118 protein-coding genes and 1 tRNA gene (1 of these 119 cut by a window edge) are annotated in these 114342 nt (G+C 62.5%); 38 read left to right on the forward strand and 81 right to left on the reverse strand.

Features of this window, described 5'->3' with window-relative positions; all coding sequences use genetic code 11:
- The 3 genes in view from QF015_RS06555 to glmS are tightly spaced (at most 17 nt apart) and all read right to left on the reverse strand, a layout consistent with a single transcriptional unit that may run on beyond the window.
- Window positions 1-1493: the 5' portion of an NAD(P)H-hydrate epimerase gene (locus tag QF015_RS06555; protein WP_429387884.1), read on the reverse strand. It extends 85 nt beyond the left edge of the window; the window shows 1493 of its 1578 coding nt (coding positions 1-1493); it begins with the start codon at window positions 1491-1493; its stop codon lies beyond the left edge, outside the window.
- A gap of 17 nt (window positions 1494-1510) precedes the next feature.
- Complete coding sequence (locus QF015_RS06560; RefSeq protein ID WP_018760400.1) at window positions 1511-1858, reverse strand: holo-ACP synthase; 348 nt, start codon at window positions 1856-1858, stop codon at window positions 1511-1513.
- A 4-nt stretch (window positions 1859-1862) separates the two neighbouring features.
- A complete protein-coding gene (gene glmS / locus QF015_RS06565) occupies window positions 1863-3746 on the reverse strand; it encodes a glutamine--fructose-6-phosphate transaminase (isomerizing) (RefSeq protein ID WP_310205930.1) in 1884 nt (627 codons plus the stop codon).
- A 139-nt stretch (window positions 3747-3885) separates the two neighbouring features.
- On the opposite strand from glmS, the gene coaA reads away from it, so the two are divergent.
- Together coaA and QF015_RS06575 are read left to right on the forward strand one after the other, a co-directional pair.
- Window positions 3886-4857, forward strand: a complete 972-nt coding sequence (gene coaA, locus QF015_RS06570; protein WP_310205932.1) for a type I pantothenate kinase — start codon at window positions 3886-3888, stop codon at window positions 4855-4857.
- A gap of 67 nt (window positions 4858-4924) precedes the next feature.
- Window positions 4925-5746, forward strand: coding sequence for a M15 family metallopeptidase (locus QF015_RS06575; RefSeq protein ID WP_429388468.1), 822 nt, complete (start codon window positions 4925-4927; stop codon window positions 5744-5746).
- Window positions 5747-5814: 68 nt separating this feature from the next.
- Here the strand turns inward: QF015_RS06575 and glmM are convergent, their stop codons facing one another.
- The 3 genes from glmM to rplM all read right to left on the reverse strand — a co-directional run bounded on the left by glmM (window position 5815) and on the right by rplM (window position 8327).
- Window positions 5815-7179 (reverse strand): phosphoglucosamine mutase, encoded by a 1365-nt coding sequence (gene glmM, locus QF015_RS06580; protein WP_310205935.1) that lies wholly within the window; start codon window positions 7177-7179, stop codon window positions 5815-5817.
- Between the two features lie 158 nt (window positions 7180-7337).
- The gene (gene rpsI, locus QF015_RS06585; protein WP_035760464.1) at window positions 7338-7844 is read right to left on the reverse strand and encodes a 30S ribosomal protein S9; all 507 of its coding nucleotides are present in this window, start codon (window positions 7842-7844) and stop codon (window positions 7338-7340) included.
- A gap of 39 nt (window positions 7845-7883) precedes the next feature.
- Window positions 7884-8327 (reverse strand): 50S ribosomal protein L13, encoded by a 444-nt coding sequence (gene rplM / locus QF015_RS06590; protein WP_011775554.1) that lies wholly within the window; start codon window positions 8325-8327, stop codon window positions 7884-7886.
- Window positions 8328-8614: 287 nt separating this feature from the next.
- Here rplM and QF015_RS06595 point away from each other — a divergent pair, with 287 nt between their 5' ends.
- From QF015_RS06595 to QF015_RS06635, 9 genes are all read left to right on the forward strand, one after another.
- Window positions 8615-9259, forward strand: coding sequence for a prepilin peptidase (locus QF015_RS06595; RefSeq protein WP_429387888.1), 645 nt, complete (start codon window positions 8615-8617; stop codon window positions 9257-9259).
- A 325-nt stretch (window positions 9260-9584) separates the two neighbouring features.
- Window positions 9585-9779, forward strand: coding sequence for a Flp family type IVb pilin (locus tag QF015_RS06600; protein WP_310205943.1), 195 nt, complete (start codon window positions 9585-9587; stop codon window positions 9777-9779).
- Between the two features lie 140 nt (window positions 9780-9919).
- Window positions 9920-10291 (forward strand): TadE/TadG family type IV pilus assembly protein, encoded by a 372-nt coding sequence (locus QF015_RS06605; RefSeq protein ID WP_310207050.1) that lies wholly within the window; start codon window positions 9920-9922, stop codon window positions 10289-10291.
- Complete coding sequence (locus QF015_RS06610; protein WP_429387890.1) at window positions 10279-11316, forward strand: pilus assembly protein TadG-related protein; 1038 nt, start codon at window positions 10279-10281, stop codon at window positions 11314-11316. Before QF015_RS06605 ends, QF015_RS06610 begins: the two co-directional genes overlap by 13 nt.
- 53 nt (window positions 11317-11369) lie before the next feature.
- Window positions 11370-12137 carry a Flp pilus assembly protein CpaB gene (cpaB, locus tag QF015_RS06615; RefSeq protein WP_354511945.1) on the forward strand — a complete coding sequence of 256 codons (768 nt, stop codon included), beginning with the start codon at window positions 11370-11372 and terminating at the stop codon, window positions 12135-12137.
- Complete coding sequence (locus tag QF015_RS06620) at window positions 12134-13333, forward strand: AAA family ATPase (protein ID WP_310205953.1); 1200 nt, start codon at window positions 12134-12136, stop codon at window positions 13331-13333. The genes cpaB and QF015_RS06620 overlap by 4 nt, the downstream gene beginning before the upstream one ends.
- 131 nt (window positions 13334-13464) lie before the next feature.
- Window positions 13465-14784: a CpaF family protein gene (locus QF015_RS06625; protein WP_354512341.1), complete on the forward strand. Its 1320-nt coding sequence runs from the start codon at window positions 13465-13467 to the stop codon at window positions 14782-14784.
- 2 nt (window positions 14785-14786) lie between these two features.
- Window positions 14787-15728 (forward strand): type II secretion system F family protein, encoded by a 942-nt coding sequence (locus QF015_RS06630; protein ID WP_310205957.1) that lies wholly within the window; start codon window positions 14787-14789, stop codon window positions 15726-15728.
- 10 nt (window positions 15729-15738) lie between these two features.
- A complete protein-coding gene (locus tag QF015_RS06635) occupies window positions 15739-16617 on the forward strand; it encodes a type II secretion system F family protein (RefSeq protein ID WP_429387894.1) in 879 nt (292 codons plus the stop codon).
- A gap of 135 nt (window positions 16618-16752) precedes the next feature.
- Here the strand turns inward: QF015_RS06635 and QF015_RS06640 are convergent, their stop codons facing one another.
- From QF015_RS06640 to QF015_RS06675, 8 genes are all read right to left on the reverse strand, one after another.
- Complete coding sequence (locus QF015_RS06640) at window positions 16753-17643, reverse strand: tRNA pseudouridine synthase A (protein WP_429387897.1); 891 nt, start codon at window positions 17641-17643, stop codon at window positions 16753-16755.
- Window positions 17644-17675: 32 nt separating this feature from the next.
- Window positions 17676-18236: a 50S ribosomal protein L17 gene (gene rplQ, locus QF015_RS06645; RefSeq protein ID WP_429387899.1), complete on the reverse strand. Its 561-nt coding sequence runs from the start codon at window positions 18234-18236 to the stop codon at window positions 17676-17678.
- A gap of 66 nt (window positions 18237-18302) precedes the next feature.
- Window positions 18303-19313: a DNA-directed RNA polymerase subunit alpha gene (locus QF015_RS06650; RefSeq protein WP_011775567.1), complete on the reverse strand. Its 1011-nt coding sequence runs from the start codon at window positions 19311-19313 to the stop codon at window positions 18303-18305.
- 149 nt (window positions 19314-19462) lie between these two features.
- Window positions 19463-19864 carry a 30S ribosomal protein S11 gene (gene rpsK / locus QF015_RS06655; protein WP_014922380.1) on the reverse strand — a complete coding sequence of 134 codons (402 nt, stop codon included), beginning with the start codon at window positions 19862-19864 and terminating at the stop codon, window positions 19463-19465.
- A 51-nt stretch (window positions 19865-19915) separates the two neighbouring features.
- Entirely contained in the window at window positions 19916-20293 is a 378-nt protein-coding gene (gene rpsM, locus QF015_RS06660) for a 30S ribosomal protein S13 (RefSeq protein ID WP_011775569.1), read from the reverse strand.
- 196 nt (window positions 20294-20489) lie between these two features.
- Entirely contained in the window at window positions 20490-20603 is a 114-nt protein-coding gene (gene rpmJ / locus QF015_RS06665) for a 50S ribosomal protein L36 (protein ID WP_011775570.1), read from the reverse strand.
- Window positions 20604-20675: 72 nt separating this feature from the next.
- A complete protein-coding gene (gene infA / locus QF015_RS06670; RefSeq protein WP_011775571.1) occupies window positions 20676-20897 on the reverse strand; it encodes a translation initiation factor IF-1 in 222 nt (73 codons plus the stop codon).
- 194 nt (window positions 20898-21091) lie between these two features.
- Window positions 21092-22042 carry a P1 family peptidase gene (locus QF015_RS06675; protein ID WP_429387901.1) on the reverse strand — a complete coding sequence of 317 codons (951 nt, stop codon included), beginning with the start codon at window positions 22040-22042 and terminating at the stop codon, window positions 21092-21094.
- Window positions 22043-22292: 250 nt separating this feature from the next.
- Between QF015_RS06675 and QF015_RS06680 the strand changes: the two genes are divergently transcribed.
- The 3 genes from QF015_RS06680 to QF015_RS06690 all read left to right on the forward strand — a co-directional run bounded on the left by QF015_RS06680 (window position 22293) and on the right by QF015_RS06690 (window position 25614).
- On the forward strand, window positions 22293-23279 hold the full coding sequence (locus tag QF015_RS06680; protein ID WP_429387903.1) for a carbohydrate ABC transporter permease: 987 nt from the start codon (window positions 22293-22295) through the stop codon (window positions 23277-23279).
- Window positions 23276-24205: a carbohydrate ABC transporter permease gene (locus QF015_RS06685; RefSeq protein WP_429387905.1), complete on the forward strand. Its 930-nt coding sequence runs from the start codon at window positions 23276-23278 to the stop codon at window positions 24203-24205. Before QF015_RS06680 ends, QF015_RS06685 begins: the two co-directional genes overlap by 4 nt.
- A gap of 62 nt (window positions 24206-24267) precedes the next feature.
- Window positions 24268-25614: an ABC transporter substrate-binding protein gene (locus tag QF015_RS06690; RefSeq protein WP_429387907.1), complete on the forward strand. Its 1347-nt coding sequence runs from the start codon at window positions 24268-24270 to the stop codon at window positions 25612-25614.
- A gap of 61 nt (window positions 25615-25675) precedes the next feature.
- On the opposite strand, the gene map is transcribed toward QF015_RS06690, so the two are convergent.
- The 28 genes from map to rpsJ form a co-directional block, all read right to left on the reverse strand.
- On the reverse strand, window positions 25676-26503 hold the full coding sequence (gene map, locus QF015_RS06695) for a type I methionyl aminopeptidase (RefSeq protein ID WP_429387909.1): 828 nt from the start codon (window positions 26501-26503) through the stop codon (window positions 25676-25678).
- A gap of 33 nt (window positions 26504-26536) precedes the next feature.
- Complete coding sequence (locus QF015_RS06700) at window positions 26537-27448, reverse strand: NAD-dependent epimerase/dehydratase family protein (protein ID WP_429387911.1); 912 nt, start codon at window positions 27446-27448, stop codon at window positions 26537-26539.
- Entirely contained in the window at window positions 27445-29205 is a 1761-nt protein-coding gene (locus QF015_RS06705; protein WP_429387913.1) for a class I adenylate-forming enzyme family protein, read from the reverse strand. Before QF015_RS06705 ends, QF015_RS06700 begins: the two co-directional genes overlap by 4 nt.
- Window positions 29198-30382: a cytochrome P450 gene (locus QF015_RS06710; protein ID WP_310205991.1), complete on the reverse strand. Its 1185-nt coding sequence runs from the start codon at window positions 30380-30382 to the stop codon at window positions 29198-29200. Before QF015_RS06710 ends, QF015_RS06705 begins: the two co-directional genes overlap by 8 nt.
- On the reverse strand, window positions 30379-31191 hold the full coding sequence (locus QF015_RS06715; RefSeq protein ID WP_429387915.1) for a glycosyltransferase: 813 nt from the start codon (window positions 31189-31191) through the stop codon (window positions 30379-30381). The genes QF015_RS06710 and QF015_RS06715 overlap by 4 nt, the downstream gene beginning before the upstream one ends.
- Window positions 31188-32231 carry a 3-oxoacyl-ACP synthase III family protein gene (locus QF015_RS06720; protein WP_429387918.1) on the reverse strand — a complete coding sequence of 348 codons (1044 nt, stop codon included), beginning with the start codon at window positions 32229-32231 and terminating at the stop codon, window positions 31188-31190. Before QF015_RS06720 ends, QF015_RS06715 begins: the two co-directional genes overlap by 4 nt.
- A 108-nt stretch (window positions 32232-32339) precedes the next feature.
- Complete coding sequence (locus QF015_RS06725) at window positions 32340-32909, reverse strand: adenylate kinase (protein ID WP_310207052.1); 570 nt, start codon at window positions 32907-32909, stop codon at window positions 32340-32342.
- A gap of 5 nt (window positions 32910-32914) precedes the next feature.
- Window positions 32915-34225, reverse strand: a complete 1311-nt coding sequence (gene secY, locus QF015_RS06730; RefSeq protein ID WP_310206001.1) for a preprotein translocase subunit SecY — start codon at window positions 34223-34225, stop codon at window positions 32915-32917.
- Between the two features lie 187 nt (window positions 34226-34412).
- Window positions 34413-34895, reverse strand: a complete 483-nt coding sequence (rplO, locus tag QF015_RS06735) for a 50S ribosomal protein L15 (protein ID WP_310206004.1) — start codon at window positions 34893-34895, stop codon at window positions 34413-34415.
- Window positions 34895-35101, reverse strand: a complete 207-nt coding sequence (gene rpmD / locus QF015_RS06740; protein WP_018776677.1) for a 50S ribosomal protein L30 — start codon at window positions 35099-35101, stop codon at window positions 34895-34897. Before rpmD ends, rplO begins: the two co-directional genes overlap by 1 nt.
- A 2-nt stretch (window positions 35102-35103) precedes the next feature.
- Window positions 35104-35775, reverse strand: a complete 672-nt coding sequence (gene rpsE, locus QF015_RS06745) for a 30S ribosomal protein S5 (protein ID WP_026539813.1) — start codon at window positions 35773-35775, stop codon at window positions 35104-35106.
- Window positions 35776-35804: 29 nt separating this feature from the next.
- Window positions 35805-36188: a 50S ribosomal protein L18 gene (gene rplR / locus QF015_RS06750; protein WP_011775582.1), complete on the reverse strand. Its 384-nt coding sequence runs from the start codon at window positions 36186-36188 to the stop codon at window positions 35805-35807.
- A gap of 3 nt (window positions 36189-36191) precedes the next feature.
- Entirely contained in the window at window positions 36192-36728 is a 537-nt protein-coding gene (gene rplF, locus QF015_RS06755) for a 50S ribosomal protein L6 (protein ID WP_310206008.1), read from the reverse strand.
- Between the two features lie 18 nt (window positions 36729-36746).
- Window positions 36747-37145 (reverse strand): 30S ribosomal protein S8, encoded by a 399-nt coding sequence (gene rpsH / locus QF015_RS06760; protein WP_024817585.1) that lies wholly within the window; start codon window positions 37143-37145, stop codon window positions 36747-36749.
- A 78-nt stretch (window positions 37146-37223) separates the two neighbouring features.
- On the reverse strand, window positions 37224-37811 hold the full coding sequence (gene rplE / locus QF015_RS06765) for a 50S ribosomal protein L5 (protein ID WP_310206013.1): 588 nt from the start codon (window positions 37809-37811) through the stop codon (window positions 37224-37226).
- Window positions 37811-38170, reverse strand: coding sequence for a 50S ribosomal protein L24 (gene rplX, locus QF015_RS06770; RefSeq protein WP_062073171.1), 360 nt, complete (start codon window positions 38168-38170; stop codon window positions 37811-37813). Before rplX ends, rplE begins: the two co-directional genes overlap by 1 nt.
- A 3-nt stretch (window positions 38171-38173) precedes the next feature.
- On the reverse strand, window positions 38174-38542 hold the full coding sequence (gene rplN, locus QF015_RS06775; RefSeq protein ID WP_003803789.1) for a 50S ribosomal protein L14: 369 nt from the start codon (window positions 38540-38542) through the stop codon (window positions 38174-38176).
- A gap of 353 nt (window positions 38543-38895) precedes the next feature.
- Window positions 38896-39192, reverse strand: a complete 297-nt coding sequence (gene rpsQ, locus QF015_RS06780) for a 30S ribosomal protein S17 (RefSeq protein WP_011775587.1) — start codon at window positions 39190-39192, stop codon at window positions 38896-38898.
- Window positions 39189-39509, reverse strand: coding sequence for a 50S ribosomal protein L29 (gene rpmC, locus QF015_RS06785; RefSeq protein ID WP_014922387.1), 321 nt, complete (start codon window positions 39507-39509; stop codon window positions 39189-39191). Before rpmC ends, rpsQ begins: the two co-directional genes overlap by 4 nt.
- A gap of 2 nt (window positions 39510-39511) precedes the next feature.
- Window positions 39512-39928 (reverse strand): 50S ribosomal protein L16, encoded by a 417-nt coding sequence (rplP, locus tag QF015_RS06790; RefSeq protein ID WP_003803795.1) that lies wholly within the window; start codon window positions 39926-39928, stop codon window positions 39512-39514.
- Window positions 39929-40750, reverse strand: coding sequence for a 30S ribosomal protein S3 (gene rpsC / locus QF015_RS06795; protein ID WP_011775589.1), 822 nt, complete (start codon window positions 40748-40750; stop codon window positions 39929-39931).
- The gene (gene rplV, locus QF015_RS06800; protein ID WP_090817766.1) at window positions 40751-41116 is read right to left on the reverse strand and encodes a 50S ribosomal protein L22; all 366 of its coding nucleotides are present in this window, start codon (window positions 41114-41116) and stop codon (window positions 40751-40753) included.
- A gap of 38 nt (window positions 41117-41154) precedes the next feature.
- The gene (gene rpsS / locus QF015_RS06805; RefSeq protein WP_011775591.1) at window positions 41155-41436 is read right to left on the reverse strand and encodes a 30S ribosomal protein S19; all 282 of its coding nucleotides are present in this window, start codon (window positions 41434-41436) and stop codon (window positions 41155-41157) included.
- A gap of 12 nt (window positions 41437-41448) precedes the next feature.
- Window positions 41449-42288, reverse strand: a complete 840-nt coding sequence (rplB, locus tag QF015_RS06810) for a 50S ribosomal protein L2 (RefSeq protein ID WP_011775592.1) — start codon at window positions 42286-42288, stop codon at window positions 41449-41451.
- Window positions 42289-42317: 29 nt separating this feature from the next.
- The gene (gene rplW, locus QF015_RS06815) at window positions 42318-42623 is read right to left on the reverse strand and encodes a 50S ribosomal protein L23 (RefSeq protein ID WP_011775593.1); all 306 of its coding nucleotides are present in this window, start codon (window positions 42621-42623) and stop codon (window positions 42318-42320) included.
- Window positions 42620-43237 carry a 50S ribosomal protein L4 gene (gene rplD, locus QF015_RS06820; RefSeq protein WP_018776684.1) on the reverse strand — a complete coding sequence of 206 codons (618 nt, stop codon included), beginning with the start codon at window positions 43235-43237 and terminating at the stop codon, window positions 42620-42622. Before rplD ends, rplW begins: the two co-directional genes overlap by 4 nt.
- 4 nt (window positions 43238-43241) lie before the next feature.
- Window positions 43242-43892, reverse strand: coding sequence for a 50S ribosomal protein L3 (gene rplC / locus QF015_RS06825; protein WP_026539807.1), 651 nt, complete (start codon window positions 43890-43892; stop codon window positions 43242-43244).
- Between the two features lie 17 nt (window positions 43893-43909).
- Window positions 43910-44218, reverse strand: a complete 309-nt coding sequence (rpsJ, locus tag QF015_RS06830; RefSeq protein WP_003803825.1) for a 30S ribosomal protein S10 — start codon at window positions 44216-44218, stop codon at window positions 43910-43912.
- A 394-nt stretch (window positions 44219-44612) separates the two neighbouring features.
- Here rpsJ and QF015_RS06835 point away from each other — a divergent pair, with 394 nt between their 5' ends.
- Window positions 44613-46046: a GH1 family beta-glucosidase gene (locus QF015_RS06835; protein ID WP_310206016.1), complete on the forward strand. Its 1434-nt coding sequence runs from the start codon at window positions 44613-44615 to the stop codon at window positions 46044-46046.
- A 23-nt stretch (window positions 46047-46069) separates the two neighbouring features.
- Here QF015_RS06835 and QF015_RS06840 read toward each other — a convergent pair whose 3' ends face one another.
- From QF015_RS06840 to rpoB, 8 genes are all read right to left on the reverse strand, one after another.
- Window positions 46070-46195: a hypothetical protein gene (locus QF015_RS06840; protein ID WP_310206019.1), complete on the reverse strand. Its 126-nt coding sequence runs from the start codon at window positions 46193-46195 to the stop codon at window positions 46070-46072.
- 28 nt (window positions 46196-46223) lie between these two features.
- Window positions 46224-50486 (reverse strand): hypothetical protein, encoded by a 4263-nt coding sequence (locus QF015_RS06845; RefSeq protein ID WP_429387925.1) that lies wholly within the window; start codon window positions 50484-50486, stop codon window positions 46224-46226.
- Between the two features lie 154 nt (window positions 50487-50640).
- On the reverse strand, window positions 50641-51831 hold the full coding sequence (tuf, locus tag QF015_RS06850; RefSeq protein WP_011775598.1) for an elongation factor Tu: 1191 nt from the start codon (window positions 51829-51831) through the stop codon (window positions 50641-50643).
- A 231-nt stretch (window positions 51832-52062) separates the two neighbouring features.
- Window positions 52063-54177 carry an elongation factor G gene (gene fusA, locus QF015_RS06855; protein ID WP_026539805.1) on the reverse strand — a complete coding sequence of 705 codons (2115 nt, stop codon included), beginning with the start codon at window positions 54175-54177 and terminating at the stop codon, window positions 52063-52065.
- Window positions 54178-54246: 69 nt separating this feature from the next.
- The gene (rpsG, locus tag QF015_RS06860) at window positions 54247-54717 is read right to left on the reverse strand and encodes a 30S ribosomal protein S7 (protein ID WP_003803829.1); all 471 of its coding nucleotides are present in this window, start codon (window positions 54715-54717) and stop codon (window positions 54247-54249) included.
- A 1-nt stretch (window position 54718) separates the two neighbouring features.
- A complete protein-coding gene (rpsL, locus tag QF015_RS06865) occupies window positions 54719-55093 on the reverse strand; it encodes a 30S ribosomal protein S12 (protein ID WP_009358312.1) in 375 nt (124 codons plus the stop codon).
- 410 nt (window positions 55094-55503) lie between these two features.
- Entirely contained in the window at window positions 55504-59403 is a 3900-nt protein-coding gene (locus QF015_RS06870) for a DNA-directed RNA polymerase subunit beta' (protein ID WP_261609402.1), read from the reverse strand.
- A 104-nt stretch (window positions 59404-59507) separates the two neighbouring features.
- A complete protein-coding gene (gene rpoB, locus QF015_RS06875; protein WP_043471397.1) occupies window positions 59508-63014 on the reverse strand; it encodes a DNA-directed RNA polymerase subunit beta in 3507 nt (1168 codons plus the stop codon).
- 453 nt (window positions 63015-63467) lie between these two features.
- Here rpoB and QF015_RS06880 point away from each other — a divergent pair, with 453 nt between their 5' ends.
- Both QF015_RS06880 and QF015_RS06885 read left to right on the forward strand, forming a co-directional pair.
- The gene (locus tag QF015_RS06880) at window positions 63468-64667 is read left to right on the forward strand and encodes an acetyl-CoA C-acetyltransferase (protein WP_310206027.1); all 1200 of its coding nucleotides are present in this window, start codon (window positions 63468-63470) and stop codon (window positions 64665-64667) included.
- A 15-nt stretch (window positions 64668-64682) separates the two neighbouring features.
- Window positions 64683-65180, forward strand: coding sequence for an aminoacyl-tRNA deacylase (locus tag QF015_RS06885; RefSeq protein ID WP_429387928.1), 498 nt, complete (start codon window positions 64683-64685; stop codon window positions 65178-65180).
- Between the two features lie 131 nt (window positions 65181-65311).
- Here QF015_RS06885 and rplL read toward each other — a convergent pair whose 3' ends face one another.
- The 9 genes from rplL to QF015_RS06930 all read right to left on the reverse strand — a co-directional run bounded on the left by rplL (window position 65312) and on the right by QF015_RS06930 (window position 71843).
- Entirely contained in the window at window positions 65312-65689 is a 378-nt protein-coding gene (rplL, locus tag QF015_RS06890; RefSeq protein WP_090817745.1) for a 50S ribosomal protein L7/L12, read from the reverse strand.
- A 75-nt stretch (window positions 65690-65764) separates the two neighbouring features.
- Window positions 65765-66355, reverse strand: coding sequence for a 50S ribosomal protein L10 (gene rplJ / locus QF015_RS06895; protein WP_429387930.1), 591 nt, complete (start codon window positions 66353-66355; stop codon window positions 65765-65767).
- Between the two features lie 300 nt (window positions 66356-66655).
- On the reverse strand, window positions 66656-67825 hold the full coding sequence (locus QF015_RS06900; RefSeq protein WP_429387932.1) for a GNAT family N-acetyltransferase: 1170 nt from the start codon (window positions 67823-67825) through the stop codon (window positions 66656-66658).
- Window positions 67804-68907, reverse strand: a complete 1104-nt coding sequence (locus QF015_RS06905; protein WP_429387933.1) for a GNAT family N-acetyltransferase — start codon at window positions 68905-68907, stop codon at window positions 67804-67806. Before QF015_RS06905 ends, QF015_RS06900 begins: the two co-directional genes overlap by 22 nt.
- A gap of 118 nt (window positions 68908-69025) precedes the next feature.
- Complete coding sequence (rplA, locus tag QF015_RS06910) at window positions 69026-69733, reverse strand: 50S ribosomal protein L1 (protein WP_026539797.1); 708 nt, start codon at window positions 69731-69733, stop codon at window positions 69026-69028.
- 132 nt (window positions 69734-69865) lie between these two features.
- Window positions 69866-70297, reverse strand: a complete 432-nt coding sequence (rplK, locus tag QF015_RS06915; RefSeq protein WP_011775609.1) for a 50S ribosomal protein L11 — start codon at window positions 70295-70297, stop codon at window positions 69866-69868.
- A gap of 130 nt (window positions 70298-70427) precedes the next feature.
- Window positions 70428-71294, reverse strand: a complete 867-nt coding sequence (nusG, locus tag QF015_RS06920; protein WP_429387936.1) for a transcription termination/antitermination protein NusG — start codon at window positions 71292-71294, stop codon at window positions 70428-70430.
- A 114-nt stretch (window positions 71295-71408) separates the two neighbouring features.
- The gene (gene secE / locus QF015_RS06925; RefSeq protein ID WP_024817604.1) at window positions 71409-71690 is read right to left on the reverse strand and encodes a preprotein translocase subunit SecE; all 282 of its coding nucleotides are present in this window, start codon (window positions 71688-71690) and stop codon (window positions 71409-71411) included.
- Window positions 71691-71770: 80 nt separating this feature from the next.
- Window positions 71771-71843, reverse strand: a tRNA-Trp gene (locus QF015_RS06930).
- Between the two features lie 252 nt (window positions 71844-72095).
- Between QF015_RS06930 and QF015_RS06935 the strand changes: the two genes are divergently transcribed.
- Window positions 72096-73325: a pyridoxal phosphate-dependent aminotransferase gene (locus QF015_RS06935; RefSeq protein ID WP_310206045.1), complete on the forward strand. Its 1230-nt coding sequence runs from the start codon at window positions 72096-72098 to the stop codon at window positions 73323-73325.
- Between the two features lie 113 nt (window positions 73326-73438).
- Here the strand turns inward: QF015_RS06935 and QF015_RS06940 are convergent, their stop codons facing one another.
- Both QF015_RS06940 and QF015_RS06945 read right to left on the reverse strand, forming a co-directional pair.
- On the reverse strand, window positions 73439-74113 hold the full coding sequence (locus QF015_RS06940) for a LuxR C-terminal-related transcriptional regulator (protein ID WP_429387939.1): 675 nt from the start codon (window positions 74111-74113) through the stop codon (window positions 73439-73441).
- Complete coding sequence (locus QF015_RS06945; RefSeq protein WP_429387941.1) at window positions 74110-75651, reverse strand: ATP-binding protein; 1542 nt, start codon at window positions 75649-75651, stop codon at window positions 74110-74112. The genes QF015_RS06940 and QF015_RS06945 overlap by 4 nt, the downstream gene beginning before the upstream one ends.
- Before the next feature lie 125 nt (window positions 75652-75776).
- Between QF015_RS06945 and QF015_RS06950 the strand changes: the two genes are divergently transcribed.
- The 5 genes from QF015_RS06950 to QF015_RS06970 all read left to right on the forward strand — a co-directional run bounded on the left by QF015_RS06950 (window position 75777) and on the right by QF015_RS06970 (window position 80048).
- Entirely contained in the window at window positions 75777-77381 is a 1605-nt protein-coding gene (locus QF015_RS06950) for a PspC domain-containing protein (RefSeq protein ID WP_429387944.1), read from the forward strand.
- Between the two features lies 1 nt (window position 77382).
- Window positions 77383-77784 carry a hypothetical protein gene (locus QF015_RS06955; protein WP_310206057.1) on the forward strand — a complete coding sequence of 134 codons (402 nt, stop codon included), beginning with the start codon at window positions 77383-77385 and terminating at the stop codon, window positions 77782-77784.
- Window positions 77785-77815: 31 nt separating this feature from the next.
- Window positions 77816-78064 carry a PspC domain-containing protein gene (locus QF015_RS06960; protein ID WP_310206059.1) on the forward strand — a complete coding sequence of 83 codons (249 nt, stop codon included), beginning with the start codon at window positions 77816-77818 and terminating at the stop codon, window positions 78062-78064.
- A gap of 191 nt (window positions 78065-78255) precedes the next feature.
- Entirely contained in the window at window positions 78256-79281 is a 1026-nt protein-coding gene (locus QF015_RS06965; protein ID WP_018776708.1) for a 6-phosphofructokinase, read from the forward strand.
- Between the two features lie 17 nt (window positions 79282-79298).
- Entirely contained in the window at window positions 79299-80048 is a 750-nt protein-coding gene (locus QF015_RS06970; protein WP_310206062.1) for a GNAT family N-acetyltransferase, read from the forward strand.
- Window positions 80049-80119: 71 nt separating this feature from the next.
- Here the strand turns inward: QF015_RS06970 and QF015_RS06975 are convergent, their stop codons facing one another.
- The 7 genes from QF015_RS06975 to QF015_RS07005 form a co-directional block, all read right to left on the reverse strand.
- A complete protein-coding gene (locus QF015_RS06975; RefSeq protein WP_310206065.1) occupies window positions 80120-81652 on the reverse strand; it encodes a DHA2 family efflux MFS transporter permease subunit in 1533 nt (510 codons plus the stop codon).
- Window positions 81636-82265 carry a PadR family transcriptional regulator gene (locus tag QF015_RS06980; RefSeq protein ID WP_310206068.1) on the reverse strand — a complete coding sequence of 210 codons (630 nt, stop codon included), beginning with the start codon at window positions 82263-82265 and terminating at the stop codon, window positions 81636-81638. Before QF015_RS06980 ends, QF015_RS06975 begins: the two co-directional genes overlap by 17 nt.
- Window positions 82266-82377: 112 nt before the next feature.
- The gene (locus QF015_RS06985) at window positions 82378-82797 is read right to left on the reverse strand and encodes an ankyrin repeat domain-containing protein (protein WP_310206071.1); all 420 of its coding nucleotides are present in this window, start codon (window positions 82795-82797) and stop codon (window positions 82378-82380) included.
- Entirely contained in the window at window positions 82794-83879 is a 1086-nt protein-coding gene (locus tag QF015_RS06990) for a YgfZ/GcvT domain-containing protein (RefSeq protein ID WP_429387948.1), read from the reverse strand. Before QF015_RS06990 ends, QF015_RS06985 begins: the two co-directional genes overlap by 4 nt.
- 55 nt (window positions 83880-83934) lie before the next feature.
- Entirely contained in the window at window positions 83935-84657 is a 723-nt protein-coding gene (locus QF015_RS06995) for a flavodoxin family protein (protein ID WP_310206077.1), read from the reverse strand.
- Window positions 84658-84708: 51 nt separating this feature from the next.
- A complete protein-coding gene (locus tag QF015_RS07000) occupies window positions 84709-85308 on the reverse strand; it encodes an FABP family protein (protein WP_026539784.1) in 600 nt (199 codons plus the stop codon).
- A gap of 166 nt (window positions 85309-85474) precedes the next feature.
- Window positions 85475-86209, reverse strand: coding sequence for a permease (locus QF015_RS07005; RefSeq protein ID WP_310206080.1), 735 nt, complete (start codon window positions 86207-86209; stop codon window positions 85475-85477).
- Between the two features lie 260 nt (window positions 86210-86469).
- Here QF015_RS07005 and QF015_RS07010 point away from each other — a divergent pair, with 260 nt between their 5' ends.
- The 10 genes from QF015_RS07010 to asd all read left to right on the forward strand — a co-directional run bounded on the left by QF015_RS07010 (window position 86470) and on the right by asd (window position 96759).
- Window positions 86470-87168, forward strand: coding sequence for a winged helix-turn-helix transcriptional regulator (locus QF015_RS07010; protein ID WP_018776718.1), 699 nt, complete (start codon window positions 86470-86472; stop codon window positions 87166-87168).
- A 258-nt stretch (window positions 87169-87426) separates the two neighbouring features.
- Window positions 87427-88398, forward strand: a complete 972-nt coding sequence (gene mshD, locus QF015_RS07015; protein ID WP_429387951.1) for a mycothiol synthase — start codon at window positions 87427-87429, stop codon at window positions 88396-88398.
- 104 nt (window positions 88399-88502) lie between these two features.
- The gene (locus QF015_RS07020) at window positions 88503-90752 is read left to right on the forward strand and encodes an RNA degradosome polyphosphate kinase (protein WP_310206086.1); all 2250 of its coding nucleotides are present in this window, start codon (window positions 88503-88505) and stop codon (window positions 90750-90752) included.
- 8 nt (window positions 90753-90760) lie between these two features.
- Window positions 90761-91729, forward strand: a complete 969-nt coding sequence (locus QF015_RS07025; RefSeq protein ID WP_429387953.1) for an NUDIX hydrolase — start codon at window positions 90761-90763, stop codon at window positions 91727-91729.
- Window positions 91730-91798: 69 nt separating this feature from the next.
- Window positions 91799-93475, forward strand: a complete 1677-nt coding sequence (locus QF015_RS07030; RefSeq protein ID WP_429387956.1) for a hypothetical protein — start codon at window positions 91799-91801, stop codon at window positions 93473-93475.
- A complete protein-coding gene (locus tag QF015_RS07035; RefSeq protein WP_310206096.1) occupies window positions 93472-93864 on the forward strand; it encodes a GntR family transcriptional regulator in 393 nt (130 codons plus the stop codon). The genes QF015_RS07030 and QF015_RS07035 overlap by 4 nt, the downstream gene beginning before the upstream one ends.
- Window positions 93861-94664: a thymidylate synthase gene (locus tag QF015_RS07040; protein WP_310206099.1), complete on the forward strand. Its 804-nt coding sequence runs from the start codon at window positions 93861-93863 to the stop codon at window positions 94662-94664. The genes QF015_RS07035 and QF015_RS07040 overlap by 4 nt, the downstream gene beginning before the upstream one ends.
- Window positions 94661-95260, forward strand: a complete 600-nt coding sequence (locus QF015_RS07045; RefSeq protein WP_310206102.1) for a dihydrofolate reductase — start codon at window positions 94661-94663, stop codon at window positions 95258-95260. The genes QF015_RS07040 and QF015_RS07045 overlap by 4 nt, the downstream gene beginning before the upstream one ends.
- A gap of 10 nt (window positions 95261-95270) precedes the next feature.
- Window positions 95271-95492 carry an NF038396 family protein gene (locus QF015_RS07050; protein WP_310206105.1) on the forward strand — a complete coding sequence of 74 codons (222 nt, stop codon included), beginning with the start codon at window positions 95271-95273 and terminating at the stop codon, window positions 95490-95492.
- 124 nt (window positions 95493-95616) lie between these two features.
- Window positions 95617-96759, forward strand: a complete 1143-nt coding sequence (gene asd, locus QF015_RS07055; RefSeq protein ID WP_207594265.1) for an aspartate-semialdehyde dehydrogenase — start codon at window positions 95617-95619, stop codon at window positions 96757-96759.
- Window positions 96760-96879: 120 nt separating this feature from the next.
- Here asd and QF015_RS07060 read toward each other — a convergent pair whose 3' ends face one another.
- Window positions 96880-98013, reverse strand: a complete 1134-nt coding sequence (locus QF015_RS07060; RefSeq protein ID WP_429387963.1) for a winged helix DNA-binding domain-containing protein — start codon at window positions 98011-98013, stop codon at window positions 96880-96882.
- Window positions 98014-98098: 85 nt separating this feature from the next.
- Here QF015_RS07060 and QF015_RS07065 point away from each other — a divergent pair, with 85 nt between their 5' ends.
- Window positions 98099-98578: a hypothetical protein gene (locus tag QF015_RS07065; protein WP_429387966.1), complete on the forward strand. Its 480-nt coding sequence runs from the start codon at window positions 98099-98101 to the stop codon at window positions 98576-98578.
- Window positions 98579-98617: 39 nt separating this feature from the next.
- Here the strand turns inward: QF015_RS07065 and QF015_RS07070 are convergent, their stop codons facing one another.
- The 7 genes from QF015_RS07070 to QF015_RS07100 are packed head-to-tail and all read right to left on the reverse strand — an operon-like array spanning window position 98618 to window position 104039.
- Window positions 98618-99685, reverse strand: coding sequence for a UDP-N-acetylmuramate dehydrogenase (locus QF015_RS07070; RefSeq protein WP_429387969.1), 1068 nt, complete (start codon window positions 99683-99685; stop codon window positions 98618-98620).
- A 9-nt stretch (window positions 99686-99694) separates the two neighbouring features.
- Window positions 99695-101047 carry an MFS transporter gene (locus tag QF015_RS07075; protein WP_429387972.1) on the reverse strand — a complete coding sequence of 451 codons (1353 nt, stop codon included), beginning with the start codon at window positions 101045-101047 and terminating at the stop codon, window positions 99695-99697.
- The gene (locus QF015_RS07080; RefSeq protein ID WP_310206126.1) at window positions 101044-101481 is read right to left on the reverse strand and encodes a MaoC family dehydratase; all 438 of its coding nucleotides are present in this window, start codon (window positions 101479-101481) and stop codon (window positions 101044-101046) included. Before QF015_RS07080 ends, QF015_RS07075 begins: the two co-directional genes overlap by 4 nt.
- 2 nt (window positions 101482-101483) lie before the next feature.
- Window positions 101484-101933, reverse strand: a complete 450-nt coding sequence (locus QF015_RS07085; RefSeq protein ID WP_429387975.1) for an FAS1-like dehydratase domain-containing protein — start codon at window positions 101931-101933, stop codon at window positions 101484-101486.
- 41 nt (window positions 101934-101974) lie between these two features.
- On the reverse strand, window positions 101975-102199 hold the full coding sequence (locus tag QF015_RS07090; protein WP_280623279.1) for a DUF3188 domain-containing protein: 225 nt from the start codon (window positions 102197-102199) through the stop codon (window positions 101975-101977).
- Between the two features lie 53 nt (window positions 102200-102252).
- Window positions 102253-103173 carry a DUF2797 domain-containing protein gene (locus QF015_RS07095; RefSeq protein WP_429387977.1) on the reverse strand — a complete coding sequence of 307 codons (921 nt, stop codon included), beginning with the start codon at window positions 103171-103173 and terminating at the stop codon, window positions 102253-102255.
- A 2-nt stretch (window positions 103174-103175) separates the two neighbouring features.
- Window positions 103176-104039 carry an HpcH/HpaI aldolase/citrate lyase family protein gene (locus QF015_RS07100; RefSeq protein ID WP_310206140.1) on the reverse strand — a complete coding sequence of 288 codons (864 nt, stop codon included), beginning with the start codon at window positions 104037-104039 and terminating at the stop codon, window positions 103176-103178.
- Window positions 104040-104417: 378 nt separating this feature from the next.
- Between QF015_RS07100 and QF015_RS07105 the strand changes: the two genes are divergently transcribed.
- Genes QF015_RS07105 through QF015_RS07120 form a run of 4 tightly spaced genes read left to right on the forward strand, consistent with a single transcriptional unit; the run spans window position 104418 to window position 108240 of the window.
- Entirely contained in the window at window positions 104418-105446 is a 1029-nt protein-coding gene (locus QF015_RS07105; RefSeq protein WP_310206144.1) for an ABC transporter substrate-binding protein, read from the forward strand.
- Window positions 105447-105448: 2 nt separating this feature from the next.
- Window positions 105449-106339, forward strand: a complete 891-nt coding sequence (locus QF015_RS07110) for an ABC transporter ATP-binding protein (protein WP_310206147.1) — start codon at window positions 105449-105451, stop codon at window positions 106337-106339.
- Entirely contained in the window at window positions 106339-107259 is a 921-nt protein-coding gene (locus tag QF015_RS07115) for an ABC transporter permease (RefSeq protein WP_429387980.1), read from the forward strand. Before QF015_RS07110 ends, QF015_RS07115 begins: the two co-directional genes overlap by 1 nt.
- A gap of 51 nt (window positions 107260-107310) precedes the next feature.
- On the forward strand, window positions 107311-108240 hold the full coding sequence (locus QF015_RS07120) for a TauD/TfdA dioxygenase family protein (RefSeq protein WP_429387982.1): 930 nt from the start codon (window positions 107311-107313) through the stop codon (window positions 108238-108240).
- Between the two features lie 103 nt (window positions 108241-108343).
- Here the strand turns inward: QF015_RS07120 and QF015_RS07125 are convergent, their stop codons facing one another.
- From QF015_RS07125 to QF015_RS07145, 5 genes are all read right to left on the reverse strand, one after another.
- Window positions 108344-109303 (reverse strand): aldo/keto reductase, encoded by a 960-nt coding sequence (locus tag QF015_RS07125; RefSeq protein ID WP_310206157.1) that lies wholly within the window; start codon window positions 109301-109303, stop codon window positions 108344-108346.
- 21 nt (window positions 109304-109324) lie between these two features.
- Window positions 109325-111079, reverse strand: coding sequence for a glycoside hydrolase family 13 protein (locus tag QF015_RS07130; protein WP_429387984.1), 1755 nt, complete (start codon window positions 111077-111079; stop codon window positions 109325-109327).
- 77 nt (window positions 111080-111156) lie between these two features.
- Window positions 111157-112068, reverse strand: a complete 912-nt coding sequence (locus QF015_RS07135; protein ID WP_310206163.1) for a carbohydrate ABC transporter permease — start codon at window positions 112066-112068, stop codon at window positions 111157-111159.
- Window positions 112068-113012 carry a carbohydrate ABC transporter permease gene (locus tag QF015_RS07140; protein WP_310206166.1) on the reverse strand — a complete coding sequence of 315 codons (945 nt, stop codon included), beginning with the start codon at window positions 113010-113012 and terminating at the stop codon, window positions 112068-112070. The genes QF015_RS07135 and QF015_RS07140 overlap by 1 nt, the downstream gene beginning before the upstream one ends.
- 23 nt (window positions 113013-113035) lie before the next feature.
- A complete protein-coding gene (locus QF015_RS07145; RefSeq protein ID WP_310207054.1) occupies window positions 113036-114268 on the reverse strand; it encodes an ABC transporter substrate-binding protein in 1233 nt (410 codons plus the stop codon).
- Window positions 114269-114342 lie beyond the last annotated feature (74 nt).

Genomic DNA, 114342 nt, shown 5'->3' on the forward strand with positions numbered 1-114342 from the left:
CCGCCACCGAATGCAGCGGACGCAGCTGCTCCTGCCCGCCCGTGAATAGCCGCTGCAGCCGCAGCCAAGGCAGCCCAGCGGTCGGCGCGAGCCAGGCCCAGGCCGGCATATGCGCCGTCGTCGTCCGTGATCGACTCTGCGGACTGCGCCAGCAGGGCGCCCAGCACACCACCCAGGACGTCACCGCTGCCCGCCGTCGCCATCCACGCGGTGCCCTCGGACTGGCTGAAAACAACACCCGACGGCGACGCCACCAAGGTGGTGGCTCCCTTCAGGAGCACGGTGGCCCCGGTTTGCTCCGCGGCCTGCCGGACGTAGTGCAGCGGCCGGGATTCCACGTCCTCGCGGGTCACAGCGACCTCTCCCGTGGACGGCAGGGATGAGAGCAACGTTGCCAACTCCCCCGCATGGGGTGTCAGGATCCACTGTGGTGGGCAGTGTTCCGGCAGGAGACTCAGCGCACCGGCATCGACTACCACGGGCAGATCGTTGGCAAGGGCAGATTCGGCAGCTTTCCTGGCCCGCTCCAGTTGCTCCTCCCCGTCAACGCCGGAGCCAAGCAACCACGCCTGGACTCGGCCGGGTTCATCGGATTCCCACAAAGCCTCAGGGGTCCTGGCAAGCACCAATTGTGCCACTGTGTGGGGGCCGAGGTACCGCACCATCCCCGGTCCGGTGAGGGCCGCTGCATGGACGCTGAGAACAGCGGCACCTGAAAACCGAAGCGATCCGGTGACGATGCCAAGGACACCCCGGGAGTATTTGTGCGCGCGACGGCCCGGACTGGGCAGCAGGGCCCCCACGTCCTGGGAAGTCAGTCGGCGAAGCTCAGGTTCCAGGGAGTCCAACGACTCTTCGATCCCGATCTGGACCACGTGGACACGCCCGGAACATCCTTCGCCGGGATCGGTCATCAGCCCCGCCTTGACGCCCCCGAAGGTCACGGTGACATCCGCGTCGAGCACGGGCCAATGGACCTCCCCGGTGGAGGCATCCAGCCCGCTGGGGAGGTCGCAGGCCACCACCAAGCGGGGGCGCAGTTCCTGGAGTGATGCAACGAGTTCCGCAGAAGCGCCCCGGAGGCCGCCACGGGCACCTGTGCCGAGCAGGGCATCGACAGTCACATCGTCGCCTGCGCTGAGGACCGCGAGTTCCTCAGCGTTCCCCGCGTCCAGCTGCACGGTCCTTCCACCTGCTGCCGTAAAAGCAGCCAGCGCCTCGGTATGCACTTCTGCTGCGGCGAGTACCGCCGTCGCGCGCATCCCACGGCGGGCCAGCAGGGCCGCGGCATAGAGGCCATCGCCGCCGTTGTTGCCCCTGCCGGTCAGGACAGTGACACTGGCCCCGGCCAACCTGCGACGGCGCTTGACCTCGCGTGCCACGGCCTGGGCCAGTCCATAAGCTGCCCGTTGCATAAGAACAGCGCCCCCACCGGAGTCCAGGAGCGGTTGTTCCGCATCCCTGATCTGTTGTCCGGTGAAGGCGCTGATCATTGCTGTAGAGAGTCCGTCTAGCCCTCGGCGAGGACAGTCGCCGTAGCGATGCCGCCGTCGTGGCTTATGGACAGGTGCCAGCGCTTGACGCCTTTTGCCTCAGCTACCGCCAGCACGGTTCCTTTGACCTGGACCGTAGGACCATTCTGGTCGAGGCCGATCCAGCAGTCCTGCCAGTTCATACCCGCAGGGGCACCCAGGACCTTGGCCACGGCTTCCTTGGCCGCAAAACGGGCAGCCAGGGAACGGGTGTTGAGTTCCCGTTCGGCAGGAACAAACAAACGGTCCCGGAGCCCGGGCGTCCGTTCCAGCTGCCGGCCGAACCGTTCGATGTCTACGACGTCTACGCCAATGCCAACGATCATGGCGTTATTCTACGGTCACGCTCTTGGCGAGGTTACGCGGCTGGTCCACGTCGTAGCCCTTGGCGCCGGCCAGTTCAGCAGCAAAGATCTGCAGCGGAACAGTGGTCAACAGCGGCATCAGCAGGGTGGGCGTCTCCGGCACGTAGAACACGTACTCCGCGTAGTCCTTGACCGATTCGTCGCCTTCCTCAGCGATCACCAGGGTACGCGCACCACGTGCACGGACTTCCTGGATGTTGCTGACTACCTTGGAGTGCAGGGAGTCGCGGCCGCGCGGGGAGGGCACCACAACGAAGACCGGCTGGCCGTCGTCGATCAGGGCGATCGGACCGTGCTTGAGCTCGCCTGCGGCGAAGCCCTCGGCGTGGATGTACGCGATTTCCTTGAGCTTCAAGGCGCCTTCGAGGGCAACCGGGTAGCCAACGTGGCGGCCCAGGAACAACACGGACTTTTCGTCCTTCATGCTGCGGGCGAGCTCACGCAAGGGTCCTGCGGTGTCCAGGATGTGCTGGATCTTGGCAGGAATCTTGTTGAGGTCAGCAAGGACGTCCTTGATCTGGCCGGAGAAGATGTTGCCGCGCAGCTGGGCCAGGTAGAGGCCAAGCAGGTAGGCAGCCGTGATCTGCGCCAGGAATGCCTTGGTGGATGCCACTGCGATTTCAGGGCCGGCGTGCGTGTAGAGCACGGCGTCGGATTCGCGCGGAATGGTGGAGCCATTGGTGTTGCAGATGGAGATCGTCTTGGCGCCCTGCTCGCGGGCGTAACGGACGGCCATCAGCGTGTCCATGGTTTCACCCGACTGGCTGATGGAAACCACCAGCGTGTTGGAGTCAACGATCGGGTCACGGTAACGGAACTCGTGGGCGAGTTCTACTTCCGTGGGGATGCGGCACCAGTTCTCGATGGCATACTTCGCTACCAGGCCGGCGTAGGCCGCGGTACCGCAAGCCAGGACGATAATCTTGTCCACCTGCTTGAGGAGCTCGGGGTCGATCCGGAGTTCGTCCAGGGTCAACTTGCCGTCAAGGTCCGAGCGGCCCAGGAGGGTCTGCGCTACGGCGTCCGGCTGGTCGTGGATTTCCTTCTCCATGAAGGAGTTGAAGCCACCCTTTTCGGCTGATGCCGGGTCCCAGTCGACGTGGTATTCCTTGCCCTCGGCGGGAGCACCGAAGAAGTCGGTGATTTCCACGGAGTCGGCGGTGATGGTGACGATCTGGTCCTGGCCCAGTTCCACGGCACGGCGGGTGTAGTCAATGAAGCCGGAGACGTCGGAGCCGAGGAAGTTCTCGCCATCGCCCAAGCCGACAACCAACGGGGAGTTGCGGCGGGCAGCAACAACGACGTCCGGCTGGTCTGCGTGGACTGCAAGCAGGGTGAAAGCGCCTTCGAGCCGCTGGCATGCCAGGCGCATGGCCTCGGTGAGGTTGCCGCCGTCGCCGTTGAGCTGGGTGCGGAAGATGTCACCGACCAGCGCAGCGGCAACTTCGGTGTCGGTCTCCGACTCGAAGGTGACGCCCTTGGCCAGCAGTTCCTGCTTGAGCTCAGCGAAGTTCTCGATGATGCCGTTGTGAATCAGGGCAAGGCGGCCGCCGTCGGAGAGGTGCGGGTGCGCGTTACGGTCGGTCGGGCCGCCGTGGGTTGCCCAACGGGTATGGCCGATGCCGGTCAGGGATTCAGGTACTGGATTTGCTTCCAGTTCACCGATCAGGTTGCTCAGCTTGCCGGACTTTTTACGGGACGAGATAGTCCCGTCAGCCACCACTGCGACGCCTGCGGAGTCATAGCCGCGGTACTCAAGACGGCGCAGCCCTTCCACGACGACGTCCAGGGCGCTGTGACCAGCTGCCTTGCGAGACGAATTGCCAACATAGCCTACGATTCCACACATGGGTACAAGCCTAACGGCTAGCGCAAACAACTGATGTGGGACATCCCAGCTCCTCGCCTTGCCGGTAAGATGTCCACCCCTCACAATTCACCCTCCCGTCGTCGCGCATTTCCTGATCCGCCGCGCGGAGGGCAGAATCATGAGCGTGACTTTGCAACGCACCGAAGCTAACGGCGACGGCGCTTCCCCGTTTGTAGAGCTGGACCGTCAAACGTGGTCCAGGCTCGCAGCGCAGATGGAGCAGCCCCTCAACGAAGAGGACATTTTCCGTCTCCGCGGCCTCGGCGATCCCCTCGACATGAAGGAAGTGCGGGAGGTTTACCTCCCCCTTTCCCGGCTGCTGCACCTGTATGTTCAGGCTTCGCACCAGCTCCACGCAGCAACAACCACCTTCCTGGGCGAGCAAACCCAGCGGACTCCGTTCGTGATCGGCGTCGCCGGTTCAGTGGCTGTGGGCAAATCCACCATTGCCCGCGTACTCCGGGAAATGCTGCGGCGCTGGCCCGGCACCCCCAATGTGGAACTCATCACCACCGACGGTTTCCTCTACCCGTTGGCCGAACTCAAGCGCCGGCACCTCCTTGAACGCAAGGGCTTCCCCGAGTCCTACGACCGGCGCGCCCTCCTTCGCTTCGTCTCTGAAGTCAAAGGTGGCGCGGAAGAAGTCCGTGCACCGTGGTATTCCCACGTAACCTACGACATCGTGCCGGGCAAGGAAGTGGTCGTGCGCCGTCCCGACGTCCTGATCGTGGAAGGACTGAACGTCCTTGCCCCGGCCCGCCCCCGCATGGACGGCAAGCAAGGACTCGCCGTCAGCGACTTCTTCGACTTCTCCATCTATGTGGACGCGAAGACCTCCTACATCGAGGAATGGTACGTAGACCGTTTCCGGAAACTGCGCACCACAGCCTTCGCGCAGCCGGAATCCTACTTCCACCGCTACGCCACCTTGTCCGATGACGACGCCGAATCCACCGCTCGCGGCATTTGGAAGCGCATCAACGAGCCGAACCTTGAGGAAAACGTGCTGCCCACCCGCGGCCGTGCCCAACTGGTTCTCACCAAGGATGCAGACCACTCCATCCGCCGCATGCTGCTGAGGAAGGTCTAGCGTGGCCAAGCCGAAGCCGCTTCCCTCCCGGCGGGCTTTTGCCGGCCTGCTCACCGCCGGGGCGGGCATGGCAGCCCTGGCCGCGTGCACACCGGAGAGGACGGTACCCTCCCCCGTCGCCGCCAACGCCGCGAGCGGGGAAGCCTCGGCCTCCACTGCGCCCCCAACGTCCGTGGCAACTGATCCGGCGCCCGCCGGCGGCGGAGAACAGGAAACTCCTTCAGCCAGCGCCGCACCGCCGAGTACGGCACCTTCCAGCTCGGCACCGTCCAGTGCTGTTGTTCCGCAGCACTCGCTCACCGATCCCACCAGCCCCTGGGTCATCGTCAACAAGCACCGCCCGCTCAGCCCCCAGGACTTCGTCCCGGCCGACTTGGTTCAGCCGAACATCCGACTCGCCGTCAGCGGCGAGGCAGCCTTGGTTAACAGCACGACGGCGGCTGCCGCAGAAAAGCTGTTCTCGGCAGCTGCGACGGAGGGCGTCATCATGACGCTGGCTTCGGGCTACCGTTCGTACTCCACGCAAGTAGCTACCTACGGCGGGTACGTCGCCAGCACGGGCCAGGCAGCCGCAGACCGTGCCTCAGCACGCCCCGGCCACTCCGAGCACCAGACTGGCTGGTCCTTTGACATCGCAGACGGCGGCGGGGCCTGCAGCTTCCAACCGTGCTTTGCGGAGCAACCAGCCGCGGTGTGGGCGAAAGCCAATGCCCACAAGTTCGGCTTCGTGGTCCGCTATCCGTGGATGTTCCACGACACCACCGGCTACTTCTACGAGTCCTGGCACCTGCGCTACATCGGAGTGGAAGCGGCGACTGACATGGCGTCACGCGGCATAGCGACCCTGGAAGAGTACTTCGGGCTCGAAGCAGCCCCCGACTACCTCTAGCCCTTTAAATGGCTTCGGCCCGCACCTCTGCCTGACGCAGGGTGCGGGCCGAACTCTTTTCAGACGTCCTAGACAGCCATCTCGCTGGTCGCGCCCAAGCGCTCCTTGACCACTGCGGCAAGACTGTTGCAGATGCGCTCGGCAGTTTCCATATCCGCGGCTTCCACCATGACCCGGACCAGAGCCTCGGTTCCGGAGGGGCGGAGGAGCACACGGCCGGTCTCACCCAATTCACGTTCGGCGGCGGCGACAGCGGCCGCCACGCCTTCATCGGTACCAGCACGGGCTTTGTCCACGCCCTTGACGTTGATCATGAGCTGCGGGAGCTTGGTCATCGCCGTGGCCAGTTCCTTGAGGCTGCGACCGGTCAGGGCCACCTGGGCCGCAAGCTGCAGGCCGGTCAGGACGCCGTCTCCCGTGGTCGCGTAATCGGAGAAGATCACGTGCCCGGACTGTTCGCCACCAAGGTTGTAGCCGCCGTCGCGCATTTCCTCCAGAACGTAACGGTCGCCGACTCCGGTTTCGCGGATGGTGATGCCAGCATCCTTGAGCGCGATCTTGAGGCCGAGGTTGCTCATGACGGTGGCCACGAGGATGCTGTCCTTGAGCTTTCCGGCCTTGTTGAGTGCCAAGGCCAGGATGGCCATGATCTGGTCGCCATCAACTTCGTTGCCTTCGTGGTCCACGGCCAGGCAACGGTCTGCGTCGCCGTCATGGGCAACGCCGAGGTCGGCGCCGTGCTGGAGAACGGCTTCCTTCAAGGGACCCAGGTGGGTGGAACCCACGCCCTCGTTGATGTTGAGGCCGTCCGGTTCCGCGCCGATGACGACGACGTCCGCGCCGGCGTCCTTGAAGACCTGGGGTGAACACCCGCTCGCTGCGCCATGGGCACAGTCGAGGACGACCTTCAAGCCGTCCAGGCGCTTGGGAAGTGTGCCCAGCAGGTGCACGATGTAGCGGTCTTCTGCGTCGGAGAAGCGCTGGATGCGTCCGACGTCGGCTCCGACCGGTCGCTGCGGCTCCTTGCCGAGCTGCGCCTCGATGGCATCCTCCACGTGGTCCGGGAGCTTCTGGCCGCCCCGGGCGAAGAACTTAATACCGTTGTCCGGCGCTGGGTTGTGCGAGGCCGACAGCATGACGCCGAAATCGGCGTCGAGGTCTGCTACCAAGTAGGCGGCCGCGGGGGTGGGAAGGACACCGGCGTCATAGACGTCGATACCGGAGCTGGAAAGCCCCGCTTCCACAGCGGCGGCGAGGAACTCGCCACTCGCTCTCGGGTCCCTTGCGACGACGGCGCGTGGCCGCTTGCCGTTGGTTGCGCGGTCATGGCCGAGTACGACGGCGGCGGCCTGGGCGAGCTGCATAGCCAGCTCGGCGGTGAGCAATCCGTTCGCGAGACCGCGCACGCCATCTGTTCCAAATAATCTAGACATCGGCTCAAGTTTAGACGACGACGGGACACCCTCAGTTCAGGCGCGTGTCGGTGCGTCACATGCACAGCCTTCAAGGCAGGTGTTTAACGGCGAAAGCCCGCCCCGCCGAGTTGGCGGAACGGGCTTTCGAAACCCCAGCGATGTGGGGTAAAAGCGGTTTAGCGCTTGGAGTACTGCTGGGCCTTGCGTGCCTTCTTGAGACCAGCCTTCTTACGCTCGATGACGCGGGCGTCACGGCGCAGGTAACCGGCCTTCTTGAGGGTGGCGCGGTTGTTGTCGACGTCGATCTCGTTCAGCGAGCGGGCGACACCGAGACGCAGCGCACCGGCCTGGCCGGAAATGCCACCGCCGTGGATACGGGCGATGACGTCGTATGCGCCTTCGAGATCAAGGATCTTGAAGGGCTCGTTGACGTCCTGCTGGTGCAGCTTGTTCGGGAAGTAGTTGTCCAGCGTGCGGCCGTTGATGGTCCACTTGCCGGAACCCGGAACAACGCGAACGCGTGCAACGGCTTCCTTGCGACGGCCAACAGCTGCACCGGCAACGGTCAGTGCCGGGCGCTCCTTCTTGGGCGCATCTTCAGCAGATGTGCTTTCAGAGGTGTAGCTGGTGAGGGTTTCCTCAGCCTCGACGGCTTCGGCGGTCAGTTCTTCGTTCTGAGCCACGGTTCTCCTTGTAATAAAAAGTTTAGTTGGTGGCCAGGACTACTGGGCGACCTGGGTGATTTCGAAAGTCTTCGGCTGCTGAGCTGCGTGGGGGTGCTCGGGGCCTGCGTAGACCTTGAGCTTGCCCAGCTGCTGAGCGGCGAGGGAGTTCTTGGGGAGCATGCCCTTGATGGCCTTCTCAACAGCGCGAACCGGGTTGGATTCCAACAGCTCGGCGTAGTTGACGGAGGTCAGGCCGCCCGGGTAACCGGAGTGGCGGTATGCGCGCTTCTGCTCCAGCTTGGCGCCGGTGAGGGCAACCTTTTCAGCGTTGATGATGATGACGAAGTCGCCCATGTCCATGTGGGACGCAAAGGTCGGCTTGTGCTTTCCGCGCAGCAGTGTTGCGGTCTGGCTGGCAAGACGACCAAGGACAACGTCGGTGGCGTCAATGACGTGCCACTGGCGGTTGATATCGCCGGGCTTCGGGGTGTACGTACGCACGGTTTTGCCTCGTTCTTGTTCTGGCGTTCATGTTTTAGGCGACACGCAATAAGGCGTGTACCTACTATGTATGCGCTACCGGAGCAGAGGTGAGGGCTCTATGTACCAGTCATCCCAAGATCTCGAAATGCCTCAGGAGTTAGCGATCCTGCAACTGGATCCCCCATAAGGCATGTGTCATCGAGATAGGACACGCACAACGACTCTAAACAATACCTTCAACGGGGTGCCCGGGTCAAAATGGGGTGAACGCCCCAAGGCGCCGCGTACCGACTGAGGGAGAGCACATGACCGACGGGCCCGCTTTTCCTCTCATTATCGCCCTTGCCGGCCTGCTGTTGAGCTGGGCCACCGAGTGGCTCATTTCCTCGCGGCTGCCTCGCCTCGGAGGACTCCCCATACTTAAAGTGCGGATTACGACGGCGGCCGTCACCGCGCTGCTGTTCGGGCTGCTTGCGTGGCGATTCGGCCCGTCATGGGAATTGCCGGCCTTTCTTTTGCTGGGGATCCTAGGAGTTCACCTTTCCCGCATTGATTTCACTCATCACCTGCTGCCCAATCCCCTGGTTTTGCTCCTACTGGGGGCCGGTTTCGCACTCCTCGCCAGCTCCGCCGCGCTGCTGCCCGCCTGGCCGGAGCTGCTCCGCGCCCTCGCCGGCGGCCTCATCCTGTTCCTTGGCTACCTCATTTTGGGACTTATTTCCCCCGGAGGCCTCGGAATGGGCGATGTGAAGCTTGCTGCACCTCTCGGAATGTACTTGGGGTACTTGGGTTGGGGACAAGTACTCTACGGCGGACTCTTGGGTTTCGTGGTGGGTGGGGTGCTGACGGTGCTGATGTTGCGTCTGCGATCGGCGGAAAAGCCGGTAGAGACGGCTCATGGGCCAGCCATGTTCGCCGCGGCCCTGGGCGTCATCCTGGTACTCCAGTAGCCATCTTCGATCGGGACTTTACGGCTCCCCTTGAGTGCGATGTTCATAAGGCTGCTGCCAAAACCAAGTAGTCCTTGGCCTCCCCCGGCCCCAAAACTGAGTACTCCCCTCCCCCGTCACGGGTGTCGCCTATGCGGCCTTTGAGCAATTCGAGTACAACTACGCATTGTTCAGCTGGCCCCCGAGGGTGAATTCTTATCTCATCGAATTCCGAACCGCTAAAGGAAACATGGGGGTAGTTCGGGAAACGTATAAATGCAAATTCCTATAATTTGCTGGACCTATACCCAATTCCGTAAATCATTTTTCTGGGAAGGATTTTCCAATGTCTGCTTTCATTTACACCATCACCTCGTACATCGCCGGCGTCAAGGACCGCTTCACCCAAGAGGAGAAGGGAGCGACGATGGTTGAATACGGCCTGATGGTCTCGTTGATCGCAATCGTCGCCATCGCCGGCCTGTTGATCCTGGGTCCGGCAGTCCGCGACCTCTTCATCAGCATCGCCGGCGAGCTCTAAGAGACCCTGCGGTTGGCTGCGATGGCGACAATAATCGCTGACGCAGCCAACCCTCTTCTTTAAGTCCCATTTTGCTTCCGCGATTCTGGATCTGGGAGACGCTCGTGAAATCGAATACGAAGGAACGCGGCGCGGTGGCCGTGGAAATGGCGCTCATCTTGCCGCTCCTATTGCTGATCCTGGTTGGGGTCATGGAATTTGGACGAGCCCTTAACGTCCAAGTTTCACTCACACAAGCCGCCCGCGAGGGTGCACGATACGCAGCAGTCCACTATCAAGAAGGTGCTCTGGACGTGACCGGAACGGCACTTTCCTCAGCGCCATCGCTTGATGGTTTAGGGGTTTCCGTGAGTGACAACGCGACGAGTTGCGCCCCTGGCGGCACGGTGACAGTGACCACCAGCGTCTCACTCCCATCGATGTCGGGATTTCTTGACTCTGGCCTGTTCGGCGCCCCAGGGCTGTTTCCTCTCAACATGACCGGAGTAGGAGTAATGAGATGCGGGGGCTAGGTGCACCTCGTCCTGAGTTCCGGGCTGATCTGGATTCCGGCGATTCCGAAAGGGGCGCCGTTACCGTCCTCGTTGCCGTGCTCATGGTCGCTCTCTTGGGGTTTGCCGCACTCGCTGTCGACGTCGGGGCGCTCTATGCGGAGAAGGCCCAGCTTCAAAACGGTGCGGATGCAGCCGCTCTGGCTATCGCCACCGACTGTGCCGGTGGTAGCTGCGGGAGCAGTGCGTCGACGGGTAATCAGTTTGCCAATAACAATGCCAACGACAACACCAGCGGCGCTGTCGTCACGTTTCCGGCTGCGACCACCGTGCGGGTAGTAACCAATGCCAGGGACACCTCGGACCAGAACAGCTTCTCACTGTTCTTCGCACGGGCCATTGGCATCGACACAGCCACAGTCGACGCCTCAGCGGAAGCGTCGTGGGGAGCTCCGTCTTCGGCCACAACCCTGCCATGGACCGCGAGCGAATGCGTTTTCAAGAAGTACCTATCGCCGGCGCAACTGGCATCACTGAATTCCACCGGAAATTTCTCGGGTGACCCCATCCCAACCCACGTGACCTTGCGGTATGACACGAATGCACCCGCAATTGGCGGGTGCGTTGCACAAAATGGCTACCAACCCGGGGGTTTCGGCTGGCTGGCAACCAACTCTGGATGTACAACCGACATCTCCATCGGCGCGGTTGTCCAGGGGCAACCAGGCAATCATTTTCCGAACGGCGGAACCTGCGCTTCGGCCCTCGCCCACATCATGGACGAACCTGCCCTGATCCCGCTGTTCAAGACGGCGGCACAAAACGGCAATAAGACAAAGTACACACTGGCGGGTTTCGCAGCCTTCCAGGTGACTGGGTACAAGTTCGATGGCGGCCAGATACTGGATCCCGCTGCACCAAGCTGCACCAACAATTGCAGGGCTATCCAAGGCTTCTTTTCCCGTTTCGTGTCTCTCGAAGAAAGTTCGCAAGTTTCGGGCGGCATCCCCAACTACGGAGCGTCAGTAGTAACGCTCACCGACTAGGCAGCCGGTAAGCATCTGCCCCTAACTCACGATGACTCGAAGGGAGTTACAAAATGAAAACACGCCTACTGGGAGGCATTGCAGCACTGCTTTTAGCAGTGATTGGCACCGTCTTGCTGGTCACCTACGTTCAGGGGGCCGACAAGCGGGCGCAGCAAGGGCTCGATCCCGTCAGCGTACTAGTGGTGAAGGAACGTATTCCGGCCGGCACCAAAGTCGAAGAAATTCAATCGAAGATCAAGGCGGAGACGCTACCGCAATCCGCCGTTGCACCAGGCACCATCAGCGCTCTAACGGATCAGAAGGGCAAAGTCACGTCAGCGGAACTCCAGCCCGGGGAGCAGCTGTTGGGAGTCAAACTGGTCAGTCCCAAGGAACTGGTCCCGGGAACTGTTCCTGTACCCGATGGTTTGCAAGAAGCGACGTTTGTTCTCGCTCCGGAGCGAATGCTCGGAGGTCGGGTCGAGGCCGGAGATACCGTCACAGTCTTCGCATCGTTCAAGCTGGACGATGCTGTGGCCGCCAGCGCCAACCTGCCGGCAGGAATTGCAGGATGGAAGGACTTCACCGAACTTCTCTACCATGACGTTTTGGTCACTGCCGTCCAGCAGGCCGCCCCCGATGCTGAGAAGTCGGCGGGAACTGAAAAGGCCGTAGCGCTTCCCAATGGCTCAGCGTATGTCACTGTTGCCCTCAGCGACGCCAACGCAGCCAAGATGGTCTTCGGCGCAGAGTTTGGCACCCTGTGGTTGTCCAAGCAGACCGACAAAACAGCCAAGAGTGATCCTCCTACCACTACTTTCGGAGGGCTGGTCCAATGAGCCGCTTTGTAGCCATCACTGCCGTCCGTGATTTCGAAGCCCGCGTACGCCAGGCCATCGCAGGAGCCTTGCATGGAGACCTGCAGACTCTGTCGCCGGATGTCCTGCGCAGCGGGACAGAGGACATGTTCAAACAACTGACGGGTGCTCCGCCCGAGGTCATTATTCTCGGTCCGGGCGTCAACCCTGAAGAAGCGTTCAAGCTGGCTACGGTGATCGATCTTCAATATCCGGAGATCAGTCTTTTGATGGTGGCAGAGCCCACCGCGGATGTTGTGCTCAAGGCCATGCATGCAGGCGTAAGAGACGTGGTCGCCCCGGAGGCTGAGGTCAACGAGCTAAGGATTCTCCTTGAGCGCGCATGCTTGGCCGCGGCGAGCCGGCGACGCGGCATGCAGCCAGCCGCCGAGTCGGGCCAGGAAAGAGGCCGCGTCATAGCCGTCATGTCGCCTAAGGGTGGCGTAGGAAAAACAACGGTTGCCACCAATCTGGCAATTGGGTTGGGCGCTCTTGCACCGATGAGTGTGGTCATCGTGGACTTGGACCTGCAGTTCGGAGATGTCGCTTCCGGCCTGTTGTTGGAACCTGAACACTCCATCACCGAGGCAGTCCACGGGGCTGCCGCCCAGGATTCCATGGTTCTCAAAGCCTTCTTGACGGTCCATCCGGCTGGCATCTACGCGCTCTGCGCACCACAGAAGCCCTCGGAGTCGGACTACATCACGGCTGATCACGTAACACGACTCCTTAACCAGCTTGCAACGGAGTTCAAGTATGTCGTGGTGGACACGGCGCCGGGACTGGGCGAGCACTGCCTGGCCACCCTTGAGCTGGCAACCGACGGAGTCTGGGTCTGCGGCATGGATGTACCCAGCATCAGAGGTCTCCGAAAATCCTTCAGCGTTCTAAAGGAGCTGCAGCTTTTGCCTCATGGCCGGCATACGGTCTTGAACTTTGCGGACCGGAAAAGCGGTCTCTCGGTCCAGGATGTTGAAGCTACCATCGGGGTGCCCGTCGATACAGTCATTCCCCGGTCCCGAACTCTCCCCTACTCAACGAACCGGGGCATCCCTGTGCTTCAGGGAACTGCACGGGATTCGGCCATCAAGGGACTGAGGAAGCTTGTTCAACGGTTCGACCCGCGTCTGGAATCCTCGCCTCAGAACAAACTGCACCGGCGGGTGGTGGTGTCATGAAACTGTCAGAAAGGCTTTCAAAGAACAGTCCCTTTGCCAGCAACGGGATAGTCGAGACATCGTCAGAACCAGCGGCACCAGGTGATTCTGCTACTTCGTTCGGAACCGCTTTGTCAGCGCCAACCGCTCCTATGTTGGGCGGAGCACCCTCTGCCCCGGTCGCGGACGCTCTTTCAGGGCTCAAGCAACGGGCTGCTTCGGCCCTCTTTGATCGGATGGGCACGAGGATCGGGGATACATCATCCTCCGAAGAGGACCTTCGATCCTTCGCAGTGGACGAATTATCAGCAGTTATTGATGAGGAGCAGGTCCCGTTATCCCCGGACGAACGTCGGAGGCTTATCCGCGAGATTTCCGACGAAGTGATGGGCTTCGGTCCCCTGCAGCGCTTGCTGGAGGACCCTTCCATCACGGAAGTCATGGTGAATCGCTTTGATCAGATTTACGTGGAGCGACACGGCCAGCTGGTCATGACAGAGCTGCAGTTCAGCTCGGATGACCACCTTCGGAAGGTCATTGAGCGGATCGTTTCCAAGGTTGGCCGCCGCATTGACGAATCTTCTCCCCTGGTTGACGCCCGCTTGGAAGACGGTTCCCGTGTCAACGCGATCATCCCTCCGTTGGCTGTCAACGGCCCATCGCTCACTATCAGGAAGTTCAGCCACATACCGCTCACGGTTCGAAACCTTATTGAATGGGGATCTGTGACTCAGGAGATGGCGGAGCTCCTGAGCGCGTGTGTCCGGGCACGGCTGAATGTGATCGTCTCCGGCGGCACTGGTACAGGAAAAACGACGCTGCTCAATGTACTGTCGTCCTTCATTCCTGAGTCCGACCGCATCGTCACCATCGAGGACGCGGTGGAACTGCAGCTGCAGCAGCGCCACGTGGTCCGGTTGGAGAGCAGGCCACCCAATATCGAAGGCAAGGGTGCCATCACCATCCGGGACCTCGTGCGGAACTCACTTCGTATGCGTCCCGACCGCATCATTGTGGGCGAGGTCCGTGGAGGTGAGTCTTTGGACATGCTCCAGGCGATGAACACTGGACACGACGGCTCACTATCAACTGTCCACGCCAATTCTCCCCGGGACGCAATCGCCCGTCTGGAGACGCTGGTCCTCATGGCCGGAATGGATCTTCCGCTCCGGGCCATCCGCGAGCAGGTGTCGTCAGCAGTCGACCTCATTGTGCAGGTCACCCGCCTCCGCGATGGGAGCCGGCGGGTAACCCACATCACCGAGGTGCAAGGGATGGAGGGTGACATCGTGACACTGCAGGATGCTTTTCTCTTTGATTATTCTGCTGGAATCGATGCTCAGGGCCGTTTTCTGGGGCGTGCCCTTCCGACAGGCATCCGCCCCCGGTTCCTGGACCGCTTCACCGAACTCGGTATCACCGTTGCGCCCTCAGTTTTCGGCGTAGCTCCTGTTGTTGTGGGAAGGCGATAGTTATGGAATCTCCAATATTCTTCGTGACGGCCATCGGCCTTTGCCTGGCCGCCCTCGTCATCGTGGTCGTATTTGTCCTGAAACCGCGAAATGGCCGGCTTCCCGTTGATCGCCGTCGACTCGGCGCTCCAATAGGTGACTCAGCGGTGGGGAGAGTCTCCCAGTCCGCCGTCCACATGGTCGATACTGCGATTGGCCGGTCCGGAGGACCATTTAACCGGGAGATCCTTTACAACGCGGGCGTGAAACAAGCACCGGCTGATTTCACTGTCATGGTCGCGATCGTGACTGTCGCCGTGGGTGTCCTCGGATCGCTGCTTCTTTCCATGGTGATCGGAATCCTGATGGCTCTAATAACTCCATGCGTAGCCAAGCTGGTTCTGGTTGTTAAGACGGAAAAGCGCCGTGCCAAGTTTGATGCACAACTGACGGACACCATCCAGATGCTGATCGGCGGCCTCAAAGTGGGACACAGCATCATGCGATCCTTTGAGGCAGCCGCACAAGAAGTGCAGGCACCCACCGCCGAGGAACTCTCCCGCATTGTCAACGAGGTAAGAATCGGCAGGGATCCCCGCCAAGCCATTGAAGAATGTGCCGGCCGGATGGACAGCGAAGACTTCCGCTGGATAGGGCAGGCGATCCAGATTAATCGGGAGGTTGGTGGCGATCTGGCCGAGGTCCTGGAGCAAGTTGCGGGAACTATTCGCGAACGCGGAGAAATCAAGGCCCACGTCAAAGCCCTTAGCGCCGAGGGAAAGATGTCGGCCTACATCCTCATGGCTCTACCAATAGGCGTAGGCCTTCTCCTGACACTGATGAATCCTAAATACATGTCAGTCTTCGTCACCCACCCTGTCGGGATCGCCCTGCTGATCGCCAGCGCCATCCTCTTCGCCGTTGGTGGCTTCTGGATGAGCCGCACTGTAAAGATCACGTTCTAGGAGGACTGTCATGACGCTCACCTTATGGTTGATCATTGCAGCCATTATCCTTCCGCTCGCCTACTTCACCTGGTCGTTGGCAACAATCGACCGAAAGGGCATCGTCGCGATCCACAGCAACCTGGGTTCCGGTTTTGCACAAGGGGCAGGTGGTAACGTCCAACATCCACCCATGCTTCTGGGAGTGGCCCGAAAGCTAACTCCTGGAACTTATGAAGCCAAACTCGATCACTGGCTCGCCTTGGCAGGACGTCCGAAATCCATGCCGCTGACGAGGCTCATCGCATTGAAGCCGGTCCTTGCGGTTTCAGGAGCCGTTGGGGGTCTGCTGGTGGTTCTGGCAAATCCGGGCCCGCTGAGTATCGGTTTATGTATCTTCCTCATCATCTTCCTCTACTTCATTTGCGACCTCCTTGTGTACAACACAGGACTCAAACGTCAGGAAGCCATACAAGTGGAGTTTCCGAATACCTTGGACCAGATGTTGATCTCGGTGGAGGCAGGGCTTGGGTTCGAATCCGCCATGGAGCGTGCTTCAGCGTACGGGGACGGTCCACTGGCACATGAGCTCATGCGAACTCTTCAGGACATTCAAGTCGGGCGTCCACGTCAGGAGGCGTACGAAGCACTTGCAGAACGTTCCACAGTCCCCGACGTTCGCAGCTTCGTCCTCGCTGTCATCCAAGCCGACAAGTACGGCATTGGGATCGCCAATGTACTTCGGGCCCAGGCCAAACAGGCTCGAGTCAAGCGGCGTCAAAATGCTGAGGAAAAGGCGATGAAATTGCCGGTCAAGGTACTTTTCCCGCTGCTGTTTTCAATCTTCCCAGTGCTCTTCATAGTCCTTCTGGGTCCCGCCGTGATCAAAATTGCCGAAACCTTCAGCTGACTGATCATCTCGTGCGGGGAATAGACCGGCACTCCGCGGACCCAGACCACGGAGTGCCCCAACGGCCCCCTTCCGGTACCCAGAGCCGGGAGGGGGTCCTCCCACGTCCGCGGAAAGTCCCGACACGGAAGAGGCTTACTCCCGCCGGGCCCGTGTTAGCTCAGCCCGGGCCTGCATCTCGGCATCCGACGGATAAGCAACTTCCTCCAGCACCAAGGGGTGCGGTGCTGCGAGCACAGATTTCGCGTCCCGTCGACGTTCCAAGAGGCGCGCATGCAGCCAGGCCGGAGTCTCCAACTCCTCCCCCACACGCAGCGCGGATCCCACCAAGGAGCGCACCATGTTGTGGCAGAAGGCATCCGCCTGCACGGTGGCAACGATGACTCCGTCGCTCCCACGTGCAAACGAGAATTCCTGCAACTCACGGACGGTTGTGGCACCCTCACGTGGCTTGCAGTAAGAACGGAAATCCTGGAGGCCCAGCAATGCCGAGGCACCCTCGTTCATGAGCGCTACATCCAGGGGCGCCTTATGCCACAACGTGATCCCCCGTAAGACCGGATCCCACCGTTCCGGGCCGTCGGCAATCCGGTAACTGTACCTCCGCCACAACGCCGAAAAGCGGGCGTCGAAGCCTTCCGGCGCCAGACCGGCGTCGTGCACTTCCACCGCACCCGTAAGGTCGCCCAGAATCCGGCTCAAGGCACCACGGAGGCGACGCAAAAGCGCGACGGCGGGATCGAGTTCGTGCCCACGCGGCAGTGACAGCCACTCGGCTTCGGTAACGTCCAGGTGTACCACTTGACCGCGGGCGTGGACGCCTGCGTCCGTTCGCCCCGCAACGGTCACTCGGACCGGTCGCTGCAGGAGAAGGGCCAATGCTTCTTCAAGGGAACCTTGCACCGTCCGAAGGCCCGGTTGCAGCGCCCATCCGCTGAAGGGGCCGCCGTCGTACGAAAGATCAAGCCGGACACGCAAAAACCCGCCGCCCCCCAAAACGGGGGCAGCGGGTTTTCGTTCGTTCATAGACTTAAGTCTACTGGGAAGAATTCAGTGAATTACTTCTTGTCCTCAGCGGCCGGAGCCTCTTCGGTTTCAGCAGCTTCAGCTTCAGTAGCCTCGGCCTCAGCGGCCGGAGCCTCTTCGGTCTCAGCAGCTTCGGTCTCAACGACCTCTTCCTCAGCAACCGGAGCTTCGGCAGCCGGAGCAGCCTTGGCAGCGGCAGCAGTTGCTTCAGCAACTACGGCCTGCTTCGGGGAGACCGGCTCGAGAACGAGCTCGATGACAGCCATGGGAGCGTTGTCGCCCTTGCGGTTGCCGATCTTGGTGATGCGGGTGTAGCCACCATCGCGGTTGGCAACGGCGCCGGCGATGTCGGTGAACAGCTCGTGGACAACGCCCTTGTCGCTGATCAGGCCGAGAACGCGGCGGCGGGAAGCGAGGTCGCCACGCTTGGCGAAGGTGACCAGACGCTCTGCGTACGGCTTCAGGCGCTTGGCCTTGGTAACCGTGGTGGTGATGCGCTTGTGCTCAAACAGAGCAGCTGCCAGGTTCGCGAGCATCAGGCGCTCGTGAGCCGGGCCGCCTCCGAGGCGCGGACCCTTAGTGGGGGTAGGCATAGTTATTTCTCCTGTTGTGTAAGCCGGTCAGGTCCATCGCTGGACCCGGCGGCCAAGATCTGCTGTTTAGAGCTCGTCGTCGCTGAACGCGGCGTCGTCCTCTTCGATGGCTGCGGCGCGGGCTGCGAGATCGAAACCGGGAGGGGAGTCCTTGAGGGACAGACCCAGTTCGACGAGCTTTGCCTTGACCTCGTCAATGGACTTCGCACCGAAGTTACGGATGTCCATCAGGTCAGCCTCGGAGCGGGCAACGAGTTCACCCACGGTGTGGATGCCCTCACGCTTGAGGCAGTTGTAGGAACGGACGGTAAGGTCCAGATCCTCGATCGGCAGAGCCATGTCAGCTGCAAGTGCAGCGTCCGTCGGCGACGGGCCAATCTCGATACCTTCAGCTGCGGTGTTCAGCTCACGAGCCAGACCGAACAGTTCCACCAGGGTGGTGCCTGCGGAAGCAACAGCATCGCGCGGAGCGATTGCCTGCTTGGTCTCGACGTCGACAATGAGCTTGTCGAAGTCGGTGCGCTGCTCAACACGGGTAGCTTCCACGCGGAAAGTTACCTTCATGACCGGCGAGTAGATCGAGTCAACCGGAATACGGCCAATCTCGGAGTCGCCGGACTTGTTCTGAGCTGCCGAAACGTAGCCACGGCCGCGCTCGATGGTCAGTTCGAGTTCGAACTTGCCCTTCGAGTTCAGAGTGGCAATGTGCAGATCCGGGTTGTGGAATTCGACGCCGGCCGGCGGAGCGATGTCCGCGGCGGTGACGACTCCGGGGCCCTGCTTGCGCAGGTACGCAACAACCGGCTCATCGTGCTCGGAGGAAACCGAAAGGTTCTTGATGTTCAGGATGATCTCGGTGACATCTTCCTTGACACCCGGAACCGTGGTGAACTCGTGCAGCACGCCATCGATCCGGATGCTGGTTACAGCAGCACCGGGGATGGAGGAGAGCAGGGTACGGCGGAGGGAGTTTCCGAGGGTGTAGCCGAAGCCCGGCTCCAGCGGTTCAATGATGAAACGGGAGCGGTTCTCGGATACAACTTCTTCAGACAGGGTGGGGCGCTGTGCAATGAGCACTTAGGTTTCCTTTCGGCGAGCATCCGCTATATGACGCAACACAGGTGGTGGAAATCGGCTTCGGTTTCCAGCCTGACCAGCCGGGCCATGCTTATGGAGTGTCGAAACTCTCCACAGCAGGCCCGGCCGGTCAGGCAGGGAAGACCTAATTAGACGCGGCGGCGCTTCGGCGGGCGGCAACCGTTGTGGGCGCTGGGGGTGACGTCCTGAATGGAGCCAACCTCGAGGCCAGCGGCCTGAAGCGAACGGATTGCGGTTTCGCGTCCGGATCCCGGGCCCTTGACGAATACGTCAACCTTGCGCAGACCGTGCTCCTGAGCGCGCTTTGCAGCGGCTTCAGCAGCCATCTGGGCAGCGAAGGGAGTGGACTTACGGGAGCCCTTGAAGCCAACCTCACCGGCGGAAGCCCATGAGATGACAGCACCGTTCGGGTCCGTGATGGACACGATGGTGTTGTTAAAGGTGCTCTTGATGTGCGCCTGGCCAAGCGCAATATTCTTCTTATCCTTGCGACGCGGCTTACGAACCGCTCCACGAGTCTTCGGGGGCATTGTTTCTCCTACAGAAAGTTATCGGGGGAAAACCAGGTCAATCCCGAGGGATTAACGTCCGGCCTTCTTCTTGCCGGCGACGGTGCGCTTCGGGCCCTTGCGGGTACGAGCGTTGGTCTTCGTACGCTGTCCGCGTACGGGCAGGCCCTTGCGGTGGCGCAGGCCTTCGTAGCTGCCGATCTCAACCTTGCGGCGGATGTCAGCGGCTACCTCGCGGCGAAGGTCACCCTCAACCTTGTAGTTGCCTTCAATGTAGTCACGCAGCTGAACCAGTTCGGCGTCAGTCAGGTCCTTGACGCGAACGTCGGCGCTGATGCCGGTGGCAGCCAGGGTTTCGTGTGCACGGGTCTTGCCCACGCCGTAGATGTAAGTAAGCGCAATTTCCAACCGCTTTTCGCGGGGAATGTCTACGCCAGCGAGACGAGCCATAGTGGCGGTACTCCTTGAATAAACCGGAGGTCGTAGGCAGTACACCCACACGTTCAGTGTGGCCCCAGCCTCCGACCGGGGGTTCGCTGACCAGGCTCTGTAATGCAGTCCTGGCACAGCTTGTGCTGCCTTTATTTACTTGCGTGGGCTAGCAACCCAGGTTTGCCCTTGCGGGCGCTGATTCCCGGAAGGGGAATTAGCCCTGGCGCTGCTTGTGGCGCGGGTTCTCGCAGATCACCATGACCCGGCCGTTACGGCGGATCACTTTGCACTTGTCGCAGATCTGCTTGACGCTCGGCTTGACCTTCATGGCGTTCCTTTGCGTGTTTTGCAGTTGATCTGCTGGAGCGGCTTAGGCACTACTGCCTGGCCGCCCAGCAATTTACTTGTAGCGGTAGACGATACGACCACGTGTGAGGTCGTATGGGCTCAGCTCAACCACTACCCGGTCCTCGGGGAGGATTCGAATGTAGTGCTGTCGCATCTTCCCAGAGATGTGTGCGAGAACGACGTGCTTGTTGGTGAGCTCAACGCGAAACATCGCATTGGGCAGCGCCTCAGTCACAACGCCCTCGATCTCAATGACCCCGTCCTTCTTGGCCATATCCTCCGCTAACTGTTGTTTGCCGCCGTCCTTCAGTTAGGCACCGAAGATCCAGCGGACGTTTTTTGTTTGCTTGGCCCTCTTGAACCACGACACTAAAAAGGGCGTGGCTGCACAGACAACCAACAAATAACTCTACGCCAATCAGGCCGGAAAGTTAAATCCGTCCATGGTAGCGCAAGCATCCGCCGCCGTCACTCCCCCGCAGTCCCGAACGCCGGGAAATCACCTGCCGCCGTCGAGACGCCTTCCGCCGCAAGGACGCCATCCAGAATGGCCAAACGAACCGCTTCCGCCGCGGCGCTTTGGAGCGTTATCAAGGAGACTTGCCTCGCTTGTTCAGTACTGCGGTCAAGCCCGACGGCGCCGGTCGCCAAAGCGAACACGGTATCGCCGTCCGCCAGGGTATGGGACGGATCCAGGGCCCGGGCCAACCCCGCATGCCCGGCAGATGCCGTCCGCTTGCACTCGGCCACATCCAACACCGCATTGGTCGCAATCACCACCAAGGTCGTATTGAGACCCTGGGGCGGGACCATCGAGCCCGCTGAGGGCTTCAGGTCCGCAGGACCAAACACCGGCGAACCCAGCGCATTCACCACGGCAAGGGCTCCAACAACCACCCCGCCGTCAAGAGCCATGGACGACGTACCAATGCCGCCCTTGTACTGGCTGCGCGCAATGACGGCACCGGTCCCGGCCCCGACGTTTCCACGCTCGACGGCGGCATGGTCACCTGAGGCGAACGCTGCGGCGGCTGCCTGGTAGCCCATGTCCGCATCGGGCCGTGCTTTGACGTCTCCACCCCGTCCAAGGTCGAAGATGGCAGCTGCCGGCACGATCGGCACCACGGTCCCGGGAACAGCGAAGCCCCTCCCCTGCTCCTCGCACCACAGCTGAGCCCCGCCGGCCGAGGCCAAGCCAAAGGCGCTGCCCCCTGTCAGCACCACGGCATCGACGGTGGAAACCAGGGTGGTCGGATCCAGCGCATCGGTCTCATGCGTCCCCGGACCTCCACCACGAACATCCACGGACCCCACGGTTCCCACCGGAGGAAGAACGACAGTCACCCCGGACAACCACCCCTCCCCAACCTTCTGCACATGCCCAACCCGTATCCCGGCAACATCGGTGATCGAATTCATGGCTCCATTCTCCACCTGCACGCCCGCGCTTTGAGGGCCAGCCGGGGGCGATGCGGTTGCAAGTGGGAGTCGAGCCTCAAGTACGAACACCCGAGTAACGCCGAGTAAACGGGTTGGGAAGTGTAAGACAACTATCGCTACGGCCCCCGGATTTGGCGCAATCGGCCACTGTCGGTGTGGTGAGCTAGGCCTGTCTTCGCCGCCCTGAACGGAGCCGGCGCCCCACATTCGTCCGAAACGTTAGTGACCCATGACTACCCGACAGATTCACAGCAGCATCGCGCCTGCAGGCAGGCCGGACACCACACGGCCGGGACCACCGGTGCAAGCGGGCCGGCCTGCTCCGGGAAGAAGGCGCTGGTCCGCCCGCAGCCGCAAGGACTTCCTGGTTTTCCTGGCCATGGCCCTGCCTAACCTGGTGCTGATTGGCACCTTCACCTATTGGCCCCTGATCAACAACATCTACTACTCGACGCTGGATTGGACCCTGGGTTCTGCGTCAGCCACGGTGGTGGGGCTGCAGAACTACGTCACGTTCTTCACCGGCGAGGACGCGTCCAAGGTCTTGGGGACCACGGCGGTCTTTACGTTGGTGACGGTGGGCGGCTCGATGGTTCTCGGCTTGCTGGTCGCCCTCGCCTTGAACTCGAACGTCCGTGGGACCACGTTTGCGCGCTCTGCGGTGTTCGCCCCCTATGTCCTTTCCGGTGTGGGTGTTGGCCTGGTCTGGCTTTTCATTTTCGATCCCGGATACGGCGTGCTGGCGTGGATCCTGCGTGGCCTTGGGCAGCAAAGTCCTCAATGGATCAACGATCCCCAGTTGTCGTTGGTAATGGTGATCATCGTCTACGTCTGGAAGAACCTGGGGTATTGCGCCGTGGTGTATCTTGCCGGGCTGCAGTCCCTCCCCCGCGATGTGATGGAAGCTGCCGCGTTGGATGGGGCCAACAGCGTGCGGAGATTTTTCAACATCTCCTTGCCGCTGCTCTCTCCCACCACGTTCTTCCTGCTGATCACCACCATGCTCAGTTCCTTGCAGGCGTTCGACCTGATCCGCATCATGACTCCCCTGGGCAACGGCACCAGCACCCTGATTTACGAGGCATATCTGCAGGCCTTCGGAGCCTACAACCGGGCAGGCTACTCAGCCGCGATCTCGGTGATCCTTTTCGCCATCCTGCTCATCATTACGGTCCTCCAACTGCGGTTCGTCGAGCGAAAGGTCCACTACTCATGAGCGCACCGTCACCAGCCGCCGTCGTGGTTTCCCCGCAGGACCGGCCAGAGGCCCCGAAGGAGTCGACGCAGCATGGGAGGCCGAGGCCCTTCTCCAGCGCGAACCTGCTCCAGACCGTGGCAACCGGCTACGTTCCCCTGATCATCGCCACGCTGGTCGTGTTCCTTCCGCTGCTCTGGATGGTGTTGAGTTCCTTCAAGCAACCGGGCGAGATCGTCACCATGGATCTGAAGATCCTGCCGGAGTCCCTGAACCTGGAGAACTACGCCACGGCGATGACGACCGTCCCCTTCGCACAGTTCTTCGCCAACAGCCTGATCGTCACTGTGGTTGGTGCTTCCATCAAGGTCATTCTGGCCATCCTGACCGCTTATGCCCTGGTCTTCGTGCGCTTCCCCTTCAAAAACGTGATCTTCGTGCTGATCCTCGTGGCGCTCATGGTCCCGGCCCAGGTTTCCATCCTGCCCAACTACATCCTGATCGCCGGCATGGGCGGCAAGAACACTTTGTGGGGCATCATCCTCCCCGGTCTAGGCACGGCGTTTGGAACCTTCCTCCTGCGACAGCACTTCCTGACCCTGCCGCCGTCGATCCTGGAAGCCGCGGAAATTGACGGCGCGGGCCATTGGCGGCGGCTCTGGCAGATCATCGTGCCGGTGTCCGTGCCGTCGATAGCTACGGTCGCTTTGGTGACCGTGGTCAGCGAATGGAACGACTACATCTGGCCGCTCATCATCACCGACCGTCCTGAAACCATGACGCTGCCTGTGGGCTTGACGTTGCTGCAGAACTCCGAGAGCAACGGGGCCGGGTGGGGAATCCTCATGGCCGGGGCAGTGCTGGTCATCGTCCCCATCCTGCTGGTCTTTGCCGCGCTCCAGCGCTACATCGTGGCCGGCCTGACGCAAGGCAGCGTCACGGGCTGATTTTCTCCCATCGCACCATTCGCATCGAAATACCCCTAGTGAAGTTATTGAGAGGAAGCACCATGCGTACCAACCTTGACCGCCGACATTTCCTGGGCCTGGCCGGACTTGGAGCCGGAGCCGCGGCCCTCGCCGCGTGCGGCGGGCCTTCGACGGCGGGCACGGCAGACGCCGTCGACACTGCAGCGCTTGACTTCAGCGGCGTGAAGCCGGCCGCCTCCATCGATTTCTGGACCAACCACCCGGGCAAGTCGCAGGATGTGGAGAAGGCCATCATCGAGAAGTTCCATGCCAAGTTCCCGGACATCAAGGTCAACCTGGTCACGGCCGGCGCCAACTACGAAGAGATCGCGCAGAAGTTCCAGACGTCGCAGGCCGCCAAGACGGGTCTGCCCGCGCTGGTGGTCCTCTCCGACGTGTGGTGGTTCCGCTACTTCTCCAACGGCAGCATTATCCCCCTTGATGGCTTGGTGAAACAGCTGGACATCAGGATCGATTACTTCCAGAAGTCGCTGGTGGATGACTACAAGTACGACGACAAGCAGTGGGCGCTCCCTTACGGCCGTTCCACCCCGCTGTTCTACTACAACAAGGACCACTTCAAAGCCGCCGGGCTGCCCGACCGCGCACCGGCCACTTGGCAGGAATTCGCCGACTGGGCACCCAAGCTCAAGGCCACCTCGGGCGCGCAGTACGCCTACATCTACCCCGCGCTTGCGGGCTACGCAGGGTGGACTTTGCAGAACAACCTGTGGGGCTGGGGCGGCAGCTGGTCCAAGGACTGGGACATCACGTGCGATTCGGCCGAGTCGGTTGCCGCACTGCAGTGGGCCCAGGATTCCATCTACAAGGACGCGTGGGCTGGTGTTTCCTCGAAGGAAGCCGCGGACGACTTCGCCGCCGGGATCACGTCCTCCACCATCTCCTCGACCGGTTCCCTGTTGGGCGTCCTGAAGGCAGCCAAGTTCAACGTGGGCGTCGGGTTCCTTCCGGGCGGCCCGGAGGTACCCAGCGGAGTCTGCCCCACCGGCGGAGCCGGCCTGGGCATCCCGAGCGGCATCTCCAAGGAGGAACAGCTGGCGGCCGCGACGTTCTTGAAGTTCATGACCGAGCCCGAGAACACGGCGGCCTTCTCTGCCGCAACCGGATACATGCCGACGCGTCTCTCGGCTGACATGTCGGCTGTCCTCGCCGCCACACCGCAGATCAAGACAGCCATGGACCAGCTCGCTGTCACCAGGGTCCAGGACAACGCACGCGTGTTCCTGCCGGGCGCCGACCAGGAGATGGCCAAGGCCGCGGCCAAGATCCTGACGCAACAGGGCGATGTAAAGGCAACCATGACCGAGCTCAAGAAAACGCTTGAGGGCATCTACACCAAGGATGTGCAGCCGAAGTTGAAGGCCTGATACCCCCGCGGCAAAACGGGAGCCGGGCTGCTTCAGCAGCCCGGCTCCCGTGTTTCACTGCTTACGGAATGGGGACAGGCACGACGCCGAGCGGCGCCAACTGCTCTGCGCCACCATCGGGGGCGGACAGGACCCAAATGCCCTTTTCGTGGACGGCTACCGAATGCTCCCACTGGCACGAACGTTTGCCGTCCGTGGTGACAACGGTCCAGTCGTCGTCGAGGGTGGCAGTTTCAATGCCGCCTCGAACCAACATCGGTTCAATGGCAAGGCACAGGCCCGGGCGGATCTTCGGGCCACGGTGGCTGGTCCGGTAGTTCAAAACGTCCGGGGCCATGTGCATCTCGGAACCAATACCGTGGCCGACGTAGTCTTCCAGGATGCCCAGCGGTTTGCCGTGGACAGAGGACACGTAATCATCGATCGCATTGCCGATGTCTCCGACGAACTTGCCCTTGGCCAAGGCTGCGATACCCCTCCACATGGCAGCTTCAGTGACGTCGGAAAGACGCTGGTCTTCGGGGTCGGCCGTGCCGACGATGACCGTCCGCGCAGAGTCCGAGTGCCAGCCGTCAACGATGCAGCCGCCGTCAATGGAAATGATGTCGCCGTCGTTGAGGACTTTGCCCCCCGGGATCCCGTGGACCACTTCCTCGTTGACCGACGTGCAGATGGTGGCAGGGAACCCGTGATAGCCGAGGAAGTTCGACTTGGCTCCTGCATCATTGAGGACTGCGGCGAAGACCTCGTCCAGGTCCTTGGTAGTGACGCCCGGTTTGGCCGCCGCAACTGCAGCATCAAGTGCGCGGCTCAAGACAAGACCGGCCTCCTGCATCTTGCGCATCTGCTCGTTGGTCTTGTATTCAATGCGGGGCTGACCGAACGCCATGTTCTCCTCTGGAAGGTTTACTGTCGGAGCCGATCAGGCCCCGTGCTTGAACCATTTTCCCGCATCAGCGACCGTGGTCGAAATTGGCTCGATTCCCAACTCCCGGCGGAGCCGTTCCAGACAATAGGTTCGTTCCCGGCCAAGTTGGCTGACCGCGTAGCGCGTGAGCCGTGGAGTTCGGCCGGTGGCCCGCGACAGCGTCTCCGACGCGCGGGCCAGAGCCATGGCCGCTTGCTCCGGAAGGTACCTGATGGCCACCCCGTCGAGTCCTGTGGCATCGAGTACTTGTCGAAGGACGTCGCCGAGTTCCACAGGCCCGGCGTCACCAACATTGACGGCTCCCCGAACCTCTGACTGGCAAGAGGCCAGGACAGCCCGCGCCAGGTTGTCCACGTGTGTCAATTGGTGCTTCACCTGGGGGTTTCCGACACTCAGCAGGTGGCCATTCCGGACGTTGCTGATCAGGCGGGGCAGGAGCGTCCGGTCACCCGGGCCGTAGACACCGTGAGGGCGCAGGGCCACGGCATTGCCATGGCGACGGGCCTCGACGTCGGCGAGCGTCTTGCTGTGTCCGTATGCGTTGAGGTGGCGGGTGGCCACCTCGTCCTCCGCACGGTTAACGCACGGCTCCCACCAGGGGTAGACGCTTGAACTTGATATGTGAACCAAGCGGGTTCCGGCGAAGGCCTCAGCGATGGCGCGGGTGCCCAGGACGTTTGCCCGATGGAAGAGGGACGCATCGCCCCAGTCGGCAACGTGTGCCGCCGCATGCACCACGGCGTCGACCCGGGGAACACGGGCCGGCGGCAGACCTGTCATGTCCCAGTAGGTGAGGCCGGGTCCACGCCGTCTGGCGAAGCGGACCACCTCCCAGCCCTGCGCTTCCGCGGCGCTTGCCACGGCTCCCCCGACGAATCCGGTAGCTCCGGTGACCGCGATCCTCATTGTGCCGCCCCTGTGCCGGTGCGGGACGCGAACTCCTGCCGCAGCACGTCACGGTTCGGTTTCCGATGCCTGCCGCTCAAGGGAATGGCAGCCAGGAATTCGATGTGGTCCGGGAGCGCGGATTCGTCGATGAGCCTGGGGAGTTCACGGTCCAGACGCGACTTTACTGTGGCAACCGGTTCTCCTGCCATGGGGACGACCGCCAGCCACACCGCTTCGTCGCCGATGTCATCCGGCACGCCGACCATCACCGCATGCTGTACTCCGGTGATCCCTGCAATGACGGGTTCGTACAGCGCCGGGTAGATATTGGTTTTACCTCGGATGATCATGTCCTTCTTACGCCCGATCATCACCAGCCTCGGTGCACCACCGCCACCGTTGTCCAACCGCACCAGGTCCCCCGTAGCGTGTTCCACCATCGGATCTTCGCCCAGGTAGCCATGGCACACGTTGGGACCGCGGACAGACAGTTCGTGGTCTGCTGCCACCCGGATTCCGACGGCGGGCAGCGGCTCGCCCAGGAAGTCACCTTCGCCGCTGCCATCCGGAGTGGTGACCTCGGCCTCTGCTCCCGATGCGAAGGCCAGTTTCTCCAGTCCGTCGGCTACCGCGATCGGGAGAGCTTCCGTCATGCCGTAGATCAGCTTGAAGTCGATGCCCGGGAGCAGACGCATCGCCCGTTTCAGGAAGGGTGCCAGGATCGGCGCAGCGCCAAGCATGACTGTCCTCAGCGAGGACGGCAGTGTGACTGTTCCGTCGTCGATCGAATCGAGGATGGGCGCCAACTGTGACGGCACCAGGAAAAGGTGGGTGGCGCCGTCGTACGCTGTGCGTTTGCCGGCCACCGGCCCCAATTCACCGGCCAGACGGAGCGGGTCTATGTGGGAGGAGAACCCGTAGGCAGGCATGGTCCAGTGAGCGCCTGCAATGAGGGCCGGCAGGCCCATCATGAGCTGCTCCGAGTGGACCCTGTCGCCCTCCCTGAAGGTGCAGCGCGTACTCAGTTGTTCAAAACCCGCCGCGAGCGAGCCGCGGGTGTGGACGACGCCTTTGGGAGCACCGGTGGTCCCCGAGGTGAAGATGATGACAGCTTCCTGCGAGGAAGCGTTCACTTCTGCGCCGGCATGGGTCGCGGCCGTATTGGCGGCGATGGCCGCCGTCGCCGGTGTTGCCTTCGCAGCAAGGGCTCTGACCGGCGTCGCACCCGATGGCACACCGGGGAGCCACGGCCCCGAATAGTAGTGGCGGACATCCATGGCGCCATAGTCCGGGAGGAGCAATCCCCTGCGCCGGGCAAGGGGCCGCAAAGGGCTTTTGGTGCTCAGCGCATACAGGAGCGACTCCGAGGCTGCCCACCGCGGAGCGGCAAGCCCAGCACGGTCGCGAAACAGGGACGGCCCGATTCCCGGATCAATAAAGACCACCGAACCGCCCGCCCGGACGGCACCCAAGGCCAGGATGAACGCCGCCGGACTGGGCCGCACGGAGAACAACATGCGCTCCCCGGCGCCGAAGCCATCCTCTTGGAGGCTCAGCGCCGTGGCTTCGATCCCCTCCACCAGTTCACGGTAGGTGATGGTCTTCCCGGGCTTCACGGAAGGAGTGCCGTTCCGGCCTTGGATGCGGCGCGCCCTGCCGGGTGCCGTGATGGCAGGATGCTCCGGAAACCGCTCCGCGGCGGCATACACGGCCGCGATCAGGTCAGCACTGACCGTCTCAGCGACCATCGATTCCTGCGCCGATTCCTCAGGCATTGGACAGCTCCAAACTCTTATACCCGGGGATCAGGACACCCCGGCTGACGCGGCGGGACGAGATGGTCCAGGGTTGGTGCGAATACCGGTCCAGCAGGAGTTCCAGCGTGGCGTTGATCTCGGCCATGGCCAGCGGCATGCCAATACAGAAATGTGCTCCGGCGCCGAACCACAACTGGCGTGCTTGCGGGGGCATGGCCTGTCCTGGATTGAAACCGCGCAGGCTCTTGGCGGCGTGGATGGTGGAAAGCAGGATCCGGTCCCCCGCCCGGACCTCTGCCCCTCCGATCTTCCCTGGCTGCACTGCGTCCCGCAGCATCATGGGTGACGGCACCGTGAACCGCAGAGCCTCGTTGACAGCGGAAGGAACGGTGGAGCGATCGTTGGCCAGTCCTTTAATCCTTCCGCTGTCGGTCAGCAGGGCCACCAGGCGGGGCAGGAAAGAGACCAGCGTTTCCGTGCCCACCATCACGAAAGCACTGATGATGCCCATCGCCTCATCCTCGGACATCCCGAGTTCGCGCAACCTTCCGGGAAAGGTCCCGGGGTCGCTCTCGCGGTAGGCCAACCTGGCCGGTCCCGCCAGGATTTCGACGGCGGAGCGGCCCTTGGCGACTTGCCGGGGCGTCAGGGTGGGGCGCCCCAGGCGGACAAGCGAGGAAATGGACGAGCCCAAAGTAAAAAGTTCACTGTTGGGCAGCCTCCCTGGCGCGTCATCGGGCACGCCCAGCAGCCTGGAGATGACTCCTCCGGCCATGTCCTTGACGCAGTCCACCAAGTCCAGTGAAGCTCCCGAATCCAGTTCCCTGGTCATCCGCGTGCCGAGGGCGGACGCCGCAGGTTCCACGATCCCCGCCACGGATCGCGGAGTGAAGAGGTCGCCGAGGCGCTGCCGCAACTTCCTGTGCTCCTCCCCATCCATGTTCACCAGGGCTTTGGGACCCACCACCGGTGTCCAGAGGGCGCCCGAACCCGAGGGACCGTTCTTCACGAATCTCTCCGGGTCCATCAGGACCTCGCGCACCAGTCCGGCTTCGCTGACCAGCACTCCCAGACCTGGCAGCCGGACCACCGGCCGAACACTCCCCAGGCCCCGGATCATCGGATACAGCAACGGATGGGCACCAAGGTGGATCCGCCGCTCCCACCGTTCGGCGGTAGCTGCGTCCTTGGTCACCGGATATCCACGTGGTCGGGACGGTACCGGTGGTCTGCGTACCATGCCAGGGTGTTCTTCAATCCCCAGGCCTTGACCCGGCGGGAAGAACCAAAGACCACAACATCGCGTCTGAGGGCGTAGTTCCGCGTCAGCTTGCGCACGCGGTTGGAGAGTGCCCGGTCCTCGTGGAGGTCTTCGATCCTGGAACGGGGGAATCCCCCGGAGCGGTGGTACATCTCCGCCGTGATGGCCATGTTGCAGCCTGGAAGCATCTGGTAAGGGCCTAAATACCCTTCCCCCTTGTTGCCGGGACGAATCCGGCCAAAGAATGAGGCGACCTCTACGGCGAGCAGCATCATGCGCCGTTCGCCGGCGGTGATTTCCTCATCCAGTCTCGGGTTCAGCTGCCCTGCGATGAGTTCCAGCCCGTCATCGAAGGCGGCCATGATCCTTGCCGTCCAGTCGGGAGCTGCCAGGCAATCGGAATCGGTGCGGGCCAGCCATACCGCGCCGTGGTCCACACCAAACCTCATGCCGGTGTCTGCTGCCGCGCCGGTGCCCTTCTGCGCCTCGTGCACCAGCCGGATGTCCATGTCGGGATGTTCCGCCGCGAAGCCGGCCACAATGTCACAACTGCTGTCAGTGGAGCCGTTGTCCACCACCACAACCGTGAAATCCTTGAACTCCTGGGCGGCCAGGGACTCCAGCGTCTGCCGCACCAGTTTCTCCTCGTTCAGCATCGGGACGGCGACGCACAACGGCTGGGTGGGACGCGTGCTTGCCAATCCCGGGTTCGACACACCGGGCTGTGTCTTCCCTGCCGTCACAGCCGCACCACCGCCATGCCCAGGCTTACGCCACCCGCCATGCCCACCAATGCGACGAGGTCGCCCGGCCCACACCGCCCGCTGTCCGTGGCAAGTTTCAGTTGCAGCGGAAGGCTGACCGAAGCAAGGTTGCCGAAATCCTCGACGGAAGGGACCAGTAATTCGGTGGGGACGCCTGCGCGCTCAGCGAAGATTCCCCGGTAAGGCGCACTGACTTGATGCACACACACCACCGCGAAGTCCGTCCACGAAAGGTCAAGCCGGTCGAGGGTCTGGTCCAGGATCTCGCACCCAAGATCCAGGAAGGCGTCCTTCAGCTTCTCACCGTCCATGCTGAAGTACGTAGCCTCAGGATCGCGCGGAAAAGCTGACCCTCCGGCCGCGAGCGTTCCCACGGACCAGTGGCTGCTCCGTGCGGTGAAGGCCATGGAGAGGATGCCGGCCGTCCCGTCGGGACCCGCCGGCTCATGGTCTGCCGCCTCAAGCAGGACAGCAGCACCGCCGTCGCTCATGGTGTAGCCGGGAAAGCTGGACGCGAAGGTCTCGAAGTCCGGGACCTGCCACCGCACCGCCCTTGACGGCGACTCGCCGGTCACTACCAGCACCCGGGCGTAACGCCCCGAGCCGATCAACGAGTCGGCCACTTCAACGCCGTTCAGGAAACTATTGCAGGCGTTCTTGACGTCCATCACCGGGCAGGCGAGCCCCAGTTTTGCCGCAACCATGTGTCCGGTGGCGGGCTCCACCATGTCCTGGCTTGCCGAGGCGAAAATCAGGAGGTCTACCTCCGGAGCCTGCAGTCCGCATTCGGCCATGACCTTGGCGGCAGCATTGGCCGCAAGATCGGACGCCTGTTCGGTATCGGCCATGACGCTCCGGGAGCGGATGCCCGTCACACGTCCGATAAGCCCCTTCGGAACCCGGAACCCCGGACTGCACTCGCCAATCCGACGCTCGACAGCGGCCGCGTCCAGCCGGGCAGGCGGCAGGTAAACCTCAAGCCCCGAAATCCGGCTGTGCCCAAATAAAGCAGTTTGCATGCGGTCCCCCAACAGTCAGCCGCGAAACGAAAAGGGTGTGCCCCGCACCAATGGTACGGGACACACCCCTTGCTCCAGAGCCGGCGGACCGGCTATGTGGAAAACACGCTAGACGGCCTTCGCCGATTCAATCGCCGTGAGGACACGGTCGGTAACTTCATCGATACCGCCAATGCCATCAACCTGCGTGAGGATGCCACGCTCGGCGTACTTGGACACAACCGCTTCGGTTTGCTCGTGATAGAGATCAAGGCGGTGGCGGATCACGGCTTCGTTGTCGTCCGAGCGGCCGGTTTCCTTGGCGCGGCCCAGAAGGCGGGTTACCAGCTCTTCGTCGTCGGCAGTCAGCTGGAGCACGACGTCGAGCTCCTGCTGGCCTTCGGCAAGGATCTGGTCCAGATAGTCGACCTGCGCCGTGGTGCGCGGGTAACCGTCCAGGAGGAAGCCGTTCTCCACGTCGCTCTGGCTCAGGCGGTCCCGAACCATGTCGTTCGTGACGCTGTCCGGAACGAAGTCGCCTGCGTCCATGTACTTCTTGGCTTCGATACCCAAGGGGGTTTCGCCCTTGACGTTGGCACGGAAGATGTCGCCGGTGGAAATGGCGACTACGCCGAGGCGCTCGGAAATCCGCTCAGCCTGTGTACCCTTGCCCGAACCGGGAGGTCCAATGATCAGCATTCTCGTCATCGCAAAAGCCCTTCGTAGTGACGTTGTTGTAGCTGCGCATCAATCTGCTTGACGGTCTCCAGGCCGACACCCACCATGATCAGGATTGACGTGCCACCGAACGGGAAGTTCTGGTTGGCGTTGATCAGGACGAGTGCAACCAGCGGAATCAATGCCACGAAGCCCAGGTAAAGGGCTCCAGGCAAGGTGATCCTGGAAAGCACGTACTGCAGGTAGTCCGCGGTCGGTTTACCCGCCCGGATGCCCGGAATGAACCCGCCGTACTTCTTCATGTTGTCCGACACTTCTTCAGGGTTGAAGGTGATGGCGACATAGAAGTACGTAAAGAACACGATCATGGCGAAGTAGAGCGCCATGTAAATGGGGTGGTCGCCACGGGTGAGGTTGTTGGTGATCCACTCAACCCAGGGTGCCATTTGCTCACCAGGTGCCGGCTGGTTGAACTGCGCAATCAGGCCGGGCAGGTAGAGCATGGAGGACGCGAAGATGACAGGCACGACGCCGGCCATGTTCACCTTGATGGGAATGTAGGTGCTGGTTCCGCCCACGGTGCGGCGTCCAATCATACGCTTCGCGTACTGGACCGGAACGCGGCGCTGCGACTGCTCCACGAAAACAACCAAGGCTACGGTCAGCAGGCCGACAGCCAACACCATGAAGAAGGTGCCAGGGCCCTTGGTCTCCCAGATGGAGCCCAGCGAACCCGGGAAGCTTGCAGCGATGGAGGTGAAGATGAGCAGCGACATACCGTTGCCCACGCCCTTTTCCGTGACCAGCTCGCCCATCCACATGATCAGGCCGGTACCGGCCGTCAACGTGATGATGATGAGGATCGTGGCGATGATGCTCTCGTCAGGAATGATGGGCAGGTTGCAGCCCGGGAGCAGCTGGCCGGATCGGGCCAGCGACACCAGCGTGGTGGCGTTCAGCAGTCCGAGGGCAATAGTGAGGTAGCGGGTGTACTGCGTCAGCTTTGACTGTCCCGAGGAGCCCTCTTCGTAGAGTTGCTGGAACCGGGGAATGACCACCCGAAGCAACTGAACGATGATGCTCGCCGTGATGTAGGGCATGATGCCCAAGGCAAAGACTGATACCTGCAGCAACGCGCCGCCGCTGAACAAGTTCACCAGCTGGTAGATGCCCTGCGAGGTGTCACCGCTGTTCAAGCATTGCTGGACATTCTGGTAGTTCACACCAGGCGAGGGGATAAAAGCTCCCAAGCGGAAGATTGTGATGATTCCCAGCGTGAACAACAACTTGCGTCGCAAATCAGGCGTCCGAAACGCCCGGCCGAATGCGCTTAGCAAGCGTCCTCCTGAGTAGAAAGTACAAGGATGTGATCGGGCTCAATGAAACCCAACAACCGAGTCTAACTGCTTGTGACGCCGTCGTAATAATCGAGAGTCCACAATCACGCAAAAAGATCCCGGTATACAGGGCCGAAGCCCCGCGTACCGGGATCTTTTTTACAACGGGCATCTGCCCCACTGGCTCTTAGAGAGCAGTGGTGCTTCCGCCTGCTGCTGCAATCTTTTCCGTAGCGCTGGCGGAGAATGCGTGGGCCGTAACATCAACCTTGACGGTGATGTCGCCGGTGCCAAGCACCTTCACGGGCTGGTTCTTGCGAACCGCACCCTTCTCAACCAGGGACTCAACGGTGACAGCGCCACCTTCCGGGAACAGCTCGTTGAGCTTCTCCAGGTTGACAACCTGGAACTCAACCCGGAACGGGTTCTTGAAGCCGCGCAGCTTCGGCAGGCGCATGTGCAGCGGCAGCTGGCCGCCGGCAAAGCCAGCCTTTACCTGGTAGCGGGCCTTCGTACCCTTGGTACCGCGACCAGCGGTCTTACCCTTGGAGCCTTCACCACGACCAACACGGGTCTTGGCGGTCTTGGCACCCGGGGCGGGACGCAGGTGGTGGACCTTCAGAGTGTTCTGCTTCTCAGCAGTCTCTGCGGCGGTCTTGTTCTCTGCCATTACTTCGCCTCCTCTACATTCACGAGGTGCGGAACCGTGTTCAGCATTCCAACGGTCACGGCGTCGGCGGTGCGGACAACAGTGTGTCCGATGCGCTTGAGGCCGAGGGACCGGAGGGTGGCGATCTGGTTCTGCTTGGCGCCAATGACGCCCTTGATCTGGGTGATCTCCAACTTGGCGTCGGAGGGAGTCAGGTTCTTAGCCATGACTAAACACCTGCCTTCTGGTTCTGGAGCGCGCGCACCAGAGCAGCAGGAGCAACCTCATCCAGCGGCAAGCCACGGCGGGCAGCCACGGAAGCGGGCTCTTCGAGCTGCTTCAGAGCGGCAACGGTCGCGTGAACGATGTTGATCGCGTTGGAAGAACCGAGCGACTTGGAGAGGATGTCGTGGATACCCACGCACTCCAATACCGCGCGGACCGGACCACCGGCGATAACACCGGTACCGGCGGAAGCCGGACGCAGCAGGACTACGCCTGCAGCAGCCTCACCCTGCACACGGTGCGGGATGGTGTTGCCAACGCGGGGAACGCGGAAGAAGGACTTCTTGGCCTCTTCAACGCCCTTTGCGATAGCAGCGGGAACTTCCTTGGCCTTGCCGTAGCCGACGCCGACCATACCGTTGCCGTCACCGACGACGACGAGGGCGGTGAAGCTGAAGCGACGACCACCCTTGACGACCTTGGCAACGCGGTTGATGGTGACAACGCGCTCTACGAACTGGCTCTTCTCAGCCTCACGACCGCCGTCGCGGCCACCACGGCCACCACGGTCGCCGCGGCCCTGGCCACGGTCGCCGCGCTCGCCACGACGTCCGCCGCGGCGGTCGTCGGCAGCGGGTGCGGTCTCAGTTGCTTCAGCAGCTACAGCTTCAGTCACCTGAATGTCCTTTTCGTTATTTTCAACGGTCACAGTGCCAGCCCACCTTCGCGAGCACCGTCAGCGACGGCGGCGATGCGGCCGTGGTACTTGTTACCGCCACGGTCGAAGACAACAGCCTCGACGCCTGCAGCCTTGGCGCGCTCTGCAACGAGCTCGCCGACGCGCTTGGCCTTGGCAGTCTTGTCTCCGTCGAATGCGCGAAGGTCAGCTTCCAGTGTGGAAGCGTAAGCCACGGTTACACCCTTGCTGTCATCGACAACCTGGACGAATACGTGACGTGCCGAACGGTTGACGACCAGACGAGGACGTACAGCCGTACCGGTGATGCGCTTGCGGATACGAAGCTGGCGACGGCTGCGTGCAGCAGACTTGCTCTTGTTCGAACGCTTCTTGTTAATTGCGATGGCCATGGTTTACTTACCAGCCTTTCCGACCTTGCGGCGGATGACTTCGCCGGCGTAACGGACACCCTTGCCCTTGTAGGGGTCAGGCTTGCGCAGCTTGCGAATGTTGGCAGCAACCTCGCCGACCTGCTGCTTATTGATACCCGAAACAGAGAGCTTGGTCGGACCCTCTACTACGAAGGTGATGCCTTCGGGTGCAGAGACGTTAACCGGGTGGCTGTAGCCCAGAGCGAACTCCAGGTCAGAACCCTTGGCCTGAACGCGGTAACCGGTACCAACGATTTCAAGCTTCTTCTCGTAGCCCTCGGTAACGCCCTGGATCATGTTGGCGATCAGGGTGCGGGTCAGGCCGTGCAGCGAACGCGAGTTGCGCTCGTCGTTCGGGCGGGTGACCGTGAGAGTGTTCTCTTCCTGGGTAACCTCGATCGGGCTGGCCACAGTGTGGCTCAGCTCGCCCTTGGAACCTTTGACGCTGATGACGGAGCCATCGAGCTTGACCTCAACTCCGGCAGGAACGGTGATGGGGAGACGTCCAATACGTGACATTATTCTCTTCCTTTCCCGTTACCAGACGTACGCGAGGACTTCGCCGCCCACGCCCTTCTTACCGGCCTGCTTGTCAGTCAGGAGGCCGGAAGAGGTGGACAGGATTGCGATACCCAGGCCACCCAGCACGTGCGGCAGGTTGGTGGACTTCGCGTAAACGCGGAGACCCGGCTTGGAGATGCGGCGGACGCCAGCGATGGAACGCTCGCGGTTCGGACCGAACTTCAGGTCGAGGGTGAGCTTCTTGCCAACCTCGGCGTCTTCTTCCTTCCAGCCGGCAATGTAGCCTTCTGCCTTCAGGATGTCAGCAACGCGTGCCTTCAGTTTGCTGTACGGCATGGACACGGTGTCGTGGTATGCCGAGTTTGCATTGCGCAGACGCGTGAGCATGTCTGCGACAGGATCTGTCATAGTCATTTGGGCTATAGCCCTTCCTCGTACCGGTTTCCGCTGCGCCCGCTCCTGGGAGCCTGCGCGGACGGACCTGTCACGTAGTTAGTTTTCGGTCTTGAACGGGAAACCAAGCGCCTTGAGCAGCGCGCGGCCTTCGTCATCGGTCTTGGCGGTGGTGACGACCGTGATGTCCATACCGCGAACGCGGTCGATGGAGTCCTGGTCGATCTCGTGGAACATAACCTGCTCGGTCAGACCGAAGGTGTAGTTGCCGTTGCCATCGAACTGCTTGCCGTTGAGGCCGCGGAAGTCACGGATACGCGGCAGAGCCAGCGAAACCAGACGGTCCACGAATTCCCACATACGGTCCCCACGCAGAGTTGCGTGTGCACCGATCGGCATGCCTTCGCGCAGCTTGAACTGTGCGATCGACTTGCGGGCCTTGGTTACCTGCGGCTTCTGGCCGGTGATCAGGGTGAGGTCGCGGACAGCGCCGTCGATCAGCTTGGAGTCCTTGGCGGCATCTCCAACACCCATGTTCACTACAACCTTGACCAAGCGGGGAACCTGGTTGACGTTCGTGTAGCTGAATTCGTCCTGCAGGGACTTCTTGATGGTCTCTGCGTACTTCGTCTTCAGACGCGGAACGATCTTGGTTTCGACGGTGGTCTCAGACAGTGTCTCACTCATCAGATGTCCTTCCCGGTGGCCTTGGACACGCGGATACGGACGGTCTTGGTAGCGCCATCCTTCTCAACGGTGTCGAGACGGAAACCAACACGGGTCGGCTTCTTGGTCGACGGGTCAACCAGAGCAACGTTGGAAACGTGGATCGGGGCCTCAACGACCTCGATGCCACCGGTCTTGGTGCCGCGCTGCGACTGACCGACCTTGGTGTGCTTGGTGACGCGGTTGATTCCCTCTACCAGCACGCGGTTGGTGTCCGGGAATACGCGCAGAACCTTGCCCTGCTTGCCGCGGTCGCCGCCGCGTTCCTGCTTGGCACCGGTGATGACCTGAACGAGGTCACCCTTCTTGATCTTAGCCATGGACTAAAGCACCTCCGGGGCCAGCGAAACGATCTTCATGAACTTCTTGTCGCGAAGTTCACGACCAACCGGGCCGAAGATACGGGTACCGCGGGGGTCACCGTCGTTCTTCAGGATCACAGCTGCGTTTTCGTCAAACTTGATGTAGGAACCATCCGCACGGCGGCGTTCCTTCTTGGTACGAACGATGACAGCCTTGACGACGTCACCCTTCTTTACGTTGCCGCCAGGGATAGCGTCCTTGACGGTAGCGACGATCACGTCGCCAATGCCTGCGTAGCGACGACCGGATCCACCGAGAACGCGAATGGTAAGGATTTCCTTAGCACCCGTGTTGTCGGCGACCTTGAGTCGCGACTCCTGCTGAATCAATTTTTACTCCTTGCGTCGCGCCGGTTCTCAGGCCGAAATCATGCATACGGAATGAGCCTTGCGGAACGGTTGATCGGGGTGTCTCTTGACCTGCCTGGATTTTGCCAGTACAGGCCTAAACGCCCGTGCCACAGGCATCAGCTTCCCTTGCAGAAAACTCTGCGCGGGGCAGTATGCAGTGGCACGATTGTTTACGAGGTAGTTGATGACGCACAAGTGGCGCCATACAAACTCAATATCCTAGCACGTTCGGGGCCTGAAGCCGAAACGGCCGGATAAGCGGAAAGGCCCGCGTTCCCAAAGGAACGCGGACCTTTCCAGTGAATCACTGCCAGGCGTGCCCGGCGTCGGATTTACTTGGCCTTTTCGAGGATCTCCACCAGACGCCACCGCTTGGTAGCGGACAGCGGGCGGGTCTCAGAGATGAGAACGAGGTCGCCGATGCCGGCGGTGTTCTCTTCGTCGTGAGCCTTGATCTTCGAGGTGCGGCGAATAACCTTGCCGTACAGAGCGTGCTTCACGCGGTCTTCAACCTGAACAACGATGGTCTTTTCCATCTTGTCAGAGACAACGTAGCCGCGACGCGTCTTACGGTAACCGCGCTGTTCAGCGCTGGCTGCTGCTTCCGTCACAGTTTCCTTCTCGCTCACTTGGCGTCCTCTCCAGCTTCAACCTCGGCCTTTTCAGCCTTGGCAGCCTTCTTGGACTTCTTTTCTTCCTTGGCTTCCACAACCGGTGCGGCAACCTCGGCACGAATGCCCAGCTCGCGCTCACGGAGAACGGTGTAGATGCGTGCGATGTCCTTCTTTACCGCGCGCAGGCGACCGTGGTTCTCCAGCTGTCCGGTGGCGGACTGGAAACGCAGGTTGAACAGCTCTTCCTTGGACTTGCGGAGTTCTTCAACGAGACGCTCGTTGTCGAAACCGTCCAGCTGTGCGGGTGCGAGATCCTTCGACCCTACTGCCATTTCTATTCACCACCTTCGCGACGCACAATGCGTGCCTTCAACGGGAGCTTGTGGATTGCCAGGCGCAGGGCCTCGCGAGCTACCTCTTCATTGACACCGGAGAGTTCGAAGAGAACCCGGCCCGGCTTGACGTTTGCGACCCACCATTCCGGAGAACCCTTACCGGAACCCATGCGGGTTTCAGCAGGCTTCTTCGTCAGCGGACGGTCCGGGTAGATGTTGATCCAGACCTTACCGCCACGCTTGATGTGGCGGGTCATCGCGATACGAGCGGACTCGATCTGACGGTTGGTTACGTATGCCGGGCTGAGAGCCTGGATACCGTACTCACCGAAGCTGACCTTGGTGCCGCCCGTGGCAGCGCCGGAACGACCCGGGTGGTGCTGCTTACGGTGCTTGACTCGACGTGGGATAAGCATTTAAGCCTGTCCTCCTTCTGCTGCGGGAGCAGCAGCTTCAGCGGCCGGTGCTTCAACGGCAGCGGGTGCTGCCTCAGCTGCCGGACGGTCGTTACGACGACGGCGGTCGCCACCCGGGCGGCCCGGACGGTCTCCTGCACGGCCACGGGACGGAGCAGCAGCTGCCTGCTGAGCCAGTTCCTTGGCAGTTACGTCACCCTTGTAGATCCAAACCTTCACACCGATACGGCCGAAGGTGGTCTTGGCTTCGTAGAAGCCGTAGTCGATGTTCGCGCGGAGGGTGTGCAGGGGCACACGGCCTTCGCGGTAGAACTCCGAGCGGGACATTTCTGCGCCACCCAGACGACCCGAGCAAGCAACACGGATGCCCTTGGCACCCGCACGCTGTGCGGACTGCATGGCCTTCTTCATCGCACGGCGGAAAGCCACGCGGGAAGTCAGCTGCTCAGCGATGCCCTGGGCAACAAGCTGTGCTTCCATCTCGGGGTTCTTGACCTCGAGGATGTTCAGCTGAACCTGCTTGCCGGTGAGCTTTTCGAGCTCGCCGCGGATGCGGTCTGCTTCGGCGCCGCGGCGACCGATAACGATGCCCGGGCGTGCCGTGTGGATATCCACGCGGACACGGTCACGGGTGCGCTCGATCTCAACCTTGGCGATGCCGGCGCGCTCCATGCCGGTGGACATGAGCTGACGGATCTTGATGTCCTCACGGACGAAATCCTTGTAGCGCTGTCCGGGCTTGGTGCTGTCAGCGAACCAGTGCGAAACGTGGTCGGTGGTGATGCCGAGTCGGAACCCGTGCGGGTTTACTTTCTGTCCCACTTAGCGAGCCTCCTCTTTCTCCGGGGTTGCGACGACCACGGTGATGTGGCTGGTCCGCTTCCTAATGCGGTAGGCGCGGCCTTGGGCACGCGGCTGGAACCGCTTCATGGTCGGGCCTTCATCAACGAATGCTTCGCTGATGAACAGGTCGCTGTCGTCGAATGCAACGCCGTCACGGTCCGCGAGGACACGTGCGTTGGCCATTGCCGACTGAAGTACCTTGAATACCGGCTCCGAAGCTGCCTGGGGGGCAAACTTCAGAATTGCCAGAGCCTCATTCGCTTGCTTACCACGAACAAGGTTGACGACGCGCCGGGCCTTCATAGGCGTTACGCGGATGTGACGCGCAATAGCCTTGGCTTCCATTGCTTTCCTTCTCTCGTCTAAGACGTAAGGTCAGGCGCCTAGCGGCGCTTGCCCTTACGGTCGTCCTTAACATGGCCGCGGAATGTCCGCGTGGGAGCGAATTCGCCGAGCTTGTGCCCGACCATCGACTCAGTGACAAACACCGGGATGTGCTTGCGTCCGTCGTGTACGGCGATCGTGTGCCCGAGCATGTCGGGGATGATCATCGAACGGCGGGACCAGGTCTTGATGACGTTCTTGGTGCCCTTATCGTTTTCCCGTGCGACCTTCACAAAGAGGTGCTGGTCAACGAAAGGACCTTTTTTCAGGCTGCGTGGCATGTGTCCAGGCTCCTATCGCTTGTTCTTGCCAGTACGGCGGCGACGAACAATAAGCTTGTCGCTCTCTTTGTTCGGACGGCGGGTACGGCCCTCGGGCTTGCCGTTCGGGTTAACCGGGTGACGTCCACCGGAAGTCTTACCTTCACCACCACCGTGCGGGTGGTCAACCGGGTTCATGGCTACACCACGGACAGTCGGGCGAACGCCCTTCCAGCGCATACGGCCGGCCTTGCCCCAGTTGATGTTCGACTGCTCGGCGTTGCCGACCTCGCCGACGGTTGCGCGGCAGCGCACGTCAACGTTGCGGATTTCACCGGAGGGCAGACGCAGCTGGGCGAAACGGCCTTCCTTGGCAACGAGCTGTACCGAAGCACCTGCGGAACGAGCCATCTTGGCGCCGCCACCCGGACGCAGTTCAACTGCGTGGATTACGGTACCAACCGGGATGTTGCGCAGCGGCAGGTTGTTGCCCGGCTTGATGTCAGCGTCGGGGCCAGCCTCGACGAAGTCACCCTGGGACAGCTTGTTGGGGGCGATGATGTAACGCTTGGTGCCATCAACGTAGTGCAGGAGTGCGATGCGAGCCGTACGGTTCGGGTCGTACTCGATTTCGGCAACGCGGGCGTTGATGCCGTCCTTGTCGTGACGACGGAAGTCGATCAGACGGTACTGGCGCTTGTGCCCACCACCCTTGTGACGGGTGGTGATCTTACCGGAGTTGTTACGGCCGCCAGTCTTGTGCAGCGGACGCAGCAACGACTTTTCCGGAGTCGATCGCGTGATTTCAGCAAAGTCGGCTACGCTCGAGCCGCGACGGCCCGGTGTAGTCGGCTTGTATTTACGGATTCCCATAATTTATTTCCTCGTTAAAGTGGTCTCCGCTACGCGAGCGGACCGCCGAAGATGTCGATTGTGCCTTCTTTGAGGGTGACAATCGCACGCTTGGTGCTCTTGCGCTGTCCCCAGCCGAATTTGGTGCGCTTGCGCTTACCGGCACGGTTGATGGTGTTGATCGAGTCAACCTTGACCGAGAAGATCTTCTCAACGGCCAATTTGATCTCGGTCTTGTTCGAGCGAGGGTCCACCAGGAAGGTGTACTTGCCTTCGTCGATCAGACCGTAGCTCTTTTCCGAAACGACGGGTGCAAGCACGACGTCGCGCGGGTCCTTGATGGTGGTTACGCTCACTTGGAGGCCTCCTCGTTCTTTGCCTTGTCAGCGACGAACGCCTCGAAAGCAGCCTTGGTGAAGACCACGTCGTCGGAGATAAGCACGTCGTAGGTGTTCAGCTGGTCTGCGTACAGAACGTGAACATCCTGGAGGTTGCGCACGGACAGTGCAGCAACATCGTTGGCGCGCTCGATAACGACGAGCAGGTTCTTGCGCTCTGTGACGGAGCGCAGCGAAGCCAGTGCGTCCTTGGCGGACGGCTTGGTGCCGGCTACCAGTTCAGCGATGACGTGGATGCGGCCGTTACGCGCGCGGTCAGACAGGGCGCCGCGGAGTGCAGCAGCCTTCATCTTCTTGGGGGTGCGCTGGCTGTAGTCACGAGGGGTCGGACCGTGGACAACGCCACCGCCGGTCATGTGAGGAGCACGGATGGAACCCTGACGGGCGCGGCCGGTACCCTTCTGCTTGAACGGCTTGCGACCTGCACCGGAAACCTCGGCGCGGGTCTTCGTCTTGTGGGTACCCTGGCGTGCGGCAGCGAGCTGTGCGACGACGACCTGGTGCAGCAGCGGCACGTTGGTCTGAACGTCGAAGATCTCTGCAGGCAGGTCTACCTTGACAGTGCTAGTCATTGAACTAGGCTCCCTTCACGGCGGTGCGTACGAGTACGACCTGGCCGCGGGCACCGGGAACGGCACCCTTGATAAGGAGCAGCGACTTCTCAACGTCAACAGCGTGAACCGTGAGGTTCAACGTGGTGTGACGCTCGGCGCCCATGCGGCCGGCCATTTTCAGGCCCTTGAAGACGCGGCTCGGGGTGGATGCGCCACCGATGGAGCCAGGCTTACGGTGGTTCTTGTGGGCACCGTGGGAAGCTCCAACGCCGTGGAAGCCGTGACGCTTCATAACACCGGCGAAGCCCTTACCCTTTGAGGTGCCGACGACGTCGATCTTCTGGCCGGCTTCGAAGATCTCAACAGAGAGCTCCTGGCCCAGCTCGTAGGATGCGGCGTCTGCGGTACGCAGTTCGACGACGTGGCGGCGCGGGGTGACGCCAGCCTTTTCAAAGTGACCAGCCAGCGGCTTGGTGACCTTGCGGGGGTCGATCTGGCCGTAGCCGATCTGGACGGCGACGTAGCCATCTACCTCTGCGTTGCGCAGCTGGGTGATGACGTTGGAGTCAGCCTGGACGACAGTTACCGGGATGAGCTTGTTGTTCTCGTCCCAGACCTGGGTCATGCCGAGCTTCGTGCCCAGCAGGCCCTTTACGTTACGGGTTGCGGTCATAGTCTCTCAGCACCTCCCTAGAGCTTGATTTCGATGTTCACGTCTGCAGGCAGGTCGAGACGCATAAGCGAGTCGACGGCCTTCGGCGTGGGGTCGATGATGTCGATCAGACGCTTGTGAGTACGCATTTCGAAGTGCTCACGGCTGTCCTTGTACTTGTGAGGAGAGCGAATAACGCAGTAAACGTTCTTCTCCGTGGGCAGCGGCACCGGGCCGACTACCGTTGCGCCTGCGCGCGTGACCGTCTCAACGATCTTCCGCGCTGAAACATCAATGACCTCGTGGTCATATGACTTCAGCCGGATGCGGATTTTTTGTCCCGCCATGTCGCCTGACTCTCTTTCAGCTAGTGCTGCTCTAGTTAGGGCTGCTCTGTTTACTTACCTGTAAATGTGGCCGCCGAAGCGTTTGAGGATTTACCACCACACGCCGCACAAGCTGAATCCGGATATTCCGGGTTCCTCACCTTGCCGGCGCACCGACCCCCGCGGTCGGGCGTGTCGCGATTTCCACGCAGACTCGACCGCATTCCATGGGGTTCAGGGTTATGTTTGGGCTTCAACCTGGACCCTGACACCCGGCATTATCCGGATCGGGACACGAAGAAGCGCTTGAACAACTCATCCAGTATGGCGGAAATATGGGGCAAAGGCCAATCGGCGCGTGAACTGGCCCTGGCGAGCCATTGCCCGGCAGCCTGCGGCTGAGGAAGATTGGGGCATGACCGTCCAGGATTCAGGCTCCGTGGAAGATCTTGCGGCGCGCCTGCGACCGGGCTTCACCCTGGGGGTGGCTTCTGCTGCGTTCCAGATCGAAGGGTCGCTGACGGCTGATGGCCGCGGCCCCTCGGGTTGGGATGCCTTCGCCGAGAAGCCAGGAGCAATCGTCGACGGCGGCTCCCCCAGCGTAGCCTGCGACCATTACAACCGCTCCGACGAAGACATCGCGTTGATGCAGGAACTGGGCGTGGACTCCTACCGCTTCTCGCTGTCCTGGCCGCGCATTCAACCTGGCGGGAAAGGTTCGATCAACCAACGGGGCCTGGACTTCTACGATCGCCTCATCGATAAACTCCTTGCCGCGGGGATCTCCCCCATGGTCACCCTTTACCATTGGGACACCCCGCTGGAACTGGAGCACGACGGCGGGTGGATGAACCGGGATACGGCGGAGCGCTTCGCCGTGTATTGCACCGCCGCTGCAGAACGCTTCGGCGACCGCGTTGAGCACTGGGTCACGGTCAACGAGCCCGTCTCCGTCACGTTGCAGGGGTACGCCTTGGGCGTTCATGCTCCCGGCCGCCAACTGCTCTTCGATTCACTGCCTGCCGCGCACCATCAACTCCTCGGCCACGGATTGGCGGTGCAGGCACTGCGGGCCGCTGGCGTGAAGGGCCGGATCGGGGTGTCCAACATGCACTCCCCCGTCCAGCCCGCCACCAACAGTCTCCCCGACCGTCTCATGGCCCAGTCGTTGGACCTGATCCTCAACCGCGTCTACGCGGACGCGATACTGCTCGGCCGGTACCCCAAACCGCCACTGCCGATGAAACCGTGGTTCCGCTCCTTGGGCACCGTCCACGACGGCGACCTCGAGCTGATCAGCCAGCCCCTGGACTTCTATGGGCTCAACTACTACTACCCCATCAAGGTGGCCGCGGGGCCTGGTCCGGCAGAGATCCCCACAGGAACTTCTCCGGAAATGACCAAGGTTCCGTTCCATCTGGCCGCTTTTCAGGAGTACGAAACCACTGGGTTCGGTTGGCCTGTGGCGCCGGAATATCTGGCGTTGGTACTTCGGGAGATGAAGGACCGGTATGGGGATGCGCTTCCTCCGGTTTACATCACCGAAGGAGGAGCCAGTTTTAGGGAACCCGCGCATGCCGACAGCCCCCTCCAGGACACCGATCGCATTTCCTACCTGGCTGAGCACCTGGGCCATGCCCTCACTGCAACAGGGCCCGGCGGCATTGCCGAGGACGTGGATCTGCGCGGCTACTATGTCTGGACTTTGTTGGACAATTTTGAGTGGGCGGCAGGCTACTCCCAGCGCTTCGGCCTGGTCCACGTGGACTTCCACACCCTGGAGCGGACCCCCAAGGAGTCCTACTACTGGTTGCGTGCGCTGGAACGGGCCCGCTCCCACGAGCCCTAGCCCAGGCCTGCTAAAACGGCGGGTTACTGGTTCTTGTTGGCGCGCCTGATGCGTTTGGCGCGTTCAATCTCACTCCGAAAGTTCTTGCGCCCCCACAGCACTCCGCCACCAATGACGGCAACGACTGCCAGGAAAATCAGGAATTCCATGCTGCGCTCCTTTTCGTAGACTGCCAGATTATCCGATCCCGTCACGGTCCCGCCCCCATGGGACTGTCTCCGACGGAACCCCTCCGGATGTGGGACCGGCAGGCGGCTTCCGATTCAGACGCCACACCGCCAGGACAATGAGCGCCAACGCGACGAGTGCCAGCATAGCGAAAGCGTAGGAGCGCAGCGCCCACATGACACTAAGGGCCACACCTGCCGCACCCCACCACACCGGGAGCCTTTCCGCCAGCAACAGCCCAGCGACAAGCAGCACCGCGTGCCCCACCAGGACATACAGCTGCTGGGAGGGGGTGCCGCCAAAAATAGTCCCGAGGGACGTGATGGACAGAACGCCCGCGGCAATGCAGAGCCGAAGCAGTCCCTCGCTCCGCTGGCCCTTGATATAGCGCAAGCCTGCTAAAACAGCGCAGGCGAGGACGTACCACTGCACGGCCCAGAACCAGTCCGGCCTGGCATTTCCTACGAACAGCACTGCCCGCTGGAGTGCAGCCACGGAAACCAAGGCCGCGATTTCCCCGGTGAGCCACTTGTTGTCGGGAACCTCAACAACTGCCAGCAGGCCGGTAGCTGCGACCAGGAGGAACCCGACCCACGACGTCTCATCGCGGACCATTCCGATGGCGGCCGTCGACGCCAGCGCAACACCAGCGGTCCCCGCCAAAGAGTTTCGCCGCAGGCGCTGACCGATGACCGCTCCCCCGGACAGTTTGAGTGCATACAGGACCACGGCCGTCCCAAGACCCCCCACCAGCCAGGGGGCGTAGTTACTCCACACTCCCGGTGTCAGGCCCGTGAGCAAGCCTTCGACGGCGGGTACGGCACCTACCAGCACGGCGGGAGCCGCACCGAGGTAGAGAGCGGGCACGTTCTCCACATGCGAGGCAGCGAACAGGACGGACGCGAAGACCAGTACAGCCAGGCCTGTCAGGGAGGAGGACACGCCGAGCGTCAGCAGGCCACCAGTCAGCACGAAGGAAAGGGACGAAATGAACCAGAACCAGCGCTCAGCAGCATGCACGGAGGCAGGCCAGCCTGGACGGAGAACGGCATGGACTATCCGCAGAACCATGATCACGGCAGCAACGCCGAGGAGCACCACCGGAACCTGCGCCTTGTCCAGGAGCGGCTGGTGGAGCCACGTGTCCGCGGGGAACAGCAGGGCAGGACCGGCAGTGATCACTCCCCCAACAACCGCTGCGACACCAAAGTACTGGGATCCCCGGGCACCCAGGAGACGCCAGGCGATCGCAGCGGACGCCGTGGCGAAGACCAACTCGACGATGACCACCCAACGGCCACCGCCGTCGTAATGACCGGCCACCACGTAAGCCGCCGGCACCAGAAGTTGAGCCGCCAAGGTGACCCACAACGTTGCCTGCTGGAAGGCGAGGTCCACCCTACGGCGTCGCTGGAGCAAAGTCCCCACATGCTGCAGCACCAGGATCACGGCCAGGGACAGGGACACCACGGTGCTCGAGCCCGAAAGATCTTCCATCAGCACCCCGATGAACGCCAGCGACAGAATGCGGAGCCCCAGCATGTAGCCGCCCCGGACCATGCGCTCCCGCACCACTGCCACCATGAATCCGCTGTAGGCCGCGAAAAGTGCCAACAGGATCTCCACGTCCCGCACGTTTCCGAGCCGAAGGGCCAGGAGCAGCACCAAGGCCGCGGGTGCAAAAATCCATGCTGCCGGGTGCCCGCGAAACAGCACACTGCAGAGAACAGCGGCAAGGGCCGTTGATATCGCGGCTGCGCCCGGCTGCCACCCTTCGCGCAGGAACTGTTCCCCGACGGTTCCGGCGACAGTCAGGACGGTGGTTGCCGCGGCCATGACGGCAACGACCACTCCGGCATCGATGATGGAGGCGTGGGGGAACCGCCGCCGGCTCTTCGCGAAGACGGGAAGAGCCAGTTGCACGGCCGCCACTGCCCCTACCACCAGGGGAACTGTGGGAAGCTCACCGGCCACGCTCACATTCCAGCCATCCCGTGTCGCATCACCGTAGGCCGATCCGGCCAGTAAGGTACCCGCTGCACGTGCCAGCCACCAATAAGACTGGCGGTGGAACGAAACAGGAAGTCGAAGGGCAGTTGCCACGAAATATGCGACGACCACCAGAAGCACAACGTTTCCCAACGCCCAGGACACGGCGGTCCATGCCACCGTGCCGGCTGCAAGGGCAGTCGCAGGCGCAAGGAACTCAGACAGGGTGGGTTGCCAGGACGTGGGTCCAGCTTTGATGTGCCGGGTCGCCGGGAACATCAACAAACCCGAGACCACACCCGCGCTCAGCACCAGCACCACGGCAGCGGCCACGGTGGGGTGCCCCGGAGCATGGTCGAATGCGGGCAGGACCAGCAGGCCCGCCATCGCGAGCCCGGCAAATCCAGCCAGCGACCACTGCGGGGCCAGCAGGCGGACTCCCACGCGTTCAAGACCCGCGCTGACCAGCTGCTGCAGCGCCGCCGCAGCCACAAGTGCCACCAAGGAGAAACGGATCCGGTCCGGGCTCTCCTCGAAGATGCCCGCTGCCACAACGGGCGCGGCCAGCGTGAGCGCCATCCGCCCCACCAGGACCAGCTGGTGGCGAAGGGCAGCAGGGCGAACAGCCGCGCGCAGGAACCAGTACACCCCGGCGGAACCCAGGAGCACAGCAACAGGCCACGCGCCCAGCATGCCCATGAACGGCAGGCTCGCTGCCAGTACGGCGCCGGGCGCAAACTCCGTACCGTGGCCCAGCTTCCAGCCCGCCACCATGGTCGTCAGCATGGCTGCGAACAAGGGGACAAAAGTGGGTAGTTCGTCAGCGCCGAGACCCAACACCACTGTGAGGATGGCGGACACGGCCAACTGCAGCCCCAGGCAGGACACTGCGTCGATCCACCAATGCCGCAGCGCGAGTTTCGCACCACCGAAGGCCACGCCCAGGGATTGGAGGCCGAGGCAGACGATCGCGGCCAACAGCACCGTGCTGATATCCGCCGTGACGTCCCACACCACACCCAGCAATGCCAGCGTCAGCGCTCCACGCGCACCGTAGACGTGCTGCAGTCTGTAGCGTGCGCGCGGCACCAAGGCCATCACGGTGAAGTAGAGGCCGCACATCAGCATCACCAGCGGGTATTCGCCCTTGGCCAACAGCTGCGGCGTAAACGTCACCGCAAGCGCCACCAGCGGCACCACATACGGATGAAGCATCATCAGCGGACGAACATACAGTGCCGGCAACCACCGCGGACGAATCAACGCACCCAGGGTAAGGACAATGGCGACGCCGATCAGCGCGGTGAAGTACCAGACCAAAGCGCCACCCAGCACGGAAACCCCGGACCACGCGGTGGAAACAACGAAGCTCAGGGAAAGGAAGGCCAGGATCTTGTTGTCCAAGCGAACCGCAGTAAAGGCATACACGGCTGTTCCCAGCAGCGATGTCAGCAGCCAAGCGCTTGGCCCGTTGTGAAGCACAAAGTTGTACATGGCAAGACCCGTGACGGGGATGAGGGCCAACCCCGTGCCCACGAAGGCGACCGCAGCCGGGCGCAAACGCGGCACCTTGCTGTGGATGATCAGGCCGGCACCATAGAACAGGCAGGTGATGAAGCAGATACCCGCGAAGCGGAAGAGCCCAGGAAGGTTTGTCCCGACGAACAATGCCCCTGCGGCAACCAGCAGAAGACTCGCGACATAGAGAGTGACGTTGATGTTCTGCTGGTCCCGCTTGGCCTTTCGCGCTGCGGCTTGCTCGGGGGTTTCCCGTTCGACGGGTGGGATCTGGCTCCCAGCCCACTGTTGTTGGGCCACCACGACCGGGCGCTGCGGAACTGCGGACGGTTGAACTCTCGACGGCGGCATGGTCACTGGAGCATGGAACGGAGCGCCAACATGCTCTTGCGGGAGGGGCGACGGCCACGAAGGGACCGGCCACGAAGGGACCGGCGCCGGAGGATCGGTTCTCACCGGCGGATATGCCGCTGGGGGCACCGGGCCGGCGACAGGGGTGGGCACCGGGCCGGCGACCCCCGCGGCCTCATGGGGTGAGGAAACTTGGGGCAGGCGCGTGGGAACTTCAGTTGCCTTCTTCTTGGCCTCGGCGTCACGCCACCCGGCCATGTGGCCCGCAAGGTATCCGGCCTGGTAGGCCCGGTGTTCGGCTTCCCCCGATGGGGCGCTTATCCGTGCAGCGTCTTTCCTGCAACGCCCGCGGCCGATGGCATGGCTGACCGCCCCTGTAACCGCCAGGAGTATCAGTACTAGCAGGACTTCCATGACCACTCCTTGATGTCGCAGGGCAAGCCGCACACCCCACTTTTATCCAATCGATAGCGTAACTGTATCAAAAAGAACCCCACCGCCGAAGCGGTGGGGTTCTTTTTAGCTAACTACCGGCTGGGCCGGAAGGTCACAGATCTACAAGTAGTGACTACTTGATGATGCTGGTGACACGTCCCGAACCAACGGTGCGGCCGCCTTCGCGGATAGCGAAGCCGAGGCCCTCTTCCATAGCGATCGGCTGGATGAGCGCAACGGTCATCTCAGTGTTGTCGCCAGGCATAACCATTTCCGTGCCTTCCGGCAGGGTGATAACGCCGGTTACGTCCGTGGTACGGAAGTAGAACTGCGGGCGGTAGTTGGAGTAGAACGGGTTGTGACGTCCGCCTTCATCCTTGGAGAGGATGTAGACGTTGGCCTCGAAGTCGGTGTGCGGGGTGATGGAACCCGGCTTGACGACAACCTGGCCACGCTCGACATCGTCGCGCTTCAGACCGCGGAGCAGGAGGCCACAGTTCTCGCCGGCCCATGCTTCGTCGAGCTGCTTGTGGAACATCTCGATACCGGTAACCGTGGTCTTCTGGATCGGGCGGATGCCGACGATCTCAACCTCGGAGTTGATGGCGAGGGTTCCACGCTCGGCGCGGCCCGTAACAACGGTGCCACGACCGGTGATCGTGAAGACGTCTTCGATCGGCATCAGGAACGGCTTGTCGCGGTCACGTACGGGGTCCGGAACGGACTCGTCGACAGCTGCCATCAGGTCCTGGACGGACTTGACCCAAACCGGGTCGCCTTCCAGAGCCTTGAGGCCGGAAACGCGAACAACCGGAGCCTCATCGCCATCGAAGCCCTGCGAGCTGAGGAGCTCACGAACTTCCATTTCGACGAGGTCAAGGAGTTCTTCGTCATCAACCATGTCGGACTTGTTCAGTGCGACCAGCAGGTAGGGAACACCAACCTGGCGGGCGAGCAGAACGTGCTCACGGGTCTGAGCCATCGGACCATCGGTTGCAGCAACCACGAGGATTGCGCCGTCCATCTGGGCAGCACCGGTGATCATGTTCTTGATGTAGTCAGCGTGACCCGGGGCGTCTACGTGTGCGTAGTGGCGCTTCTCGGTCTGGTACTCCACGTGGGAGATGTTGATGGTAATACCGCGCTGGCGCTCTTCCGGAGCAGAGTCAATCGACGCGAAGTCGCGCTGCTCGTTGAGATCCGGGTACTGGTCGTACAGCACCTTGGAAATGGCGGCAGTCAGCGTCGTCTTACCGTGGTCAACGTGACCAATGGTGCCGATGTTGACGTGCGGCTTAGTCCGCTCGAACTTTGCCTTTGCCACAGGTTCCTCCTAGAACGATTTCAAGTGAAGTGCTCCTCGGCCGCGCTTTTCGCGGCAGAAACTTTAGCAAGTCTACTTGGGGGCTTGGTTTTGGTGAAATTGCAGATTCAGGAACCAATAGTAGTTCCTAGAGCCTGTTTGCGCAGGGGCCGGGCCGCGGCTCTCGCCGCAGCCCCGCCTCATACGCTTAGATGCCTTCCCGATACCGGAATTGCATCCGTTACCGGGAGATTACTCGCCGCGGGTTTTCTGGATGATCTCGTCGGCTACTGCCTTCGGGACCTCCGCGTAGCTGTTGAACGTCATGGAGTACACAGCGCGACCCTGGGTCTTGGACCGGAGGTCACCGATGTAGCCGAACATGCCGGACAGCGGAACGTGTGCACGGATAACCTTCACACCTGCTGCGTCTTCCATGGACTGCATCTGCCCACGGCGGGCGTTCAGGTCACCAATCACATCACCCATGTATTCCTCAGGTGTGCGGACCTCAACATCCATCAGCGGTTCAAGCAGAACAGGGTTCGCCTTGCGTGCAGCTTCCTTGAAAGCCATACGGCCGGCGATCTTGAACGCCATTTCCGAGGAGTCAACATCGTGGGACGCGCCATCGATCAGCGTGGCCTTGATGCCGACAACCGGGTAACCGGCCAGGACGCCGTCGTTCAGTGCATCCTGGATGCCAGCGTCGACGGACGGGATGTATTCACGCGGAACGCGGCCACCAGTGACCTTGTTCTCGAATGCGTACAACTCGCCGGAAGCGGTGTCCATGGGCTCGATCGCGATCTGGATCTTAGCGAACTGACCCGAACCACCGGTCTGCTTCTTGTGCGTGTAGTCATGACGCTCGACTGCGCGCTTGATGGTTTCGCGGTAAGCAACCTGCGGCTTGCCAACGTTTGCCTCGACCTTGAATTCGCGGCGCATGCGGTCCACCAGGATGTCCAGGTGGAGCTCGCCCATGCCGGCGATGATGGTCTGGCCCGTGTCTTCGTTGAGGGAGACCTGGAAGGTCGGGTCCTCAGCGGAGAGCTTCTGGATGGCCGTGGAGAGCTTCTCCTGGTCACCCTTGGTGTTGGGCTCAATGGCAACCGAGATCACGGGCTCCGGGAAGCTCATGGACTCGAGGACGATCTGGTTGTTGGCATCGCACAGGGTGTCGCCCGTGGTGGTGTCCTTCAGACCGATGGCTGCGTAGATGTGGCCGGCGGTAGCGCCCTCAACGGGCATTTCCTTGTTGGCGTGCATCTGGAACAGCTTGCCGATACGTTCCTTCTTGCCCTTGGTGGAGTTGACCACCTGGGCGCCTGCTTCAACGTGACCGGAGTACACGCGGACGAAGGTCAGCTGACCGAAGAAGGGGTGTGCAGCAATCTTGAAGGCGAGGGCCGAGAACGGCTCGTCTGCAGACGGCTTGCGGGTGAGTTCCTTCTCTTCGTCGCGGGGATCGTGACCGATCATCGGCGGGACGTCGAGCGGGTTCGGCAGGAAGTCAACAACGGCGTCAAGCATCGGCTGGACACCGCGGTTCTTGAAGGCAGAACCACAGAACACCGGGTAGAGCTCGGAGTTGATGGTCATCTTGCGGATGCCGGCCTTCAGTTCCTCAAGGGTGAGTTCTTCACCTTCGAGGTACTTCTCCATGAGCTCTTCGGAAGCCTCGGCCACAGTCTCAACGAGCTGTGCACGGTACTCTTCAGCCTTGGCCTGGAGGTCCGCCGGGATTTCCTGCACTTCGTAGGAAGCGCCCATGGTGACGTCACCCTTAGCGTCGCCAGGCCAAACCAGGGCGCGCATTTCGAGGAGGTCAACAACACCGATGAAGTCGTTCTCGGCACCGATGGGCAGCTGCATGACCAGCGGCTTGGCACCAAGGCGGGAGATGATGGTGTCTACGGTGAAGTAGAAGTCAGCGCCCAGCTTGTCCATCTTGTTGACGAAGCAGATACGCGGAACGTTGTACTTGTCAGCCTGGCGCCAAACAGTCTCGGACTGCGGCTCCACGCCTTCCTTGCCGTCGAACACTGCAACTGCACCGTCGAGGACGCGCAAGGAGCGCTCAACCTCAACCGTGAAGTCAACGTGGCCCGGGGTGTCGATGATGTTGATCTGGTTCTTGTCCCAGAAGCAAGTCACGGCGGCAGACGTGATGGTGATGCCGCGTTCCTTTTCCTGTTCCATCCAGTCAGTCGTCGAAGCGCCGTCGTGCGTCTCGCCGATCTTGTGGTTCACACCCGTGTAGAACAGGATGCGCTCGGTAGTGGTGGTCTTGCCGGCATCGATGTGGGCCATGATGCCGATATTGCGGACCTTGTTAAGGTCGGTAAGCACGTCCTGTGCCACGGGGTCTCCCTTTCGGATGGACTACACGTTCGCCGCCGGCTCAGTGAGCCGGCGGCGTCCGGAAAGTTTTTACCAGCGGTAGTGTGCGAAGGCCTTGTTGGACTCGGCCATCTTGTGGGTGTCTTCGCGACGCTTCACAGCGGCACCAAGACCATTGGAGGCATCCAGGATTTCGTTCTGGAGGCGCTCGGTCATGGTCTTCTCGCGGCGGGCCTTGGAGTAGCCCACGAGCCAACGCAGAGCGAGGGCGGTGGAGCGACCCGGCTTGACCTCAACCGGAACCTGGTAGGTAGCGCCACCAACACGGCGTGAACGCACCTCGAGGGAAGGCTTGACGTTGTCCATGGCCTTCTTGAGAGCGGCAACGGGGTCGCCGCCGGACTTGGCGCGTGCACCTTCAAGTGCACCGTAAACGATGCGCTCTGCGGTGGACTTCTTGCCGTCGACAAGAACCTTGTTGATCAGCTGCGTGACCAACGGGGAGCCGTAAACGGGATCGGAAACTAGCGGCCGCTTCGGGGCCGGACCCTTGCGAGGCATATTACTTCTTCTCCATCTTTGCGCCGTAACGGCTGCGGGCCTGCTTGCGGTTCTTGACACCCTGGGTGTCGAGTGCGCCGCGGACGATCTTGTAGCGGACACCCGGAAGGTCCTTCACACGACCACCACGGACGAGCACGATGGAGTGCTCCTGGAGGTTGTGGCCAACACCGGGGATGTAGGCGGTAACTTCTACGCCACCGTTGAGGCGCACACGTGCCACCTTACGAAGAGCCGAGTTCGGCTTCTTGGGGGTGGTGGTGTAAACGCGGGTGCAAACACCGCGGCGCATCGGGCTGCCCTTCAGCGCGGGAGCCTTGGTCTTGGAGACCTTCGGCGTGCGGCCCTTGCGGACCAGCTGGTTAATCGTAGGCACTTTCGTGTTCTCCGTTGTTTGATCTCTGCCCCCACACACAGGCGCCAGCCGGTGTAAACGTGGGAACTTTGGCGTTGCTCGTGCAGCCGGCCGAAACTCCGGTAGGCGTGCAAAAGTGCGGCATTCGTTGCGCATGTTGCCCGCAACCCGGAAACAGGCTCCACCCAGCACCATGAGAACAAAACCAAAATGATGCTGCGGCGGCCTTCATCCACTGCCACACAGAACAATTACCAAAAGTCTAGCACGGCTTGATCTGGCGCCTTAATCGGGTGTATGAAGGACGACGGCGCAACCCGGCTGCCGCCGTCGTCCTCCACTCCCCCGGGTCGCCCAGCTCAAGGTGCTTTAACGGGTCAGGCCCCGCACTCGAAAGTGCGGGGCCTGACCTTAAGGCATCAACTCACGCGTCAGCGGAAGTCGTTGCCGAGATCGTAGTCATCCAGCGGGATGGCGTGGAACTCGGGAGCGCCGTCGCCACCCAGGGCGTCATAGGAGAAGTCGGTGAAAGCGCTGGGGCCTGTGAACAGGCTTGCCTTCGCTTCTTCCGTCGGCTCCACAGTGACCTCTGTGTAGCGGGGCAGACCCGTACCAGCCGGGATGAGCTTACCGATGATGACGTTTTCCTTGAGGCCGAGCAGAGGATCGCTCTTGCCTTCCATGGCCGCCTGCGTCAGGACGCGGGTGGTTTCCTGGAAGGAAGCTGCCGACAGCCAGGACTCGGTAGCCAAGGAAGCCTTGGTGATACCCATGAGTTCCGGACGACCCGAAGCCGGGGACTTGCCCTCGGATACGACGCGACGGTTCTCGTCCTCGAAGCGGGCGCGCTCTGCAAGCTCACCGGGGAGCAGGTCGGAGTCGCCGGATTCGATGACGGTCACGCGGCGCAGCATCTGACGGACGATAACCTCGACGTGCTTGTCGTGGATACCAATACCCTGGCTGCGGTAAACGCCCTGAACTTCGTCCACAAGGAACTTCTGTGCAGCACGCGGGCCCATGATGCGCAGAACCTGCTTCGGGTCCACAGGACCGTTGATCAGCTTCTGGCCGACGCTGACGTGCTCGCCATCCTCGATGAGGAGACGGGAACGGCGCAGCACCGGGTAGGCAATCTCTTCGGAACCATCGTCCGGAGTGATGACCAGGCGCATCTGGCGCTCGGACTCTTCGATGGTGATGCGGCCGGCTGCTTCAGCAATCGGTGCGACACCCTTCGGAGTACGGGCTTCGAAGAGCTCCTGGATACGGGGCAGACCCTGGGTGATGTCATCGCCACCACCGGCAGAAACAGCACCACCGGTGTGGAACGTACGCATGGTCAGCTGGGTACCGGGCTCACCGATGGACTGTGCGGCAATGATGCCCACGGCCTCGCCGATGTCGACGGTCTTGCCGGTGGCCAGCGAACGGCCGTAGCACAGTGCACAGGTACCGACCTTGGACTCACAGGTGAGTACGGAGCGGACCTTGACCTCGGTGATGCCTGCAGCCAGCAGCTGGTCGATAACGACGTCGCCGCAGTCGGTGCCGCCGGCAGCCAGGACGTTGCCCTGGGCATCGACGACGTCGACAGCCAGCGTACGTGCGTAGGCGCTGTTCTCGACGTTCTCGTCCAGGACGAGCTCACCGTTGGAATCCGGCACGGCGATCGGCGTGAGCAGACCGCGCTCGGTACCGCAGTCCTCTTCGCGGACGATGACGTCCTGCGAAACGTCCACCAGACGACGGGTCAGGTAACCCGAGTTGGCGGTACGGAGAGCGGTATCGGCCAGACCCTTACGGGCACCGTGAGTGGCGATGAAGTATTCCAGCACCGACAGGCCCTCGCGGTAGGAGGACTTGATCGGGCGAGGGATAATCTCACCCTTCGGGTTGGCCACAAGACCACGGATACCCGCGATCTGGCGGACCTGCATCCAGTTACCACGTGCACCGGAGGACACCATGCGGTTGATGGTGTTCATCGGGGACAGGCTGTCACGCATCGCCTGGGCGATTTCGTTGGTTGCCTTGTTCCAGATTTCGATCAGTTCCTGGCGACGCTCGTCGTCGTCGATCAGGCCCTTGTCGTACTGGCCCTGGATCTTGGCAGCCATGTTCTCGTAACCGGCCAGGATGGCAGGCTTGGAAGTAGGCACCTCGATGTCGGAGATGGCAACCGTGACACCCGAACGGGTGGCCCAGTAGAAGCCGGCGTCCTTCAGGTTATCCAGCGTTGCCGCCGTAACAACCTTCGGGTAGCGCTCAGCGAGGTCGTTGACGATCCGGGACAGTTCGCCCTTGTCGGCAACAGCCTCAACCCAGGGGTAATCCTCGGGCAGCGTCTGGTTGAAGATGACCTGGCCCAGGGAGGTCTGGACGAGAGCCGGCTGACCGGGCTCCCAACCTTCCGGAGCTTCCCACCCTGCGTAGGGCACAAAATCGTCCAGGCGGATCTTGACCTGGGAGTTCAGGTGCAGATCACGGGCGTCGTACGCCATGATGGCTTCCGACACCGAGGAGAAGATGCGGCCTTCGCCGGCAGAGCCGACGCGCTTGGTGGTCAGGTGGTACAGACCGATGATCATATCCTGCGAAGGCAGGGTCACCGGACGGCCATCGGACGGCTTCAGGATGTTGTTCGAGGACAGCATCAGGATGCGGGCTTCAGCTTGGGCTTCCGGGCTCAGCGGCAGGTGGACTGCCATCTGGTCGCCGTCGAAGTCAGCGTTGAACGCGCCACAAACCAGCGGGTGAAGCTGGATTGCCTTACCTTCAACAAGCTGCGGTTCGAAGGCCTGGATGCCGAGGCGGTGCAGGGTAGGTGCACGGTTGAGCAGCACCGGGTGTTCGGTGATGATCTCTTCCAGCACGTCCCAGACCTGCGGACGGTAACGCTCGACCATGCGCTTTGCCGACTTGATGTTCTGTGCGTGGTTGAGGTCAACCAGGCGCTTCATCACGAACGGCTTGAAGAGCTCCAGGGCCATCTGCTTGGGCAGACCACACTGGTGCAGCTTCAGCTGCGGGCCGACGACGATGACCGAACGGCCGGAGTAGTCAACGCGCTTGCCGAGGAGGTTCTGGCGGAAACGACCCTGCTTGCCCTTGAGCATGTCGCTCAGGGACTTCAGCGGACGGTTGCCCGGACCCGTGACGGGACGGCCACGACGACCGTTGTCGAAGAGGCTGTCAACAGCTTCCTGAAGCATGCGCTTCTCGTTGTTGACAATGATCTCCGGAGCACCCAGGTCAAGCAGGCGCTTGAGTCGGTTGTTGCGGTTGATCACACGGCGGTAGAGGTCGTTGAGGTCGGAGGTCGCGAAGCGGCCACCATCCAGCTGGACCATCGGGCGCAGTTCCGGCGGGATCACCGGGACAGCGTCGAGAACCATGCCGAGCGGGCTGTTGTTGGTGGTCAGGAACGCGTTGACAACCTTCAGGCGCTTCAGGGCACGCGTCTTGCGCTGGCCCTTGCCGTTCTGGATGGTATCGCGCAGTGACTCAGCCTCAGCCTGCATGTCGAAGGTCTCAAGGCGCTTCTTGATGGCCTCGGCACCCATGGAGCCCTCGAAGTACAGACCGTAACGGTCGCGCAGCTCGCGGTAGAGACCTTCGTCGCCTTCAAGGTCGGCGACCTTGAGGTTCTTGAAGCGGTCCCAAACCTGCTCAAGGCGCTCGATGTCGGCGTCGGCACGCTTGCGGACGTTGGCCATCTGGCGGTCAGCAGAGTCGCGGGCCTTCTTCTTGTCGGCAGCCTTGGCGCCTTCACCTTCAAGACGGGCAAGCTCGTCTTCAAGGTCGCGGGCGATCGTGGCGATGTCGCTGTCGCGGTTGTCGACCATCTGCTTCTTCTCGAGGTCGTGCTCGACCTGGAGGTTCGGCAGTTCAGCGTGACGGCTCTCGGTGTCAACGCTGGTGATCATGTAAGCAGCGAAGTAGATGACCTTCTCAAGGTCCTTCGGTGCCAGGTCCAAAAGGTAGCCCAAGCGCGAGGGAACGCCCTTGAAGTACCAGATGTGGGTTACAGGCGCGGCCAGTTCGATGTGGCCCATGCGCTCACGACGCACCTTGGCGCGGGTGACTTCAACGCCACAACGCTCGCAAATGATGCCCTTGAAGCGGACGCGCTTGTACTTGCCGCAGTAGCATTCCCAGTCGCGGGACGGGCCGAAGATCTTCTCGCAGAAGAGGCCGTCCTTCTCGGGCTTGAGCGTGCGGTAGTTGATGGTTTCCGGCTTCTTGACCTCACCGTAAGACCATCCGCGGATGTCTTCCGCGGTGGCGAGGCCGATCTGCATGAGGCCGAAGGAGGATTCGCTGGACATATGGTCCCTGTTCTCTCTTGTTCTCTAAATTCTGAAGTCTTGGTTACGGGAAGAGGGAGCTGCTCCGGCGGACGGTGCCTTAACACTGCCCGCCGGAACCGCTGCTAAACCTCTTCTACGGAACTGGGCTCTGCACGAGACAGATCGATGCCCAGTTCTTCCGCAGCCGTGAAGACTGCGTCATCAGAGTCACGCATTTCGATCGTGGTTCCGTCCGTGGAAAGAACTTCCACGTTCAGGCACAACGACTGCATTTCCTTGATCAAGACCTTGAAGGACTCGGGAACGCCAGGCTCAGGGATGTTCTCGCCCTTGACGATGGCTTCGTAGACCTTCACACGACCATGGATGTCATCCGACTTGATCGTGAGGAGTTCCTGAAGCGTGTAGGCGGCACCGTAAGCTTCGAGCGCCCACACTTCCATTTCACCGAAGCGCTGGCCACCGAACTGGGCCTTACCACCCAGCGGCTGCTGGGTGATCATGGAGTACGGGCCGGTGGAGCGCGCGTGGATCTTGTCGTCCACCAAGTGGTGGAGCTTCAGGATGTACATGTAACCGACGGAGATCGGGTCCGGGAACGGCTCGCCGGAGCGGCCGTCGAACAGACGGGTCTTGCCGGAGGAATCGATCAGGCGGTCGCCGTCGCGGGTCACGTTGGTGGAGTCAAGCAGACCCGTGATTTCTTCTTCACGGGCGCCATCGAACACCGGGGTGGCAACAGTGGTCTGGCCGGTTTCACGGGGCAGGTTGGGCAGGTTCTTGACCCACTCAGGCTCGCCTTCGATCTTCCAACCGGTCTTGGCAACCCAACCGAGGTGGGTTTCCAGGACCTGTCCAACGTTCATTCGACCCGGAACACCCAGCGGGTTCAGGACGATGTCCACCGGGGTACCGTCTGCAAGGAAGGGCATGTCCTCGATCGGGAGGATCTTGGAGATAACACCCTTGTTGCCGTGACGGCCGGCGAGCTTGTCGCCGTCGGTGATCTTACGCTTGGCTGCAACGTAGACGCGGACCAGCTGGTTCACGCCCGGGGGCAGTTCGTCGTCGTTGTCGCGGTCGAAGACGCGGACGCCGATGACCGTACCGGACTCGCCGTGGGGCACCTTCAGGGAGGTGTCGCGGACTTCGCGGGACTTCTCACCGAAGATCGCGCGGAGAAGGCGCTCTTCCGGGGTCAGTTCGGTTTCACCCTTAGGGGTGACCTTTCCGACCAGGATGTCGCCGGCTTCAACCTCGGCACCAATGTGGATGATGCCGCGCTCGTCAAGGCCTGCAAGGACTTCCTCGGACACGTTGGGGATGTCACGGGTGATTTCCTCGGCACCAAGCTTGGTGTCGCGGGCATCAATTTCGTGCTCCTCGATGTGGATGGAGGAAAGAACGTCCTCAGCAACAATGCGCTGGGACAGGATGATGGCGTCCTCGAAGTTGTGGCCTTCCCATGACATGAACGCCACGAGGAGGTTCTTACCGAGGGCGAGCTCACCCTGGTCCGTTGCGGGACCGTCAGCGATGATGCCGCCGACTTCCAGGCGCTGGCCTTCGTTGACCAGGACACGGTGGTTGTAGCAGTTGCCCTGGTTGGAACGGGCGAACTTGTTGATGCGGTAGTTGGTCTCGGTGCCGTCGTCGTTGATCATGACAACCAGTTCGGCGGAAACCTCGGTGACCACACCTGCCTTCTTGGCGATGACAACGTCACCGGCGTCGACGGCTGCTGCGCGCTCCATGCCGGTGCCCACGAAAGGAGCCTCGGAACGGACCAGCGGCACGGCCTGGCGCTGCATGTTGGCACCCATGAGTGCGCGGTTTGCATCGTCATGCTCGAGGAACGGGATCAGGGCCGTAGCCACGGACACCATCTGGCGCGGGGAAACGTCCATGAACTGAACGTCTGCGGCGGGAACCAGCACAGGCTCGCCTCCACCACCACGGGCACGGACAAGAACGGTCTCTTCGGAGAACTTCTTGTCAGCATCCAGCGGAGCGTTGGCCTGTGCAATCAGGACCTCGGCTTCGTCGTCAGCCGTGAGGTACTGGACCTCGTCGGAAACGACGCCTTCGGACACCAGGCGGTACGGCGTCTCGATGAAGCCGAACGGGTTGATCCGGCCGTAGGATGCCAGCGAACCGATCAGACCAATGTTCGGGCCTTCAGGGGTTTCGATGGGGCACATACGTCCGTAGTGGGACGGGTGAACGTCTCGGACTTCCATGCCTGCACGGTCACGGGACAGACCACCCGGGCCAAGTGCCGACAGGCGGCGCTTGTGGGTCAGACCAGAGAGCGGGTTGTTCTGGTCCATGAACTGCGACAGCTGGGACGTTCCGAAGAACTCCTTGATGGCTGCAACAACGGGACGGATGTTGATCAGCGTCTGCGGCGTGATGGCCTCGACGTCCTGCGTGGTCATGCGTTCGCGGACGACGCGTTCCATGCGGGAAAGACCGGTGCGGACCTGGTTCTCGATCAATTCGCCGACGGCGCGGATGCGACGGTTGCCGAAGTGGTCGATGTCATCGACGTCGACGCGAAGCTCGTGGTCTTCGCCGTCGCGCTTGCCCATGAGGGTCTTCTCGCCGGCGTGAAGCGCGACGAGGAACTTGATCATGGCAACGATGTCTTCAACGTGCAGGACCGATGCTTCCTTGTCACCAAGGGAGCGGTCGATGCCGAGCTTGCGGTTGATCTTGTAACGGCCAACCTTGGCAAGATCGTAGCGCTTGGCGTTGAAGTACAGGTTGTCCAGCAGTGACTGGGCAGCCTCGACTGTGGGCGGCTCGCCCGGACGCAGCTTGCGGTAGATGTCCAGAAGCGCGTCTTCGCGGGTCTCGGTGGCGTCCTTCTCCAGCGTTGCGCGCATGGAGTCGTACTGGCCGAACTCTTCCAGGATCTGGCCTTCGGTCCAACCGAGGGCCTTCAGGAGAACGGTGACCGACTGCTTGCGCTTGCGGTCGAGGCGAACGCCGACCTGGTCGCGCTTGTCGATTTCGAGTTCGAACCAAGCACCACGGGACGGGATGATCTTCGCAGTGAAGATGTCCTTGTCACTGGTCTTGTCGGCGGTGCGCTCAAAGTAGGCGCCCGGCGAGCGGACCAACTGGGAGACAACGACACGCTCGGTGCCGTTGACGACGAACGTTCCCTTTTCAGTCATGAGGGGGAAGTCGCCCATGAACACGGTCTGCTGCTTGATTTCGCCCGTGTTGTTGTTCATGAACTCGGCCTTGACATACAGCGGTGCCGAGTACGTGGCGTCACGGTCTTTGCATTCGGCCATGGTGTACTTCGGATCAGCGAACTCCGGCTCGGAGAAGCTCAGGGACATAGTGCCCTGGAAGTCCTCGATGGGGGAGATCTCTTCGAAGATGTCGGCAAGTCCGGAGGTGGTGGCGACGCTGAGGTCGCCCTCCTCGACAGCCTTCGCTACCCGCGCCTGCCAGCGTTCGTTTCCGACGAGCCAGTCAAAGCTGTCGGTCTGCAGGGCGAGAAGATTCGGAACGTCAAGCGGTTCGTGAATCTTTGCGAATGAGAGGCGGCGGGTGGCACCATCGGTGCTTGCCGTGTTAGCGGTTTCGTTATTAGAGGTGCTCGAGGCGACCAAGAGGGATCCTTCCACAGACCTTCAGGCGTTTTCAGATCTCCCCCGTTTGCATCCCGCAGAGTGCTCCGCAGGATACTTATTCCGGTTCCGCTATATGACCCGGACCCAGTCCGCTCACTGTCTGTGCACGTTAAGGAACGGGCACGTCAATGGCGCAGCTGAGAGGTAAAGCCCACCGCTATATGAAGGCTGAAGGTTAACAGGGAAGACGCAAATATCTACAATACGGCAAAGCAGCCTTCCTGTCTACCCCAGATTGTCCGTGATTGCAAGCACCGTTGCTGCAGGCACCTAAGCGGCACCTCATCCGGCACCTCAGCAGCCAGTGTGTCAGTACCGGCGGCCAGGGCTCCCCGCGATGGAATGCCGGGGCGGGCACGACCGTTGAAAGGGTAGGCTGGCGCACGCTCCGCGATAGCCTTGCTACACCACTCCCGGATCGGAAGAGAGACCATGACCAACTCCGCTGACGACAATGACGTTGTCATCCTCGCCGCTTCCCGCACCCCACAGGGCCGGCTCAACGGCCAATTGGCGGGTTTCACCGCCGTCGACCTCGGCGCGCACGCCATCACCGGGGCCCTGGCAGCCAGCGGCGTCAAAGCAGAACAGGTGGACGCCGTCATCATGGGCCAGGTCCTCCAGGCGGGGGCAGGCCAGAACCCGGCCCGCCAAAGCGCCATCGCCGCGGGCGTTGGCTGGAATATCCCTGCGGTAACCATCAATAAGGTGTGCTTGTCCGGTCTCACGGCCGTCATTGATGCGGCTCGGATGATCCGCAGCGGCGACGCCACGGTGGTGGTGGCCGGTGGCCAGGAATCGATGACCCGCGCTCCCCATCTCCTGCCGGGATCCCGGCAGGGCTGGACCTACGGTTCCATCCAGGCCCTGGACGTCGCCGCGCATGATGGCCTGACGGACGCTTTCGACGGACAGTCCATGGGATTGTCTACCGAAACCAAGAACGTCACCCTGGGCATCGACCGAAAAGCGCAGGATGAGGTGGCCGCTGCTTCACACCAGCGCGCCGCTGCCGCCATCGCAGACGGAACTTTCGACGTCGAAATTGCTCCAGTGAGCGTCAAGCAGCGCAAGGGTGATCCGCTGGTCCTCACCACGGATGAGGGCGTGCGCCCCAACACCACGGTGGAAACCTTGGCCCCGCTCAAGGCCGCATTCGCCACCGACGGCACCATTACCGCCGGCAACTCCTCTCCCCTGTCCGACGGCGCCTCCGCACTGGTGCTGACCAGCCGCCGCTTCGCCAAGGACAACGGCCTGGATTACCTGGCCGTCGTGGGAAAACCCGGCCAGGTTGCCGGGCCCGACAATTCGCTGCATTCCCAACCGTCGAACGCGATTGCCCAAGCACTGAAGCGGGCCGGCTGGACCGCGGAGGACCTGGATTTCATTGAGATCAATGAGGCTTTCGGCTCGGTAGCCGTCCAGTCGCTGAAGGACCTGCGCTATCCGTTGGAGAAGTGCAACATCCACGGTGGAGCCATTGCCCTGGGCCACCCGATCGGGGCATCCGGCGCGCGGCTCGCACTGCACGCAGCACACGAGCTCAAGCGCCGGGGAACGGGCAAGGCCGCTGTTTCGCTGTGCGGTGGCGGCGGCCAGGGCGAAGCACTCCTGCTGTACCGCGACTGAGGATTCCGGCAACCGATGGGAAACGACGTGAATGACGCTGTGAAGGACGGCGCGGAGAGATTCTTGTCCGACGCCGCCGCCCGCGGACTGGACGTTGACGTCGTCGAGCGTCCGGCGGCCCGCAGCCTGGAAGAGGCCGCGGGCATCCTCGGCATCAGCCCGGCGGACATCGTGAAGTCCCTGGTGGTCAAGCACCGCGACGGGAGCTTCCTGTTCGCCCTGATCCCCGGGGACCGCCAGATCTCCTGGCCGAAGCTGCGCGCCCTGGTGGGTGTCAACAAGCTCTCGCTCCCCCACGCCGACGTCGCACTGGCTGCCACCGGCTATGAACGCGGAACCATCACCCCGCTGGGCAGCACCACCCCGTGGCCTGTGTACGCCGACGCCACCATTACCGGGCGCCGCATCTCCATGGGAGCGGGCGCGCACGGCCGCAGTGCCTTTGTGGACGCCGATGCCCTGACCGCCGCACTCGGGGCCGTCGTGGCAGACATCAGCGAACCCCTTCAATAGCAACGCGGGGTCTCTTACGGCCCATTCCGAGGAGAATATTGGGCCCTAAGTGACCCTGCGTTGCCTTTAACGCAGGAAGCCCCGCCCGGTTCCTTGCCGGAACGGGGCGGGGCTTCCACAAGCAAGACGAGTTACTTGAGGGTAACCGTTGCGCCAGCTTCTTCGAGCTGAGCCTTTGCCTTCTCTGCGGCTTCCTTGGTGGCGCCTTCGAGAACAGCCTTCGGTGCACCGTCAACCAGGTCCTTGGCTTCCTTGAGGCCGAGGGAGGTGATAGCGCGAACTTCCTTGATCACTGCGATCTTCTTGTCGCCAGCAGCTTCGAGAACGACGTCGAATTCGGTCTTCTCTTCAGCAGCTTCAGCAGCACCGCCGGCAGCGGGGCCAGCAACTGCAACAGCAGCAGCCGTAACTTCGAAGGTCTCTTCGAAGAGCTTGACGAACTCGGAGAGCTCGATGATGGTCAGTTCCTTGAAAGCTTCAATGAGCTCTTCGTTGCTGAGCTTCGCCATGGTGGCGTCCTTCCATTAGTTGGTGCAGATCCGGACCAGGCCGTTCCATGCACCAGAGTTTGATTGGGGGAGAACTTAGTTCTCTTCGGTTGCAGCTTCAGCGGCTTCGGCCGGAGCCGCAACCTCTTCAGAAGCAGCCTCTTCAGCCGGAGCTTCTTCAGCGGCCGGTGCAGGTGCGCCGCCCTCTTCTTCAAGCTTGAGGCGCAGGGCATCGATGATGCGTGCAGCAGCGGATGCGGGAGCCTTGAGGACACCAGCAACGCGTGCAAGCTGCAGTTCGCGGGACTCGAGGGCTGCCAGTGCGGCAACTCCTGCTGCGTCCAATGCCTTGCCTTCGAAGACGCCGGTCTTGATAACCAGCTGCTTGTTGGCCTTGGCAAAGTCCGTCAGGCTCTTGGCAGCAGCAACAGCGTCACCCTTGATGAAGGCGATTGCAGTAGGGCCGGCGAGCTGATCGTTGAATGCTTCAACTCCAGCTTCCTTGGCTGCAATGGCACTCAGGGTGTTCTTGACGACCGAGAACTTGGTGTCCTGGCCGAGCGCAACACGCAGTTCCTTGAGCTGTGCAACAGTGAGCCCGCGGTATTCGGTCAGGACAGCCGCGTTCGATTCCTTGAAATCGTTGGTGATCTCTGCAACTGCGGAGATCTTGCTAGGCGTTGTCATAACCCTCCTTCCGGGGAATAAAGCCGGTCTTCCGGGTCCCCGCTCACAAGAGCTAAAACTAAAAACGCCCCGCGCAGATGCACGGGGCTTGGCTCAACACAGACTGATCCGTGGAGCTAGCTTCGTTCACCTGCGCCGGCCGCCCTATGTTCAGGGTCCTTCGTCAAGGAATTCACTGAAATCTCAAGGGCGTAGCTACAGAATTGAGCTGCGCTCGAAAGAGTGGATTCCCATCAACCGACGGTCTTTGGTACTTCAAGGTTACGGGAGAGTGTTCCCCAAACCAAATCGGCCACTGGACTAGTCCGACGACGTCGTGTCCTTGCCCCGTCCGGGAAGTTCCTTCTGCCAGAGGCCGGTGACCCCCGCCGTCGTAAATCCCAGCTGCTTGTTCACGGTGAGGAGGTAGCGGTTTTCGGGTGCGTTCCATGTATAGATCACCCGTGCGTCAGGGAACTGCTCGCTGAGCCGTTCCATGTTGGCTACTTTGATCAGCAGGCCGAGCTTGTTGCCCCGGTGTTCCTGGAGGACCAGCGTGTCGTCCTGGAACACCACGTCCTGGCGGTGTGCCAGAACACTGATGGTGGTCAGGCCGACCAGCCTGCCGCTCTCAACATGCTCGACGGCGGTCACCACCGTGCGTCGTCCCTGCGCCAGGGCGGCGTCTTCTGTTTCACGCAGGACAACGGGATCGAACACCATGCCACTGGCCTCAACTTCGGGGGCCTCATCCTCGCCCTCGTCGCGGACCACCTCACCGGCCGCATTCTCCAACGCGGCCACAGCCTCCAGCCAAGGTTCCGGGCAGCGGTCAGTCCAGTGGTGCAGGGTATAGCGGCCACCGTTGGCTTCCTCGGCCTCGAGTTGAAGATCGCCCACCAGCTTCGAATCGAGCGGAAGCACGCAGGAACTGAACTGCTCAATATGCTGCAGGGTGTAGCCGGCGCGCTTCGCAAAGTCCACCTCCCGGCTGCTGACGGGGACAAAACCCGCCCCGCTCCCGGGAATCAGCTGGTCCTCGGGTACCTCGGTCAGCGACGTTGCCGGATGGTTGGTGTCCACCAGGATCATGGTGCGGCCCTCTGCCCGGGCCAATTGCTCAGCGGCCTCAAGCAATTGGCGCCCGACGCCCTGGCTTTGGTATTCGGGCAGGATGTCCAACGTGAATTCGGCCAGGTCCATGTTGTCGGCCAAGGGCAGGGCGATGTCCACCGTGCCCACGATCACGCCGTCCACTTTGGCCACCAGGATGATCTGGCGCTCATAGGGGTCGGAGAACTCAAGCAGCTTCTCCAGGGGTGTGTAGGCGAGGTCGTCGCTCCCCCACGTTTCCATGCGAACCCGGCGGCCGACTTCCACGGCGTCCAGGAAATCGGTGGCGTCGGGGCTGTCCAGGGTGTCGGGCACCCATAACTGCTCGACGTGAACGGTCTTAGCCTCGTCTACAGTCATCCCAGCCGTTTCTGCCATTCGCCTTCAAAGCCGGAAGGCTTGAATCCAAGGGCGATATTTATGGCCAGCATATGCTGGTTTTCATTGGCGTTCCATGTCATGACCGACGTGGCGTCCGGCCACAGCTCCACCGCACGGCGCAAATTGGCGATTTTAACCAGCATTCCCAAGCGGTGTCCACGATGTCCGGGGGCCACCAACGTATCCTCCTGGTAGATCACCGCCGGCAGTGCAGCACGATGGGTAAGGACTGTATAGGCGGCCAACTCACCCGTTGCGTCATGGCGGGCCACCGCTACCACGGATTCAACGCCGCTTGCCTTCCAGGTGCTTTCCTCCTGGCGCACCCGGGCCGCATCCCATTCCTCGCCCTCCCAGCCGAGCCCCGCGATGGGCACTTCTGTGCTCATGAGGCTCTTGAGCCTGGCGAAGACGTCCACCAGGTCATCGGGGCATCGGTCCTGCCAGGTGATGACGCCATACCCGTCAGCCCGCGCTGTTGCCTGGGTATCGAGTTCACGCAGAACCGCCTCTTCGGCGGGTAAGGGCAGCGTGCTGTTGGTTTCGACTTGTTCCAGCGAGTACCCGTGATGAAGGCCAAAGCGGGTGGAAGCGGATTCCAGCGGGACACCACCGGTGCCGGACTTCGCCTCCAGCACTGGAGTACCCTCCGGGGCCAACGGCTCCTCGCAGTAGGCGTCAAAAGACCTGCGCCCATCCCCGCGTCCTTGCTCCTCCAGCACCTCGAGGATCCTGCTCCCGAAGCCGCGCCGGCGAAAAGGCGCGGCGATAACGACGTCCACACCCGCCGTCGTCGTGTTTTCACTCAGCGGCAGGGTTAGCGTGCCGCTTCCCACCACCGCGCCATCAAACCGGGCAAGGAAGACGCGCCGTTCTTCATAGGGATTGCCCTGCCAGAAAAGGACCGATTCGGCCAAGGTGGGGCTACGGTCCTGGTTTCCCCAGAGCTCCAGTTGATGGGCAACGATCAGTTCATGGAAGGTTGTGAAGTCCGACGCGCCGGCAGCATCAGGATTTGCGGGGACGGCTATCTGTTCTATGGACAACCCGCCATGGACGGAAGAGTTCGACGACGACACGCACCACAGCCTACGGCCCACCATCGGCTGCGAACAGGCCAAGCACGGGATCGGGCAAGAAAAAGGACCGCCCGGCAAAGCCGGACGGTCCTTTTATCAGAGCCAGTGCTCGCGAAGCTTACGCGTCGGTGAGAACCTTGGTGACGTTCGGGTCAACGGTGATGCCCGGACCGAACGTGGTGGCAACGGTAGCCTTCTGGATGTAGCGGCCCTTGGAAGCGGACGGCTTCAAACGAAGCACCTCTTCCAGTGCAGCTGCGTAGTTCTCGGCCAGCTTGTTGGCGTCGAAGGAAACCTTGCCGATGATGAAGTGCAGGTTCGAGTGCTTGTCGACGCGGAAGTCGATCTTGCCACCCTTGATGTCGTTGACAGCCTTGGTGACGTCCGGGGTAACCGTGCCGGTCTTCGGGTTCGGCATGAGGTTACGCGGGCCGAGGACCTTACCGAGGCGGCCAACCTTGCCCATGAGGTCAGGGGTTGCCACTGCGGCGTCGAAGTCGGTCCAGCCGGCTGCGATCTTTTCGATCAGGTCATCGGAACCAACGAAGTCGGCGCCGGCAGCAATTGCTGCTTCAGCCTTGTCACCGGTTGCGAAAACGAGGACGCGGGCGGTCTTACCGGTGCCGTGCGGCAGGTTGACGGTGCCACGAACCATCTGGTCGGCCTTACGCGGGTCAACGCCCAGACGGAAAGCGACCTCAACGGTTGCGTCGAACTTGGAAGGGTTGGTGTCCTTCGCGAGGTTAATGGCCTCGATCGGGGCGTAGACCTTGTCTGCCTCGATCTTGGCTACGGCTGCCTCATATGCTTTGCTGCGCTTTGCCATGCTGCTGTTTCTCCTTGTGCAGTTGTGGTCTGCGGACCGCGCTGGGCCCTGCCACAGTCGTGGATCCGGCAAGGATCCTGCGACATTTCAAATGTTTCAGATGCCGGTTGCCCGGCGGGTAGAAAGCTGGAATCAGCCTTCTACGGTGATGCCCATGGAACGGGCGGTGCCTGCGATGATCAGGGCAGCAGCCTTGATGTCGTTGGCGTTGAGGTCTTCCATCTTGGTGGAAGCAATTTCCTCGACCTGTGCCTGGGTCAGCTTGGCAACCTTGACGGTGTGCGGGGTAGCCGAACCCTTGGCGACGCCTGCAGCCTTCTTGATGAGCTCTGCAGCCGGCGGGGTCTTGGTGATGAAGGTGAAGGAACGGTCTTCGTAGACCGTGATTTCCACCGGGATAACGTTTCCGCGCTGGGATTCCGTTGCAGCGTTGTACGCCTTGCAGAATTCCATGATGTTGACACCGTGCTGGCCAAGCGCAGGACCGATCGGCGGGGCCGGGTTAGCGGCACCTGCCTGGATCTGCAGCTTGATGAGGCCGGTGACCTTCTTCTTGGGAGCCAATGTAGGGTCCTTCTCTCAATAGCTTCCTGGGACACAGGAGCGCGTCCCAGGTTTTTGGCCGCCATGGCGAGGCGGCCGGCCGCTCCCGAACTGCTAAGCAGGCAGGACTGGAGCGAAATTTTGGAATCAGCTAGATCTTGGTGACCTGGTTGAATGCGAGCGTCACCGGAGTTTCGCGCTCGAAGATCGAAACCAGGACCACCAGGGTCTGGGACTCGGGCTTGATCTCGGAGATCGTTGCCGGGAGGGTCTCGAACGGGCCTTCCTTGACGATGACCGACTCGCCGACCTCGAAGTCGACGGCCACGGGGGCCTGGTTCTGCTTGTTGACGGGCTTGCCCTGCTCCGCCTGCTCTTCTTCGAAGACCGGGGCAAGCATGGAGAAGACCTCGTCAAGGCGCAGCGGCACGGGGTTGTGGGCGTTGCCCACGAAGCCGGTGACACCCGGGGTGTGCCGGACGGCGCCCCAGGAAGCGTCCGTCAGGTCCATGCGGACCAGGACGTAGCCGGGGATGCGAACGCGGTTGATCACCTTGCGCTGCGCGTTCTTGATCTCGACGACCTCTTCCATGGGGACCTGGATTTCGAAGATGTAATCTTCCATGTCCAAGGTCTGGATGCGGGTCTCAAGGTTGGCCTTCACGCGGTTTTCGTAACCAGCGTAGGAGTGGATGACGTACCAGTCACCTTCCTGGCGGCGCAGCTTGGCCTTGAATTCTTCAGCCGGATCAGCCGGTGCTGCAGCAGCAGCGGCTGCCAGGTCGTCGCCGTCGGACTCTTCCGCAGCGTCGTCTTCGCCAGCAACATCGCCGGACGCGTCATCAGACTCGTCGTCCACGTCACCTTCGAAGTCCTCTTCGGAATCGTCGGCGTCGGCAGATTCGGGCGCAGCGGAATCAACCTCGGACTCTTCCGCAGCCTCAGCTGCGGCGTCGTCCGTGCTTTCAGCGGGCTCTTCCAGCTCAGTCTCGTTTACCTCGAGCTCCTGCTCAGACACTTGGTCTCCTGCTTCCTCATTGCCTAACATGCCTATTTAAATGGCTCAATTCCGCAAACCCCGCAAAATCCCCGATGTACCAAGGAATTTCACACAGTTTGCGGACAGATCCGCTTAGCGGTCCGTAGCCCCTGACCCACCGAAGACCCAGCTGACTCCCGTGCCGAAGGCCAGGTCCAGAAGGGTGACGATGAGCATCATGATGGCCACGAACACCAGCACCACGAGCGTGTAATTGATCAGTTCCTTGCGGGTAGGAGCAACGACCTTCTTCAGTTCGCCGATGACCTGACGGACGAAGAGTGCAATACGGGCGAAGAAGCCGCGATCGGCTTTCTTGGCGGGACGGCCCTTCGAGCTGCTGGCAGCTGTTTCGGTCACCTGGTCCTCACTCACCTTGCAAAGTCGTTGACCCGACTCTGATCAGAGCCATGGTTGCTGCGCGTGCCCCGGCGTTTCCGCCGGAACAGCTTGCGCAGGGCAGACAGGACTCGAACCTGCAACCTGCGGTTTTGGAGACCGCTGCGCTACCAATTGCGCCACTACCCTATGGATCGAATCCATGTTTCAGGCCGCACTTCAGCCTGTGGTGCTTTTCAACACCGGTGAACCAGTCTACGCAAGAAATTCGCGATAGTCGAACCGGCTCACTTCCGGTCCTCCCAGCCCCGGAAACCTGTGACCAGCATTAACAGTCACAAAGTCCCGCAGTCGCCCGGGAGGTCCGCAGAACAGCATAAGGTAGTTTACGTCGAATCCCATCATCCAGCCCACGAGCTGCCTGCGAAGAACGGTACATAGATGTCTGCCGGAACAACTGCCGCCCGCATTTCACAGCGAATCTCCGCCATTGCCGAGTCCGCCACCCTTGCCGTTGACGCCAAGGCCAAGGCACTGAAGGCCGCGGGACGTCCCGTGATCGGTTTCGGTGCCGGCGAGCCCGATTTCCCCACCCCGGATTACATCGTCCAGGCCGCCATTGAAGCTGCCTCCCAGCCGAAATACCACCGATACTCCCCCGCAGGCGGCCTTCCTGAGCTGAAGAAGGCCATTGCGGAGAAGACCCTCCGGGACTCCGGTTACCAGGTGGACCCTTCCCAGGTTTTGGTGACCAACGGTGGCAAGCAGGCTGTCTACAACACCTTCGCCACCTTGGTGGATCCGGGCGATGAGGTCATCATCCCCACCCCGTTCTGGACCACCTACCCGGAAGCCATCCGCCTCGCCGGCGGCGTGCCCGTCGAGGTTTTCGCCGGTCCGGAGCAGGGCTACCTCGTGACCGTCGAGCAGCTCGAAGCCGCAGTGACGGACCGGACCAAGATCCTGCTGTTCGTTTCCCCGTCCAACCCCACCGGCGCCGTTTACAGCCCGGAGCAGGTCGCGGAGATCGGCAAGTGGGCTGCGTCCAAGGGCCTCTGGGTTGTCACGGACGAAATCTACGAGCACCTGACCTACGACGGCGTCGAGTTCACCTCGATCGCCACGGCAGCTCCCGAACTCGGCGACAAGGTTGTCATCCTCAACGGTGTCGCCAAGACCTACGCCATGACCGGTTGGCGGGTCGGTTGGATGATCGGCCCGGCCGACGTCATCAAGGCCGCCACAAACCTTCAGTCCCACGCGACGTCCAACGTTTCGAACATCATGCAGGTCGCCGCCGCCGCCGCCCTCACGGGTCCGCTGACCGCCGTCGACGAGATGAAGGTGGCGTTCGACCGCCGCCGCAAGGCAATTGTTGCCGGGCTCAACGCAATCGACGGTGTTGAATGCCCGACGCCGACGGGCGCCTTCTACGTGTACGCAGACGTCCGCGGGCTGCTGGGTAAGGAATTCGAGACCTCCAACGGTCCTGTCCGCCCATCAACCTCGGCAGAACTCGCGACGCTGATCTTGGACGAGGTGGAGGTGGCCGTGGTTCCGGGCGAGGCCTTCGGCCCCTCCGGCTACGTCCGCCTGTCCTACGCGCTTGGCGACGACGACCTTGCTGAAGGTGTTCGCCGCATCCAGGAATTCCTGGGCAAGGCCAAGTAGCAACCGGTCAACCAAAACGCTCTTCCACCGTCGCTTAGGTGGGAGGGCGTTTTCGTTTAAGCCGCGTTAGGTGAGAGAGCGACCGGGAAAACCCGACGTTAGGTGAGAGAGCGTTAGAGGAGGCGGCGCTCGGCGGCCCACTTGGTGAGCTCGTGCCTGCTGGAGAGTTGCAGCTTCCTCAAGACCGCTGAAACGTGCGTTTCCACGGTCTTGATCGAAATGAAGAGCTCCTTGGCAACTTCCTTGTAGCTGTAGCCCCGCGCGATGAGCCGCATGACTTCGAGCTCGCGGGCAGAGAGCTTGTCCAGTTCGTCGTCCGCGATGTCTGCGGGAGCGGTGCCGAAAGCATCCAGGACGAAGCCTGCAAGCCTCGGCGAGAACACGGCGTCGCCGTCGGCTACGCGGATCACGGCGCCGGAAATTTCCTTGCCGGAGATGGTCTTGGTGACATATCCCCGGGCGCCGGCACGGATCACGGAGACCACGTCCTCAGCAGCGTCCGAAACACTTAGTGCCAGGAAGCTGGTGGTGCCCAACAGCGCCGCCGATCCTGCAATCACCTCGCGCCCGCCGCCCCCGAGGCCGCCAGGCAGGTGGACATCCAGAAGTACTACCTCGGGGCGGGCTTCGGCAATGACGGCAATGGCTTGCTCCACCGTTCCCGCCTCCCCCACGACGTCCATGCGGGCATCGAGGTCGGCTTTCAGCCCGGACCGGAAGATCGTGTGGTCATCCACGATCACTACCCGAACCGTGCGTCCTGGTCCATTCCCGGGGGTGGTGTTCATTGCTTCGCTTCTCCATTCCGGACTTCGTTGGTCCGCTGTTCGCCCATCTCGCCATTCACGGTGGGCAGGGCCAAGCGGACTTCCGTTCCGTCGCTGCCGCTGTTGATGGTTGCCGTTCCACCGTGCCGCTTCATGCGGCCGATGATCGATTCCTTGACGCCCAACCTGTCGTCGGGCACAGCATCAAGGTCGAAGCCGGGGCCGCGGTCCTTGATGAAGATCTCCGTGCTGCCGGCAGTACTCTCGAGATACACGGAGACCGTACCGCCCCCATGTCGTGCGGCGTTGAGCATCGCTTCCCGAGCCGCCTGCACCATGGCCTCATGCCGGTCGGTCATCTGCGTATCACCCACGGTGACCACTTCCACCGCGTGGCCGTGGGAATCCTCCACTTCCGCTGCGATGGCTTTGATCCGCTCGGCCAGGAGTCCGGATTCCTTGGCCGCATCGCTGAAGAGCCAGGCCCGGAGTTCGCGCTCCTGCGCCCTGGCGAGCCGGATCACGTCCTGCTCGGAACCGGCTCTGCGCTGGATGAGTGCCAGGGTCTGCAGCACCGAGTCGTGGAGGTGGGCGGCGATTTCAGCGCGTTCCGTCTCACGGATGCGGCCTGCCCGTTCGGTTTCAAGGTCCTTCCAAAACTTGAGGCCCCATGGCAGCAGGACCAGGGCAACGCCGCCCAGGACGGCCACGGACGCCAGCAGGGCCAGCCATGTCTGCTCCCAGGAGCCTGAGCCCGAGACCATCACCAGCACGCCTGCCACCACCAGCGCCAGGCCGGCAGCCAAGCGAACCCAGCCGCCGGCCTGGTCGGCCTTCGTCTTGTCCACGAGGCCGGCCCTGCGGGTTTCGTCGAGCTGCATCCAGGCAATCGCCGCACCACCCAGGATGGCCGCTGCCGGGATGAGGGTCCCCAAGGGAACGTCGACCCCGAACTGGCGGGCTATCAGGATCGCGGCCACCAGGAGCAAGGCAGCTCCGAGCAGGATTTCCTTGCCATATTGGATACGCCGGAAAGAGAACCACGACGCCAGACTGTTGTCACCGCCGCTGCCCGCCCAATCCCAGGAGGAGTAAGCGGCCCCCAACCCTGCGGCTCCTGCGGGAGGAACCGGGCCGGCGCCCGCTGCAGCACCGCTGTCAGGGAAGGAACCGCTGCCCATCACTCGACCGCTGCCCGTCACTGAACCGCCTACCGGCGGTGCGCTGACCGCCGTCGGTCCGTGGCCGGCGTCGTACGCCATTGGCGGCCGTACGGATCCACCAAAGGGCTCAGCGGAGGGCGGCAAGCTCACGGCAGGAGCAATGGGCGACGCCGGACGGCGGGCGTTGCGCTTGGCGCTCTCGTCCGCGGTGGGAACCATGGTCCACAGCCACGCGTAAAAGGCCACGCCTGCTCCGCCGGCGAAGCAGGCGAGGACCATGCCAAGCCGGACAAACTTGACCGGCCAGCCCAGATGGTCGGCCAAACCGCTGCAGACGCCCGCGATCATGCGGTCGCTGCTGCGGACCAGCACGGGGCGTTCCAGAGCGGTTGTCATGTACCAATCCAAACACGGATCAGGGTGACCCGGACCGGAAACCAGCGTTGTTCGGGGGTCCCTCAGGGATCATTCAGGGTATCCCCCAGTAGAGGGGAGGACTGACTGGACGGCAGGATCGAAGTATGAACGCGAACAGCATGAATCCAGAGGAACCCGGAACGCCAGGCACTGCCGGCACATCCGGCTCCGGCGCCGCTATTGGTGCCTCCACCGGCGCTGCCGGTTCCGCTTCGGGCGCCACCGGTTCCGGCGCCACCGGTTCGGCTTCCGGCGCCACCGGTCCGGCTTCCGGCGCCACAGCTTCCGGCGCCACAGCTTCCGGCGCTGCCGGTTCGGGCCCGGCCAACGGCAGTTACCCCCAAGCCGGCAACGCGCCGTCCACTTCCCAGGAGAACTTCTTCGACTGGATCCGGAACCAGGGCGTTCGCCGCGGACCGGACCGCTGGATTGGCGGCGTGGCAAGCGGCATTGCCCACCGTTTTGGCATTGACCCGCTGATTGTGAGGGGCATCTTCATTGTCCTGGCACTCTTCGCCGGCGTCGGGGTGCTGCTGTACGGCATTGCCTGGGCGCTCCTGCCCGAGCCTGACGGCCGCATCCACGTACAGGAAGCTGCCGCAGGCCGCTGGTCCGGGGGCATGACCGGTGCCCTGATCACCACGATCATCGGGCTCCCAGGCCTTGGCCGCGGATTCTGGGGCTGGGGCTGGGACGGTCTCCCCGGCGTGTTCTGGACGCTTTTCTGGATGGGTGGCGTGTTCTACCTCATCTACTTCCTGGTCCAACGCAACAAAGCTTCGAAAGGGAATCCGCCCGTGAACCGGCAGAACTACCCGTCGGCCTCCGGGGCGCCAACCGCTTACGGGACGCCGACTACTTATGGGACGCCAACCACTTACGGGGCTGCGGCCACGACGAACACCGGCGTGCCTGTCTACGGGACGGGCCACCCAGGCACGAAACCCCAAGGTTACGGCGCCGTTCCGCCTGCAGGACCGTTCACGCCGTCGGGCCCTTCCTCGCCCTCCGGTCCCCGCCCGCCGCACGGTCCCGCTTCCCCGCAAGACTGGCAGCCCAAGCCTGCCGTCCCCAAGCGCAAGGGTCCAGGAGCCGCGATCGTCGCAGTCTCCGCCGGAGCAGCGTTGCTGGCCGGCGGTACCTTGAAAGCGCTCGACGCCGGCAACGTCATTGAGCTGGGTAACTCGGCCAACGCCGTGGTGTGGGCCACCGGCGCCGCAGTTCTGGGCCTGGGCATTCTGGTTGCCGGTTTGCGGGGCCGGACCTCAGGATTCCTTGGCTTCCTCGCGGTGGTCGCGCTGATCATCGGCGGTATCTTCAACGTGGTCCCCCGGGACGGAGACCGCTTCACTTTCCACGACGTCAACTGGACGCCCACCAGCCTGGACCAAGCGCGGCTGGGCATCAACGTCACAGGGGCCCAAGGACAGTTGGACTTGAGCGAAATGGCCCTGACACCACCGCTGATCTCCGAGGTCACCATCCCCGTGGATGCCACCGCAAGCAACGTCACCGTCATCATCCCCGACGACGTGCCAGTGGAAGTCAGGACGGACATGACATTCGGCAACCTCAACGAACGCGGCTCGGACCGCGGCGGCCGCCTCCAGGACGACCGGGCTGTTTACAACACCGAAAAGCCCGGAGCCAACCTCGTGGTGGAAATCGACGGCACGTTCAGCAACGTGACCATCCAGGAAGGAAACTGACATGAGCATCAACGAGCCAGGCAAGGCGAACGACGCCCAGCCAACAGCGCCGCTGCCCAAGGACGCACACCCCACCGAAGCCCTGCCCAAGGAAACCCGCCCCACCGAAGCCCTGCCTAAACCGCGCCTTGAACAGATTCCACTCACGCCGCCTCTTGAGCGCAGCTTCCACGTGGAGCACACCGAGGATGACGAGCCCCGGCAAGCCCGCATCGGCACCGTAGTGTGGGGGTTGATCGTGATGGCGCTGGCTGCCCTGATCGTCATCTCGACGCTCGGTTGGGTGACGTTGAACGGCACGTACGTGCTGATCGGCCTCATGATCGGTGCCGGAGCCGCCCTCGTGGTCGGAGGACTCCTCTCCGCCCGCAAAGGTTCCAGGAAAGTGACCACTACCAAGTGACAAAGCAACCACAACAGGGAAGTCTGTAGCCATGGACAAGTTCTTCAGCATCGTCAGGGGCTTCGGCCTGAAACGCGGACCACAACGCTGGTTGGGCGGCATCTGCGGAGGAATCGCAGCAAAGCTCAGGGTGGACGTGGCCTATGTCCGGGTTGCCTTTCTGCTCTTTTGCCTCCTGCCCGGACCCGCGTTCGTCGTCTACATCCTGGGCTGGCTGATCCTGCCGGACCAGAACAACAAGATCCCCCTCGAATCGTTCATCAGCCGGCGTTCGCAGTAACTGCCGGTCATAAAGCACTGATGCGCCCCGCCGTTTGGCGGGGCGCATCCTTGTTTTCGGCCAGGTTTCCAATACCGCACCATCGGGTCCAAAAGTAACCGTTTGTGTCCCACCCCACATGCGCGTCTACAATCATGGGGAGCTCAGCGTGGCGCTCTGCACGTATTCCTCCAAGCCATGAGTGAGCAAACATGAAAATTGGCATTCTTACCAGCGGTGGCGACTGCCCCGGCCTCAACGCAGTGATCCGCGGAGCAGTCCTCAAGGGCATCGCCATCCACGGCCAGGAATTTGTGGGCTTCCGTGACGGCTGGCGTGGCGTGGTCGAAGGTGATGTCATTGACATTCCCCGCACCATGGTCCGCGGTATTGCCAAGCAGGGTGGCACCATCCTGGGCACCTCCCGCACCAACCCGTTCGAGAACGGCGGCGGCCCCGACGTCATCAAAGCCCACATGGAACGCCTGGGCATTGACGCCATCATCGCCATCGGTGGCGAAGGCACACTGGCAGCTGCCAAACGCCTCACCGATGCAGGCCTGAAAATCGTGGGCGTCCCCAAGACCGTGGACAACGACCTCGATGCCACCGACTACACCTTCGGCTTCGATACCGCCGTCCAGATTGCCACCGAGGCCATCGACCGGCTCCGGACCACCGGAGAATCCCACCACCGTTGCATGATCGCCGAAGTGATGGGACGCCACGTCGGCTGGATCGCACTGCACGCCGGTATGGCTGCGGGCGCCCACGCCATCCTGATCCCCGAGCAGAAGGCCAGCATCGAGCAGATCACCGAATGGGTCCAGGAAGCCCACGACCGTGGCCGTGCGCCGCTGGTGGTGGTAGCCGAGGGCTTCGTTCCGGATCACATGGAATCCCCGCACTCCGAGCGCGGCCTGGACACGTTCGGCCGGCCCCGCCTTGGAGGCATTGCTGACCAGCTGGCTCCCGAGATCGAGGCACGCACGGGTATTGAAACCCGCGCCACCATCTTGGGCCACATCCAGCGTGGTGGCGTTCCCACCGCCTACGACCGTGTTCTGGCAACCCGCCTGGGCATGGCCGCCATCGACTCGGTGGTGGAGGGCCGTTGGGGCACCATGGTGGCCCTGAAGGGAACGGACATCTCCCACGTGGGATTCGAGGAAGCCTTGGGCAAGCTCAAGACCGTGCCTCAACACCGCTACGACGAAGCGTCGGTGCTGTTCGGCTAGTCGGCTAGGCTGAATCCATGACTCTTGAGCCCACGTCCGCTGCCATCATCCAGCTGGCGTGGGCTCGCCATTTGGGGCTCGACGACGACGCTTTCGCCACCGCGGCGTCCCGGCTCACCAGCTCGGCAGCGGACACGGGCGATCCCGCCCTCCGCATCACCCGGGTGGATGAATCTGCCGGCGCCGTGGTCTTCCTCAGGCTCTTCGGAATTTCGGCCCTGGTAGGGCCGCAATGGGCGCTGGACGCGGCAGCCGGGCTGCCCGATACAGAGCTTGCACAGCACGTGACGTTGCTGACCTTGACCCGGTCGCACGGAGGGCACGGGCTCGGATCAACAGCCCTGTTCTTCGCTGATGACCTGCCGCTGCAGCAACCTTCAGAGGATGTCACGGTCTCCCGGGGCAACCCCGAAGCCGTCAGCCTTGAAGCGCTGTGCCCTCCGGACGACATCAACGAAGTAGGGCTGCAAGGGCTGGAACACCGTTTCACCATCATGCACCCGGACGAGGCACCGCCCTCCCCCGTGGCCTGCGGCGCCTATGCGGAATGGGAAGGCATCCTGGCCAACATGGGAGTCCTGGTGGCACCTCCCTGGCGCCGACGCGGCCTGGGCACCTTGGCTGCGTCCATCGCCGCCCACGAAGCCCTGGCCGCCGGACTGACCCTGCAGTGGAAAGCCGATGTCAGCAATACCGGAGCACTCGCGATGGCCCGCAGCCTTGGCTTTGCCACGGGCGGGCTCCACGCGAGCGTCCTCCTCGGCTGAAATCCGGCGGAGTACTTCTCCAGATGACGCCCTTGAGGAGCCTCCCTGAGGGCATCATCTGTAGTGAATCTCTAGCGGTTGAGCTCGGCTTCGGCTGCAGCAGGCTCCGACGCGGTCCCCGACGTGGACTTTGCGCCCCACCCTGTCACCGACTTCGGCTTGCCAAAGAACAGTGCCACCACGGCGCCCAGCAGGATCGCGCAGGCGGGCAACACGATGGACTGGCTCATGGCCGTCGAGAATCCTGCATGAAGAGCCTCCGGCAGCACGCCTCCCATCGACGCCTCGCCCACCGGAGCTCCGGCCGGAGCGGCGGGCAACTCCGCCGCCAGCCGCGACTGGATCAGGGCAGCAATGGCCGCCGAACCCAGGACAGCACCGATTTGGCGCGTGGTGTTGAAGACACCCGAGCCTGCACCGGCCTGGCGGGGTTCCAGGTTGCGGGTGGTGGCGTTCGATACCGGTCCCCAGATGAAGGCGTTGGCAACACCCTGCAGGGCGCTGGGCAGCAGGAACATCCAGATGGGAGTGTCCGGTCCCAGCAGGGCTGCGGTCCAGAACAGCGCACCTGCCATGCAGACGAGACCGAAGGACGCAAAGTACCGGGGGTTGGCGCGATCAATAAGCTTGCCCACGAACGGCGCAAGCGCACCGGAAATGACGGCCATGGGGATCATGAGCAGCGCTGACTGCGTGGGCGTCAGGCCCCGGACTGTCTGGTAGTAGAAGATGGTGGGCAACGGGAAAGCGGTCACTGTGAAGCCGACGGCCATGATGGTGGTGTTGCCCAAGGAGAAGTTGCGGTCCTTGAACAGGCCCAGCGGCAGCAGCGGTTCTCCGCCGCGGCGTTCGAGCAGCCACTGCCAGGCCACGAACAGCACCAGGACGACTAGGCCGGTGATGATCAGGCCCCAGACGGTGACGAAGCCGGTGACTGTTCCCCACTTGTACGTCTGCCCTTCCTGGATACCGAAGACCAGAAGGAACATGCCGACGGCGGAGAGGACCACGCCGATGACGTCGAACGAGTGCGTGTGGGTGGTCAGCTTCGGCACGAAACGGGTTACCAGGACAAAGGCCACGATTCCGATGGGAACGTTGACGAAGAAGATCCATTCCCATCCCAGGCTGTCCACCAGCACACCACCGAGGATCGGGCCTACCAGCACGGCCATGCCGGCGGTAGCTCCCCACAGCCCCATGGCGGCACCGCGGCGGTCCGGCGGGAAGATCCGCGTGATGACGGCCATGGTCTGGGGCGTCATCATGGCGGCACCCAGGCCTTGGAGAACACGGGCGGCGATCAACAGGGTGACGTCACCGGACAAACCGCACCACAGCGATGCGAGGGTGAAGACCACGAGGCCTATCAGGTAGAGGTTCTTGGGACCGAACCGGTCCCCCAGCCTTCCGGTAATGAGCAGGGGCACTGCGTATGCCAGCAAGTAGGCGCTGGTGACCCAGATGACGGCGTTGATGTCCGTGTTGAGGCCCTCCATGATCCGCGGATTCGCGACCGACACGATGGTGGTGTCGATAAGGATCATGAAGAAGCCCACCACGAGTGACCACAGCGCGGGCCACGGTTTAGCTACGTTTTCCAAGGGGTTCCTTTGGCTTGTGTGAAAGTTCTGAGGGAGTGGGCAGGGGTTCGTCCCAGGGCAGTTGCCCGTTGCCCAACTCTTCAAGGAGGCCGCGGATCCACGCGATCTCCGTTCGGCGCATTGCTTGTTGGTATGTGATGTCGATCCAGTACTTGCGGTCCAATCCCTTGGCCGTCACGGCAGCCTCTGCCCGGACCAGGAAGTCCAAATCGGCCGAGAGTGCCACTACCCGTTCTTCCAGGAGTTCCGTCACCACGGATGCAGGGAGATGATGCGCCTCGGCAATCGCGTGGGGAAAGAGCGGATACTCGTTCACAGGAGTGGACAGCATGGCTTGGAGCCGGGCATCGAGTGCTTGGTGCCCGGCCGGGGTGATCCGGTAGGTTGTCCGCTCCGGTCGGTTCCCTTCCCGTTCGGTTCCTGTTGCCTCAACGAGTCCGTTCTCTTCCAGACGTCCGACGGCGTGGTACAGCGTGCCGGGGCGTACTTTGACCAGCCGGTCTTCGTGCCGGGCCATCAGCAGCTGATACATCTCGTACGGATGCATGGGTTCCTCTGCCAGGAGGGCCAGGGATGCGACACCCAGGGGTGTCAAATCGGAAGCTTTGGGCACAGCGGGCCCCTTTCCGTCACGTATATTCCACCACAACTATTCCACGTGGAATATATAGGCGCAAGTAAGCCCGGCCGCCTTGGCGACCGGGCTCACGGAGCCAAGTGTCGGGTCAGCCCAGGAGGGCCAGGATCTCAGCCCGTGCGAACATCGCCGCAGCCTCGCGCGCGGTGGGGGTTCCGGCGTCGGGGTCTGCTCCAGCGTCCAGCAGCACCCGCGCCACTCCCGTGTATCCCTTGAAGACAGCCCCTGCCAGGGGCGTCTGCCCGCGGTCGTTGGCAGCGTTGACGTCGGCGCCGTGGTGGAGGATCAACTGCACAGCTTCTTCGTGCCCGTGATAGGCGGCCAACATCAGCAGCGAGTCACCCGCGGCGTTGGTCAGTGTTGCCGGCGCGCCGGCGGACAAGTACCCGCGGAGCAGTTCCGTGTTGCCTTCGCGGGCAGCATCGAACAGTGCGTGGGCGAGGGCCAACGTTTCGTCGTCGGCGCCTGCATCGGGGCTGGTGGCTTCCGGGCCTGTGGCGTGGCTCATCGGTGGGGTCCCTTCAGGAATCCGGTCTGGCGCCCGACAACCTGGCCGGCGTCGGGGGCGACGATCACTTCCTGGGCAGCGACGTAAGGCTCCTCGCCATCCATCACCGTCAGCGTTTCATCCGCTGAAACGGACCGCTTCACCACGGCCAAAGCCACGGGTCCCATTTCGAAGTGTTGCGCCACCGATGTCAGAGTACCCACCTTGCGTTCCCCGGCAAAAACAACACTGCCCACGGCGGGCAGCGTGTGCTGTGAGCCATCCAATTGGAGAAAGACGAGCCGGCGGGGCGGGTGTCCAAGGTTGTGTACCCGCGCGATGGTCTCCTGGCCCTTGTAACAGCCCTTGTTCAGGTGGACCGATGTCCGCAGGAGGTCCAGTTCGTGGGGAATCGTCTTCTCGTCGGTTTCGGCACCGAGGCGCGGCCGCCATGCCGCGATCCGCAGGGCATCGGCTGCCAGCGAACCAGCGAGTGCAAGTCCGTCCACGGCGCTTTCCAGCTCGGCGGCCGGGACCAGGTATTCAAACCATGGGCGCTCAAGCCCCGGGTGGGACTCCTCCGGGACGATGCTGTACGCGTATCCGCCGGGGCTGACGTGCGGCCACGGGTCCTCCCACACCAGGCGCGAGGACAGTTGGTCCACCGGCTTGGTGGACCCCAGCACGGCCCACTGCTCCGAGACGTCAGTGATTTCGACGCGGAGCATGAATTTCATCTTGTTCAGCCACTCGGCCAAAGGCGCAGCTTCGGCGCTTTCCACGATCAACCACGTGGTCTCGCCGTCATCAATCACCCGGGCATCAAATTCGATGCGGCCTTGGACGCTCAGCATCAACAACTCGCTGGCAACACCGGGCTGGAGGTTGGTCAGTTGCTGGGAGGACAAGGTGTTGAGCCAGCTCAGCCGGTCCGGTCCGGTCACGGTCACCACGCCGCGGTGCGAAAGGTCGACGACGGCGGTACCGGTCGCCAAAGCGCGCTGCTCACGCAGCGGTTCGCCGTAGTGGGCAGCGACGCCGGCGTCCAGGCCGGTGTCCTCGACGGCGCCAGGGCGCGACAACAGAGGGCTCTTGTAAGTCATATGTAGTAGAAGTCCTTGCGACTCAGAGGTATTCCGCGTGGGGCAATATTTCGGTTCAGCGGTATTCCGGGTTTTCGAAATCGAAGCGGGTGCCGGATTTCCATTCCTCGGGCAGGTTGCCGTAGGCCGGAATTCCCCCGGCATCCCTGAGGATCCTGGCCATATGGAGCAGGTTCCACGTCATGAAGGTGGTGTTCCTGTTAGTAAAATCACTCTCCGGACCACCCGATCCTTCGTCCAGATAGCTGGGGCCGGGGCCCACGGGACCGATCCAGCCGGCGTCGGCCTGGGGTGGGATGGTGAATCCGATGTGCTGGAGGCTGTACAGCACGTTCATGGAACAGTGCTTGATGCCGTCCTCGTTGCCCGTGATGAGGCAGCCGCCCACCTTGGGGTAGAACGCCCATTGGCCGTTGCTGTTCAGTTCACCCGAATGCGCATACAGCCGCTCGATGAGTTTCTTGGTTTGGGAGGAGTTGTCGCCCAACCATATGGGGCCGGCGACCACCACAATGTCCGCGTCCCGGACGTGCGGATAAATCTGGGGCCATTCGTCCGTTGCCCAGCCGTGCTCGCGCATATCGGGGTAGACACCGCTGGCGATGTCATGGTCCACAGTCCGGATCAGGCGCGTTTGGACGCCCTGCTTCTCCATGATGTCCCGGCTGATTTTGATCAGGCCGTCCGTGTTGCTGAGCTGTGGCGACGGTTTCAGCGTGCCATTGAAGAAGACAGCTTTGAGGCCTTCATAGCCTTCCGGCTTGAGGGTGTTGTTCACGTTCTGCTCCTTCTGCTGGTTGCTTGCTGGAACGTCCGGTGAGGCTTCTGGTCAGGAAACCTTGTTGAGGAATGCCGAAGCGTGGGCCTCGAGTGCTTTGCCGCTGGCAGCGACATCCCAGCGCCACAGAAGGTTTCCGTCGACCAGACCGAAAATCCGGGTGGCTGCCGTGTACTCCTTGGAGTGGCTTCCGCGCATCACCATGTCGGTGCTCAACTGGATCTGGGGGCCCTTGATCTGGCCGTAATACAGCTCAGTGATTCCGCCGGGGTGGGAAATCGACACTGAGATATCGAAGCCGCCGTCCTTGTTGCGGCGCTCCTCCACCTCATCGGCGGTCTTCAGGACCGGGACGATGTCGGCGGGGATGAGTCCGGGGCCGCCGTCGCCCTCTTCAAGCTTCCGCTCCAGCGCCCAGAAACCCGTCTCGACGGTCAACGGACGCAATTTTTCGCCCGCATCGTCACTGAGCCAGGTCTCGGCCCGGTACTGCAGGTACGGGAGGCCGTTGTGGGTGAAGGATACGTGCTGGACGAAATGCTCCGAATCCTCGTCACCGCTGCCAAGCCGGCCGCGGCCTTCCCACTCACCAATGAGCCAGGAAAGAGGGACGAGTTCAGGAGTCAGATCGGTAGGGATCTCAATAGGCACAACGACTACCTCTGTAGGAGAGCAGGACCGGAAGGCTTACTTCTGGCCCTTGAAAAGGCGGTAAACGACAAAACCCGCAAACCATGCCATGGCGACGCTGGCCAGGCCAAGGAGAACGAGGAAGAAGATTTCAAATGCGAGTACAGACATGATGCCATCCTAACCGTTAGTAGATGAGTAGTTTGTCTATGAAGTACGCCAAGGCCCCCACAGCCCATACGGGGGCCACACCCATTCCCACGGCCGCCGGAATGTTGAGTCGTCCGCGCCGGAGGGTGGTCATTCGCCGGAAACACACCAGGACGGACCCGACTACCACGCCCACCAACGCCGCGGGGAGTACTGCGATATCCGAGAATACTAGACCGGCGAGCGGACCCATGAGGCCTGCCATGACCACGCCCAGCGGGGCCACAATGCGGTCCGGCCAACGGATGATTCCCACCAACAAAGCCACTGCTGCGCTCAGGCCGGCCACCAGGACCATTTCCCGCACACCGTTGAACCGCGCACTGGCAATCCAGCCTGCACCCAGGCAATTCAGCAGCACACCGGCACAGCACCCCAGCGTTGATTCCAGGCGTTGGGCCTGCCCCGTGCCGCGGACGAGCTGGACGACGAAGACCGCCATCACGCCCAAGGCAATGAAAGCCGGTGTCCCCTCCAAAAAACCGGGGGCAGGCAGGTAGGCAGCAGCCACGGCAGATCCGGCACCTGCCAGCCCGATCACGGAGGCCAACGTTTTCTTGGCCGGTACGCCCAGGAAATGCGGCCAGCCGATGCCCACGGCCGCGGACGCAGCGATGCCGACACCCACCATGGCTTCCCGGGAAACGAAGGTGCTGGCCACGATGGCTGCGAGCGCCACGAGTCCGAATACCCCGATGCTCCAAGACTTCACTGTGTGCCGACCTCAATCCGATGCGCCTTACGACCTCTCGACAATCCTGCCTTAACCCGGCCCAATATGTCGTAATTCCAGTTCCCGCCCGTCACGAATCCATGTGTCGCAGGGCACTGATGGGTATACTCGGACTTCAACGGCGCACTGTATTGGCCTTGATCCCGTTACAACGGGCAGAGGCTGCCAATGCGCTGTGACCGACCGGGAAGCTCCGGTTTCGACGCCCGATGATGCGCGTACAGCCCATTGGAGGAACTATGTCGCACATCCTGCTCCTGACGAACAGCACCGGTTCATCGGTGGACATTTTGCCTGCCCTGGAGTTGCTGAACCACCGCGTCCACATCCTCCCGGCAGAACCGACGGCCTTGCTGGAAACCGACCCCACGGACATCGTCTTCCTGGATGCCCGCAAGGATCTGGTGGGCGCGCGCTCCCTGACCCAGCTCTTGAAGGCGACCGGCCTCAGCGCACCACTTATGCTCATCCTCACGGAAGGCGGCATGGCTGCCGTCTCGTCGGCATGGGCTGTGGATGACATCGTGCTCGACTCCGCCGGGCCCGCCGAGGTGGAGGCACGCATCCGCCTCGCCATGGCACGGGCCGTTCCCGGCGAAGAGGAAACCCAGACGGAGATCCGTGCAGCGGGCGTGGTCATTGACGAGGCCAGCTATACCGCCCGCGTCAGTGGCCAACCCTTGAACCTGACGTTCAAGGAGTTCGAACTCCTGAAGTACCTGGCACAGCACCCCGGACGCGTGTTCACGCGCCAGCAGCTGCTGACGGAGGTCTGGGGCTACGACTACTACGGAGGCACCCGCACCGTGGACGTGCACATCCGTCGGCTTCGCGCCAAGTTGGGTGTGGACCACGAGAACCTGATCAGCACGGTCCGCAACGTGGGCTACCGGCTCACGCTCGTCCGGCTCCCGGATGACGAACTCTCGGAAGCCTGAGCGCCGACTCAGCGGGAGTCGCTGAAAGAGCATGAAAAAGGCCGGTCTTCCCCTTCGGGATTCCGGCCTTTTCCATGGTCGTGGTGGAGGACATACGGGTCGAACGTATCGAGGCCACCCCACTGGTGGATCCCCCCTGCGCTGACTTGCGGAGCTGAACTGCCAACCAGCCGCAAAGCCGAACGAGATATCGAGACTACCTCCGTTCCAGCAGGACATCAAATCACAGGGCTTGCCTCGGACGTATAGCCTTGCATCATGAGTCACGCGCACCCGGAACACTGGCCCGTCCTGCTCATCTCCGGCGCCCTGGATCCCGAACTCCTCAAGGACGTCAAAACACTGGCTGCCGCCGCAGAAGAGTCCGATGGGAACCCACCCTTCTCCGAGCAGACGCTGGTGATGCTGCGCGGAGTCGATGCCGGTGACCACACTGTCCTGTCCTTTGCCCTTTACGCACCGGACGAAGATTCCGATCCGGCCACGGCTGAAGACCTGGCGGGAATCGCCGTCGTCGTCGAAGCGCCCGACTCAAGCGGCGTGCTGGAACTGGCCGTCCACCCGAGCTACCGCAACCAGGGCGTAGCCGGACGGCTGCTGGCCGCGCTGCAGGGCAAGCGGAGCCTCGACGGGCTGAGCGCATGGTCGCACGGCAACCACGAGGCCGCCGCCGAGCTCGCCACAACCTTCGGATACGGGCCGGTGCGTGAGCTGTGGAAGATGCGGCTGATGTCCTCGGCCTCCTCACTGCCCGACGCCGGGCTGCCGGACGGCGTCTCGCTCCGCACCTTCGTTCCCGGTCAGGATGAGCAAGCGTGGCTGGCGGCCAACCGGGCCGCGTTCTCCCATCACCCCGAGCAGGGGGCGATGACGTTGGCGGACCTCGAAGCGCGGAAGGCCGAGGATTGGTTCGATCCCGAAGGGTTCCTGCTGGCCGTCAACGCCGAAGGGGAGCTCCTGGGATTCCACTGGACCAAAGTCCATCCCCGGCAAGGACCCCACCCGGCCATCGGCGAGGTGTACGTAGTAGGCGTTACACCGGCGGCGCAAGGCCTGGGCTTGGGCAAGGCCCTGACGGTGGCGGGAATCCGGCACCTGCAGGACGAGGGTCTGCATGCGGTGATGCTCTATGTGGACGCTGACAACGAGGCTGCGGTAGCCCTATATCAGAAGCTGGGCTTCGTTCGCTGGGACACCGATGTGATGTATGGACCTTTAACCAAAAATTAACCAGCGGTGATTGCCGGACGGAAAGCCGGTGACATCTTGGATTCGGGCAGCCCAATTGCTTGTAATGTGGGAGGAAACCCCCGTCCTGAGCTTAGGAGAACCCCATGCAGCCGGACCCCGTCGGCTCCGCCGGATCCACCTCGAAGGGTGCAACCTTGCCCCCACGCTTCGGATCCTCGGAAGTGCCGGCTTCGCGGGCCACCCAGGACCGCATCGACATCCCGGAGTTCGCACCGAGCCTTGAGCCCGAAGGCGACATTACCCCGGACCGTTTCCTGGACCGCGAGCTCAGCTGGCTGGCGTTCAACTCCCGCGTGCTGGAACTGGCTGAGGATCCGGACCTGTTCCTGCTGGAACGCGTCAACTTCCTCTCGATCTTCGCCTCCAACCTGGACGAGTTCTTCATGGTCCGCGTAGCAGGCCTGAAGCGGCGCATCGCCACCGGACTCGCTGTGCCCTCCCCCGCGGGCCTGAGCCCCATCGAGGTGCTGGAACAGATCAGCGAAGAGGCCCACCGGTTGCAGGAGCGCCACGCACGGGTCTTTGCCGAGCAGATCCGCCCTGCCCTTGCCTACGAGCACATCCACATCATGCACTGGCATGAGCTCGATGAGGACGCCCGCCACCGCATCAGCGTGATGTTCCAGGAGAAGGTCTTCCCCATCCTGACCCCGCTCGCGGTGGATCCTGCGCATCCCTTCCCCTACATCTCCGGGCTCTCCCTGAACCTTGCCGTGATCGTGAGCAATCCGATCAGCGACAAGGAACTCTTCGCCCGTGTGAAGGTCCCTGACCAGCTCCCGCGCCTCATTTCCGTTGATGGACCGCGCGCGGGCGCCATCCCCGGCCGCGTTGCACGCTTCATCGCACTGGAAGAAGTCATCGCCGTCCACCTGGACAAGCTCTTCCCCGGCATGGAAGTGCTGGAGCACCACACCTTCCGCGTCACCCGCAACGAGGACCTGGAAGTTGAAGAGGACGACGCCGAGAACCTCCTGCAGGCCTTGGAGAAAGAACTGCTGCGTCGCCGGTTCGGTCCTCCCGTGCGCCTGGAAGTCACGACGGACATCAACCCGAACATCAAGGCGCTGCTGATCCGGGAACTGGGAGTCGAAGAGTCCGAGGTCTATTCCGTACCCGCACCGCTGGATCTGCGGGGCTTGAGCGCGATCAGCAACATTGACCGCGCTGATCTCCATTACCCCAAGCACGTCCCGCACACTTCCCGGTACTTGAACGAATCCGAGACGTCCAAAGCAGCCAACGTCTTTGCTGCCATGCGCCGCAGGGACATCCTGCTCCATCACCCGTACGACTCGTTCTCCACTTCCGTCCAGGCCTTCCTGGAACAGGCAGCGGCGGACCCCAAGGTCCAGGCCATCAAGCAGACCCTGTACAGGACCTCCGGCGACTCCCCGATCGTGGACGCCCTAATCGACGCTGCCGAGGCGGGCAAGCAGGTCCTGGCGCTGGTGGAAATCAAGGCGCGCTTTGACGAGCAAGCCAACATTTCCTGGGCACGCAAGCTCGAACAGGCCGGCGTGCACGTGGTGTACGGCATCGTGGGCCTGAAGACGCACTGCAAGTTGTCGCTGGTGGTCCGCCAGGAAGTGGACGGCCTCCGCCGTTACTGCCACATCGGCACCGGCAACTACCACCCACGCACGGCGCGCTACTACGAAGACCTCGGCTTACTGACGGCCAACGAGCAAGTGGGCGAAGACCTGTCCAAGCTGTTCAACCAGCTCTCCGGTTACGCCCCGAAGTCCACGTTCAAGAGGCTGCTGGTCGCTCCGCGCTCCGTCCGTGCAGGGTTGGTGGAGCGGATTGAAACCGAAATCCGCAACGCCCGCGCCGGCATCCCGGGCTTGGTTCAGATCAAGGTCAACTCGATGGTGGACGAAGCCATCATCGATGCCCTCTACCGGGCCTCCCAGGCCGGCGTGAAGGTTGACGTGGTGGTGCGCGGGATCTGCTCGCTGCGCCCGGGAGTGCCGGGGCTCAGCGAGAACATCACGGTCCGCTCCATCCTTGGCCGCTTCCTTGAACACTCACGCGTGTTTGCGTTCGGCAACGGAGGCGACCCCGTGGTGTACATCGGTTCGGCGGATATGATGCACCGCAACCTCGACCGCCGCGTGGAGGCACTGGTGCAACTGGCCAGCAAGGAGGACACCAGCACGGTCATGGACCTCATGCGGCGTTACGTGGACGATGGCACTGCCAGCTGGCACCTGGACGACCACGGGCACTGGACGAGGCATCACTTGGACGAGGACGGGAAACCCCTGCTGGACATGCAGTCCTGGCTCCTGGAATCACGTTCGCGCCAGCGCGCATCGGCACGGCGGTAGAGGAACACTTGAACAGCGATACCCCCGTGGCGGATCAGACAGACCACCCCGGCGAGCGGGTGGCCGTAGTGGCGGCCGGCGCCATTCCGTGGCGAATCAACAAGGGCGCCCTTGAGGTTCTCCTGATCCATCGGCCGCGTTACGACGATTGGTCCTGGCCCAAAGGAAAACTCGACGCCGGCGAAACGGTTCCCGAATGCGCCGCCCGCGAAGTCTGGGAAGAGATCGGCCTCCAGGCTCCCCTGGGCATACCGCTTCCCGCCATTCACTACCACGTAGCAGCCGGTTTGAAAGTGGTCCGGTACTGGGCCGCCAAGGTCAACGGGGCGCAGCTCCGGCCCGACGGCAAGGAAGTGGACAGCGTCATGTGGTGCAGCCCTGACCGGGCGGCCTCGTTCCTCAGCAACCCCACGGATGTGGAGCCGCTGGAGTACCTCGAGAAAGCCCACGTTCGAGGCGAACTGGACACCTGGCCACTGGTGCTGATCCGCCACGCCAAAGCGAAGCCCCGGTCCTCCTGGACCAAGGCCGAGGGCGACCGTCCGCTGGCAGCAACCGGTCAGCGGCAGGCCGTGGCCGTCCAGCGCCTCCTGAACGTATGGAAACCCCAACGTGTGGTCACCAGCCCCTGGGCACGTTGCGTCGCCACCATCGCACCCTACGCCAAGGCCAGCGGAGCCAAGGTGAAACTGGTGGAAGCGCTCACGGAGCACAGCCACCAGCGCTCGCCCAAGAAGACTGCTGCCGCCATTGAAGCGTTGTTCGACAAACAGGTTCCGATCGCTGTGTGCACGCATCGCCCCGCGCTGCCGACTGCCCTGAGGCAGCTGGGCCAGCACATGCCCCAGAGCCTGAAGGCACTCCTTCCTGCCTCGGACCCGTACCTGACTCCCGGCGAAGTGATTGTCTGCCAGGTGGCACGGGGATCCGAGCGGAAAATCGTCTCCGTGGAACAGCTCAAGCCCTTCGACGACTAAGTTCCCGGCGCGACCCCCGGCCTTTGTATCAAATGCTTGATACATTGGGCTGAGCATTAGTACAAAGACTTGGGGGTCTTCGCCGTGTATGTCAGCTTGCCGCCGCTGTTGTTCCTCGGCCCGGTTGTCGGTGCCGTCATCGTCTACCTGTTCCTGAGAATGCAGGTGTGGTCCAAGCCCGATGCGCACTCCGCTGCCTCACACGGACTATGGGTGGGCATCATCGGTTGGATGGCCAGCTCCCTGCAGGGGGCCATGAACACCGGAATCCTTCGCGTCAACCCCATGTCATCAAGTGCGCCTTCCACTCCCGAGCAAATCGCCGGCGCACTGGGGTGGCCAATCCTTGCCTGCCTCGCCGTTCACACCTTGGGCCAGCTGAGCTATCCCGCACCCAAGGCGCCACGCAGATACGCCGAACTGACAGTCCGCAGGATCGGGGATTTCCTGCCCCGAACACTCGCGTGGACCACCGCCTCGATCTTCGCCTACGCAGCCGTGGTCATCGCCTGGGTGGCTGCGCTGCCTGAGCACATCCCGGTGCTCCCGACTCCCCCGGACCTTTCCACTCCCCCGGACCAAACACCTCCCAACGGCTACATAGGGCAGGGACAAGAAGGCCGGATACCCGGTGTGGAACTGGCAGCCTGGCTGGGCGGGGCGCTGTTGCTTCTTGCCGTCGGAACGTGCTTGATACTCCTCCTCATCGCCCGCCGCCGTCAGCTGGAAACAATCGACAGCGACGACAACCGGGTCCTCCGCACCATCGCCACCAACCGCTTGCTGCGGACCGTCGCCACCATCGCCGCCGGGCTCGCGAGCATTGCCGGAAACTTCGCGGCACAACCGGCCCCCGGCGACTTATGGCAGTCGTCCTGGTTCAACGCCCTTGGCCTGCTCAACATGGCCGTGCTCCTGATGATGTGGTGGTGGCCGGTCCCCGGGCTGCCATCTCTGCTCAAGGCGGCCAAGACCACCAGTGCCGCTACGCTTCGCGCTGATCCCCGCACCCACCGGGCAGCCCGGCTCAGCATCTCCATCGGTGCGGTACTGGGGATCGTGGGCGGGCTTGCTCTGGTGGCCGGCTACGCAGTGATCCTGTTGCCCGCGCAAACACCTGCACCGTGGGCATTTCCTTTGCTGACCGGAACAGTGGCCGTCCCCCTCCTGACAGCCATCGCAGCGGGCGATCTCCTGATCGCCCGAAACTACGGAACATCCGACGCTCCGAACCACTGGCCGCGGCAACCCGTCTCCAGGGGTCTGCTCTCGTTCGCCATTGTCAGCGCCCTGGTACTGGGGGTGGCGATCGCATTCGCCGTGGCCGGTGAAGTGCGCCCGTTTGGTCCCAAGACCTGGCCTGCAGCCGTTCTTGTCACCATACTGGTGGCGCTGGCCGGCGCCGCGGCCATCCTTGCCGTGCGCCGCCGTCGTGGCATCCCGGAAGGCGAAAGCGGCGCTGGACTGGACGCGGCTTTGAGGGCCATCAGCATGTATCGAATAGTGAGGACGCTGGCCGCGTACTGTCTGGGGCAAGCGGCCGCGCTGCTGATCGGTACCGGCAACCTTTGGTATGGCGTATTCCCCTCCGCTGCAAGCCCGGATCCGATCGGTCCCAGCCCGCTCCCCATCATTGGCATAGTCCTGGCCATCATCGCGGTCCTTGTCTCCGTGACACCAGTGCGGAGCCTGTTCCGCACCATTCCACGGGGGCGGGTCGCCAAACAGGGACAACACGCACAATGACCGCCGGGATCACGGTGGACCTTTCGGATCCTGTTCCTCCGTACGAGCAGATCCGCCGGCAACTCAGCTCCCTGATCGCAGTGGGAGTCCTGGAGCCCGGAAGCCGCCTGCCCACAGTCCGCAGCCTGGCCGCAGACCTGGGAATCGCCGCGGGCACGGTCGCGCGCGCCTACAAGGAACTCGAGCAGTCGGGATTGATTGAATCACGACGGCGGAACGGGACTGTCGTCGTCGGCCCGCCCCGGGCGCCCCACGGCAGTGTCGGCGGAGACGCAGCGGTGATGGCCGCCGTCGACAGCGTCATCCTGGCCGCCCGCCACGCGGGCGTCAGTGATGAAACCCTCATTGATCTGGTTCGAGGCCGGCTGGCAAGTAAGCTGGACTCGTGAGCATCCCCACCCCTTATGAAGACCTTCTGCGCGACGTCATGGCGAACGGCACGCACAAGTCGGACCGCACCGGAACCGGTACGCGCAGCGTTTTTGGCCGTCAGCTGCGGTTCGATCTCGCCGGGAGCTTCCCCCTCATCACCACCAAGCGGGTCCACTTCAAGTCCGTTGCCGTGGAACTTCTCTGGTTCCTGCGCGGTGACTCGAACGTGAAGTGGATGCAGGACCAAGGCGTCTCCATCTGGGACGAATGGGCTGACTCCGACGGTGAACTCGGCCCCGTGTACGGCGTGCAGTGGCGCAGCTGGCCGACCCCCGATGGCGGGCACATAGACCAGATTTCCGAGCTCATGACCAACCTGGCCGCCAACCCCGACTCCCGCCGCCACATTGTCTCCGCGTGGAACGTGTCCGAGCTCAAGGACATGGCATTGCCCCCTTGCCACGCGTTCTTCCAGTTCTACGTGGCCGACGGCAAACTGTCCTGCCAGCTGTACCAGCGCTCCGCGGATACGTTCCTGGGTGTCCCCTTCAACATTGCCTCTTACGCGCTGCTGACCCGGATGGTGGCGCAGCAACTGGACCTGGAACCGGGCGAATTCGTCTGGACCGGCGGCGACGTCCACGTCTACGACAACCACGTGGACCAGGTTGCCGAGCAGCTTAGCCGCGACCCCTACGACTACCCGCAACTGAAGATCCTCCGCAAGCCGGACTCGATCTTCGACTACACCCTGGACGACTTCGAGGTTGTGGACTACCGCCACCACCCCACCATCAAGGCACCGATCGCCGTATGAGCACCCCTTCTTCCGAGACTCCTTCCCCGCTGCCCGGCGTCATCTTCACCGAGGAAACCGCGGCACGCATGACGGGCATCGGTCTGGTCTGGGCCCAGACAAAGTCCGGCGTGATCGGCAAGGACGGCTCCATGCCATGGCACTTGCCTGAGGACCTGAAGCACTTCAGCAAGCTCACCTCGGGCCACCCCGTCATCATGGGCCGCAAGACCTGGTTGTCGTTCCCGGAAAAGTACCGTCCGCTCCCGGGCCGGACCAACATCGTGGTGACCCGCAACGCCGAGTGGGCTTCAACGCCCGAGGCCGAGGGCGCCGTCGTGGTTTCATCCCTTGACGAAGCCCTGCTGGAATCCCAATTCGCTCCAGGCGGCCAGAAGGTCTGGATCATCGGCGGCGGCGAGATCTTTGAACAGTCCATGGGCATCGCCAACCTGGCGGTCATCACCATCATCGATGCGGACCTTGAGGGCGACACCTACGCTCCCGGGCTTGGCCCCGACTGGACCTTCGACACCGTGGCGCCGGCCGAGGGCTGGCTCACCGCCAACAACGGCACAAACTACCGGTTCACCACGTGGCGCCGGACCGAAAGCTAGGAGCACCCGGATGCTGAAGAAGCCTGAAACCCTATTCGTGCTGGGCTACATGCTCCTGCCACTCTTCGCCCTGATTTCCGCCATCGTGGGATTGACCATGATCCTGGGCGGCAACCGGATTGCCGGAATCATCGTGCTGATCGTTGTCACGCAGGTATTCACTTTTGGTGCCTTCTTCGCCCTGCGCAAGCGTAAGGCCGTCTTGTTGCACGAGCACGAGGCCGGCAGCTAAACGCACACCCACTGTCGGGCCTCCCGCCCAGGCGTGTGCCGGCGTCGGACGGTGCCGGCGTCGTGCAGTGCGCCCGTGACGTAACCAACAGCGGCTCGGCGCCCCGAAAGTTTAGACTTGGGGCATGACTACAGCAGCTAATCCGTCCGTTGGACTGGTCGGTTGGCGTGGCATGGTCGGCTCCGTCCTGATGCAGCGCATGCAGGACGAGAACGACTTCGCCAACATCAACCCGGTATTTTTCTCCACCTCGAACGCAGGAGGTGCCGCCCCGTCCTTCGCTGATGGGGCCGGCAAGCTCGAGGATGCGTTCGACATCGAGACACTGGCCAAGCTGCCGATTATTGTCACCGCCCAGGGTGGCGACTACACCAAGCAGGTTCACGGCGAACTCCGCAGCCGTGGCTGGGACGGACTGTGGATCGATGCCGCGTCAACCCTGCGCATGAACGATGACTCGATCATCGTGCTGGACCCCATCAACCGCGACGTCATCGACGCCGGCCTGTCCGGCGGCGTGAAGGACTTCATCGGCGGCAACTGTACGGTTTCCTGCATGCTCATGGGCCTCGGAGGCCTGTTCAAGAACAACCTGGTCGAATGGGGCACCTCCATGACCTACCAGGCTGCCTCCGGTGGCGGCGCCCGCCACATGCGCGAACTCCTCAACCAGTTCGGCACCCTCAACAACGAGGTCCGCAGCGAATTGGACGATCCTGCGTCGGCCATCCTCGAAATCGACCACAAGGTCCTCGCCGCACAGCGCACAGGCGTTGACGCCACCCAGTTTGGCGTACCCTTGGCAGGCTCCCTGATTCCCTGGATCGATGCCGACCTCGGCAACGGCCAGTCCAAGGAAGAGTGGAAGGCCGGGGTGGAGACCAACAAGATCCTCGGTACCGGAAACGGGACTGCGGGCAAGGACCACATCGCCATGGACGGCCTGTGCATCCGCATCGGCGCCATGCGTTCCCACTCCCAGGCCCTCACGCTCAAGCTGCGCGAGGACCTGTCCGTGACGGAGATCGAGAACCTCCTGGCCAAGGACAACGAGTGGGCCAAGGTTGTTCCCAACACCAAGGAAGCCTCCATGGCAGACCTGACCCCCGTGGCGGCGTCCGGCACGTTGGACATCCCTGTGGGCCGTATCCGGAAGCTCGAAATGGGCCCGGAATACATCAGCGCTTTCACCGTCGGCGACCAGCTCCTGTGGGGCGCGGCCGAGCCGCTGCGCCGCATGCTCAACATCGTGACGGGCAAGCTCTAAGCGGCCCCGCACCACACGACGCCAACCCGCTGTTCCCTTGCTGCCGGCAAGGGAACAGCGGGTTTTCCACGTCCGGGGCCTGCTGCTGGAGCAGTTGCAGCCGGGGCGTCCCGAACGGGCTCAGCCGGCCATGAACTCCAAATAAGCCCTCCCTTGGGCCTGGAATGAACGCCCGGAGGCCGGACCGAGCTGACCTGCGAAGGGCTCGGGCGCAACGCCTATCGACTTCCCGCCCACGGTCCTGGCCCAGGTTCCCACCACTTCTCCGCCCGAAACGATGATCCGCTTGAAAACACCGTTCTTGCCCGGCACTACTTGCCCGGCATATTCGAGGGCCAGGACGAGGCTCCGGTCCTGGTAGCCGAGCAGGAACTCATCGAAACCGGGAAGGGCCAGCACCGAGCGTGAGCCGGGGACGCCGTCGTCGAGCAACGCTGCGGCCTCTGGCGAAAGCCAGTAACTGGTGCCGGCGTACGGCATTTCGATGAGTCGGTCCTGCACGCTTTTGAGGGCTGTGCGCGCTTCCGTGAGCGGAATCTGGCTCCACCACGAAAAATCCTTGACGGTGGCCGGGCCGTGGCTCCGAAGGTAGCGGAACAGCAATTCCGCAATGCCCTCCTCGCGGTCGAGCTCCCTCGATTCCGAAATCCACTCCTCAAACGGTACGAACAATTGCTGCACGCCGGCTTTACCTGTCGGCGCCGCCATCGGGCCCTGGACCAGCCACGCGCGCTGGCATAGACTCCCCAACAAGTGGATGCCCCGCTGCGCTTTGGTGATCTGGCCGGCTTCCTCAAAGGCCTGGAACAACTGCTCCCGGGTTGCGCCATGGGCGCCCTCGGTTGCTTTCAGGATCTCGGCGGTTTTCCAGGCGATGTCCCGGCAATGGCTGATGTCGTCCTGGGTGATGGCGAGTTCGCGGTGCCGGCCAGCCACCATGTTCATCAGGCGGTGGCTGGTGATGCCCAGGATCCAGCGGAGGTCCTCGGGCGCGAGCAGGTGGAGCGTCCCGCGCATGGGCCAGGAACGGACCACAGTCCCGGCGTCCAGGGCGGCCCGGATGTCAGAGGCGTGGCTGCCGGGCACCCGCTGCCCCACTGCCCACAGCGCATGGCCGAGGTCCTGGGCCTGCATTGCCGTCATCCACCGGACCGCGTCCGGAACCGTGGGAAAGCCGCCACCCACCAGGCCTTGGCTGGCGAGCCGCAAGCGGCCCATGATGCGTGGACTGGGATAGCTCTGGGCTGCAGGCATGCTTCATCCTAAAAGGGCCGGCGTGCACAGGGAACCTTGCCGCGCCTCCCAGCCCTCACCCAGCAGCGAATCTTAGGATGGGTTCATGCTTTTTGGTGATCTTGCTCCGTTTGTGCGGCCGATGAGCCGGTGGTTGGCTACCGCCGGCTGGTTCTGCACGCTGGTCGGACTTGGCGCCGGGCTGATCGTCGCGGTGGGAACCGGCGTCAGCCTCTCCCCCTCCATGCAGGCCATTCAGACAGCCAGCCTGGTGGCCACGGCCGCAGCCGCCCTCCTCATTGGAACCGCTGCTGCCAGCCAGCCCGTCTCCGACCGCGACGACGACGCCCCGGAACCGTGGTTCTACCCGGCGGCCGCCGCGCAGGTCCGCAGTTTCCTGCTCGGAGCCATCGTCATGCTCCTGGGCCTGGTGGGCTTCGCCGCCGCTGGTCTCTTCATGCCCAGCGGACCATCTCCGCAAAGCATCGCGTTCAGCCAGATTTTCCTGCTGGGTTCGGTCAGCTGCGGGCTCACGTTCCTGTTGCTCAATAAGATCCTGCCCATCGCGGAACGACGTACGCGCTAGGCTTGTTGCGCGGCGTGGGGTGCGCGTGCGGAGTACGACCTAGAGCGAAACGCCGATCAGCAGCGGCTCAGGGTGCAGCTCAATACCAAAGCGTTCGACGACGCCGGACCTCACCTCACGGGCGATGGCCACCATGTCGGCCGCCGACGCTGAACCCCGGTTGGTGATGGCGAGGGTGTGCTTGGTGGACAGGGATGCCCGGCCACCCGACACGCTGGATTCCTCGAGTCCGAAGCCCTTCCCGAACCCTGCCTGGTCTATCAGCCAGGCAGCGGAGAGCTTCACCAGTCCGTCCGATCCTGCGGCAAACCGGGGCGCATTCTCCGGCAAGCCGGCGGCACGCTCCGCGGACACGATCGGGTTGGTGAAGAAGGAACCCGTTGAATAGGTGTCCCTGTCTGTGGTGTCGAGGACCATGCCCTTGGAGGCGCGAAGCCGCAGGACTTCCCTCCGGACATCGTTGGAGTAGGCGCGCTTGCCGGCCTCGACGCCCAGCACCCGGGCCAACTCCGCGTAGCGGATCGGGGCGCTCATCCGCCCCAGCGGCAACTGGAACTCCACCGTCAGCACCACGTACCGGGGCGAGCCCTCAACCGTGGTCTGCTTCAGGATCGAGTCACGGTACCCGAACTTGAGCTCGGAATTGGTGAACGTCTGCACCGCGTTCCGTTCCCGGTCCCAGGTCCGCACAGCAGCGATGGTTTGCGAAACATCCGCCCCATACGCGCCCACGTTTTGAACAGGGGTTGCCCCCGTTGCTCCGGGTATCCCGGACAGGGCCTCCAGCCCGGACCAGGCGTGCAGTACGGAGTGTTCCACCAGCGCATCCCAATTGTGGCCCGCCTGGACCACCACTGACACGCCTCCGCAGCTGTCCTCGGAGTTCACCGTAAAGCCTTCGGACGCGATTTTCAGGACGGTACCGGGATAGCCATCGTCCGAGATCAGGAGGTTGGAGCCGCCCCCGATGATCAGGAGTTTCTCGCCCGCAGCGTCAGCGGACCGTACGGCGTCGACGATTTCAGCCTCGGTGCGGGCCTCCACATAGTTTCCTGCGGGACCGCCGACGGCGGCTGTGGTCAAGTCGGAAAGCAGTGTTTGGGTCACCAATCAAGCCTAACGGGCTTCGTGGGCCGGGACGGACTTGGCCTTCTGCTGGCCGGACAGTGGAGCCAGGAAGAAACTGACCACCAGCAGCACCAACGGTGCCAGCAACGAATGCAGGATTCCGAAATGTTCGGCCAACAGCCCCAGCAACGGAGGGCCGCAGAGGAACGCACCGTAGCCGATGGTGGAGACCACCGAAACCCGGGCAGCGGCGTGGACGGGGTCATCGGCAGCTGCGGACATTCCCACTGGGAACCCCAGCGACGCGCCAAGGCCCCAGATGGCCAAGGCAACAAAGGCAAGCCACGGAACAGGCGAAAAGACAAAGAGCGCAAGGCCCACGACGGCGGTGGCGGAGCACCAGCGCATCACCACCACACGACCAAAACGGTCAAGGATGGACGTGCCCGCGAAGCGTCCGATGGTCATGAACGTGACAAACAATCCGTAGCCCACGGCGCCCGCGGCATCGGATTGTCCATGGCCATCGGCAAGGGCCAGGGCCACCCAGTCCCCGGCCGCTCCCTCGGCCAGTGCCAGGCCGAGGACCAGGACGCCGATCAGGAGCGTTCGGCGGTCACGCCAGGCAAGGGCCACGAGCCGTTTGTTGTCGAGGGGTGCGGCGGCCTTGTCCGGTCCGGGCTGCGCTTCCGGGGATCCCTGCGGGATGATCGGCAGCGGTCCGGTGGAAGGGTCCTGGAAAGTATCAGTTTCTTCCGGCCGGTACGTCTGCGTGGCTACAGCGGTCTTCTCCGCGCGGAACCAGAAGCCGGCGGTCACCACTGATGCTGTCACCACGACGCCCGAGATCAGGAAATGCCAGAACACCGGCATATGGATCGCAGCCGCCCACGCTCCGAATCCGGCCGCCGCCACGGTACCCAGGCTGAAGGCCCCATGAAGGTGGGGCATGATGTGCCGTTCCAACGCCCGCTCCAGGGCTGCACCTTCCACGTTGGATGCGGTGTTCCAACTGGCCGTACCAAGTCCCAGGACCACCAGTCCGGCTGCCACCACCAGCGGACTGGCAGCGACCGAAGCGCCAAAACCCACCGTGACCAGCCCAGCGCCCACCATGCAGCTGCCGATCCGTGTGGTGAGTTTGGGGCCCAGCCTGAGCACCACCAACCCCGAAGCCGAAATCGAGATGAAGGAGGCCACAGTCATGCACATCAGCAGGAGGCCGATGCCGCCCGGGGTGAGATTGAGTCCGTCGCGGATGGCGGGCAGGCGCGACACCCACGTTGCGAACGCGATGCCGCTGGCCGCGTAGGAGGCAAGAACAGCGGCACGCCACCGGGACATTTCAGTCGCAGTGGCGAAAGGTTTGCTGGAATGTTGATTGGTGTTCAGTTGGTTCAAGAGACCTTCACGACCGCCTGCGACTTCATGAGGACCTTAAGGCCGGCCGCAACGACGGTGAGGTCGATACGCGCGGTGCGGGCATCGGCGTCGAGCGCTCCCACAACACCGGTGACATCGATGACAGCGCCGGCTTCATCGGTCCCGGTCGTGTCGGCAACGAGGACGGGCTTGGTAAAGCGGGTCTGGTAATCGACGACGGCGGCGGGGTCGCCGGCCCAGTCGCTCACCAATTGCACGGCGGCACCCATGGTGAACATGCCGTGCGCAATGACGCCCGGCAGTTCCACGGAGTTCGCGAAGGCTTCGTTCCAGTGAATCGGGTTGAAGTCCCCGGAGGCTCCTGCGTACTTGACCAGGTCCTGTCGGGTGACCTCAATGCTGCGGCTGCCGATTTCCTGGCCGACGGTCAGTTCTTCGAATGTGGGGCTCATGGTTACTGTCCCTCTCCGCGGACCAGGATGGACGAGGTGGTGGTGGCGACTTTCTCGCCGGCCACGGTGGAAATCTCCGAGCGGGTGGTGATCATGGCTCCGCCGCCCATGGCGCGGACGCCGTCCACGTGGAGCTCGGCGACGAGTTGGTCGCCGGCAACGATGGCCCGGTGATGCGTAAACCGCTGGTCTGCGTGGACCACGCGGGAAAAGTCGATCCCCGACTCGGGGTCTTCGACGAGTTGGGCCTCAGCGCGCTGGGCGACGATGATGGCGAACGTTGGCGGTGCCACGAGGTCGCTGTGGCCCAGTGCCTTTGCTGCCTCAACATCAAAATGCGCGGGGTTGGCGGCTTTCACGGCCTTCGCGAACTCGCGGATCTTTTCGCGCCCGACGTCGTATACCTCTGCGGCAGGGTAGCTGCGGCCCTGCAGGTCCGGATTGATACTCATGCTCCAACCCTATCGGGCCGCGGGGTACGGAGTGGTGCCGTTTACTTCTTGTAGCCCTTGCGGATTTTTTGGCCCCGGACCACGAGCCCGCCCACATGGAGGAGCAGCCCCACACCAATGACCGGCAACGATGCCATGGCCAGGCCCTGGTTGCCCGAAGTATTTCCCACGATGGACAGGATGAGTCCGACAGCAATGAGCCCCATGGCACTGAAAACCAGGACTTTGTAGGCAGTGGAGGCGTTGGCCCAGAATTCGTCTAGCACCGTCCAAGTCTACCGGGGCCTGGTGGAAGCTCCTCCCCGCGGACGGCGTGAGACTAGAAGAGCGAGTCCTGCAGGGCCGGGATCTGGGTGATGTGGGGGCCGAACTCGATCCTGCGGCCCTTCAGCGCACCCAGGTCCGCCACGAAACTGCCCTCCACATCGACGCCTGCAGCATCGGGAAGACGGGCCAGCGCTATGGCCCCGGATACTGAGCGGATCCGCAGACCGTGCCCACCGCCGTCGAACGTTGCGGGATAGGGATGGCGGCGGGCGCCATCAGCAGTTGCATCACAGAGCTGGTTCGCCAAGGCCGGCCGGTCCCACTCTTCCTCCACAACGGAGTAGCCGGTCATCGCCAGCCCACCCAGCAGCTCGCGCACCCTGCCGGCATGCCGGCGGTTCACAGCAGACAGCTCGACGCCGGCACGCGGCTCCACGAGCCCGGCGGCCTTGGACGCGGAACGGATTTGCTGGACGAGGCCAAGCTCGCGCGTCACCAGGTCCTCCAGGACGCGAACCACCCGCCCGTCCTCGGCATGGGCGACGTAGGAAGCGTGCACGGCGCCCTGTTCGGCCAGACGGTTCCATTTACGTGGCGCAGAAGCCGTTCCCACTTTGGTGGCACCGTTGGCGAACGTACCCACGTAAAGCCAGTGTGGCTGCATCAGGTACGCGCGGAGTCCACTCGGAACGGAGGTACCGCGGTGGAAGTCATGCATCAGCCGGGAGTCATCCCGCGCAAAGCACGCACCGCACTGCTTCCCACGTTCCGCCGGGGAATTGCCCCGGCAAGGGACATGGGTGCGGTCCCCCGGGCCATGGACCTTGGTATGGCCAAGACACCACAGCCCGGGGACAACGCGCAGGCCCAGGGCTGAACCCCGGGCCAACGCAATGTCAGTAAACTCTCCGTCGGCTTGCCGGAAACGCAAGGCAGGAGAGGGAGAGTCCCAAACGACTCCGTGGACCAGCATCCCTACAGGGAAGGCTGGACTCCGAAGGCCACTGCCAGCTTCATGATCTTCTCGGCGCGGCCCAAACGCGGGAGGTCGGAACCGTCCCGGATCACGCGGCCGTTGGCTTCAAAGTCATTCATGAAGTCGGTAGCCCAGGCGACGTCCGAAGGCGTGGGGCTGATGACCTCGTTGATCACGGTGGTCTGGTCGATGGCCAGGCAGAGCTTGCCGGTCATGCCCATGGTCACGGTGATGCCCGTCTGCTCGCGCAGGATGGGGTGGTTGGTGCCGACGGTGGGGCCGTCGATAGGGCCCGGCAGGTTGCCAACGCGGCTGGCAACGACGAGCTTGGCACGCGGGTAGGCCATGGCCTCGGGGGTAGCGGCCATGCCGGTGTCGCGGCGGAAATCGCCGGATCCGAAAGCAAGGCGGAAAGCACCCTGGGCGCGTGCGATGTGGTTCGCTTCTTCAATGCCGAGGGCGGACTCGACCAGTGCGATCACGGGAGTCTTGCCGTCCATGCGGTGGTAGGACTCGGTGACCTGGTCTGCGGACTCGGTCTTGGCGAGCATGACGCCGAGCAGGCCGGGCGTGCCACGCAGGCCCGCGAGGTCGTCGGCCCAGAACGGGCTGGTGGCGTCGTTGATGCGGACCCAGGCCTGGCCGCCGGCGGTCAGCCAGTTGATGACATTCTCGCGGGCGGCATCCTTCTGCGACGGGTCCACAGCATCTTCGATGTCAAGGATGATGGCGTCTGCCCGTGAACCCGCGGATTCTTCAAAAAGCTCCGTTTTCATGGCATTCACAAGAAGCCAGGAACGGGCAATGTCGGCGGGAATGTTGCGGGTGGGCCGAATGGACTCGGCGGCGATGCTAGACGTCATGTATCTACCGTATCCGTCCGGCGCCCCGCAGGGCGAAGAAATCCCGCCGGTTGTGAGGATCAATACGAACTAAACCCCATATGACTGTGGGGTCCAACAGTATGAACGTCCGACGGCGGTCCGCGCCAGTCATGCCCGGCCCACTTGACGCTGTTGTTCACAGGGCTCAACGGGGCGTCTTTGTGTCCCACGGTTGCCGGGAATGGCCCAGGATTTCGTCCTGTTTCGGGCTGTTTCGCAGCATTTCCGGCCGTTACCGCGACACTTCCCACGCGCTGTCGGATGGGCTTTCATCGTTCCCAAGCCGTTGCACAGATTCGCAAGCACTTGCATCAGCCGGCCCACCCAACACCTCCTCATCCATCGAAAGTAGCTCCCATGAAACTGCATCTGCCCCTCCTGAGCGTCGCGGCCGCCGTCGTACTAGCGCTGACGGTGAGCGGCTGCGGCGGTGCAGCCGAAGCCGGACAAGCCAACCACACCGGCAACGAGGTCAAGGAACTCCGGTACCAGGGCTCAGCCAACAACGTGACCTTCCCCGAACTCGCTGCGGACCTGGGCTACCTGGGCGACCTGAAGCTGGACTGGGTAGGCAACACCACCAGTGGGCCGCAGGACATCCAGTCCGCAGCGACCAACCAAACGGACTTCGGCGGCGCGTTCTCCGGCGCGGTCGTGAAGCTCATCGAGGCCGGGGCTCCGGTCAAGGCCGTGACCAACTACTACGGCTCCGATGAGAAGACCTTCAGCGGCTACTACGTCAAGGCCGAAAGCCCCATCAAGGAACCCCGGGACCTGATCGGCAAGAAGATTGCCGTCAACACGCTTGGCGCCCATCACGAAGCCGTCATCACCACCTGGCTGACCAAGAACGGGCTGAGCCAGGACGACATCAAGCAGGTCCAGCTGGTCCCGCTGGCACCGAACGACACCGAGGAAGCGATCCGTCGTGGACAGGTGGACGCCGGAACGCTGGGCGGCGTGTTGCAGGACAGGGCCATCGAAGCCGGCGGGCTCCGCTCGTTGTTCAGTGACGTGGAACTGTTCGGCACCTTCGCAGGCGGCCAGATTGTGCTGCGCAACGACTTCATCGCAAAGAACCCCAACACCACCCGGACGTTCACTACAGGCGTGGCCAAGGCGATCAAGTGGGCTGCGGAGACACCCCGTGACGAAGTCATTGCCCGCTTCACCAAGATCATCGAGAGCCGCGGCCGCAATGAGAGCACGGCCAACCTGAAGTTCTGGAAAAGCCCCGGCGTCCCGGACAGCGGCGTGATCAAGGACGAGGACTTCACCCGCTGGGAGGAGTGGCTGAACGCGTCGGGAATCGTGAAGGACAAACTTACCCCGTCCAAGTACTACACGAACGAGTTCAACGAGCTCGCTGCAGCGAAGAAGGGATAGCCATGACTTCGAAAATCAGTCTCCGGAACGTCACCAAGGAGTTCACGGTCCGGGCCACCAAAACCACCAGTGCCACCCGCCTCACTGCCATCGACTCCCTCAGCCTGGACGTTCGCGACGGCGAATTCCTCACCCTGGTAGGGCCCAGCGGTTCGGGAAAGACCACGCTCCTGGACCTGCTCGCCGGCCTGTCCACACCCACCTCCGGTGAGGTCCTGGTGGATGGCAAGCCGGTCACCGGACCGGGCAAGGACCGCGCCGTGGTGTTCCAGCAGTACGCGTTGTTCCCCTGGCGGACGGCGTCGGCCAATGTCTCGATAGGGCTCGAGGGCGTCGGCCCGGATGGCAGGAAGTTGACCCGCCGCGAACGTGCAGCGAAAGCCAGCGAGTACCTGGCACTGGTGGGCCTGGCGGGATTCGAGGACCGCTATCCGCACGAGCTCTCCGGCGGCATGAAGCAGCGCGTGGCCATTGCCCGCAGCCTGGCCTACGAACCGGACGTGCTTCTGATGGACGAACCCTTCGCGGCCTTGGACGCCCAGACCCGCGAGCAACTGCAGGACGAACTCCTCAGGATCTGGAAAGCCACCGGAAAAACAATCGTTTTCATCACGCACGGCATTGACGAAGCCGTGTACCTCGGCGAGCGCGTCGCTGTGCTCAGTGCCCGTCCTGGACGGCTCAAGGAAATCGTGGACATCAATATTCCCGACCGCGACGGCGACGAGGACATCCGCTCCCATCCCGCCTTTGTGGAGCACCGTCACCAGGTCTGGACTCTCCTCCACGATGAGGTCCGCCGCGCCCAGGACGCCGGGCATCGCAAGATCCTTCCGGACGGCAGCGCACCGGACGAACCCGCCACCACCATTACTGAAAGGAGCGCGGCCTGATGACCACCACGCTTACCCCGACTGAAGCCGCGCCCAAGGCAGGCGCCGTTACCGAGCCAGCCTCCGTCGTCGAACCTTCCGTCCCAGCGGAGTCACCAACAGACCGTACGACGCCGACACCTGGCAGAGTACGGCGCGTCGCCGCGGCGGCTGGTGGAGTCATCTGGAAGTCTGCAGCCATCCTGGCATTCCTGGCGCTGTGGGAGCTCGGACCGACGTACCTGGCCAGCCCCTCCACGCGGGTGTTCCTGCCGCCGCTGCACGAAGTACTCCTGGCGTGGGGCAAGCTCTTCGAAGCCGGCACCATCCAAGGCCACATCGCAGCCAGCCTCACGCGCTCGGTTGCCGGCTTCGGTGCTGCCCTGGTGGCAGGTGTCTCACTGGGCCTGCTCATCGCCTGGTACGGACGGCTCAACTCGGTCCTGAATCCCCTGCTGGAGTTGTTCCGCAACACTGCTGCCCTGGCCCTGCTGCCGGTATTCACGCTGCTGCTGGGCATCGGCGAGGAGTCGAAAATCAGCATCGTTGCCTACGCCGCGTTCTTCCCGGTCCTCCTGAACACCATTGCCGGCGTGAAGACCGTGGACCCACTGCTGATCAGGGCCGCACGTTCGCTGGGGCTCAACAGCTTCCGGCTGTTCCAGAAGGTCATCCTGCCATCAGCCGTTCCCACCATTTTCACGGGCATCCGCATGGCGGGCACCGCATCGATCCTGGTGTTGATCGCCGCTGAAATGGTGGGCGCGAAGGCCGGCCTGGGCTACCTGATTGTGAATGCGCAGAGCAGTTTCCTCATCCCGGACATGTACGCGGGCATCCTCACCGTTTCCCTGCTGGGGCTCGGCGTGAACTTCCTGCTGGTCGCCCTTGAACGGCATTTCTCCCGCTGGCGGACCGCCGTTGGCGCCGCCGCTTCCTAGAACCAACCCCGCGGCACCCGCCGCAACCATCACAACAAGTAAGGAAAAATAATGACCGTCATTACCGAAACCAAACTCGGGTTCGCCAAGCTCGGCTCCCGTATCGGCGCCGAAATCCGCGGGCTGGACATCAGCGGCGACCTCAGCGATGAGACCGTGGCACAGATCAGGGCAGCGCTCAACGAACACAAGGCCTTGGTGTTCCGCGAGGCCAACATCCGGACCGACGAAGCCCAGGTGAAGTTCGCTTCGCACTTCGGGCCGCTCACCAAGGCACACCCCACGGTGGCATCGGTGGACGGCGAGGAAAACGTCCTTCCCGTGGACAGCGAGAACGGTTCGGCCAACAACTGGCACACGGACGTCACCTTTGTGGTCAACCCGCCGCAGGCTTCCACGCTGCGAAGCATCGATCTTCCCGCCTACGGTGGCGAGACTCTGATCGCGTCCTCAGCCGGCGCGTACCAGGACCTCCCGGAGGAGCTGCGCAGCTTCGCGGACAACTTGTGGGCCATCCACACCAATGACTACGACTACTCCGTGCCCAAGAACCTTGAGCACTCCAACGCCGAAGAGCGCCGCAAGGAGTTCACCCGCTTGAAGTTCGAAACCGCCCACCCGGTGGTACGGGTCCATCCCTTGACCGGCGAGCGCGGATTGTTCATTGGGGGCTTCGCGCAGCGGCTTCGGATCGTGGGCCTGTCCAACACGGAATCCAAGGACATTATCCGCCTGCTGCAGGCGTACGTGACCCGACCCGAAAACGTGGTCCGGGTGAACTGGGAGCCCAACCAGGTAGTCCTGTTCGACAACCGGATCACCCAGCACTACGCACCGGACAACTACGATGGCCAGCCGCGCAAGCTCAACCGTGTGACCATAGCGGGCGATATCCCGGTGGGCATTGACGGCAAGCCCAGCCAGGCCCTCCAGGGTGATTCGAGCACCTACTCGGTAGTGGCTCCCGCGGCAGTCTCCTAGGACAGCGTATGTGTTGCTGTTGTCACCCAGCTGAGTCGCATGAGTGGTTCTTCCCAGGCCTGGGAAACAGCCACGCATGCGACTCAGTTGGGTTAAAACCTGCTTAGGGGATGGTCTTTCCCCGGGCTGCGGCCCACAGTCCGTACCACTCGGCACGGGACATGGCGGCAGCTACGGAGACGGCGTCAGCGCAAGCACTGATCCTGGCAGGATTGGTGGTTCCCACCACGGGGGATATCCCGGCCGGATGCTTCATCAACCAGCCCAGCAGCACCGCTTCCGGGGTGGTGCCCTTCTCCCCCGCCAACGTTTGCAGGAGTGCAGCGGTTGCCGACTCCGCCGGCGGGAGATCGTCAGGGGTTGCTCCCGTGTAGCGGCCCTGGGCCAGGGAACCGTAGGCCTGGAGCTCGACCCCCTGGGCCATGCAGTGCTCCAAGGTCCCGTGCGGGAAGCTGCATCCCAACCCCTCCGCATGATTAACCAACACAGTGCTTTCCAGCCAATCCCGGCGAAGCAGGCTCATTTCCAGCTGGTTCGCCACAATGGGGGTTTCCAGCTGATCCTGCAGGAACGCAATCTGCGCGCCGGACATGTTGGACACACCCAACTGCCGCACCTTCCCTTCCGCCATGAGCTGCCCGACGGCGGCCGCCACCTCATGCGGGTCCATCAGCGGATCGGGCCGGTGCAGGAGCAGAACATCCACGTAGTCGGTTTGAAGCCGTTTCAGGCTCCCGTTGACGCGTTCGAGAATGGCCTCGCGGCTGAGGTCGTAGTGCGTTTCCAGCCCGCGCTCCCCCAGCCTGATGCCGCATTTGGTTTGCAGCTGGATCTTGTCGCGCAGTCCCTGCGACCGGGCGAGGACTTCACCAAAGACAGCCTCGGACTTTCCGTTCCGGTAGATGTCCGCATGGTCGAAAAGCCCGACGCCGATGCCCCGTGCGGCATCAATGGCCGCCGCTGCCTGGTCAATGTCCGCAGCTTCATAAGACGCGCCGTCCCAACGGCCACCGAGTCCCATGCAGCCGTAAATGAGGCGTCCCCGCCCGTTCGCAGTAATCATGGATAAGTTCTACCCGCAGCCTTAGCCGTTGCGGACAATCCACGCGGTGGTGTCGGACGGCAGCTTGCCATCGTCCAACGGTCCGCTGGCGACCACGAGGTTCCCTTCCGGAAGCTCCACGGGCTTGCTGCCGAAGTTGGTCACGGTATGCCAGCCGCCGGGGCGGCTGAAGTGCAGCACGTCCTGGTTGCCGGTCTCCACCCACTCAAGTTCCTCGTCAGTCTGGAGTTCGCTGCGCAGGCTCAATGCCTTCCGGTAGAGCTCCAGGGTGGAGCCTTCGACACCCTCCTGCTTGGATACTGCGTAGTCAGCAAACCATTCCGGCTGCGGAAGGTGCGCCTTGCCTGCACCAAATCCGAAGGAAGAACCCTCCGCGGTCCACGGCAACGGCACGCGGCAACCATCGCGGCCAATTTCCACGCCCGGGTTACGGAAGAACGATGGGTCCTGCCGTTCGGAGTCGGGAATCTCCGACACTTCACGGAGACCGAGTTCTTCACCCTGGTAGAGATAGGCCGAGCCGGGAAGCGCAAGCAGCAGGAGCGTCGCGGCGCGGGCACGACGCAAGCCGAGTTCGACGTCGAGCTCTTCAGCCGGGGCACCGGCCAAAAGCCAGCCCTTTCCGTCCTGCCCCTTGGGCTCACCGCCCGTGATGTCCTGGGCAGCGTTGGTGCCCTGGGCTACGGAACCACCCTTGGGCAGCCCGTATCGGGTGGCGTGGCGGACGACGTCGTGATTGGAGAAGACCCAGGTGGAAGAGGCACCGGATTCCTTGGCCGCCACGAGGTTGTCCGTGATGATTTTCTTGAACGAGGCAGCATCGAAATCGGACTGCAACAGGTCAAAGTTGAACGCCTGGCCCAGTCCTTCAGGGCTGGCGTAGCGGGCTCGGCGGGATTCGTGGACCCAAGCCTCGGCAACAGCCGTGCGGGGAGGGTTGTACTCGTTGAAAAGCTTCCGCCACTCGGCGTAGACCTCGTGGACTTCATCACGGTCCCAGAAGGGGTGGGAACCATCGATGAAGCCGTCGGTGCCGTGGGCTTTGGCTTCCAGGTCCGCTTTCATGGGCAGCGGCTCCGAGAGATCCTTCGCCATGCCGTGGGCGACGTCGATGCGGAAGCCGTCCACGCCCCGGTCGGACCAGAAGCGAAGGGTCTTCAGGAAGTCCTCACGGATCTCCGGGTTCTCCCAGTTGAAGTCCGGCTGCTCCTTGGCGAAGATGTGCAGGTACCACTGACCCGGAGTGCCGTCGGGTTCGGTGATGCGTTCCCAAATGGGTCCGCCGAACACGGAGTCCCAGTCGGACGGAGGCAGCTCACCGTTCGCGCCACGGCCGTCACGGAAGATGTAACGGTCACGCGCCGCCGAGCCCTTGGGCGATGCCAGCGCTTCCTTGAACCACTCGTGGCGGTCTGAGGAGTGGTTGGGAACGATGTCCACCACGATCTTGATCCCTGCCGCATGCAGGGCTGCGGCCATTTCGTCGAAGTCCTCCAGCGTCCCCAGCTTCGGGTCCACGTTGCGGTAGTCGTCCACGTCGTAGCCACCGTCCGCGAGCGCTGACGGGTAGAAGGGGCTCAGCCAGACGGCGTCGATGCCCAATTCCTTCAGGTACGGGACCTTGGCAGTGATGCCCTTGATGTCTCCGAGTCCGTCCCCGTTCGCATCGTAAAAGCTGCGTGGGTAGATCTGGTACACGGCTGCTTGCCGCCACCAGTTGGGATCAGACATGCGGTCGACGTCGGTTCGGTGTGCCTGAGTGGCGGAGGTGCTCACGTAACTCCTTTGATTTAGAATCTAAATTTATATTCGGGACCAGTATGAAACGCCCGGAGGTTCAAGGTCAACAGGGCCTAGCCTTTGACGGCCCCCTGGGTTACGCCTGCCATGACCCAGCGCTGCGTGAACAGGTAGGCAATAATCGCCGGCGCCATCGCCATCAGGTAGGACGCGAAAGACACGTGGTAGTTGTTGCTGAACTGGGTCTGGAACAGGTTCTGCCGCACGGGAAGAGTCTGCAGGGAAGGATCGGAAATGATCAGCGACGGCATCATGAAGTCGTTCCACGCATAAAGGAACGCGAAGATCCCCACGGTGGCGCTCATCGGTGCCAGCAGTGGAAAGATCAGCTTCCAGAAGGTCTGCCAGGTGGTGGCACCGTCGATCCTGGCACTCTCCTCCAGTTCCAGGGGGATGGACCTCAGGAACGCTGTGAAGAGCAGCACGCTGAAGCTCAACTGGAACATGGTGGCCAACAGGATCACACCGAACGGGTTGTCCAGGCCGAGGCGGCCCGTGAGCTGGATTTGCGGCAGCGCTACCACCGGGAACGGAATGAACATCGCCCCCAGCAGATAGAAGAACGAGTAGCGGAACAGGCGCCGTTCCCAGTTACGCACGATCGCATAGGAGGCGAACGCCGCCAGGATGATGGTGGCCACTACTGTCCCGGCAGTGACCAGCAAGGACATTGCGGCACCGACAGGGAAGTTCGTCAACGTCCACGCTTGGACGAAACCATCGAGGCTGAACGGGGCAGGGAAGGAGAAGGCATCGCCGTCCACTGCCTGCCCCTGGGTCTTGAACGCCATGGAGACCGTGACATACAGCGGCAGGAGCACGGTCACGGCGCAGAGGACCAGGATGGTGGTCACCGGCCAGTTCACCCGTTCCACTGCTGGCGTGGACCGGCGTCGGCTTCTTCCAGCGGAGACGGTTTCACCGTGGGTGGAGTCTTCAAGAGCGAGGGTGGCTTGATTGGTCATCAGAGTGCATTCCGTCCGCGGGTCAGCGAAAGCTGTATGAGAGAGATAACGATGGCAACCACGAAGAAGATCGTCGCGTTGGCCATTTGGTAGGCGTAGTCGCCGCCGTTGAAGCCCGAGATGACAGTCATCGCGATGCTTCGGGTTGAGGTCCCCGGGCCACCGTTGGTCAGGCCAACGATGATGTCATAGGCGTTAAGGAACCCTTTGAAGCCGAGGATGATGTTGATGACCACGTAGCCCGACACCAGGGGAAGGGTGATCTTCAGCAGTTGCTGGAACTTGCCGGCCCCATCGATTTCCGCAGCTTCATAGACATCCCCCGGTACCGCCACCAGGCCTGCGATATAGATGAGCAGCGCTCCGGGGACGGCCTGCCAGGCCGTGACCAGCACGATGGCAACCCACGCGAGGTCAGGATTGGCCAGCAGGCTGCTTTCCAGCCAGGGGATCCCGGCCGCGGCGCCCAGCGACGGCAGTGAGTTCGAAAACAGGAAATTGAAGACGTAGGCGATGATGATGCCGGAAACCACCATGGGAATGACGAAGATGGTCCTCAGCGCCGACTTCATGCGGATGCGCGAGGTCAGACCCACCGCGAGCAGGAAGGCCACCACGTTGACCGCGATGACGGTGACAATGGAGAACCCGAAGGTGAACACATAGCTCTGCAGGATGGCGGGATCACTGAAGATCGCAATGTAGTTGGTCAGCCCGACGAATTCCCAGTCACCGATTCCAATGGAATCCGTAAAGCTGAAGAAGATGCCGATGATGCCCGGAACAGTGATGGCCAAGGTGAACAGGATGAGGCTGGGCACCAGGAACAGGTAGAAGATCGGTTCCACCCGGCGCCTGCCGGCCTGCTGTTGACGGCCCGGCCTTGGGCGACCTTGCTTCCGGCTGTCCTGCCCGGACGTGGTGGGGGTAGTGATGATGGACATGGTGTTGACTCCCTGGTCCGGCACTACTGGCGGAACGCCAGGCGCGCCCAATCTGCGTCGAGTGTGCTGAGGGTGGATGCCGGGCTTGCACCGAAGACGAGTGCTTGGGTGTAGTTCATGATCGGGATGGTACGGGGCACCAGCACCGACGGGCCCTGGTAGACCTGGGAGGTCTCGTAGTACTTCACCATCCCCGCCACCCGGGGATCAGGCACGGCCTTCGAGTTTTTGGTGGGGGTGAAGCCCAACTGCGATGCGTTGTAAGCCTCAATCACTTCAGGCTTGTAGAGATACTCGAGGAAGTCCCGCGCGGCGTCCTTGTGCCGGGATGCCTCCGGTATCCAGGCAGCGAGGTCCACGTTGACCCGGACCCGCAAATCCCCGGGATCTTCAGTCATGGGCAGCGGGAAGGTACCCAGCTCCAGGTCAGGGGCCGTCTTGGCAATCTCGCTGAAGGCCCAAGGTCCCTGCAGGTACATGGCCGCTTTGCCTTGGGAAAACGCCAGGTTGCCGTCACCGTAGGCCCTGCTGGCAGCGTCCTTGTTGGTGTAGTTCGTAGCGAGCTTCAGCATCTTGTCGACGGGTTGCTCGAAATCTTTGCGGAAGGAAACCGCAGATCCAGGACCGACGTCCGTGCCTTCGGAGGCGAGTTTGTCGAAGAAGTCGAGTGTGTCCACTTGGCCGCCGACGGAGTAATCGAACCACCCCTGGGCTATGGTCCAGTCATCCTTCCATGTGGCATAGAAGGGCGTAACGCCGGCTGCCTTCAGTTTCTCGCAGGCTTCAATCAATGCGCTCCACGTGGTGGGCACATCAATCTTGTTGGCGGCGAAGATCTCCTTGTTGTAGATGACCGAGGACGCCATGACCGAATACGGAAGTGCGCTGGTCCGATCCTGATAGGAACCGTATTGCTCCATGAGCGGCTGGAGATCCGCACGGATCCGGGAGGCGGCGTCCGTACCGGACAAGTCGCTCAAGGCACCGCGCTGGACGAAGCGGGAGGTTTCCATGTTGTAGTTGGCCAGTGCGATATCCGGCGGATTTCCGCGAACGAAACTGGCGGACACAACGTCCACGCCCGAGGTATCCAGGACAACCTCGGTGTCGTTCTGCGACGCGTTGTAGTCGGCCACGAGCTTCTTCATGAAGCCGATGGCCTCACGCTTGCTGAACGTAAACCGGATGGTCTCCCTGTCCTGTTCCCCGGTGCAACCAGAGAGAAGGCCGGCCAACAGTGCCAACCCCAAGGCCATCGCCCCCAGGCGTTTCTTGCGCGTAGGTTTCACAGACCCAGTAGTCCTTTCGTCATGCGGACCTCAGTGGCCGC

It is taken from the genome of Paenarthrobacter sp. TE4293, from assembly GCF_050435325.1.
Taxonomy (GTDB): domain Bacteria; phylum Actinomycetota; class Actinomycetes; order Actinomycetales; family Micrococcaceae; genus Arthrobacter; species Arthrobacter nitroguajacolicus_C.

Coding starts and splice junctions, on each gene's coding strand:
- QF015_RS06560 (WP_018760400.1), bottom strand. CDS start 1,858: ATGATCGTTGGCATTGGCGTAGACGTCGTAGACATCGAACGGTTCGGC.
- glmS (WP_310205930.1), bottom strand. CDS start 3,746: ATGTGTGGAATCGTAGGCTATGTTGGCAATTCGTCTCGCAAGGCAGCT.
- coaA (WP_310205932.1), top strand. CDS start 3,886: ATGAGCGTGACTTTGCAACGCACCGAAGCTAACGGCGACGGCGCTTCC.
- QF015_RS06575 (WP_429388468.1), top strand. CDS start 4,925: ATGGCAGCCCTGGCCGCGTGCACACCGGAGAGGACGGTACCCTCCCCC.
- glmM (WP_310205935.1), bottom strand. CDS start 7,179: ATGTCTAGATTATTTGGAACAGATGGCGTGCGCGGTCTCGCGAACGGA.
- QF015_RS06595 (WP_429387888.1), top strand. CDS start 8,615: ATGACCGACGGGCCCGCTTTTCCTCTCATTATCGCCCTTGCCGGCCTG.
- QF015_RS06600 (WP_310205943.1), top strand. CDS start 9,585: ATGTCTGCTTTCATTTACACCATCACCTCGTACATCGCCGGCGTCAAG.
- QF015_RS06610 (WP_429387890.1), top strand. CDS start 10,279: ATGCGGGGGCTAGGTGCACCTCGTCCTGAGTTCCGGGCTGATCTGGAT.
- cpaB (WP_354511945.1), top strand. CDS start 11,370: ATGAAAACACGCCTACTGGGAGGCATTGCAGCACTGCTTTTAGCAGTG.
- QF015_RS06620 (WP_310205953.1), top strand. CDS start 12,134: ATGAGCCGCTTTGTAGCCATCACTGCCGTCCGTGATTTCGAAGCCCGC.
- QF015_RS06625 (WP_354512341.1), top strand. CDS start 13,465: ATGTTGGGCGGAGCACCCTCTGCCCCGGTCGCGGACGCTCTTTCAGGG.
- QF015_RS06630 (WP_310205957.1), top strand. CDS start 14,787: ATGGAATCTCCAATATTCTTCGTGACGGCCATCGGCCTTTGCCTGGCC.
- QF015_RS06635 (WP_429387894.1), top strand. CDS start 15,739: ATGACGCTCACCTTATGGTTGATCATTGCAGCCATTATCCTTCCGCTC.
- QF015_RS06640 (WP_429387897.1), bottom strand. CDS start 17,643: ATGAACGAACGAAAACCCGCTGCCCCCGTTTTGGGGGGCGGCGGGTTT.
- rplQ (WP_429387899.1), bottom strand. CDS start 18,236: ATGCCTACCCCCACTAAGGGTCCGCGCCTCGGAGGCGGCCCGGCTCAC.
- rpsK (WP_014922380.1), bottom strand. CDS start 19,864: ATGCCCCCGAAGACTCGTGGAGCGGTTCGTAAGCCGCGTCGCAAGGAT.
- rpsM (WP_011775569.1), bottom strand. CDS start 20,293: ATGGCTCGTCTCGCTGGCGTAGACATTCCCCGCGAAAAGCGGTTGGAA.
- rpmJ (WP_011775570.1), bottom strand. CDS start 20,603: ATGAAGGTCAAGCCGAGCGTCAAGCAGATCTGCGACAAGTGCAAAGTG.
- infA (WP_011775571.1), bottom strand. CDS start 20,897: ATGGCCAAGAAGGACGGGGTCATTGAGATCGAGGGCGTTGTGACTGAG.
- QF015_RS06675 (WP_429387901.1), bottom strand. CDS start 22,042: ATGAATTCGATCACCGATGTTGCCGGGATACGGGTTGGGCATGTGCAG.
- QF015_RS06680 (WP_429387903.1), top strand. CDS start 22,293: ATGACTACCCGACAGATTCACAGCAGCATCGCGCCTGCAGGCAGGCCG.
- QF015_RS06685 (WP_429387905.1), top strand. CDS start 23,276: ATGAGCGCACCGTCACCAGCCGCCGTCGTGGTTTCCCCGCAGGACCGG.
- QF015_RS06690 (WP_429387907.1), top strand. CDS start 24,268: ATGCGTACCAACCTTGACCGCCGACATTTCCTGGGCCTGGCCGGACTT.
- map (WP_429387909.1), bottom strand. CDS start 26,503: ATGGCGTTCGGTCAGCCCCGCATTGAATACAAGACCAACGAGCAGATG.
- QF015_RS06700 (WP_429387911.1), bottom strand. CDS start 27,448: ATGAGGATCGCGGTCACCGGAGCTACCGGATTCGTCGGGGGAGCCGTG.
- QF015_RS06705 (WP_429387913.1), bottom strand. CDS start 29,205: ATGCCTGAGGAATCGGCGCAGGAATCGATGGTCGCTGAGACGGTCAGT.
- QF015_RS06720 (WP_429387918.1), bottom strand. CDS start 32,231: ATGCAAACTGCTTTATTTGGGCACAGCCGGATTTCGGGGCTTGAGGTT.
- QF015_RS06725 (WP_310207052.1), bottom strand. CDS start 32,909: ATGCTGATCATTGGACCTCCCGGTTCGGGCAAGGGTACACAGGCTGAG.
- rplO (WP_310206004.1), bottom strand. CDS start 34,895: ATGGCAGAGAACAAGACCGCCGCAGAGACTGCTGAGAAGCAGAACACT.
- rpmD (WP_018776677.1), bottom strand. CDS start 35,101: ATGGCTAAGAACCTGACTCCCTCCGACGCCAAGTTGGAGATCACCCAG.
- rplR (WP_011775582.1), bottom strand. CDS start 36,188: ATGGCCATCGCAATTAACAAGAAGCGTTCGAACAAGAGCAAGTCTGCT.
- rplF (WP_310206008.1), bottom strand. CDS start 36,728: ATGTCACGTATTGGACGTCTCCCCATCACCGTTCCTGCCGGAGTTGAG.
- rpsH (WP_024817585.1), bottom strand. CDS start 37,145: ATGACTATGACAGATCCTGTCGCAGACATGCTCACGCGTCTGCGCAAT.
- rplE (WP_310206013.1), bottom strand. CDS start 37,811: ATGAGTGAGACACTGTCTGAGACCACCGTCGAAACCAAGATCGTTCCG.
- rplX (WP_062073171.1), bottom strand. CDS start 38,170: ATGGCTAAGATCAAGAAGGGTGACCTCGTTCAGGTCATCACCGGTGCC.
- rpmC (WP_014922387.1), bottom strand. CDS start 39,509: ATGGCAGTAGGGTCGAAGGATCTCGCACCCGCACAGCTGGACGGTTTC.
- rplP (WP_003803795.1), bottom strand. CDS start 39,928: ATGCTTATCCCACGTCGAGTCAAGCACCGTAAGCAGCACCACCCGGGT.
- rplV (WP_090817766.1), bottom strand. CDS start 41,116: ATGGAAGCCAAGGCTATTGCGCGTCACATCCGCGTAACGCCTATGAAG.
- rpsS (WP_011775591.1), bottom strand. CDS start 41,436: ATGCCACGCAGCCTGAAAAAAGGTCCTTTCGTTGACCAGCACCTCTTT.
- rplB (WP_011775592.1), bottom strand. CDS start 42,288: ATGGGAATCCGTAAATACAAGCCGACTACACCGGGCCGTCGCGGCTCG.
- rplD (WP_018776684.1), bottom strand. CDS start 43,237: ATGACTAGCACTGTCAAGGTAGACCTGCCTGCAGAGATCTTCGACGTT.
- rplC (WP_026539807.1), bottom strand. CDS start 43,892: ATGACCGCAACCCGTAACGTAAAGGGCCTGCTGGGCACGAAGCTCGGC.
- rpsJ (WP_003803825.1), bottom strand. CDS start 44,218: ATGGCGGGACAAAAAATCCGCATCCGGCTGAAGTCATATGACCACGAG.
- QF015_RS06835 (WP_310206016.1), top strand. CDS start 44,613: ATGACCGTCCAGGATTCAGGCTCCGTGGAAGATCTTGCGGCGCGCCTG.
- QF015_RS06840 (WP_310206019.1), bottom strand. CDS start 46,195: ATGGAATTCCTGATTTTCCTGGCAGTCGTTGCCGTCATTGGTGGCGGA.
- QF015_RS06845 (WP_429387925.1), bottom strand. CDS start 50,486: ATGGAAGTCCTGCTAGTACTGATACTCCTGGCGGTTACAGGGGCGGTC.
- rpsG (WP_003803829.1), bottom strand. CDS start 54,717: ATGCCTCGCAAGGGTCCGGCCCCGAAGCGGCCGCTAGTTTCCGATCCC.
- QF015_RS06870 (WP_261609402.1), bottom strand. CDS start 59,403: ATGTCCAGCGAATCCTCCTTCGGCCTCATGCAGATCGGCCTCGCCACC.
- QF015_RS06880 (WP_310206027.1), top strand. CDS start 63,468: ATGACCAACTCCGCTGACGACAATGACGTTGTCATCCTCGCCGCTTCC.
- QF015_RS06885 (WP_429387928.1), top strand. CDS start 64,683: ATGGGAAACGACGTGAATGACGCTGTGAAGGACGGCGCGGAGAGATTC.
- rplL (WP_090817745.1), bottom strand. CDS start 65,689: ATGGCGAAGCTCAGCAACGAAGAGCTCATTGAAGCTTTCAAGGAACTG.
- rplJ (WP_429387930.1), bottom strand. CDS start 66,355: ATGACAACGCCTAGCAAGATCTCCGCAGTTGCAGAGATCACCAACGAT.
- QF015_RS06900 (WP_429387932.1), bottom strand. CDS start 67,825: ATGGCAGAAACGGCTGGGATGACTGTAGACGAGGCTAAGACCGTTCAC.
- rplA (WP_026539797.1), bottom strand. CDS start 69,733: ATGGCAAAGCGCAGCAAAGCATATGAGGCAGCCGTAGCCAAGATCGAG.
- QF015_RS06935 (WP_310206045.1), top strand. CDS start 72,096: ATGTCTGCCGGAACAACTGCCGCCCGCATTTCACAGCGAATCTCCGCC.
- QF015_RS06940 (WP_429387939.1), bottom strand. CDS start 74,113: ATGAACACCACCCCCGGGAATGGACCAGGACGCACGGTTCGGGTAGTG.
- QF015_RS06945 (WP_429387941.1), bottom strand. CDS start 75,651: ATGACAACCGCTCTGGAACGCCCCGTGCTGGTCCGCAGCAGCGACCGC.
- QF015_RS06950 (WP_429387944.1), top strand. CDS start 75,777: ATGAACGCGAACAGCATGAATCCAGAGGAACCCGGAACGCCAGGCACT.
- QF015_RS06955 (WP_310206057.1), top strand. CDS start 77,383: ATGAGCATCAACGAGCCAGGCAAGGCGAACGACGCCCAGCCAACAGCG.
- QF015_RS06960 (WP_310206059.1), top strand. CDS start 77,816: ATGGACAAGTTCTTCAGCATCGTCAGGGGCTTCGGCCTGAAACGCGGA.
- QF015_RS06965 (WP_018776708.1), top strand. CDS start 78,256: ATGAAAATTGGCATTCTTACCAGCGGTGGCGACTGCCCCGGCCTCAAC.
- QF015_RS06970 (WP_310206062.1), top strand. CDS start 79,299: ATGACTCTTGAGCCCACGTCCGCTGCCATCATCCAGCTGGCGTGGGCT.
- QF015_RS06985 (WP_310206071.1), bottom strand. CDS start 82,797: ATGAGCCACGCCACAGGCCCGGAAGCCACCAGCCCCGATGCAGGCGCC.
- QF015_RS06990 (WP_429387948.1), bottom strand. CDS start 83,879: ATGACTTACAAGAGCCCTCTGTTGTCGCGCCCTGGCGCCGTCGAGGAC.
- QF015_RS07010 (WP_018776718.1), top strand. CDS start 86,470: ATGTCGCACATCCTGCTCCTGACGAACAGCACCGGTTCATCGGTGGAC.
- mshD (WP_429387951.1), top strand. CDS start 87,427: ATGAGTCACGCGCACCCGGAACACTGGCCCGTCCTGCTCATCTCCGGC.
- QF015_RS07020 (WP_310206086.1), top strand. CDS start 88,503: ATGCAGCCGGACCCCGTCGGCTCCGCCGGATCCACCTCGAAGGGTGCA.
- QF015_RS07035 (WP_310206096.1), top strand. CDS start 93,472: ATGACCGCCGGGATCACGGTGGACCTTTCGGATCCTGTTCCTCCGTAC.
- QF015_RS07045 (WP_310206102.1), top strand. CDS start 94,661: ATGAGCACCCCTTCTTCCGAGACTCCTTCCCCGCTGCCCGGCGTCATC.
- QF015_RS07050 (WP_310206105.1), top strand. CDS start 95,271: ATGCTGAAGAAGCCTGAAACCCTATTCGTGCTGGGCTACATGCTCCTG.
- asd (WP_207594265.1), top strand. CDS start 95,617: ATGACTACAGCAGCTAATCCGTCCGTTGGACTGGTCGGTTGGCGTGGC.
- QF015_RS07060 (WP_429387963.1), bottom strand. CDS start 98,013: ATGCCTGCAGCCCAGAGCTATCCCAGTCCACGCATCATGGGCCGCTTG.
- QF015_RS07065 (WP_429387966.1), top strand. CDS start 98,099: ATGCTTTTTGGTGATCTTGCTCCGTTTGTGCGGCCGATGAGCCGGTGG.
- QF015_RS07080 (WP_310206126.1), bottom strand. CDS start 101,481: ATGAGCCCCACATTCGAAGAACTGACCGTCGGCCAGGAAATCGGCAGC.
- QF015_RS07085 (WP_429387975.1), bottom strand. CDS start 101,933: ATGAGTATCAATCCGGACCTGCAGGGCCGCAGCTACCCTGCCGCAGAG.
- QF015_RS07095 (WP_429387977.1), bottom strand. CDS start 103,173: ATGCTGGTCCACGGAGTCGTTTGGGACTCTCCCTCTCCTGCCTTGCGT.
- QF015_RS07100 (WP_310206140.1), bottom strand. CDS start 104,039: ATGACGTCTAGCATCGCCGCCGAGTCCATTCGGCCCACCCGCAACATT.
- QF015_RS07105 (WP_310206144.1), top strand. CDS start 104,418: ATGAAACTGCATCTGCCCCTCCTGAGCGTCGCGGCCGCCGTCGTACTA.
- QF015_RS07110 (WP_310206147.1), top strand. CDS start 105,449: ATGACTTCGAAAATCAGTCTCCGGAACGTCACCAAGGAGTTCACGGTC.
- QF015_RS07115 (WP_429387980.1), top strand. CDS start 106,339: ATGACCACCACGCTTACCCCGACTGAAGCCGCGCCCAAGGCAGGCGCC.
- QF015_RS07120 (WP_429387982.1), top strand. CDS start 107,311: ATGACCGTCATTACCGAAACCAAACTCGGGTTCGCCAAGCTCGGCTCC.
- QF015_RS07125 (WP_310206157.1), bottom strand. CDS start 109,303: ATGATTACTGCGAACGGGCGGGGACGCCTCATTTACGGCTGCATGGGA.
- QF015_RS07135 (WP_310206163.1), bottom strand. CDS start 112,068: ATGACCAATCAAGCCACCCTCGCTCTTGAAGACTCCACCCACGGTGAA.
- QF015_RS07140 (WP_310206166.1), bottom strand. CDS start 113,012: ATGTCCATCATCACTACCCCCACCACGTCCGGGCAGGACAGCCGGAAG.
- QF015_RS07145 (WP_310207054.1), bottom strand. CDS start 114,268: ATGGCCTTGGGGTTGGCACTGTTGGCCGGCCTTCTCTCTGGTTGCACC.